Annotated in this window: 83 protein-coding genes, 1 pseudogene and 1 riboswitch (1 of these 85 running past the window's edge); of the genes and pseudogenes, 48 read left to right on the forward strand and 36 right to left on the reverse strand. The window is 75.1% G+C overall.

Going from position 1 to position 115343, the window contains the following annotated elements; all coding sequences use genetic code 11:
• Window positions 1-735: 735 nt before the first annotated feature.
• From ACIBPB_RS29585 to ACIBPB_RS29595, 3 genes are all read left to right on the forward strand, one after another.
• Window positions 736-1920 carry an NAD(P)/FAD-dependent oxidoreductase gene (locus tag ACIBPB_RS29585; protein WP_396842724.1) on the forward strand — a complete coding sequence of 395 codons (1185 nt, stop codon included), beginning with the start codon at window positions 736-738 and terminating at the stop codon, window positions 1918-1920.
• Between the two features lie 129 nt (window positions 1921-2049).
• Window positions 2050-2433 carry a DoxX family protein gene (locus ACIBPB_RS29590; protein ID WP_396842725.1) on the forward strand — a complete coding sequence of 128 codons (384 nt, stop codon included), beginning with the start codon at window positions 2050-2052 and terminating at the stop codon, window positions 2431-2433.
• Between the two features lie 268 nt (window positions 2434-2701).
• Window positions 2702-3595, forward strand: coding sequence for an RNA polymerase sigma-70 factor (locus tag ACIBPB_RS29595; RefSeq protein ID WP_396842726.1), 894 nt, complete (start codon window positions 2702-2704; stop codon window positions 3593-3595).
• Window positions 3596-3657: 62 nt separating this feature from the next.
• Here the strand turns inward: ACIBPB_RS29595 and ACIBPB_RS29600 are convergent, their stop codons facing one another.
• Window positions 3658-3969 carry a hypothetical protein gene (locus tag ACIBPB_RS29600; protein ID WP_396842727.1) on the reverse strand — a complete coding sequence of 104 codons (312 nt, stop codon included), beginning with the start codon at window positions 3967-3969 and terminating at the stop codon, window positions 3658-3660.
• Window positions 3970-4358: 389 nt separating this feature from the next.
• Here ACIBPB_RS29600 and ACIBPB_RS29605 point away from each other — a divergent pair, with 389 nt between their 5' ends.
• From ACIBPB_RS29605 to ACIBPB_RS29625, 5 genes are read left to right on the forward strand one after another with little or no spacing between them, the layout of a single operon-like run.
• Entirely contained in the window at window positions 4359-8024 is a 3666-nt protein-coding gene (locus ACIBPB_RS29605; RefSeq protein WP_396842728.1) for a nitrate reductase subunit alpha, read from the forward strand.
• Window positions 8024-9721 (forward strand): nitrate reductase subunit beta, encoded by a 1698-nt coding sequence (gene narH / locus ACIBPB_RS29610; protein ID WP_396842729.1) that lies wholly within the window; start codon window positions 8024-8026, stop codon window positions 9719-9721. The genes ACIBPB_RS29605 and narH overlap by 1 nt, the downstream gene beginning before the upstream one ends.
• Window positions 9718-10338 carry a nitrate reductase molybdenum cofactor assembly chaperone gene (gene narJ / locus ACIBPB_RS29615; protein WP_396842730.1) on the forward strand — a complete coding sequence of 207 codons (621 nt, stop codon included), beginning with the start codon at window positions 9718-9720 and terminating at the stop codon, window positions 10336-10338. The genes narH and narJ overlap by 4 nt, the downstream gene beginning before the upstream one ends.
• The gene (gene narI / locus ACIBPB_RS29620; protein ID WP_396842731.1) at window positions 10335-11096 is read left to right on the forward strand and encodes a respiratory nitrate reductase subunit gamma; all 762 of its coding nucleotides are present in this window, start codon (window positions 10335-10337) and stop codon (window positions 11094-11096) included. Before narJ ends, narI begins: the two co-directional genes overlap by 4 nt.
• Window positions 11097-11127: 31 nt before the next feature.
• On the forward strand, window positions 11128-12378 hold the full coding sequence (locus ACIBPB_RS29625; protein ID WP_396842732.1) for a nitrate/nitrite transporter: 1251 nt from the start codon (window positions 11128-11130) through the stop codon (window positions 12376-12378).
• Between the two features lie 87 nt (window positions 12379-12465).
• On the opposite strand, the gene ACIBPB_RS29630 is transcribed toward ACIBPB_RS29625, so the two are convergent.
• The 3 genes from ACIBPB_RS29630 to ACIBPB_RS29640 all read right to left on the reverse strand — a co-directional run bounded on the left by ACIBPB_RS29630 (window position 12466) and on the right by ACIBPB_RS29640 (window position 14448).
• On the reverse strand, window positions 12466-13311 hold the full coding sequence (locus ACIBPB_RS29630) for a DUF4097 family beta strand repeat-containing protein (RefSeq protein ID WP_396842733.1): 846 nt from the start codon (window positions 13309-13311) through the stop codon (window positions 12466-12468).
• Window positions 13312-13340: 29 nt separating this feature from the next.
• Window positions 13341-13874, reverse strand: coding sequence for a toxin-antitoxin system HicB family antitoxin (locus tag ACIBPB_RS29635; protein WP_396842734.1), 534 nt, complete (start codon window positions 13872-13874; stop codon window positions 13341-13343).
• A 154-nt stretch (window positions 13875-14028) separates the two neighbouring features.
• Window positions 14029-14448 (reverse strand): hypothetical protein, encoded by a 420-nt coding sequence (locus ACIBPB_RS29640; protein ID WP_396842735.1) that lies wholly within the window; start codon window positions 14446-14448, stop codon window positions 14029-14031.
• A gap of 191 nt (window positions 14449-14639) precedes the next feature.
• On the opposite strand from ACIBPB_RS29640, the gene ACIBPB_RS29645 reads away from it, so the two are divergent.
• Entirely contained in the window at window positions 14640-15017 is a 378-nt protein-coding gene (locus ACIBPB_RS29645; protein WP_396842736.1) for a VOC family protein, read from the forward strand.
• A 108-nt stretch (window positions 15018-15125) separates the two neighbouring features.
• Here ACIBPB_RS29645 and ACIBPB_RS29650 read toward each other — a convergent pair whose 3' ends face one another.
• The 3 genes from ACIBPB_RS29650 to ACIBPB_RS29660 form a co-directional block, all read right to left on the reverse strand.
• On the reverse strand, window positions 15126-15644 hold the full coding sequence (locus ACIBPB_RS29650; RefSeq protein WP_396842737.1) for a nitroreductase/quinone reductase family protein: 519 nt from the start codon (window positions 15642-15644) through the stop codon (window positions 15126-15128).
• A gap of 136 nt (window positions 15645-15780) precedes the next feature.
• Complete coding sequence (locus tag ACIBPB_RS29655) at window positions 15781-16203, reverse strand: glutaredoxin domain-containing protein (protein ID WP_396842738.1); 423 nt, start codon at window positions 16201-16203, stop codon at window positions 15781-15783.
• Window positions 16204-16228: 25 nt separating this feature from the next.
• Window positions 16229-19021: an FAD-binding and (Fe-S)-binding domain-containing protein gene (locus tag ACIBPB_RS29660; RefSeq protein ID WP_396842739.1), complete on the reverse strand. Its 2793-nt coding sequence runs from the start codon at window positions 19019-19021 to the stop codon at window positions 16229-16231.
• Window positions 19022-19209: 188 nt separating this feature from the next.
• Here ACIBPB_RS29660 and ACIBPB_RS29665 point away from each other — a divergent pair, with 188 nt between their 5' ends.
• The 6 genes from ACIBPB_RS29665 to ACIBPB_RS29690 all read left to right on the forward strand — a co-directional run bounded on the left by ACIBPB_RS29665 (window position 19210) and on the right by ACIBPB_RS29690 (window position 26867).
• A complete protein-coding gene (locus ACIBPB_RS29665; protein ID WP_396842740.1) occupies window positions 19210-20061 on the forward strand; it encodes a S1 family peptidase in 852 nt (283 codons plus the stop codon).
• 242 nt (window positions 20062-20303) lie between these two features.
• Entirely contained in the window at window positions 20304-22970 is a 2667-nt protein-coding gene (lanKC, locus tag ACIBPB_RS29670) for a class III lanthionine synthetase LanKC (protein ID WP_396842741.1), read from the forward strand.
• 72 nt (window positions 22971-23042) lie between these two features.
• The gene (locus ACIBPB_RS29675) at window positions 23043-23162 is read left to right on the forward strand and encodes a SapB/AmfS family lanthipeptide (RefSeq protein ID WP_357320521.1); all 120 of its coding nucleotides are present in this window, start codon (window positions 23043-23045) and stop codon (window positions 23160-23162) included.
• A 71-nt stretch (window positions 23163-23233) separates the two neighbouring features.
• Window positions 23234-23353 carry a SapB/AmfS family lanthipeptide gene (locus ACIBPB_RS29680; RefSeq protein ID WP_046569449.1) on the forward strand — a complete coding sequence of 40 codons (120 nt, stop codon included), beginning with the start codon at window positions 23234-23236 and terminating at the stop codon, window positions 23351-23353.
• 65 nt (window positions 23354-23418) lie between these two features.
• On the forward strand, window positions 23419-25086 hold the full coding sequence (locus ACIBPB_RS29685; RefSeq protein ID WP_396842742.1) for an ABC transporter ATP-binding protein: 1668 nt from the start codon (window positions 23419-23421) through the stop codon (window positions 25084-25086).
• Window positions 25083-26867 (forward strand): ATP-binding cassette domain-containing protein, encoded by a 1785-nt coding sequence (locus ACIBPB_RS29690; RefSeq protein WP_396842743.1) that lies wholly within the window; start codon window positions 25083-25085, stop codon window positions 26865-26867. Before ACIBPB_RS29685 ends, ACIBPB_RS29690 begins: the two co-directional genes overlap by 4 nt.
• Here ACIBPB_RS29690 and ACIBPB_RS29695 read toward each other — a convergent pair.
• From ACIBPB_RS29695 to ACIBPB_RS29715, 5 genes are all read right to left on the reverse strand, one after another.
• On the reverse strand, window positions 26797-27405 hold the full coding sequence (locus ACIBPB_RS29695; RefSeq protein WP_396842744.1) for a response regulator transcription factor: 609 nt from the start codon (window positions 27403-27405) through the stop codon (window positions 26797-26799). The genes ACIBPB_RS29690 and ACIBPB_RS29695 overlap by 71 nt on opposite strands.
• 114 nt (window positions 27406-27519) lie before the next feature.
• A complete protein-coding gene (locus tag ACIBPB_RS29700) occupies window positions 27520-28173 on the reverse strand; it encodes a LuxR C-terminal-related transcriptional regulator (RefSeq protein WP_396842745.1) in 654 nt (217 codons plus the stop codon).
• A gap of 148 nt (window positions 28174-28321) precedes the next feature.
• Window positions 28322-29428 carry a hypothetical protein gene (locus tag ACIBPB_RS29705; RefSeq protein ID WP_396842746.1) on the reverse strand — a complete coding sequence of 369 codons (1107 nt, stop codon included), beginning with the start codon at window positions 29426-29428 and terminating at the stop codon, window positions 28322-28324.
• A 54-nt stretch (window positions 29429-29482) separates the two neighbouring features.
• Complete coding sequence (locus ACIBPB_RS29710; RefSeq protein WP_396842747.1) at window positions 29483-30250, reverse strand: nucleotidyltransferase domain-containing protein; 768 nt, start codon at window positions 30248-30250, stop codon at window positions 29483-29485.
• Between the two features lie 43 nt (window positions 30251-30293).
• Window positions 30294-31229 carry a diacylglycerol/lipid kinase family protein gene (locus tag ACIBPB_RS29715; protein ID WP_396842748.1) on the reverse strand — a complete coding sequence of 312 codons (936 nt, stop codon included), beginning with the start codon at window positions 31227-31229 and terminating at the stop codon, window positions 30294-30296.
• A 146-nt stretch (window positions 31230-31375) separates the two neighbouring features.
• Here ACIBPB_RS29715 and ACIBPB_RS29720 point away from each other — a divergent pair, with 146 nt between their 5' ends.
• Together ACIBPB_RS29720 and ACIBPB_RS29725 are read left to right on the forward strand one after the other, a co-directional pair.
• On the forward strand, window positions 31376-32698 hold the full coding sequence (locus tag ACIBPB_RS29720; RefSeq protein WP_396842749.1) for a hypothetical protein: 1323 nt from the start codon (window positions 31376-31378) through the stop codon (window positions 32696-32698).
• Window positions 32699-32850: 152 nt separating this feature from the next.
• Window positions 32851-33522 (forward strand): hypothetical protein, encoded by a 672-nt coding sequence (locus tag ACIBPB_RS29725; protein WP_396842750.1) that lies wholly within the window; start codon window positions 32851-32853, stop codon window positions 33520-33522.
• Between the two features lie 51 nt (window positions 33523-33573).
• Here ACIBPB_RS29725 and ACIBPB_RS29730 read toward each other — a convergent pair whose 3' ends face one another.
• Complete coding sequence (locus ACIBPB_RS29730; RefSeq protein WP_396842751.1) at window positions 33574-34833, reverse strand: glycoside hydrolase family 6 protein; 1260 nt, start codon at window positions 34831-34833, stop codon at window positions 33574-33576.
• Window positions 34834-35106: 273 nt separating this feature from the next.
• On the opposite strand from ACIBPB_RS29730, the gene ACIBPB_RS29735 reads away from it, so the two are divergent.
• A complete protein-coding gene (locus tag ACIBPB_RS29735) occupies window positions 35107-37437 on the forward strand; it encodes a transglycosylase domain-containing protein (protein ID WP_396842752.1) in 2331 nt (776 codons plus the stop codon).
• A 73-nt stretch (window positions 37438-37510) separates the two neighbouring features.
• Window positions 37511-38923 (forward strand): CoA transferase, encoded by a 1413-nt coding sequence (locus tag ACIBPB_RS29740; protein WP_396842753.1) that lies wholly within the window; start codon window positions 37511-37513, stop codon window positions 38921-38923.
• Window positions 38924-39022: 99 nt separating this feature from the next.
• Here ACIBPB_RS29740 and ACIBPB_RS29745 read toward each other — a convergent pair whose 3' ends face one another.
• From ACIBPB_RS29745 to ACIBPB_RS29765, 5 genes are read right to left on the reverse strand one after another with little or no spacing between them, the layout of a single operon-like run.
• The gene (locus ACIBPB_RS29745) at window positions 39023-40906 is read right to left on the reverse strand and encodes a hypothetical protein (RefSeq protein WP_396842754.1); all 1884 of its coding nucleotides are present in this window, start codon (window positions 40904-40906) and stop codon (window positions 39023-39025) included.
• Window positions 40903-44373, reverse strand: a complete 3471-nt coding sequence (locus ACIBPB_RS29750) for a DUF5682 family protein (protein WP_396842755.1) — start codon at window positions 44371-44373, stop codon at window positions 40903-40905. The genes ACIBPB_RS29745 and ACIBPB_RS29750 overlap by 4 nt, the downstream gene beginning before the upstream one ends.
• The gene (locus ACIBPB_RS29755; protein WP_396842756.1) at window positions 44366-45487 is read right to left on the reverse strand and encodes an AAA family ATPase; all 1122 of its coding nucleotides are present in this window, start codon (window positions 45485-45487) and stop codon (window positions 44366-44368) included. The genes ACIBPB_RS29750 and ACIBPB_RS29755 overlap by 8 nt, the downstream gene beginning before the upstream one ends.
• Window positions 45484-50196 (reverse strand): hypothetical protein, encoded by a 4713-nt coding sequence (locus tag ACIBPB_RS29760; protein WP_396842757.1) that lies wholly within the window; start codon window positions 50194-50196, stop codon window positions 45484-45486. Before ACIBPB_RS29760 ends, ACIBPB_RS29755 begins: the two co-directional genes overlap by 4 nt.
• The gene (locus ACIBPB_RS29765; protein WP_396842758.1) at window positions 50193-51068 is read right to left on the reverse strand and encodes a DUF4132 domain-containing protein; all 876 of its coding nucleotides are present in this window, start codon (window positions 51066-51068) and stop codon (window positions 50193-50195) included. The genes ACIBPB_RS29760 and ACIBPB_RS29765 overlap by 4 nt, the downstream gene beginning before the upstream one ends.
• A gap of 539 nt (window positions 51069-51607) precedes the next feature.
• Here ACIBPB_RS29765 and ACIBPB_RS29770 point away from each other — a divergent pair.
• Window positions 51608-53659 carry a M4 family metallopeptidase gene (locus ACIBPB_RS29770; protein ID WP_396842759.1) on the forward strand — a complete coding sequence of 684 codons (2052 nt, stop codon included), beginning with the start codon at window positions 51608-51610 and terminating at the stop codon, window positions 53657-53659.
• Window positions 53660-53722: 63 nt separating this feature from the next.
• On the opposite strand, the gene ACIBPB_RS29775 is transcribed toward ACIBPB_RS29770, so the two are convergent.
• The 3 genes from ACIBPB_RS29775 to ACIBPB_RS29785 all read right to left on the reverse strand — a co-directional run bounded on the left by ACIBPB_RS29775 (window position 53723) and on the right by ACIBPB_RS29785 (window position 57266).
• A complete protein-coding gene (locus ACIBPB_RS29775) occupies window positions 53723-54184 on the reverse strand; it encodes a YbaB/EbfC family nucleoid-associated protein (RefSeq protein ID WP_396842760.1) in 462 nt (153 codons plus the stop codon).
• Between the two features lie 233 nt (window positions 54185-54417).
• The gene (locus ACIBPB_RS29780) at window positions 54418-55074 is read right to left on the reverse strand and encodes a transglycosylase family protein (protein ID WP_396842761.1); all 657 of its coding nucleotides are present in this window, start codon (window positions 55072-55074) and stop codon (window positions 54418-54420) included.
• Window positions 55071-55244: riboswitch (cyclic di-AMP (ydaO/yuaA leader) on the reverse strand. (Overlaps the previous gene by 4 nt.)
• Before the next feature lie 186 nt (window positions 55245-55430).
• Window positions 55431-57266, reverse strand: a complete 1836-nt coding sequence (locus ACIBPB_RS29785) for a glycoside hydrolase family 3 protein (RefSeq protein WP_396842762.1) — start codon at window positions 57264-57266, stop codon at window positions 55431-55433.
• A gap of 168 nt (window positions 57267-57434) precedes the next feature.
• Here ACIBPB_RS29785 and ACIBPB_RS29790 point away from each other — a divergent pair, with 168 nt between their 5' ends.
• The 3 genes from ACIBPB_RS29790 to ACIBPB_RS29800 all read left to right on the forward strand — a co-directional run bounded on the left by ACIBPB_RS29790 (window position 57435) and on the right by ACIBPB_RS29800 (window position 60484).
• Window positions 57435-59003, forward strand: a complete 1569-nt coding sequence (locus ACIBPB_RS29790; RefSeq protein WP_396842763.1) for an LLM class flavin-dependent oxidoreductase — start codon at window positions 57435-57437, stop codon at window positions 59001-59003.
• Between the two features lie 90 nt (window positions 59004-59093).
• Window positions 59094-59789: a winged helix-turn-helix transcriptional regulator gene (locus ACIBPB_RS29795; protein WP_396842764.1), complete on the forward strand. Its 696-nt coding sequence runs from the start codon at window positions 59094-59096 to the stop codon at window positions 59787-59789.
• The gene (locus ACIBPB_RS29800; protein WP_396842765.1) at window positions 59786-60484 is read left to right on the forward strand and encodes an SDR family oxidoreductase; all 699 of its coding nucleotides are present in this window, start codon (window positions 59786-59788) and stop codon (window positions 60482-60484) included. Before ACIBPB_RS29795 ends, ACIBPB_RS29800 begins: the two co-directional genes overlap by 4 nt.
• A gap of 70 nt (window positions 60485-60554) precedes the next feature.
• Here ACIBPB_RS29800 and ACIBPB_RS29805 read toward each other — a convergent pair whose 3' ends face one another.
• Entirely contained in the window at window positions 60555-63248 is a 2694-nt protein-coding gene (locus ACIBPB_RS29805; RefSeq protein WP_396842766.1) for an AAA family ATPase, read from the reverse strand.
• A gap of 110 nt (window positions 63249-63358) precedes the next feature.
• Between ACIBPB_RS29805 and ACIBPB_RS29810 the strand changes: the two genes are divergently transcribed.
• Together ACIBPB_RS29810 and ACIBPB_RS29815 are read left to right on the forward strand one after the other, a co-directional pair.
• Window positions 63359-63706 (forward strand): nuclear transport factor 2 family protein, encoded by a 348-nt coding sequence (locus ACIBPB_RS29810; RefSeq protein ID WP_357325243.1) that lies wholly within the window; start codon window positions 63359-63361, stop codon window positions 63704-63706.
• Between the two features lie 19 nt (window positions 63707-63725).
• Window positions 63726-65108, forward strand: coding sequence for an MFS transporter (locus ACIBPB_RS29815; RefSeq protein WP_396842767.1), 1383 nt, complete (start codon window positions 63726-63728; stop codon window positions 65106-65108).
• A gap of 138 nt (window positions 65109-65246) precedes the next feature.
• On the opposite strand, the gene htpG is transcribed toward ACIBPB_RS29815, so the two are convergent.
• Complete coding sequence (gene htpG, locus ACIBPB_RS29820; protein WP_396842827.1) at window positions 65247-67079, reverse strand: molecular chaperone HtpG; 1833 nt, start codon at window positions 67077-67079, stop codon at window positions 65247-65249.
• Between the two features lie 144 nt (window positions 67080-67223).
• Window positions 67224-68435, reverse strand: coding sequence for a DUF6236 family protein (locus tag ACIBPB_RS29825; protein ID WP_396842768.1), 1212 nt, complete (start codon window positions 68433-68435; stop codon window positions 67224-67226).
• Between the two features lie 91 nt (window positions 68436-68526).
• On the opposite strand from ACIBPB_RS29825, the gene ACIBPB_RS29830 reads away from it, so the two are divergent.
• The 7 genes from ACIBPB_RS29830 to ACIBPB_RS29860 all read left to right on the forward strand — a co-directional run bounded on the left by ACIBPB_RS29830 (window position 68527) and on the right by ACIBPB_RS29860 (window position 74411).
• Window positions 68527-69258 (forward strand): FadR/GntR family transcriptional regulator, encoded by a 732-nt coding sequence (locus ACIBPB_RS29830; protein WP_396842769.1) that lies wholly within the window; start codon window positions 68527-68529, stop codon window positions 69256-69258.
• On the forward strand, window positions 69255-70082 hold the full coding sequence (locus ACIBPB_RS29835) for a sterol desaturase family protein (RefSeq protein WP_396842770.1): 828 nt from the start codon (window positions 69255-69257) through the stop codon (window positions 70080-70082). The genes ACIBPB_RS29830 and ACIBPB_RS29835 overlap by 4 nt, the downstream gene beginning before the upstream one ends.
• Entirely contained in the window at window positions 70079-70753 is a 675-nt protein-coding gene (locus tag ACIBPB_RS29840; RefSeq protein ID WP_396842771.1) for a lysoplasmalogenase family protein, read from the forward strand. Before ACIBPB_RS29835 ends, ACIBPB_RS29840 begins: the two co-directional genes overlap by 4 nt.
• 169 nt (window positions 70754-70922) lie before the next feature.
• Window positions 70923-71411, forward strand: a complete 489-nt coding sequence (gene smpB, locus ACIBPB_RS29845; protein WP_357325223.1) for an SsrA-binding protein SmpB — start codon at window positions 70923-70925, stop codon at window positions 71409-71411.
• A 126-nt stretch (window positions 71412-71537) separates the two neighbouring features.
• On the forward strand, window positions 71538-72431 hold the full coding sequence (locus ACIBPB_RS29850; protein WP_396842772.1) for an SGNH/GDSL hydrolase family protein: 894 nt from the start codon (window positions 71538-71540) through the stop codon (window positions 72429-72431).
• 133 nt (window positions 72432-72564) lie between these two features.
• Complete coding sequence (locus ACIBPB_RS29855) at window positions 72565-73140, forward strand: helix-turn-helix domain-containing protein (RefSeq protein WP_396842773.1); 576 nt, start codon at window positions 72565-72567, stop codon at window positions 73138-73140.
• Complete coding sequence (locus ACIBPB_RS29860; RefSeq protein ID WP_396842774.1) at window positions 73137-74411, forward strand: MFS transporter; 1275 nt, start codon at window positions 73137-73139, stop codon at window positions 74409-74411. The genes ACIBPB_RS29855 and ACIBPB_RS29860 overlap by 4 nt, the downstream gene beginning before the upstream one ends.
• A gap of 67 nt (window positions 74412-74478) precedes the next feature.
• Here ACIBPB_RS29860 and ACIBPB_RS29865 read toward each other — a convergent pair whose 3' ends face one another.
• Window positions 74479-77127, reverse strand: a complete 2649-nt coding sequence (locus ACIBPB_RS29865) for a glycoside hydrolase family 3 protein (protein WP_396842775.1) — start codon at window positions 77125-77127, stop codon at window positions 74479-74481.
• A gap of 266 nt (window positions 77128-77393) precedes the next feature.
• Here ACIBPB_RS29865 and ACIBPB_RS29870 point away from each other — a divergent pair, with 266 nt between their 5' ends.
• Window positions 77394-78632 carry an RICIN domain-containing protein gene (locus ACIBPB_RS29870; protein WP_396842776.1) on the forward strand — a complete coding sequence of 413 codons (1239 nt, stop codon included), beginning with the start codon at window positions 77394-77396 and terminating at the stop codon, window positions 78630-78632.
• Between the two features lie 354 nt (window positions 78633-78986).
• On the opposite strand, the gene ACIBPB_RS29875 is transcribed toward ACIBPB_RS29870, so the two are convergent.
• Window positions 78987-79238, reverse strand: coding sequence for a flavin reductase (locus tag ACIBPB_RS29875; RefSeq protein ID WP_396842777.1), 252 nt, complete (start codon window positions 79236-79238; stop codon window positions 78987-78989).
• A gap of 156 nt (window positions 79239-79394) precedes the next feature.
• Here ACIBPB_RS29875 and ACIBPB_RS29880 point away from each other — a divergent pair.
• Window positions 79395-79673, forward strand: a pseudogene (locus ACIBPB_RS29880) (Scr1 family TA system antitoxin-like transcriptional regulator); the annotation flags it as partial.
• A complete protein-coding gene (locus tag ACIBPB_RS29885) occupies window positions 79664-79855 on the forward strand; it encodes a DUF397 domain-containing protein (protein ID WP_396842778.1) in 192 nt (63 codons plus the stop codon). The pseudogene ACIBPB_RS29880 and the gene ACIBPB_RS29885, both read left to right, overlap by 10 nt.
• Here ACIBPB_RS29885 and ACIBPB_RS29890 read toward each other — a convergent pair.
• Window positions 79834-80811, reverse strand: a complete 978-nt coding sequence (locus tag ACIBPB_RS29890) for a helix-turn-helix transcriptional regulator (protein ID WP_396842779.1) — start codon at window positions 80809-80811, stop codon at window positions 79834-79836. The two genes, ACIBPB_RS29885 and ACIBPB_RS29890, sit on opposite strands and share 22 nt — an antisense overlap.
• Window positions 80812-80902: 91 nt before the next feature.
• On the opposite strand from ACIBPB_RS29890, the gene ACIBPB_RS29895 reads away from it, so the two are divergent.
• A complete protein-coding gene (locus ACIBPB_RS29895) occupies window positions 80903-81892 on the forward strand; it encodes a zinc-binding dehydrogenase (RefSeq protein ID WP_396842780.1) in 990 nt (329 codons plus the stop codon).
• An 89-nt stretch (window positions 81893-81981) separates the two neighbouring features.
• On the opposite strand, the gene ACIBPB_RS29900 is transcribed toward ACIBPB_RS29895, so the two are convergent.
• Window positions 81982-82440 carry an Lrp/AsnC family transcriptional regulator gene (locus tag ACIBPB_RS29900; protein ID WP_396842781.1) on the reverse strand — a complete coding sequence of 153 codons (459 nt, stop codon included), beginning with the start codon at window positions 82438-82440 and terminating at the stop codon, window positions 81982-81984.
• A 111-nt stretch (window positions 82441-82551) separates the two neighbouring features.
• Between ACIBPB_RS29900 and ACIBPB_RS29905 the strand changes: the two genes are divergently transcribed.
• From ACIBPB_RS29905 to ACIBPB_RS29915, 3 genes are all read left to right on the forward strand, one after another.
• A complete protein-coding gene (locus ACIBPB_RS29905; protein ID WP_396842782.1) occupies window positions 82552-83610 on the forward strand; it encodes a Glu/Leu/Phe/Val dehydrogenase dimerization domain-containing protein in 1059 nt (352 codons plus the stop codon).
• A gap of 160 nt (window positions 83611-83770) precedes the next feature.
• Window positions 83771-84289 (forward strand): GNAT family N-acetyltransferase, encoded by a 519-nt coding sequence (locus tag ACIBPB_RS29910; protein WP_396842783.1) that lies wholly within the window; start codon window positions 83771-83773, stop codon window positions 84287-84289.
• 16 nt (window positions 84290-84305) lie between these two features.
• Window positions 84306-85154, forward strand: a complete 849-nt coding sequence (locus ACIBPB_RS29915; RefSeq protein WP_396842784.1) for a PhzF family phenazine biosynthesis protein — start codon at window positions 84306-84308, stop codon at window positions 85152-85154.
• 50 nt (window positions 85155-85204) lie between these two features.
• Here the strand turns inward: ACIBPB_RS29915 and ACIBPB_RS29920 are convergent, their stop codons facing one another.
• Together ACIBPB_RS29920 and ACIBPB_RS29925 are read right to left on the reverse strand one after the other, a co-directional pair.
• A complete protein-coding gene (locus ACIBPB_RS29920) occupies window positions 85205-94873 on the reverse strand; it encodes a hypothetical protein (RefSeq protein ID WP_396842785.1) in 9669 nt (3222 codons plus the stop codon).
• A gap of 331 nt (window positions 94874-95204) precedes the next feature.
• Window positions 95205-101003: a TIR domain-containing protein gene (locus tag ACIBPB_RS29925; protein WP_396842786.1), complete on the reverse strand. Its 5799-nt coding sequence runs from the start codon at window positions 101001-101003 to the stop codon at window positions 95205-95207.
• A 96-nt stretch (window positions 101004-101099) separates the two neighbouring features.
• On the opposite strand from ACIBPB_RS29925, the gene ACIBPB_RS29930 reads away from it, so the two are divergent.
• Window positions 101100-102326 (forward strand): SLC13 family permease, encoded by a 1227-nt coding sequence (locus ACIBPB_RS29930; protein WP_396842788.1) that lies wholly within the window; start codon window positions 101100-101102, stop codon window positions 102324-102326.
• Between the two features lie 136 nt (window positions 102327-102462).
• Window positions 102463-103353: a hypothetical protein gene (locus ACIBPB_RS29935; RefSeq protein WP_396842790.1), complete on the forward strand. Its 891-nt coding sequence runs from the start codon at window positions 102463-102465 to the stop codon at window positions 103351-103353.
• Window positions 103354-103386: 33 nt separating this feature from the next.
• On the opposite strand, the gene ACIBPB_RS29940 is transcribed toward ACIBPB_RS29935, so the two are convergent.
• Entirely contained in the window at window positions 103387-103836 is a 450-nt protein-coding gene (locus tag ACIBPB_RS29940) for a hypothetical protein (RefSeq protein ID WP_396842791.1), read from the reverse strand.
• Entirely contained in the window at window positions 103829-105148 is a 1320-nt protein-coding gene (locus ACIBPB_RS29945) for a molybdopterin-dependent oxidoreductase (RefSeq protein WP_396842792.1), read from the reverse strand. The genes ACIBPB_RS29940 and ACIBPB_RS29945 overlap by 8 nt, the downstream gene beginning before the upstream one ends.
• Window positions 105149-105378: 230 nt before the next feature.
• Between ACIBPB_RS29945 and ACIBPB_RS29950 the strand changes: the two genes are divergently transcribed.
• Window positions 105379-106440: an NAD-dependent epimerase/dehydratase family protein gene (locus tag ACIBPB_RS29950; protein WP_396842793.1), complete on the forward strand. Its 1062-nt coding sequence runs from the start codon at window positions 105379-105381 to the stop codon at window positions 106438-106440.
• Between the two features lie 178 nt (window positions 106441-106618).
• On the opposite strand, the gene ACIBPB_RS29955 is transcribed toward ACIBPB_RS29950, so the two are convergent.
• Window positions 106619-108001 (reverse strand): hypothetical protein, encoded by a 1383-nt coding sequence (locus ACIBPB_RS29955; protein WP_396842794.1) that lies wholly within the window; start codon window positions 107999-108001, stop codon window positions 106619-106621.
• A gap of 145 nt (window positions 108002-108146) precedes the next feature.
• Here ACIBPB_RS29955 and ACIBPB_RS29960 point away from each other — a divergent pair, with 145 nt between their 5' ends.
• Genes ACIBPB_RS29960 through ACIBPB_RS29970 form a run of 3 tightly spaced genes read left to right on the forward strand, consistent with a single transcriptional unit; the run spans window position 108147 to window position 110124 of the window.
• Complete coding sequence (locus ACIBPB_RS29960) at window positions 108147-108821, forward strand: glycosyltransferase family 2 protein (RefSeq protein WP_357329796.1); 675 nt, start codon at window positions 108147-108149, stop codon at window positions 108819-108821.
• Window positions 108818-109504, forward strand: a complete 687-nt coding sequence (locus ACIBPB_RS29965) for a DUF2064 domain-containing protein (RefSeq protein WP_396842796.1) — start codon at window positions 108818-108820, stop codon at window positions 109502-109504. The genes ACIBPB_RS29960 and ACIBPB_RS29965 overlap by 4 nt, the downstream gene beginning before the upstream one ends.
• Window positions 109501-110124 carry a class I SAM-dependent methyltransferase gene (locus ACIBPB_RS29970; RefSeq protein ID WP_357329801.1) on the forward strand — a complete coding sequence of 208 codons (624 nt, stop codon included), beginning with the start codon at window positions 109501-109503 and terminating at the stop codon, window positions 110122-110124. The genes ACIBPB_RS29965 and ACIBPB_RS29970 overlap by 4 nt, the downstream gene beginning before the upstream one ends.
• Before the next feature lie 53 nt (window positions 110125-110177).
• Here the strand turns inward: ACIBPB_RS29970 and sigJ are convergent, their stop codons facing one another.
• Window positions 110178-111062, reverse strand: a complete 885-nt coding sequence (sigJ, locus tag ACIBPB_RS29975; RefSeq protein ID WP_357329803.1) for an RNA polymerase sigma factor SigJ — start codon at window positions 111060-111062, stop codon at window positions 110178-110180.
• Between the two features lie 144 nt (window positions 111063-111206).
• Between sigJ and ACIBPB_RS29980 the strand changes: the two genes are divergently transcribed.
• Window positions 111207-111995 carry an SDR family oxidoreductase gene (locus ACIBPB_RS29980; RefSeq protein WP_396842798.1) on the forward strand — a complete coding sequence of 263 codons (789 nt, stop codon included), beginning with the start codon at window positions 111207-111209 and terminating at the stop codon, window positions 111993-111995.
• A gap of 55 nt (window positions 111996-112050) precedes the next feature.
• On the opposite strand, the gene ACIBPB_RS29985 is transcribed toward ACIBPB_RS29980, so the two are convergent.
• Window positions 112051-112770: a phosphotransferase gene (locus ACIBPB_RS29985; RefSeq protein ID WP_357329807.1), complete on the reverse strand. Its 720-nt coding sequence runs from the start codon at window positions 112768-112770 to the stop codon at window positions 112051-112053.
• A gap of 167 nt (window positions 112771-112937) precedes the next feature.
• Here ACIBPB_RS29985 and ACIBPB_RS29990 point away from each other — a divergent pair, with 167 nt between their 5' ends.
• Window positions 112938-113714: an alpha/beta fold hydrolase gene (locus tag ACIBPB_RS29990; RefSeq protein WP_396842799.1), complete on the forward strand. Its 777-nt coding sequence runs from the start codon at window positions 112938-112940 to the stop codon at window positions 113712-113714.
• Window positions 113711-115027: a cytochrome P450 gene (locus ACIBPB_RS29995; RefSeq protein WP_396842800.1), complete on the forward strand. Its 1317-nt coding sequence runs from the start codon at window positions 113711-113713 to the stop codon at window positions 115025-115027. The genes ACIBPB_RS29990 and ACIBPB_RS29995 overlap by 4 nt, the downstream gene beginning before the upstream one ends.
• Here ACIBPB_RS29995 and ACIBPB_RS30000 read toward each other — a convergent pair.
• Window positions 114996-115343 carry the 3' end of an NAD-dependent epimerase/dehydratase family protein gene (locus ACIBPB_RS30000; RefSeq protein WP_396842801.1) on the reverse strand. Its footprint extends 618 nt past the window's final position, so only the last 348 of its 966 coding nucleotides appear in the window; its start codon lies beyond the right edge, outside the window; its stop codon occupies window positions 114996-114998. The two genes, ACIBPB_RS29995 and ACIBPB_RS30000, sit on opposite strands and share 32 nt — an antisense overlap.

Below are 115343 nucleotides of genomic sequence, written 5' to 3' on the forward strand. Positions count from 1 at the left end.
GCAGTCTACGATGGACGATCACGTACTCTGACGCCTGATCCGGCATCGGCGGTCCTAGCTGCGCAAACACCGCGAACAGAAGTGCGGCTGGAGTATTAGTACTGCAACGGCAGTTATGGCGGATCGTGGCGGGGCGGTGCAGACGGCGCAGCTCTGCTCCCCGCGCACGCGGGGGTGATCCCTCCACCCGGTACGTTTTCCCGGCGGCGTGCGTCTGCTCCCCGCGCACGCGGGGGTGATCCGTCGGGCCGGGTGAACCGGGGGTCGTGGTGGACCTGCTCCCCGCGCACGCCGGGGTGATCCTGCCTCGGACTCGGCCGCCCGTCGCGCGACGTAGATCATCCCGAAGGTGACCTCGTCTCTTCCGGTAGCGGCAGCAAGCAGCATCGCCCACCCGCCGGCCAGGAGGGCGAACAGGGTGGCCCCCTGGGCCTTGGCGCCCACCCGTGCCGCTTCCTCCACCTCCGGGTCGGCGCGGGCCAGCAGTGCTCGTACGTCTGGTGTGGATCAGCCTGGGCTACACCAACCGTGGGAACAGGGCAGAAGAGTCGTGCCGCGGTGCGGGAGTGCTACACCGCCCCCCACGGTGGCCGCCGCCGAAGCCCTCGCGAAGCGTTCGCCTCGGCGGAACCCCGCCTGTTCAGCCCGGCCTGCGCAGTGGCCTCGCTCACACGATGTCAGCGCGATCGGCCACTCGGTGTCTTGAGGCCGAACCCTTGGATCGGAGGAAGCGCTATGCCTGGGAACATCGATGTGGTGGTGGTCGGCGGCGGGTACGCCGGGGTCATTTCGGCCAATCGCCTGACGCAGCGCGGCGATGTGGCTGTGACGTTGGTCAATCCGCGCCGGACGTTTGTCGAGCGGATCCGCCTGCACCAGGTGGTGGGCGGGTCCGATGACGCGGTCGTCGACTACCGAGAGGTCCTGGCCGAGGGCGTCCGGCTGGTGGTCGACACGGTGACCCGGATCGACGCGGCCGAGCGCTGCGTGACGCTGGCGGACGGCGGCACTGTCGGCTACGAATACCTGATCTACGCGGTGGGCAGCGCCAGCGCCGCTCCGGGCACGCCCGGAGCGGCCGAGTTCGCCCACCCGATTGCCAGCTTGGAGGAGGCGCAGCGGCTGCGGGTGGTCCTCGACGGTCTCCCTGGTACGGCCTCGGTGACGGTGGTGGGAGCCGGTCCGACCGGCATTGAGGCCGCCGCCGAGCTGGCAGAGGCCGGCCGCACGGTGACCCTGGTCTGCGGCGGGCCGCTCGGTCCGTACCTGCATCCTCGGGCGCGACGCTCGGTTGCCAGGCGGCTGGCCAAGCTCGGGGTGACCGTGGTGGACGGGCCCGGCACGAAGGTGACGACCGTGACTCGCGATGCCGTGCAGCTCGTGGACGGCCGCGAGTTGCCGAGCACGGTGACCGTCTGGACCGCCGGGTTCGGCGTGCCGGACCTGGCCGCGCGCAGCGGACTGCGCACCGACGCCTTGGGCCGCCTGCTCACCGATGAGACGTTGACCAGCGTCGACGACGTGCGCATCGTCGCGGCCGGGGACTCGGCGGCGCCGTCGGACCTGCCGTTCCGGATGAGCTGCCAGGCCGCGACGAGGATCGGCGCGCACGCCGCCGACACGGTGCTGGCCCGGATCAGGGGTGCGCAGCCGGTGCCCATCAACCTGGGGTTCTTCGGCCAGTGCATCAGTTTGGGGCGGCGCGCCGGAATCTTCCAGTTCGCCTCCAGGGACGACACCGCCAACGGCTTGTACATCGGCGGCGGCCCGGGCGCGAAGCTCAAGGAGTTCGTCTGCAAGCACACCGTGCAGCACCTGACGAACGAGGCACGCAAGCCCGGCTCGCTCACCTGGGTCAAGGATGACAGGCGCCAGGAGTTGCTGCGGGCCAAGCGCGACGAGGCGGCGATTCGCCGCTAACGGACGGCCTGCGCCAACCATCGATGATCCCAGCTCAAGCGGTTACCAGCTACCACGGGTGTCCCGGCGGAGCTCCGTCCGTGCCGGATGGGTTTCGAGGCACCCGAGTCAGAGACAAGGACAAACCGGATGAATCTAGCGCTGTGGATCGCTGCCGGATTGCTGGCAGCGGTCTCTCTGACCGGCGGCATCACCAAGACGCTCGTACCCAAGGAGAAACTAGCTGCGTTGAAAGGCGGGGAATGGACCGGACATGCCAGCAAGGGCTTCATCAGGACCATCGGGGTTCTCGAGCTCCTGGGCGCGGTGGGCCTGACCCTGCCCGCCGTTCTCGACATCGCGCCGTTCATGGTGCCGGTGACCGCCGTCTGCTGGGTTCTGCTCATGGTCGGCGCGACGATCATCCACGTCCGCCTGGGCCAGCCCCGGCTGGTAGTGGTGAACCTGGGCTACGTTGTGCTCGCGGCCTTCGTCGCATGGGGCCGCTTCGGCCTTGAGCCGTTCACCGGATGACGAAGATGTGCCGATGGCGAGGTAACGCCGTGTTGGCGCCGCGGCCCCGACCGGCCGGCGCCCCGGCAGCGGCTCCGGCCGGGCTGAGCCGACCGGTCGCGGCCAGCCCGTGTCCGGCAGGCCCTGGATCGGGTACGAGCGCGGCGTCGCCGGTCCTGCCAGAACCAGCACCTCGGCAGCAACACAGCCGGCAGCGCCACCGTGCGGATCGCGCAGGGCCGAAGGTCTCCGGCGACCAGGGCCGCCCGCGACAGAGAAGGGCCACGATATGAGCCGCGCCATCGACCCGGCGACGGACACCTTCGTCACCTACCGCAACCTGCTCTTCACCATCGCGTACGAGATGCTCGGATCGGCGGCCGACGCCGAAGACGTCCTCCAGGAGACCTGGCTGCGGTGGATCAAGGTGGACGCGAAGAACGTGCGCGACCAGCGCGCCTACCTGATCCGGATCACGACCCGGCAGTCGCTCAACCGGCTGCGTGCCGCGAAACGCCGCAAGGAGGCCTACGTCGGCCCTTGGCTGCCCGATCCACTGCTCACCGCGCCGGACGTGGCCGAGGACGTAGAGCTCGCCGAGAGCGTGTCCATCGGGCTCATGATCGTCCTAGAGACGTTGTCGCCGACGGAACGCGTCGTCTTCGTGCTGCGCGAGGCTTTCGATGTCAGCTACGACGAGATCGCCGTCGCCGTCGGCAAGAGCCCATCGGCCGTCCACCAGATCGCGCACCGCGCCCGCCAGCACGTCGACGCCCGCCGCCCTCGTCAGGTGGTCTCCCCGAGCGAGACCCGGGCGGCTCTGAGAGCGTTCCAGCGCGCGGTCGAGGGCCGGGACCTGCAGGGACTGCTCGACGTGCTTGCTCCTGACGTAGTCCTGGTGGGCGACGGAGGCGGCGTCAAGCAGGCCGCCCTCCGGCCGGTCATCGGCGCCGAGAAGGCGGTTCGGATGCTCTTTGGTGGTCTGGGCAAGGTCGACGGCACGCTCACCGCTGAACCGACCGTGGTCAACGGCAATCCGGCACTCCTCGTACGCCTCGACGGCGAGATTGACGGCATCATGGCGGCCCGTGTCGAGGACGCCCGCATCACCGGCCTCTACTACGTCCGCAATCCCGAGAAGCTGACCCGCGTCGAATCCGAGACCCCGCTGACCCGGCGATGAATCGAGTTGCCCGGTAGCCCGACGGCCCTCGATCGTCGGGGGTGGAGCGGCGGCTCCACTGCTCAGTCGGTCTCGATATGTCCCGTGGTCGGGTCAACGACGCCCAGGAAGCCACGGATGTTCTCCACGTGCTCGTCGAGCGACGGGTTCGGGGTCGGACTCACCCCGAATCCGTAGCCGGGGTTCGGCCCGCTGATCCACGTGTAGTCGGTGCCGCCGAACTCGTTCGGGCGGCAGGTGAACACCTCTCCGTCGACCTCGAGCGTGAGCGATGCGACGTCAGAGGCGCCTTCGAGGTCGGGACGCAGGCCGGGTACGGCCTCCGAGTCAGCCGCCCGGTCGCCGTCGCCGTTGTCTGGGTAGATCGCCTTCACCCCACCATCTTGGTCGAGTCGCCGGGCCGGCGTCCCGATCTGCCGCCGACGGTGCGTGTCGCTACCGGCCGGGCCGGGACGACGCGCAGCACGTTGTCGAACAGTCCGAGCGGCAATTGCCGGGCTCGACTTCGCGCTCCGGAACGGTGATCGGACTGCTCGACTGAACGGGCCGCCCGGGCCCCTCGTGGCGAGGGTCCGGCCACGGGCTGGACCGACGGCGCCCGCTCGGCGGTCGGCGCCGGCGGTGATCTCGGGACTTTCGGCCCGGGTCCCGGCAGGTGATCTCCGGTCAGGATCGTCGCGATGGGGCCGCTCCGGGTTGCGCTCCGGCACGCCTGCCACGAGCGTGGGGCATTACGGCAGAAGCTATCGAGGGAATGAGGCGTATGTCGCGAGCGACCGAGAGTGCGGAACGGGCGCTGCTGGCGGTGGGTGGACTGGTCCGCCGCGCGGAGGTCTCCGCCGACGGCCGGACGCTGCACCAGATCGGCGGGCGGGAGGCGGACGCCTTCTACCGCGACCGCTGGTCCTACGACAAGGTGGTGCGCTCCACGCACGGGGTCAACTGCACCGGCTCGTGCTCCTGGAAGGTGTACGTCAAGGACGGCATCATCACCTGGGAGCAGCAGCAGACCGACTACCCGAGCGTCGGGCCGGACCGGCCGGAGTACGAGCCGCGCGGCTGCCCCCGGGGCGCCGCCTTCTCCTGGTACACCTACTCCCCCACCCGGGTGCGCTACCCGTACGCCCGGGGGGTGCTGGTGGAGCTGTACCGGGAGGCGAAGCGGCGGCTCGGTGACCCGGTGGCGGCCTGGGCGGACCTCCAGGCCGACCCGGAGCGGCGCCGCCGCTACCAGAAGGCGCGCGGCAAGGGCGGCCTGGTGCGGATCAGCTGGGACGAGGCGCAGGAGATGATCGCCGCGGCCCACGTGCACACGATCGTCGAGCACGGCCCGGACCGGATCGCCGGCTTCTCCCCCATCCCGGCGATGTCGATGGTGTCGCACGCCGTCGGCGCGCGTTTCGTGTCGCTGCTCGGCGGGTCGATGCTCTCCTTCTACGACTGGTACGCCGACCTGCCGGTGGCCTCCCCGCAGGTGTTCGGCGACCAGACCGACGTGCCCGAGTCCGGCGACTGGTGGGACGCCTCGTACTTCGTCATGTGGGGCTCCAACGTCCCGGTGACCCGTACGCCGGACGCGCACTGGATGGCCGAGGCGCGCTACCGGGGTCAGAAGGTGGTGGTGGTCAGCCCCGACTTCGCCGACAACGTGAAGTTCGCCGACGAGTGGATGCCGGCCCAGCCCGGCACCGACGGCGCGCTCGCCATGGCGATGGGGCACGTCATCCTCAAGGAGTTCTTCGTCGACCGGCGCACCCCACGGTTCGTGGACTACGTGCGCCGCTTCACCGACCTGCCGTTCCTGGTCACCCTGGAGCCGGGCGCCGACGGCGCGTACCGGCCGGGGAAGTTCCTCACCGCCGCGGAGCTCGGCGAGACCGGGACGGAGGCGGCGTTCAAGACGGTGCTGTGGGACTCGGCGGCCGGCGCGCCGGCCGTGCCGCGCGGCAGCCTCGGGCACCGCTGGGGCGAGCAGCCGGGCCAGTGGAACCTCGACCTCGGTGCCCTGGAGCCGGCGCTGACCTGCCTCGGCGCCGGCGACCCGGTGGAGGTGGAGCTGCCCCGCTTCGACACCGACACCCCGCAGGTGCTGCGCCGCGGCGTGCCCACCCGGACGGTGGCCGGCCAGCTCGTGACCAGCGTGTTCGACCTGCTGCTGGCCCAGTACGGGGTGGCCCGCGACGGGCTGCCCGGGCAGTGGCCGGCCGGCTACGACGACGTCGCGGCGCCGTACACGCCGGCGTGGCAGGAGCCGATCACCGGGGTACCGGCCGCGCAGGTGGCGCGGGTGGCCCGGGAGTTCGCCGACAACGCCGAGCGCTCCGGCGGCCGGTCGATGATCCTGCTCGGCGCGGGCACCAACCACTGGTTCCACTCCGACGCGACCTACCGCGCAATCCTGGCGCTGGTCACGCTCACCGGCTGCCAGGGGGTCAACGGCGGCGGCTGGGCGCACTACGTCGGGCAGGAGAAGTGCCGGCCGGTGACCGGCTGGCAGCAGCTCGCGTTCGGGCTGGACTGGGTGCGCCCGCCCCGACAGATGATCGGCACCGCGTTCTGGTACGTGCACACCGACCAGTGGCGCTACGACACCTACTCCGCCGACGTGGTGGCCTCGCCGACCGGCACCGGCGCGTTCGCCGGCAAGCACACCATGGACCTGCTGGCCCAGTCCGCCCGGTCGGGCTGGATGCCGTCGGCGCCCACCTTCGACCGCAGCCCCCTGGACCTGGCCGACGAGGCCCTCGCGGCCCGGCCCGACGACCCGGGCGGCTGGGTCGCCGAGCAGGTCGGCGCGGGCGCGGTGCGGTTCGCCTGCACCGACCCCGACGCGCCGGAGAACTGGCCCCGGGTGCTCACCGTGTGGCGGGCCAACCTGCTCGGCTCGTCGGCCAAGGGCAACGAGTACTTCCTGCGCCACCTGCTCGGCACCGACGCCAACCTGCGCGCGACGGAGGCGCCCGCCGAGCTGCGCCCGAAGGACGTGACCTGGCGGGACGAGGCGCCCGAGGGCAAGCTGGACCTGCTGGTGTCGCTGGACTTCCGGATGACCTCCACGACCCTGTTCTCCGACATCGTGCTGCCGGCCGCCACCTGGTACGAGAAGCACGACCTGAGCAGCACCGACATGCACCCGTTCGTGCACGCGTTCACCCCGGCGATCAACCCGCCGTGGCAGACCCGGACCGACTTCCAGGCCTTCCACGGCATCGCCCAGGCGTTCTCCGCGCTGGCGGCGACCCACCTGGGCGTACGCCGGGACCTGGTCGCGGCGCCGCTGCTGCACGACACGCCGGACGCGATGGCCACCCCGTACGGCCGGGTCCACGACTGGGCAGCCGAAGGTACGGCGCCGGTGCCGGGCCGCACCATGCCGAAACTGCTGGTGGTCGAGCGCGACTACGCCGCGGTGGCCGACCAGATGGCCGCCCTCGGGCCGCTGCTGGACTCCCTCGGCACCACCGGCAAGGGCGTGTCGGTGGACGTCCGGCCGGAGGTGGACTACCTGCGGCACAAGAACGGCGCGGTGCGCGGCGGCGTGGCCGACGGGCGGCCGTCGCTCGCCACCGACGTGCACGCCTGCGAGGCGATCCTCGCGCTCTCCGGCACCACCAACGGCCGGGTGGCCACCGCCGGGTTCCACGACGTGGAGAAGCGCACCGGGGTACGCCTGGCCGACCTGGCCGCCGAGCACGAGGGCAAGCAGATCACCTTCGCCGACACCCAGTCCCGCCCGGTGCCGGTGATCACCAGTCCGGAGTGGTCGGGCAGCGAGCACGGTGGGCGGCGGTACTCGCCGTTCACCATCAACACCGAGCGGCTCAAGCCGTGGCACACGCTGACCGGCCGGCAGCACTTCTTCCTCGACCACGACTGGATGCACGAGGCCGGCGAGGCGTTGCCGATCTTCCGGCCGCCGCTGGACATGCACAAGCTCTTCGGCGAGCCGCGGTTGGGCGCCAACGGGGAGCTGGAGATCACCGTCCGGTACCTCACCCCGCACTCGAAGTGGTCCATCCACTCCGAGTACCAGGACAACCTGATCATGCTGACGCTGTCCCGGGGCGGGCCGACGATGTGGATGAGCGAGGCCGACGCCGCGAAGATCGGCGTACGGGACAACGAGTGGATCGAGGCGGTCAACCGCAACGGCGTGGTGGTCTGCCGGGCGGTGGTGACGCACAAGATGCCCGAGGGCACCGTGTACATGTACCACGCCCAGGAGCGGGTGATCGACGTGCCGAAGGCGGAGGTCAACGGCCGGCGCGGCGGCATCCACAACTCGCTGACCCGGCTGCTGGTCAAGCCCACCCACCTGATCGGCGGGTACGCCCAGCTCTCCTTCGCCTTCAACTACCTCGGTCCGACCGGCAACCAGCGCGACGAGGTCACCGTGATCCGCCGCCGCTCCCAGGAGGTGCAGTACTGATGCGGGTCATGGCGCAGATGGCGATGGTGATGAACCTCGACAAGTGCATCGGGTGCCACACCTGCTCGGTCACCTGCAAGCAGGCGTGGACGAACCGGTCCGGCGTCGAGTACGTCTGGTTCAACAACGTGGAGACCCGGCCCGGGCAGGGCTACCCGCGCACCTACGAGGACCAGCAGCGGTGGCAGGGCGGCTGGACCCGGACCCGCTCCGGCCGGCTCAAGCCGCGCGCCGGCGGCCGGGTGAAGAAGCTGTTCAGCATCTTCGCCAACCCGAAGCTGCCGTCCATGCAGGACTACTACGAGCCCTGGACCTACGACTACGAGCACCTGCTCACCGCCCCGGCCGGCGACGACACCCCGGTGGCCCGGCCGAAGTCCCTGCTCACCGGCAAGGACACGAAGATCTCCTGGAGCGCCAACTGGGACGACTCGCTGGCCGGCGGCAACGAGATCGCCGCCGGCGACCCGGTGCTGGCCAAGGTGTCCGACCAGGTGAAGCAGGAGTTCGAGAAGACGTTCATGTTCTTCCTGCCGCGCATCTGCGAGCACTGCCTCAACCCGTCCTGCGCCGCCTCCTGCCCCTCGGGCGCGATCTACAAGCGGGCCGAGGACGGCATCGTGCTGGTCGACCAGGACCGCTGCCGGGGCTGGCGGATGTGCGTGACCGGCTGCCCGTACAAGAAGGTGTACTTCAACCACCGCACCGGCAAGGCGGAGAAGTGCACCTTCTGCTTCCCGCGCATCGAGATCGGCCAGCCCACCATCTGCTCGGAGACCTGCGTCGGCCGGCTGCGCTACCTGGGGCTGATGCTCTACGACGCCGACCGGGTCGCCGAGGCCGCCGCGGTCGAGGACGAGCACGACCTCTACGACGCCCAGCGGTCGGTCTTCCTCGACCCGCACGACCCGGGGGTGGTCGCCGCCGCCCGGGAAGCCGGCATCCCCGACGACTGGATCGACGCGGCCCAGCGCTCGCCGGTCTGGGACCTGGTCATGCGGTACGAGGTGGCGCTGCCCCTGCACCCGGAGTACCGGACCATGCCGATGGTCTGGTACATCCCGCCGCTGTCGCCGGTGGCGGACGTGCTGCGGGACACCGGCCACGACGCGGAGCAGGCCGGCAACCTGTTCGGCGCCATCGACGCGCTGCGCATCCCGGTGGAGTACCTCGCCGAGCTGTTCACCGCCGGCGACCCCGAGCCGGTGCGCGCGGTGTTGAACCGGCTCGCCGCGATGCGCGCCTACCAGCGCCGGATCAACCTGGGTGAGACCCGCGACGAGTCCATCGCCGCCGCCGTCGGGATGACCGGCGCCGAGATGGACGAGATGTACCGGCTGCTCGCCATCGCCAAGTACGAGCAGCGCTACGTCATCCCCGCCGCGCACGCCGAGGACGCCCACCGGCTGGAGAAGGTCGCCACCGAGTGCAGCCTCGACTACGAGGGCGGCCCCGGCATGGGCGGCGGCGGCCCGTACGGCCAGGGACCCTTCGGGGAGTCCTCCGGCACGCCGGTGCCGGTGCAGGTGGAGACCTTCCACATGCTGCGCGACCGGCAGACCGCCGACGGCTTCACCGACCCGGGCGACGAGCCGCGCCGGGTCAACCTGCTCAACTGGGACGGCAAGGGCACCCCCCGAGGGCTCTTCCCGCCCCGCCATCCCGAGTCCGAGCCCACCGACGGAGGTGACCGGTGAGCCAGCCGACCTGGCGGCGGGTGGCCGCCCGCGCGGCGTCCCTGCTGCTGCGCTATCCCGACGACGAGGTGCTCGCCGCGCTGCCCACCGTGCGCGCCGCGCTCGACGGCGTACCGGCCCCGGTGGCCGGGCCGCTGCACGAGGTGGTCGCCCACCGGGCGGCCGGCACCGCCGGCGAGCTGCGGGCCGGGTACGTGGAGTTGTTCGACTTCCGCCGCCGCTGCTGCCTGCATCTGACCTACTACACCTGCGGCGACACCCGCCGCCGCGGCGAGGCGCTGGTCGGCTTCTCCGGCGCGTACCGGCGGGCCGGGCTGGCCGTGGTCGACGGTGAGCTGCCCGACTTCCTGCCGGCGGTGCTCGACCTGGCCGCCGCCGACGACGGCGGGTGGCGGCTGCTCCGGGACCACCGGGTCGGCCTGGACCTGCTGGTCGAGGCGCTGGGCCGGGAGCGGTCGGTCTACCGGCACGCGGTGGCCGCGGTACGCGAGATGCTGCCGCCGGCCCAGCCCGCGGACCTGGCCGCCGCGGCCCGGCTGGCCCGCACCGGACCACCGGCGGAGCAGGTCGGCGTGGAACCGTTCGGACTCGTGGACACCTCGGGAGGCCGCCGATGAACATCCTGCTCTGGGTCGTGTACCCGTACCTGGCGCTGGCCGTGCTGGTCGGCGGCCTGATCTGGCGGCACCGGTACGACAAGTTCGGCTGGACCACCCGCTCGTCGCAGCTCTACGAGAGCAACATCCTGCGCTGGGGCAGCCCGCTGTTCCACTTCGGCGTGCTGATGGTGCTGGTCGGCCACGTCGGCGGCCTGCTGGTGCCGAAGTCCTGGACCGAGGCCGTCGGCGTCACCGAGCACACGTACCACCTGATGGCCGTGTTCATCGGCACGGTGGCCGGCCTCTGCACGCTGATCGGACTGGCCATCCTGATCGTCCGCCGGCGGCTGACCGGGCCGGTCTTCGCCGCCACCACCCGCAACGACAAGGCGATGTACGTGGTGCTCGCCGGGGTGATCGTGCTGGGGCTGCTGGCCACGGTGCGGGCCAACGTGGTCGGCGACGGCTACGACTACCGGGAGACGGTGTCCCCGTGGTTCCGGTCGCTGTTCTACCTCAGCCCCGACCCGGAGGTCATGGCCGGCGTGCCGGTCGGCTTCCAGATCCACGTCGTGGCCGCCTTCGCGCTCTTCGCGTTCTGGCCGTTCACCCGGCTCGTGCACGCGTTCAGCGCCCCGGTCGGCTACGCCACCCGCCCGTACGTCGTGTACCGCAGCCGCGACGACCGGCCCGGGCTGCGGCCGGCCCGGCCCGGCTGGGAGGGCCCGCCCCGGCTGCCCGCCCCGGGCGGCGACCGCCGCCGTACCCGCCGCTGACCCGCACGACGACGCCCCCCGGAGAGCTGCGATGAGCATCGCCCGCGACAGCCCGGCGCCCGGCAGCACGCCCGCGGCCGGCAGCGCCGGCGCCGGCCCGCCCGGACCGGCCCGGTCCGGCGCCACCGTGCAGCTGGCCCTGGCGACCCTCGGGTTCCTGGTCAACTTCTGGGCGTGGGCGCTGCTGGGCCCGCTCGGCCCGGGCATCAAGGAGCGCCTCGACCTCAGCTTCGCCGCCCAGTCCCTGCTGGTGGCCGTGCCGGTGGTGGTCGGCTCGCTGGGGCGCATCCCGGTCGGCGCGCTCACCGACCGGTACGGGGCGCGCGTGGTGTTCCCGCTGGTCACGGTCGCCACCATCGGGCCGGTGCTGACCCTGAGCGTGGTCTCCAGCTACCCCGCGCTGATCATCACCGGCTTCTTCCTCGGCATCGGCGGCACCGCCTTCGCCGTCGGCGTGCCCCTGGTGTCCGGCTGGTACCCGCCGGCCCGGCAGGGCTTCGCCATCGGCGTGTTCGGCGTCGGCATGGGCGGCACCGCGATCGCCAACTTCACCACCGTCCGGCTCGCCGACGCCTACGGCCCCCGGGCGCCGTTCCTGCTCGTCGCCGCGATCCTGGCCGGTTACGCGGTGCTGTCGGTGCTGCTGCTGCGCGACGCGCCGCAGCGGGCCCGGCCGACCGGCTCGGCGTGGCGACGGCTCCGCGCGGTCGGCCGGCTGACCGTCACCTGGCAGCTCTGCTTCCTGTACGCGGTGGGCTTCGGCGGTTTCGTGGCGTTCAGCGTGTACCTGCCCGCCTACCTGCGCACCGCCTACGGCCTCGACGCCGCCGACGGCGCGTTGCGTACCGCCGGCTTCGTGGTCCTCGCGGTGGCCGCCCGGCCGCTGGGTGGCTGGCTCTCCGACCGGCTGCACCCGGTGCCGGTGCTGGTGTGGTGCTTCGGTGGGGTCGCCGCGTTCGCGGTGGTCCAGGCGTTCCAGCCCACCCTGGTGCCGGTGGCGACGGTCGCGCTGCTCGGCATGGCGGTCCTGCTCGGCGCGGCCAGCGGTGCGGTGTTCGCGCTGGTCGGCAAGGTCGCCCCGGCCGACCAGGTGGGTGCCGTCACCGGCCTGGTGGGCGCCGCCGGTGGCCTCGGCGGCTTCGTCCCGCCGCTGGTGATGGGCTGGGTCTACGGGTCGCAGGGCTCCTACGCGATCGGCCTCATGCTCCTGTCCGACGTCGCGCTGGCCGCCGCAGTCTTCACCGCGGTGCGGATGGGCCGGCTGGTGGCACGCGACACCTGACCCGGCGCGAACGCCCGGCTCCGGTACCCGACGTCGGGTACCGGAGCCGGGCCGGACGTCCCGGGACCGGTCATCCGCCGGGCAAGGTCAGGCGCGGTGGATGAGGATGTCGCCGAACGCGGTGCGGGCCCGCACCTCGGCCTTCTCGTCGCTGTCGGCGGGTCCGGCGGCGGCGTCCAGGCCGTTGCACACCTTGCCGAACTGGGTGTGCAGGTCGAGCCGGGCCGCCGTGCCGCGCCGGATGCCGATCTCGATCCGCCCCGCCGCGGTGCGCAGGCTCGCGTGGCCGCGCACCAGCTCACCGATGCGGATGCTGCCGTTGGCGGTGGTCGCCGCCACGGAGCCGGCCGCGTGCTCGGCGGAGACGTCGCCGTTCGCGGCGTTGATCCGCAGTTCGCCACGCGCGTCGCCGATCCACGTCTCGCCGTTGCCGTTCTTCAGCACGGCGTGCCCGCCGACGGTGCGGAGGCTGACCTTGCCGGAGCCGGTGGTGACGTCGGCGTTGCCGGCCACGTTCTGCGCGATGGCCGCGCCGAAGCCGGTGTGCAGGGTGAGCGTCCCGGCGTCCTCGACCTGCAGGTCCCCGGCGCCGGTCTTGAGCCGGCAGTCGGCCAGCGCGCCGGAACAGGTGACCGTGCCGGCGCCCAGCTTGCCCTCCACGCTGGAGCCGGCCGGCAGCTCGATGGTCACCTCGACCGAACCGGTCCTGCCGAATACGCCGAAGCCGGGCTGCTTGGTCCCGCGGATCACGAGGCGGCCGGCGGCGTACTCCACCCGGGTCTGCGCGGCGGCGCGCACGTCGCGCTCCTCGGCGTCATCGGCCGGGCGCACCTGGACGACGGTGTCGGTGCGCGCAGCGGCGACGATCCGTACGTCGCCGGCGACGAGTTCGACCGACGCGGTGATCGGGGTGGGGGTGTCGAAGGATGGCATGTTGCTCCCCTTTCGGGATGTCGGTGGGGCTAGCGCACCCAGCCGGTGAAGCGCTGGCCGCCGGTGGCGATGCCGGACCGGCGGGGGGCGTCGGGACGGTGCTGCTGGTTGTCGGTGTCGACGGCGGCGGCCGCGGCCCGGATCAGCCAGGTGTTGATCGAGACGCCGGCGCGGGCGGCGGCCTGCTCGACGCGCGCCTTGAGGTGCTCCGGCAGGCGCAGGCTGATCCGCACGGTTGCCTCGTCCTCGCCCTCGGCGGGCGTCGGCAGCGGGTTCGGCGGGGCCGCCGCTGCCGCCGCTTCGTCGGCGTACTGCTCGGCCGGCGGTGGTGTCACCACGAAGCTGGGCTCCCGGTCGCGCAGCCGCAGGTCGACCGAGCCGGGGGCGAGATCACGCGTGATCTCCGTGGCCGCCTCGGAGAGCGCGTCCAGCAGGGCGAGCCGGACCGCGGACTCGAGCGGCGCGGTGAGCCGCTCGGCCAGGTCCCGGGCGTCGTCGCCGCCGGCCGCGGCGGCCACGGCGAGCTGCTGGCGGATCGCGTCGACGTAGCTGCGGAGTTCCATGACGCCATCATGGCATCATCGTGATGCCATGCGCAAGGGTCAGTGATGCCACTCTGACGCACCGCGCCGGCTGACGGATCGCGAGGGGTGGGGGACAGCGCCCGGCGCAGCAGTAGCCGGGCGCGCCGTGTCTGCGGCGGAACCGGACGTTCGGTCAGCGGCCTCCACGGCGCGCCGTGAGAGGCACGAGGACGAGGACGGCAAGGCCCAGTGCGGCGGCGCCGACAGCCCACCACCAGAAGAACCGCGAAAAGACCGAGGCGACCAGGAGCCCGATGCCGAGGCCGGCCAGCAGGCCGAGGGCGAACAAGGCCCGTGGGGGCAGGGCGAGGTACGGCAGACGCCGTACCACGAGCACTTCCAGCCAGGTAGCGCCCACCGCCAGCAGCGCCGCGCCGACCCCGTCCACAGCGGACAGCCCGTGACCTTCGCTGAGGGGCACGAGTACCTTGCCCTCGGCGCCGGCGGGGACGAGGAGGATGAGCACGCCAGCGCCTATGAGCAGGGCGGTGATTGCTACCTGGCTGCGCGGCGCGCCCCCGACATCTTGCGACATCGCTACAGTCTCGGTCACCCGCCATGGTCTGCGCACGAGCCGTATCGCCGAACATCGAATGCCGGCGGTGATCGCCGCGTCTCGATCCCGCCGGGAGAGCTCGCCAGAAGGCACCTTCGAGTGCCGGTTCTGTCGACTTCGATATGGTGCTGTCCGTCATGCAATGCCGTCGGTGGGGCTACTGGCGGCCTGGACCAGAAGAGGGCAACATGTCCGACAAGATCCGGCTGAGCGCGGTCACTCTGGACAGTTCGGACGCCATCCGCCTGGCGGAGTTCTACGCCGACATCACCGGCGGGACGATGACGCAGTTCGGCGACGAGTGGGCATGCGTGCAGAGCCCGGCCGGGCGGCTGAATTTCCAGACCGTGCCCGGATACACGCCTCCTTCCTGGCCCGACCCCACCGCGTCGAGCATGATGCACCTCGACTTCATGGTCGAGGACCGAGACGCCGCCGAGGCGCGCGTGCTCGCCGCTGGCGCCACGAAATACGACTTCCAGCCCAACAGCGAACAATGCTTCGTCTACGCTGACCCGGCCGGCCATCCCTTCTGCCTGACCACCTGGGAAGCCCCGACGGTCTGACGAGAACTCTGGCGCACGGACGGTAGCCGTGGTGTTGTCGAGCTGGGGTTCTGGTCGCGGGTGGAGACCCCGTTCGGATCTGGTGGCACGCTTCTGACCGGTACCCCGTCAGGCGGCTTCCCGTCGACGGGTCGGCGCGCCGGCCCGCGGCTCGCGGACCACCCGGAAGGCCGGGTAGCGCGGCGCGATCGCGGCGAACTCGGCCAGCGACGCGTGCCGATCGACGGGCATGTGCGGTCGCGCCCCGGGCACCTTCTGCAGGTAGCGCTTCAGGATCGGGGCCCGCTCCGCGACGGGGACCTCGATCAGCCGGCAGGCCCGGGCCCGGCCGTGCCGGATGGTGGCCCGGCCCCCGGCCGCGCGGACGTTGCGGACCCAGTTGCAGTCCTCGCCCAGCATCGGGACCAGATACCACTCCCCCTGCCAGTCGGCCATGCCCAGCGGGAAGCGGGTGCGCCGCCCGGTGCGGCGGCCACGGACCTCGAGCGTCACCCAGCGCCGGGGCAGCAGCCCGGCTCCGAGCACCACCGCCCACACCCGGGCGAAGCGCCGCGCGGTGGCGTCGGCGCGCCCGCCCGCGTACATCCGGCGTAGGTCGTCGTCCGAGTACGGCCAGCTTCTTCTCATCGCGACCTCCAGCGTCCACACCGAACCCGTCGGAGTTCATCGAACCCGAGGTGCGGTCCGGGGCGGCAGAGCCCAACGTCCCGGGATCCGGCCCGGCCGGGCGGCCCATCCGGACCGGTGGCGAACGCCGGGGGTGTCAGGGAGCGAGCCGGCTCAGCACCCAGGCCGGCTCCGGATTCACCACGGCCTCGCCGCCGGCGACCACCGTCGGCACCGTCTCGTCGCCGCCCGTGACGGCCCGGACCGCCGCCGCCCCGGCCGGATCGCGCCAGATGTTCACCCAGTACGCCTGGCCGGCCCGGCGGCCGAGCCGGCGGCGCAGGCGCAGGCAGTACCGGCAGCCGGGCCGCCAGTAGACGACCGGCCGCCCGTCGCGGGCGCTGCGCTGCTGCGCCTGCGCGGCGGTCAGCGAGCGGGGGAACACCAGCGGCGACGCCAGGACCGCCAGCGCCAGGAAGACGATCAGCTCGACGAGGCCGACCCGCCGGTCGTCCTGGACCGCCGCGACGAACAGAGCGCACGCCACCAGCAGACCCGCGAACCACCAGCTACGCCACACGCCGGCGAATGCTACCCGCCGGCGGTCAGGCGGTCGCGTCGGCCAGCAGCTCCAGCAGGTGCCGGTACGGCTGCCCGGTGGCCCGGGCCAGGCCGATCTCGCAGGTGCGGTTCACCGAGGCGTACCCGTCGAAGGGGCGCCCGGCGACGGCGGCGGCCTCCGCCCGGGTGGCCGAGGCGGTCAGCTCCGGGTGCAGCAGGCCCCGGTCGCCGGCGAAGCCGCAGCACTGCCAGCCGTCCGGCACCACCACCTCCTCGGCGATCGCCCCGGCCACCGCGAGCAGCGCCTCGTCCAGCCCGAGCCGGGTGGACGAGCAGGTCGGGTGCAGGGCGAGCGAACCCAGCCGGCGCCGGACGGTGAGCCGGGGCAGCAGGTCGGTGGCGACATACCCGACGGCGTCGACCACCCGCAGGTCACCGGCGTCGGCCAGCAGCCGGGCGAACCCCTCGGTGCACGACGCGGCGTCGCTGACCAGGGGCAGCGCCCCGGCACGGCTGGCCGCCCGCAGCGCCGGCGCGACCCGGTCGTGGACCGCGCGGTAGCCGGCGGTGAGGCCCTTGGACGACCAAGGGGTGCCGCAGCAGGTGGCGGCGATGCCGTCGGGCACGAGCAGCCGCACCCCGGCCCGCTCGGCGAGGGTCAGCAGCGCGGCCGCCACCCCGGAGCCGCCCTCGGCCGGCGCGAAGAGCGTGCCCAGGCAGGACGGCACGAACACCGCGTCCGGGTCGTCGACCGGGTGCGGACGCCGGACCGCGCCGCCGGCCGGCAGGTCGCGGCGCCACTGCGGCACCCGGTCGGCGCCGAGCACCGCGCGGGCGGCCCGGGTCGCGGTCTCGGGCAGCGCGGGCGGCACCGCGCCGGCCAGGTCGAGGCCGCGGGCCAGGCCGCGGGTCGCCGCGCCCCAGCGCCGGGCCGCCCCCCGCCAGCCGGCCTGCGCCACCGGGCCGTTCTCCTCGGCACGCAGCCGCTTCACCAGGTCACCGGTGTTGATCAGCACCGGGCAGGCGGTGGCGCACATCCCGTCGACCGCGCAGGTCTGCACCGCGTCGTAGTCGTACGCCCGCTCCAGCTCGCGGGCCAGGGCCAGGTCGCCGTCGGCGCGGGCGGCGGCGATCTCCCGGCGCAGCACGATCCGCTGCCGCGGCGTGGTGGTGAGATCGCGGCTGGGGCAGACCGGCTCGCAGTAGCCGCACTCGACGCAGCGGTCCACCTCCTCCTCCACGGTCGGCACGGTCTTCAGGTGCCGCATGTGGATCTCCGGGTCGTCGCTGAGCAGCACGCCCGGGTTGAGCACGCCGGCCGGGTCGCAGAGCGTCTTGAGCTCGCGCATCACCTCGTACAGCTCGTCGCCGAACTGGCGGCGCACGTACGGGGCCATCACCCGGCCGGTGCCGTGCTCGGCCTTGAGCGTGCCGCCGTGGCCGAGCACCAGGTCGACCATCTCCTCGGTGAAGTCGGCGTACCGGGCCGGCGCCGCGCCGTGGGAGAACCGCTCGTTGAGCATGAAGTGCAGGTTGCCGTCCTTGGCGTGGCCGAAGATGACGCTCTGCTCGTACCGGTGCCGGGCGAACAGGTCGGCGAGCGCCGCGCAGGTGTCGGCGAGCGCGCCCACCGGGACGGCGATGTCCTCCAGCAGCGCGGTGGTGCCGGACGGCCGGGCGCCGGCCACGGCGGCGTACAAACCCTTGCGGATGTGCCACAGCGCGGCCCGCGCGGCCGGCTCCCCGCTGAGCCGGGCCGGCGCGGTCAGCGGCAGGTCGGCGAGCACCGGCCGGGCCGCCGCGACCCGCGCGGCGAGCGCCTCCGGGTCGGACTCCTGCCACTCGACCAGCAGCGCGGCGTGCTCGCGCACCGCGAGGCCGCGCAGCGCGGCGTCCGCCTTCGGGTCGGTCTGGGCCACCCGCAGGGCGGCGGCGTCGAGCAGTTCGACCGCCGCCGGCCCGGCGGCCACCAGGGCCGGCATGGCGGCCATCGCCGCGCCCAGGGTGTCGAAGACCATCAGGCCGGTCGCGGCGTGCCGGTGCACCGGCACGGTACGGAAGGTCGCGGCCGCCACGAAGGCGAGGGTGCCCTCGCTGCCCACCACGAGGCGGGTGAGCAGGTCGGCGGGCGTGTCGTGGTCGAGGAAGGCGTTCACCCCGTACCCCATGGTGTTCTTCATGGCGTACTGGGCGCGGATCCGGCGCACCGAGTCCGGGTTGTCGCGGACCCGGTCGCGCAGCCGCAGCAGCCCGGCGTGCAGCTCCGGCTCGGCCGCCCGCAACCGGTCGTCGGCGTCCGGGGCGCCGGTGTCCAGCACGGTGCCGCCGGGCAGCACCAGCAGCACCGACTCCAGGGTGCGGTAGGTGTTGAACTCGGTGCCGCAGGTCATCCCGCTGGAGTTGTTGGCCACCACGCCGCCGATCGTGCAGGCGGACTCGCTGGCCGGGTCCGGGCCGAGCTTGCGGCCGTACCGGGCGAGCCGGGCGTTGACCTGCCGCAGCACGACTCCCGGCTGCACCCGCACGCGCCGGCCCTCGTCGAGCACCTCGAGGTCGCGGAAGTGCCGGCGGGTGTCGACCAGGAGGTGGTCGGTGACCGCCTGCCCGCTGAGGCTGGTGCCGCCGGAGCGGAAGGTCAGCGGGGTGCCGGTGCGGTGGCTGTGCCGCAGCAGCGCGGCGACCTGCCCGGCGTCGGCGGGGGTGACCACCGCGCTCGGGTGCAGCAGGTAGTGCGAGGCGTCGTGGGCCAGCCGCAGCCGGTCCGCGGCCCGGGTCGCCACCCCGCCCGGCACCGCCGCCTCCAGTCCGGCCCGGGCCGGTCCGCTCAGCTCCGCCATGTCGCCACCTCCCGCGCTGCCACCCTAGTCAGCTCCCGGTCGACACGCCGCTCACCCCTTGTCCCGACATCGACCCAGGTGGATACTCGCGGCTACAGCGTTCGCCGAGGTCACACCCCGAACGGATCCCGGCGACACGGCATGGACGCCGACGCAACCGGCGGCCTTCACCGTCCGAGGAGAAGACCGTGAGAATCCGCCGCAGTCGACTGACTCCCCTGCTCGCCGCGACCGTCGGCCTGGTGGCCGCCGGCGCGTTCACCGGGCCGGCCTCGGCCGCTCCGAGCTACACCGCCGGCCAGCTCGCCCAGGTCGACGCCGCCGTCACGGCCTCCGGTGTCGACGGCATCGCCTGGCGGGTGGACACCGCCACCAACCGGGTGGTGGTGACCGCCGACGAGAGCGTCTCCGCCGCCGAGCTGGCCACGCTCAAGAAGAGCGCCGGCGCCACGGCCGGTGCGATCCGGGTGGACCGGGCCAAGGGCGTCTTCCGGCCGCTGCTCTCCGCCGGTGACGCCATCTACGGCGGCGGCTACCGCTGCTCGCTCGGGTTCAACGTGGTCAAGGGTGGGGCGTACTACTTCCTCACCGCCGGGCACTGCGGCGACGTCGCCAACACCTGGTACACCAACTCCAGCCAGTCCACGCTGATCGGCCCGACGGTCGGGTCCAGCTTCCCGGGCAACGACTACGCCCTGGTCCGCTACGACAACGCCGGGCTGAGCCACCCCGGCGGCTACACCGCCGCCAACGCGTTCGTGGGTGAGGCGGTCAAGCGGACCGGCTCCACCACGGGCACCCACAGCGGCACCGTGACCGCGCTCAACGTGACCGTCCGCTACCAGGGCAGCGGCACCGTCAAGGGCATGATCCAGACCACCGTCTGCGCCGAGCCCGGCGACTCCGGCGGCCCGCTCTACGACGGCACCAAGGCGCTCGGCATCACCTCTGGCGGCAGCGGTGACTGCAAGCGCGGCGGCACCACGTTCTTCCAGCCGGTCACCGAGGCGGCCAGCGCGTACGGCGTGACCGTCTACTGAGTCCACCGCCGGCGATCGGCCGGCTCGCGAGACCCGCACCAGCCCCCGTGCCGGTGCGGGTCTTCGCGTGTTCAGGAGGGACCCGGCGCACCGCTGATGCGGCATTCGCGATTTTAAACTCCGCCATTGTCACGAATTCGGGGTGCGAACATCACACACCGGTCATGACCGATCACACTTTGCTCCGTCCTCCTCCGTCCGCAGGATTGACCTCACCCGATCAGCCGGTGGAGGCAGACGACATGGACGAACGGTACGACTCGTACTGCGCGGTCGACCCGCTGTTCTACGACTCGCTCGCCAGCTCCGCCGCCGAGGCCCCCGGCTACCTGACGGACCGCCAGTCGGCGCCCGGTTGGGAGCACGAGATCAAGGATGACTGGCTGATCCACGCGCCGGTCGACGGCTCCCTCCCGCCCCAGGGGTGGAAGATCCACGTGTCGGCCCGGTTGGACAACGCGGAGCGGGTGCTGGCCCGGGTGATGGACTACTGCCGGCCCCGCGGCATCCCGTTCAAGCACCTGCGCGGCCCGCGGATGCTGCTCATGCGCAACAGCAAGTATGCCCGCCGGGCGGCCAGCGGCAAGTTCATCACCGTCTACCCCCGCGACGACGCGGAACTGGAGCTGACCGCCAAGGAGCTCGCCGCGCTGCTCGACGGGGAGACCGGACCGTACATCCTGAGCGACCTCCGCTACGGCGACGGCCCGGTCTACCTGCGCTACGGCGGTTTCGCCGCCCGGTACTGCCTCTCCCCCGAGGGCCAGGTCGTGCCGGCGATCGAGGACGCCAACGGCACCCTGGTGCCCGACCGACGCGACCCGGTCTTCCACCTGCCCGACTGGGTCACCCTCCCGGACTTCCTCGCCCCGCACCTGGCCGCCCGGAACGCCGCCACCACCACCGACCTGCCCTACCGGATCGACAAGGTCATCCACTTCTCCAACGGCGGCGGTCTCTACGAGGCCCGGGACACCCGCACCGGGGACCGGGTGGTGCTGAAGGAGGCCCGCCCGCACGCCGGGCTGGACGCCACCGGCGCGGACGCGGTCACCCGCCTGCGCCGGGAGGCCGAGACGCTGCGCCGGCTCGCCGACGTGCCGCACCTGGTGCGGGTGCACGACGAGTTCAGCTTCGGCGGCCACGAGTTCCTGGCGCTGACCTTCGTCGCGGGCCGCCCGCTGAACCAACTCGTGGTGGAGCGCTACCCGCTGGTCCACCTCGACGCCGACCCGGCCGCGTACACCCGGTGGGCCCTCGAGGTGCACCGGCAGGTCGCCGAGGCGGTGCAGGCCATCCATGCCCACGGCGTGGTCTACGGCGACCTGCACATGTTCAACATCATGGTCGGCGACGACGGGGACGTCACGCTGATCGACTTCGAGGTGGCCACCCCCGCCGCGGCGGCCACCCGGCCGGCGCTGCGCAACCAGGCATTCGCCGCGCCCCGCGACCGGACCGGCGTCGAGGTGGACCGGTACGCCCTGGCGTGCCTGCGGCTGGCCCTGTTCCTGCCGCTGACCGCGATGCTGCGGCTGGCGCCGGAGAAGGCGGCCCACCTGGCCGAGGTGGTGGCGGAACACTTCCCGGTCCCCCGGGACCTGCTCGACGAGGCGGTCGCCGTGATCCTCGGCCGGACCGCGCCCGAGGTCGGTCAGTTCCCGGCCCGCCTTGCGGGCGACGAACCGGCCCGGGTCGGGACCCGGGCCGAGACCGAAACCCGGGCCGGAACGGAGGCCGGGGCCGTCGACCGCTACCCGGACCGGCCGCGGATCGACCCGGACGACTGGCCGGCGCTGCGCGACCGGCTGGCCACCGCGATCACCGCGAGCGCCACCCCGCACCGCGACGACCGCCTCTTCCCCGGCGACATCCGGCAGTTCGCCGGAGCCGACGGCGGGCTCAACCTGGCTCACGGCGCGGCCGGGGTGCTCTGGGCGCTGCACGCCGGCGGCGCCGGCACCGACCCCCGGCACGAGCAATGGGTGCTCGACCGGGTACGGGAACCGGCGTCCGGCAGCCGGCTCGGCTTCTACGACGGGCTGCACGGCGTCGCGTACGTGCTGGACCTGCTCGGGCACCGCACCGAGGCGGTACGGCTGCTGGACCGCTGCCTCGACGAGCCGTGGACCGAACTCGGCGACGACCTGACGAGCGGCCTGTCCGGGGTCGCGCTCAACCTGGCCCACTTCGCCGGCCGCACCGGCGACGGGCGGTACGCCGACGCGGCACGCCGGGCGGTCGACCTGGTCGTCGGCCGGCTCGGCGACGTCGAGTCGGTGGCCGAGGTCAGCGGCGGTCGGCACCCGTACGCGGGGCTGCTCCGGGGCGGGGCGGGCGTGGCGCTGATGCTGCTGCGGATGTACGAGCTGGACCAGGACCCGAGCCTGCTCGAGCACGCGGCGACCGCGCTGCGGCAGGACCTGCGCCGGTGCGTCCGGCGCGACGCCGGCCACCTGGAGGTCAACGAGGGCTGGCGGACCATGCCCTACCTCGGCGAGGGCAGCGTCGGCATCGGCCTGGTGCTCGACCAGTACCTGCGCCACCGCGACGACGAGGGCCTGCGCACCGCGGCCGAGGCGATCCGCCGCTGCGCCGACTTCCCGTTCTACGCCCAGTCCGGACTCTTCGCCGGCCGCGCCGGCATGGTGACCTACCTGGCGGCACGCGGTGAGGTCGAGGCGGCGCGCCGGCAGGCTCGGCTGCTGAGCTGGCACGCGCTGCCGTTCCGGGGGGCGACCGCCTTCCCCGGCGACCAGTTGCTGCGGCTCTCCATGGACCTGGCCACCGGCACCGCCGGCGTGCTGCACGCCCTCGCGGCCACCCAGCCGGCGGGCACCGGCCTGCCGTTCCTGTCGCCCCTGCCCGGCGTCACGCCGGCCGGGCCCACCCCACCGGCCGGCGGCTGACCGGCCCACCCAGCTCCCCGGGGGTCACTCCGGGGCAATCCGACCCGACCCGTACGGAAGGAGGTGAACGACATGGCCCTGCTCGACCTCCAGGGGATGGAGCTGCCGGCCGCCGAGCGCCACGGCGGGGGCAGCCAGGCGAGCCTGCTGCTCTGCGGCGACAGCTCGCTGAGCATCACCACCTGCAACTGACCCGGTGGCCACCGTGATGGCCACGCCACCAGATCCGACCAGCAGTCGACACGAGAGAAAAGGGGAACATCATGGCACTGCTCGACCTCCAGGGCATGGAACTGCCGGCCATCGAGCGCAACGGCGGGGGCAGCCAGGCCAGCCTGCTGCTCTGCGGCGACAGCTCGCTGAGCATCACCACCTGCAACTGACCTCGGTTCGCCTGGCCCCGGGCCGGCTCACGCCGGTCCGGGGCCGCGCCCTGCGTGGAGGTGCGATGACCCCGGCCGACCGGCTCCTCTGGCGGGCCGTCGGGTCCGCCGGCTGGTGGACCCCGGTGCTGGCGCTGGCCACCGTGACCGTGGCGGCGGCCGAACTGGCGCTGCCCGCGGCGCTGGGCCGGGCGGTCGATGCCGCCGTCGGCGCCACCGCCGGGGAGTCCGCCACCCGCTGGCTGGCCGCCGTGGGTGGACTGGTCGTCCTGCTGGTCTGCGCCGGTGCGGTGCGGGACTACGGCACCGGCGCGGCGAGCGCCCGGTCCGTCGCCGACCTACGCCACACGCTGACCCGCCACATCCTCGCCCTCGATCCCCGGGCCGCGGTCCGCCACCCGGTGGGCGACCTGGTCGGTCGACTGGTCGGCCAGGTGGCCGACGCCGGGCAGGCGGCCCCGACCATCGTGCTGGCGGGCACCGTGCTGCTGCCCCCGGTGGGCAGCCTGGTGGCCCTCACCATGATCGATCCCTGGCTCGGCGCGACCTTCGTGGTCGGGTTGGTGCTGCTCGGCGTGCTGCTGCGCGGGTTCGTCGCCGACGCGTCCGCGGCGGTCGCCGGCTACCAGCGGGCCCAGGGGCACCTTGCCGGGCTGCTGGTCGAGGCGCTCGCCGGTGCCCGGACCATCGCCGCGGCCGGCACCACCGGGCGGGAGGTCGACCGGGTCCTGACCCCGGTCGCCGAGCTGCGGCGCCACGGCACCCGCACGTGGACCGTGTTGGCCGGGGCGGCGACCCGGGGCGCGGTGCTCAGCCCGATGCTGCAACTGGCGGTCGCCGCGGTCGGCGGCCTCTCCCTGGCCGCCGGGCGGCTGACGCCGGGAGACCTGCTGGCCGCGCTCCAGTACGCCGCGCTCGGCGCGGGCCTGGGCACCGTGGTGAGCGCCCTCAACAAGGCCGTCCGGGTGCGCGCCGGCTGCCGCCGCGCCGCCGAGGTGCTCACCGAACCGGCCCGCCGCTACGGCGAGCGCACCCTGCCGCCCGGTCCCGGCTGCCTGGAGCTGCGCGGGGTGAGCGTGCTGGCCGACGACGGCCGGACGCTGCTCGACGGGGTGGACCTGCGGGTGCCCGGCGGCGCCCTGCTCGCCGTGGTCGGCCCGTCCGGTGCCGGCAAGTCGCTGCTCGCCGCCGTTGCCGGCCGGCTGCGTGACCCGGACGCCGGGCAGGTGCTCCTGGACGGCGTCCCGCTGCCCGAGCTGTCCGCGGCAGCGCTGCACGCGGCGGTCGGCTACGGGTTCGAACGGCCGGTGCTGGTCGGCGAGACGGTGGGGGCGGCGGTGGGCGGCGGGGCCGACCCGGTGCCGCTGGCCCGGGCCGCGGCCATCGACGACTTCGTCGAGCGGCTGCCCGACCGGTACGGCACGCCGTTGGCCGAGGTCGCCATGTCGGGCGGGGAGCGCCAGCGACTCGGCCTGGCCCGTGCGCTGCGGGCCGAGCGGCTGCTCGTCCTCGACGACGCGACGTCCAGCCTGGACACCGTGACCGAGTACCGGGTGAGCCGGGCGCTGACCGACCGGTCGGACGGGCGTACCCGGGTGGTGGTGAGCCACCGGATCGGCACGGCGGCCCGGGCCGACGTGGTGGCCTGGGTGGCCGGTGGGCGGATCCGCGCGGTCGGACCGCACGCCGTGCTCTGGGACGACCCCGGCTACCGGGCGGTGTTCCGGTCGTGACCACGGTCGGTGCGCTGCTGCGGGCCACGCTGTGGGAGCGGCGGGCGGGGCTGGCGCGGCTGGCGGCCTGGTCCGCGGCCGAGGCGCTGCCGGCGGCGTTGACCGGACTGCTGACCGCGCGGGCCGTGGACGCCGGCTTCCTGGCCGGCCGCCCCGCGGTCGGGCTGCTGTGGCTGGGCCTGCTCGGGGCCGCCGTGCTCGTCGGCGCGGTCGGCACCAACCGGGCGTACGCCTGCCTCGGCGACGTGGTCGAGCCGTTCCGCGACGACCTGCTGCGCCGGGTGGTGGCCGGCGCGCTGGCCGGCGCGGCCGACGGCCGGGTCGACGACGCCGCGGTGGGCCGCCTGACCCACCAGGTGGAGATCGTCCGGGACACCTGGGCCGGGCTGCTCACGGTGGTCCGCGGCTTCCTCTTCGCCGCCTGCGCCGCGATCATCGGGCTGTGCTCCCTCGCCGCCCCGGTCGCCCTGCTCGTCGCCGTGCCGGTCCTGGCCGGTCTCGGCCTGTTCGCGCTGGCCGTGCCGGCGATGATCGCCCGCCAGCGGGAGTACGTGCACACCGACGAACGCCTCACCCGGGCCGCGGTCACCGCGATCACCGGCCACCGCGACGTCGCGGCCGGCGGCACCGGCGACCAGGTGACCCGATGGCTGGGCCGACAGGTCGACGCCCAGGCCCGGGTGGAGCGGCGACTGGCCACGATGGCCGTCACCCGTGGGTTGAGCCTGGCCGTCGGCGGCTGGCTGCCGGTGCCGGTGGTGCTGCTGGCGACGCCGTGGCTGGTCCGGCAGGGCCTCGGGCCGGGCGCCGTGCTGGGCGCCCTGGTCTACGTCGTCCGCGGCGTGCAGCCGGCCCTGCACACCCTCGTCCAGGGGGTGGCCGCCGGCGGGCTGCGGTTCACCGTCACGCTGGACCGGCTGCTGAGCAGCTGCGTACCGACGTCCGAGCCGACCGGCCCGGCCCGGGCGAGGCGCGCCGGGCGACCGGACCCGCCCGCGCTGTGCCTGCGGGGTGTGACGTTCCGGTACGGGCCGCACGCCGACCCGGTGCTCGACGGCTTCGACCTCGACGTGCCCGACGGCGACCACCTGGTGGTGGTGGGCGCCAGCGGGATCGGCAAATCGACCCTGGCCGCGTTGATCGCCGGGGTGCTGCGCCCGCAGTCCGGCACGGTCGAGGTGGCCGGACTGCCGGTGGCCGGCGCGGCGGCCGCCGAGCTGGCCCGGCACCGGGTGCTGATCCCGCAGGAGGCCTACGTCTTCACCGGCAGCCTCCGGGACAACCTGCGCTACCTGCGGCCCGACCTGGCGGACCCGGAGATCGTCCGGGCGGCGGCCCGGCTGGGTCTGTCCGACCTGGTGGACCGGCTCGGCGGGCTGGCCGCGACGCTGCGCCCGGCCGGTCTGTCCGCCGGGGAGCGTCAGCAGTTGGCCCTGCTGCGCGCCTGGCTCTCGCCGGCCGCCCTGGTGATCCTCGACGAGGCCACCTGTCACCTCGACCCGGCCACCGAGGCGCGGCTGGAGACCGCGTTCGCCGAGCGTGCCGGCACGCTCGTGGTGATCGCGCACCGGGTCAGCTCCGCGCTGCGCGCCCGCCGGGTGCTGCTGCTCGACGGCCACCGCGCGCTGCTCGACAGCCACCCGGGGCTGCTGGCTCGTTCGGCGGCGTACCGCGAGCTCGTGGGCTACTGGGAGGGCGGGACGGAGCCGGTCAGATCCAGCCCGACTCGCGGGCGATCCGCACCGCTTCCAACCGGGTCCGCGCGCCGCACTTCGCCATGATCCGGGACAGGTGGTTGCGCACCGTGCCCGGCGAGACCGCCAGCTTCTCGGCGATCTCGCGCACGGGATGCCCCTCGGCCGCCACGTCGAGCACGTCCCGCTCGCGATGGGTCAGCGGGCTGTCGGCGACCTCCAGCGCCGCGACCACCAGCTCCGGGTCGAGCACCATCTGCCCGTCGGCGAGCAGCCGTACCCCCTCGGCGATCCGCTGTGGCGGCACGTCGCGGCTGAGGAAGCCGACCCGGCGTCCGTGCTCGGCGAGGACCGGGCGGACCCGGGCGGCGCGGCACTGTTCGACCAGGATCAGCAGCCGGCCGCCGCCGGCGGGTCGGGCGGCGGTGATCCGGGCGAGCTGGTGCAGGGGCACCAGGTCGGTGTCGACGACCGCGACGTCCGGGCGGTCGTCCCGCAGCGCGTCACGCAACGCGTGAACGGTGGCCGCCTCACCGATGATGTCGATGTCGCCCTCGGCGGCCAGCAGCTGGGCGAGGGCTCCCCGGACGAGTCGACCCTTGAGCGCGAGCAGCGTTCGTATCATGGCGACTCCCGGACACGACCCCCCCGATTCTGACCAGACGTCGGCGTCTGATGACGGACCGTCACGAACCTAATCGAAGATGACCGCTGCGCGACACCCCTGTCCCGCGTGTCGTCAGATCCAGCACGCCTCCCGGGCCCGCTCGACGGCCTCCCAGCGGTTCCGCGCGCCGGTCTTGCGCAACAGGCTGGACACGTGGTTGCGCACGGTTCCCGGCGCGAGGTGGAGCAACTTGGCGATCTCCCCGGTCGGCAGCCCCTTCGCCGCCGCCGCGGCCACCTCACGCTCCCGTTCGCTCAGCGGGTTCACCGCCGCGTCGAGGGCGGCCAGTGCCGTCAGCGGATCGATCATCCGCTGCCCGCCGGCGATCGTCCGCAACAGCTCGACCAGCTCCTCCGGGGGCACGTCCGTGGCGAGCACCCCGCGCACCCGCGCGCCGAGAGCCCGACGCAGCGCTCGGGCGGTCCGGCGGGCGGTCAGCACGACGACGGCGCAGCCCTCAACATCCGGTCCGCTGACCACGGCCGGGTCGTCCACCGCGTCGAGGTCCACCAGCAGCAGCGTCGGACGGCAGGCGGCCAGCAGCTCCGGCACGTTTCCACCCGGCTCGGTCTGGCCGACCACCTCGAAGTCCGCCGTGGCGGCCAGCACCGCCACCACGGCGGTGCGCAGCAGGCCCGGTTCCGCGACCACCGCGACGCGCACCGCCGCCGGCTGCGCGCGGCCCGGCCCGGGCACGGATCCCATCTGATCGCGTACCTCTTCCACGCCCACACCTTGCCCCGCGGCGCGAGCCGCCAGTCGACCTGCGCGGGAATCTCCCGCAGTGCGGACACCAGCGCGGCGGGACCGCCATGGACAGGCACCCCACCCGCTCCCTCGGAGCCCGCCGCCCCGGGCCGGCGACGGTGGCCGGTCAGTTCTGGCGCAGCGCCGGCATCGGCACCGGGACGGCCAGGGCGGTCGCTCCGGCGCCCGCGCCCTTCTCGCAGGTGTTCGGCGGCACCGTGCCGATGCCCCGGGTGGCGGGGCGTTCGGCGGCCCAGAACATGAAGCCGAGCAGGCCGGCACTGGTGCCCGCGCCGTTCGGCGCGACGCTCTGCACGTACGGGGCGGCGGCCTTCTGCACCGAGGTGGCGTAGTCGACGCACTCCGGCAGCGGCTTGCCACCGTAGGCGAGATAGATGCCGCCGGTGAACTTGGCCGGCGCCAGCGGCGGCACCGGCGGGCTGTACTGCGCCTTGCCGTCGATGTGCTCCTGCCAGTTCGCCTGGGCCGTGCTGGCCGAGGCGGGCCGGGCCGACACCATGGCGTTGGCGTAGTCCAGGACCGGGCTGTCGGTGCGCAACCAGTCGGCGGTGGCCTTGCGGTTGAGGGCGATCAGCCAGCGGTCGCCGGCGGCCACGTCGATGGTGAGCCGGGCCTGCGGTCGGGCGCCGGTGGCGTCGTACGGATGGACCGCCCGGTAGGCGTCGATGAAGGCCTGCAGGCCGGCCAGGTCCGGGTCGGTGTTCTGCTCGTAGTCGATCTCGATGCCGACGCCGAGCCGGGTGGCCGCGGCGGCGGCGCGCTGGCCGAGCAGGGTGGGGTTCTCGGCGAGGGCGGCGTCCCAGTCGTCGGTGTAGGTGATGCCGCCGATGGAGAGCATCACCCGCACGCCGCGCGCGGTGAAGTACTGCACGATCTCGGGGGTCATCCCGCGCGGCACGCCGTCGAGGGTGGCCGCGTCGGTGGTCTGGCGCAGCAGGTCGAGCGGGTTGACGAAGCTCAGCACCACCAGGTTGACCGAGGGCCGGCCGTCGCCCCGGTCGACGAGCCAGTGGTTCTGGCTGTCGAACTCCGCGACCGTGCGCGGGGTGCTCCAGGTGCAGAAGTCGTTGCCGCAGTGCCAGGCGCCGTAGACCTGGATCGGGGTGGCGGCCAGCGGGGTCGGGACCGGACCGGGCGGTGGCGCGGCGGCGGCCGGGGCGGTGGTGGCGAGGGTGAGCAGGAGTGCGGCGGCCAAGGGTAGGGAGCGACGCATGATGACCTCCCGATCAATCAGTACGCCTTGTTTACAGTCTGATGCCGATCGGCGTCAATGCATCGCGGCGACCTCGGCGCGGACCCAGCGCTGGAAGGCGCGGGCCTCCCGGCCGGTCGGCGGCGGGCCGCCGTGCCGGGCCGCGATGGCCCGCCCCACCAGGTCGGCGTGCCAGCCCTGCCCGAGCACCCAGCGGCCGGCGTCCACCTTCGACAGCCAGGTCCCGGACCGGACCCGGGCCAGCGACCGGCAGGCGCCCAGCACCGCGTCCTCGCTGCCCGGGGCCGGCCCGTCCGGGGCGGGCAGGGTCAGCCACCAGTCCAGCGCGGTGCGGATCAGCCGGCGCAGCGCGGCCGGCTCGGGATCGGCGAACACCTCCGCGGCCGGCGGGCCGAGCAGGGCCAGGCCGGACTGGCGCAGGATGCTGCGGTCGAGGGCGTACCAGAACCGCCCGTCGGCCACCGGCCGGTCGGCCGGGTCGTAGGTGGCCCGGAACGGCATGGTGGCGCCGGTGTTCAGCTCGACCTCGAAGCCGGGCTCGGCGGTGCCGCTGGCCGCCACGTCCCGCCGGTAGCCGACCAGCTCCAGGCCGCGTGCCGGGCAGGGCAGCGCCTCGTGCCGCAACCGGTCGACCAGGGCACGCTTCGCCGCCGGGTCCACCGGGCCGGCGACCACCAGCGCCACGTCCACGTCGCTGCGCCCCGGCTGGTACGCGCCGAGCCCCACCGAGCCGGCCGCGTACGCCCCGACCAGGTTGTCGCCGAGCACCGCCCGGGCCCGGTCGACCAACTCGGTCAGGTAGTCGCGCAGCGGCTCGTCCATGCCGGCCATCCTGCCGTCCGGCCGCCGGGCACACCGCCGCGGGTCAGCCGGCCGGTTCGGGGCAGCAGACGGTGAGCGCCGCCGGCACCGCCTTCACCTTGAGCCGCCGGGCCGTCGTGCGCGCCCCGCCGTCTAGCTCGTACGTCTTGGGTTCGGCGAACCGGACGGTCACCTTGCGGCCCCGGGTGATCCGGACGAACGGCGACTCGTCGGACCGGCCGGCGGCCATCCGGCTCAGCGTGCGGGCCCAGTCGACGGCGCCGCTGGCGGTGGAGACCCCGATCTCGAGAGCCCCGTCGTCGGGGCGCGCGTCGTCGAACGCCGGGATGCCGCCGGTGATCGTGCCGACGTTGCCGAAGAGCACGCAGCTCGCGTCACCGTCGAACCAGTCAGCGCCGTCGACCCGGATCCGGGTCCGGACGCACTCGCCCCGGACGTGGCGCAGCCCGGTCCAGACGTACGCGACCCGGCCGAGCCGGCCCTTGAGCTTGCGGTCGGCCTCGCGGATCAGGTCCCCGTCGAAGCCGGCGCCGGCCATCACCGCGAAGTGCTCCCCGTTGAGCCGGCCCAGGTCCAGCCGGCGCCGCCGCCCGTGCAACGCGATCCGGACCGCCTCGGGCAGGTCGGCCGGGATGCCGAGGTTGGTGGCGAAGAGGTTGGCGGTGCCGGCGGGCAGGATGCCCATCGGCACGTCCGATCCGGCCAGCGTGTCGGCGCAGCGCTGCACCATCCCGTCGCCGCCCCAGACCAGGATCAGCTCGGCGCCCTTGTCGAGGGCTTTGCGCACCTTCTTCGGTGCCTTGCGGCTCTTCGGCACCTCGTACCACAGCAGCGTGCCGACCCCCGCGGCGACCAGGGTGGACCGCAGCTCGTCGAGGCCGCCGCCGAACGTCTTCTTCCGGTGCGCGACGACCGCGACGACGCCGGCCGGGCGGGCGGGGGTGGCGCCGGCCGGCCGGGCGACGGTGGGTGTGCTCATGCTCCGGCTGGTACCCCGTCGCCGGATCGGCCACGCCTGCCCGTCGGCGACACGGACGAATCGGATCAGCGCCGCTCTGTGATCGGAGCGCTGCTTTCGGTAGAGTACGGGCGCCGGCGCTGGCCGGCTGCCGGAGGGGTGCCGGGATGACTCGACGGGGCAGGGCGCTGACGCGGTGCACGCTGCGCCTGGGGCTCCTGCTCGGCGGTGTCGTCGCCGCCTGGGCCGGTCACGAGATCGCCACCTCGACGCCCGCGCACGCCGCCGACCGGCCGCCTCCGAGCCCGGTCGTGGCGACCGTCCACCTGGTCCGGAGCGTGCTCGGCCCGGTCCTGGGCGGGGCGCCCGACAGCGGCGCGACCCGGCCCGACACCGGCGCCGCGACGCCGCAGGACCGCTCCGCGCCGCCCCCCGCCGGGCCGGCCAGTGGCGGAGCACCGCCGGCGGCGACCGACCCGGCCAGCCGTTCCGGCACGGCACCATCGGCGACCTCGCCCCGCCAGGACGCCACCGGACCGGATGCCAGGACCGCGCCGGACGGTGGCCGGACGGCCACCACGCTCCCCCGCCCGGCACGGCCCGGCTCCACCCCCGCCCGGGCCGGGACGCCGCCCGGCGAGCCCACCGACCGGGCCACGGCACCAGCCGGCAAGCCCACCGACCGGGCCGGGACGCCGCCCGGCAGAGCCGCCAGCCGGACCGCAACACCGCCCGGCGAGGCCACGGGCCAGGCCGGGGCGGCCAGTGGCCGGCGGACGGCGGGCACGGGCCAGGCCGGGGCGGCCGATGGCCGGCGGGCGGCGGGCACACCGCCTGGCGGGCTGCTGGCGCCGGTGGCCCGCCTGCTGGAGCCCGTGCTCGGGCCGGTCCACGGCCACCTGCTCACGCCGGTCGCCGGTGTGCTGGCCCCGGTGACCCGGGCGCTCGCCCCGGTGCTGGCCCCGGTCGGCCGGGTGCTGGCCCCGATCACGCAGGGGCTGGGCGAGGTGCTCACGCCGGCCCCGGCCGACCCTGCCCCGGCCGACCCTGCCCCGGCCGATCCCGCCGCCCCCGACCCGGGCACCGACCCACCGCCCGCCGCGCCGCCCGTGGCCGCGCCGGCCGACGCACCGGCCGCTCCGAGCCCGGAAGGTCGGCCCGACCCCACCCTCCACGCCGGCGACCACGCCCCGGGTGGCCCGCTCGCCGACGCCCAGCCGGCCGGCACGCCGACCCGGGCAAAGCCGGCCGCGGCGCGGGCGTCGGCCCCGCCGCACCCGCACCGACCGATGCCGACCGGGCACGCCCCGGCCGGCGCCGCCACGACCGGCCCCGGCGGCACCGGTTCCGCCGGCCCGGCCCACGGCGATCCGGCCGACGCCGCCGGCACCGGCTGGGCGCCGTCCGCCTCGGACGTCCGTCGTCACCTGCCGGCCGCCGGCGCGGCCCTCTCCTCCCGCTCGCCCCGACCGGGCACCCGTCCCGCCTGACCGGCACGCCGGGCCGTCCGCGCCGCGCGGACCGCACCGGCCGCTGCGCGTACCCGTCAGCCTGCCGGCCCCTGGTGGCCCGCCGGCCCGGACGCCTCCCGTCCCGCCGGCACCCGCGACGTACCCGATCACCGAGTGACCAGGAGTCACCCATGAACGTCAACCTGCCCGTGGTCCGGGCCCGGTGGTGCGACACCGGCCGGATCGTCGACCTCGTCACCGAGACCCTCGCACCCACCGCTCTCGGCGCCTGGCTGGTCCCCGACGAGCCACACCGGCCGCAGGTGCTCGCCGCCGTGACCCGGATCTGGGTGGAGCACGCGCTGCTCTTCGGCGACGTGTTCCTGCTCCAGGACGGCTCGGCGGCGACCGTGTGGTTCCACCGCTACCGACCGTTGCCACCACCGCACCGGTACGCCGCCCGGCTCGCCGAGGCGTGCGGCGCGCAGCACGACCGGTTCCGCCGCCTGGACCGGTCGCTGGCCCACCGGCGGCCGGCCGAGGCGCACAACCACCTGGCGCTGCTGGCCGTGCCCGGGCCGGACGCCGGCCATCGCGCGCTCGCCCTGGTCACCGGCGCGCAGCGGTGGATGGACACGCTGAACCTGCCGAGCTACGCCGAGGCGCTCACAGAAGCCGACCGGGACCTGTACCGGCGGCTCGGTTACACCGACCGGGACGCGTTCCCGGTGCCCGGGGACACCACCCTGCACGGCATGTGGCGGCCGGCCCCGGTGTCGGCCGGCGGGAACGCCCGCTTGCCGGCGCGGCGACGTACCGCCCGGACCCGCAACGGCCGGGCCACCGGGTGGGCGCTGCGCTGAGCGATGCCCGGCGCCGGGCCGGCCGCACCCGCGGCCGGCCCGGCGTACCGGTCACCGCAGCGGCGGGTTCGCGTACGTCACCAGCTCCAGCGCCTGCTCGGGGAACCAGGCCCCGGCGGCCGGGTCGGCGATGCCGCCGCGCGCCGGGTCGTGCCCGGTGCCGGTGCCCCGGTCGCACTGCCCGTCGGACTGGCCGGGGGTCTTCACCCAGAGGAACGCGTCGGCCAGCGGCTCGCCGGTCGCGGTGGTCGGGCGCAGGCCCAGCCCCCGGTCCGGCGGGTTGCACCAGGTCTGCGGGTCCGGCCAGGTTACACCGGCCGGGGCCGTCCAGGGCCCCTGCCCGTTGCGGCTGGTGTCGACCACGAAGTGGGCGAGCCGGTCGGCCGGGACGTCGCCCACGTTCTCCGCGTACCAGGCGTCGGTGCGGACCCAGGTGCTGAAGTCGGCCGGGTCGGCCGGGTAGTACTGGCTGGCGCACCAGTCGAAGTGTCCGCGCGCCCACTCCGGGCCGGCGGTGCCGTAGTACACGCACTTGGCGATCCAGCTGCCGAACTTCAGCTGCCGCTCGGTGGTCTCGTAGTTGGAGACGTTGAGGAAGAAGCCGTCAGCCCGGTCGACGCCGGCCTTGACCAGCCGGTCGGCGATGTCGCCGACGCCCAGCCAGGCGCTGTGCGTGCCGTCGAGGTAGACGCTGGTGCGGGGCAGCGCCGCCAGGGCGTCCACCGCGTAGTTGAGCATGGCGAACCGGTCGGCGGCGGCGGTGGCCGGGTCGGCCTCGGCCGGTTGGCACCACTCCTGGCTGCCGTTGATGGTGGTGTACCACGGGATGATGCCGAGCCCGTCGGGCTCCAGCAGGACGGCCGCCTCGCGGTTGCCGATGCCGGCGGCGAAGGCGTCGATCCACGCCTGGTAGTCGGCCACCGAGGCGGCGCCCCCGGCCGAGTACTGGGAGCAGTCGCGGAACGGGATGTTGTAGGCGACCAGGACCGGCAGCGTCTTCTTGCCGGCGGCCCGGGACACCTCGGCCTTGACGGACTGGGTCAGCGCGTGGCCGGAGCCGCCGGTCACCCAGACCGCCTGGGGCGTCCGGACCATCTCGGTCAGCTGGGCCGCCTGCCGGAAGTGGCCGGTGGCGGTCAGCCGGGCGATCTGCGTGACCGCCCCGTGGTCGGGGCGCGGGGTGTAGAAGGTGGCGCCGTCGCGGATGGCCGCGGTGGCGGGCGCGGCCGGCAGGGGCACGGCCGCGGCGAGGGTCGCGGCGACGGCGGCGAGGCCGGTCACGGCCCGCCGGCGCCGAGGTGTCAGGGCCATCATCGCTCCTGGTCGGACGGGGGAACGGCAACGTGGGAGCGTTCCCGAAGCTCGTCCGAGGGTGCCCCGTCCACCCGTGGGTGTCAATGTTTCCCCGGTGTTTCGCCGTCGGCGCACCTGTGCCCGGCCCGGGGCCCACGATGGCGGGAGCCGCGCCCGACGGCCCGCCGGACGGCACCGCCGGCGACCGTGGGCGGCCACGGCGTCCGGGCTGCTCCGCTAGCCTGGCGCCGAGCAAGGGCACGATTCGGCCGAGTAGTCGGAGGGTATCGGGTGCGGGTGCAGCCAACCGGTGACAACGACAACGCCAACGGCGCCGCCGCCCGGACCCCGGGGCGGCCGCGGCGCCGCCGCCGGCTGCTGGTCGTGCTGGCCGTGGTCGCCCTGCTGGCCGGCTCCGGTCTGTTGGCCGGCGGCTACTACTTCGACAGCGTGCCCACCCCCACCGACCTGAAACTGCCGGAGTCGACCACCGTCTACTACGCGGACGGGAAGACGCCGATGGCCAAGCTCGGCGCGGAGAACCGCACCATCGTCCCGTACGGGCAGATGAACGACTCGGCGAAGCAGGCCATCGTGGCCGCCGAGGACCGCAGCTTCTGGACCAACAAGGGCGTCGACTTCAGCGGCGTGCTCCGGGCCGCCTGGTCGAACCTCACCGGCGGCCAACGCCAGGGCGCCTCCACCATCACCCAGCAGTACGCCCGGGTCGCCGCCGACCTGCGGGGGGTCACCTACTCCCGGAAGCTGCGCGAGGCGGTGATCGCGTGGAAGCTCGACGACAAGTACAGCAAGCAGGACATCCTCGGCTTCTACCTGAACACCGTCCCGTTCGGCCGGGGCGCGTACGGCATCGAGGCGGCCGCGCAGACCTACTTCGGCAAGACGGTACGCCGGGACGCCCCACCGCAGCAGCAGCTCACCCAGGCCGAGGCGATGGTGCTCTGCGCCATGGTGAAGCAGCCCGAGGCGGACCCGAACGACCCGGAGGGCTCGCCCGGTTACGACCCGGCGCGCAACGCCCTGGCCAAGCAGAACTCGATCGACCGGTGGAACTACATCCGCGACGGCATGGTGAAGCTGGGTTACCTGACGCCCGAGCAGGCGGCGAACCTGGCGTACCCGGACTCGGTGAAGCCGATCGACAAGAACGCCGGCCAGTCCGGGCTGGACCGGCCCACCGGCCTGGTGGTCAACCACGTGCTCGCCGAACTGCGCAGCACCGAGCCGTTCGAGGGCAAGACCGACGAGGTCATCCGGGACGGCGGTTACCGGATCGTCACCACCATCGACAAGCGGGTCCAGGACGCCGCCGAGGCGGCCGCCGACATCCGCCGCGACACCGCTCCCGAGGCGGTCCGCGGCCAGCCGAAGAACTGGCAGGCGGCGCTGGTGGCGGTGGAGCCCGGTACCGGCCGGGTGCTCGGCTACTACGGCGGCAACAGCGGCTCCGGCGCCGACTACGCCGGCTGGTACTACGACGAGAAGGGCCAGGCCCGCGGCTTCGGCCAGCACCCGCCGGGGTCGTCGTTCAAGGTGTACGACCTGGCCGCCGCCGTGGAGAACGGCATCTCGGTCAAGCATCGGTTCGACTCGCCGGACACCAAGGAGTTCCCCGAGTCGGGGCGGACCAAGGGCAGCGCCGCCGGGCCGATCCGCAACGCCGAGCACGCCGCGTGCCAGCCGAACTGCGCCCTCTGGGAGGCGACCGTCGCCTCGCTGAACGTCACCTACTTCGAGCTGACCGAGAAGCTGGGCGTACCCAAGGTCATCGACATGGCGAAGCGGGCCGGGGTCAACTCGATGTGGGAGACGGTGAAGGGCAACCCGCGGCCGCAGCGGGTGGACCTGCACGAGCAGTCGGCCGAGGAGGCGGCGAAGCACTTCTCCACCGAGGTGGGCATCGGCCAGTACGGCATCAGCGTGCAGGACCACGCCAACGGGATGGCCACCTTCGCCGCCGGCGGCAAGCGGGCCGAGGCACACTTCGTCCGCTCGGTGACCAAGGGTGACGAGAAGGTCTGGGGTGAGCAGCTGAAGACCACCGACCTGGAGCTCGACCAGGAGGCGATCAACCAGCTCGACTGGACGCTGCGCCGGGTCCGGGCGGCCAAGCTCGACAACGGCTGGGACACCGCCGGCAAGACCGGCACCTGGCAGGCCGGGCAGAGCACCACCCAGAACGTGCACACCTGGATGGTGGGCTGGACCGGCGCGCTGGCCGCCGCGGTCTGGCTCGGCACCACCGACGGCAAGCCGCTGAAGACCAGCGACGGCAGCTACGAGGTGTACGGGTCCACCGGTCCCGGACCGATCTGGCGGCAGTTCATGGAGCGCGCCACCGCCGCCATGAAGCTCGACCCGGACAAGTACCGGTTCGCGGACCCGGCCTTCCCCGGCGACGCGGCGACGGAGTCCGCCCCGCCGCCGTCGGCCCCGGCCACCTCCTCGCCGACGCCGAGTGCCCGGCCGACACCCAGCGCCGAGCCGTCCAGTCCGAGCCCCAGCCCCACCGACCGGCCGACCCCGCCGCCGGCCACTCTCTCCCCGCCGGCCACGCCGGCGCCGACGCCCACCCCGACCCGGACCCGCAAGCCGGGCTGACCCGGCGGGCGGCGATCCGCCGGCGGGTCGGGTCCCGGCCCCGGGCGGCCGCCGCCGGTGCGACGATCTGCTGATGGAGCAGTCGACGACCGACGCGGTCGGCGCGGCGTGGCGGGCGCTGGGCGGGGACCCGGCCGACGCCGCACAGCTGGACCTGCGCGGCCCGGCGGGGGTGCTGCCGTCCCGGCTGCCCGTCACCGACCTGGCGGTGGCCTGCGTGACGGCCGCCGGGCTCGCCGGCCTCGAGCTGGCCCGAGCCCGGGGTGCGCCCCCGTCCGGCCCGCTCACCGTGGACAGCCGGGCCGTGGCGGTGGCCTTCACCAGCGAGCATCACCTGCGGCTGGACGGGCGGGCGTTCACCGGGTTCGCCCCGCTGTCCCGGTTCTGGCCGGCCGCCGACGGCTGGGTCCGTACCCACGCCAACTACCCGCACCACCGGAAGCGCCTGCTGACCGCCCTCGGCCTGGACCCCACCGCCGCTGACGACGACGCCCTGGCCGCCGCCGTGGCGGACCGGATCCGCGCCCAACCGGCGGCCGAGGTCGAGGAGCGGGTGTACGCCGCGGGCGGCCTCGCCGTGGCGGCCCGTACGCCCCGGCAGTGGGACGAGCACCCGCAGGCGGCGGCGGTCGCGGCCGAGCCGCTGGTACGGCTGGCCCGCGACGCCGCGACTGCGCCCCGCCCGGGGCCGCCTCCCCCGCCGGGCCGGCCGGCGACCGGCATCCGGGTGCTGGACCTGACCCGGGTGATCGCCGGTCCGGTGGCCACCCGGTTCCTGGCGCTACTCGGCGCGGACGTGCTCCGGGTCGACCCGCCCGGCCTGCCGGAGATCGACGGGCAGCACCTGGACACCGGCGCCGGCAAGCGTTCCACCCTGCTGGACCTGTCCCGGCCCGCCGACCGGGACCGGTTCGACGCGCTGCTCGCCGAGGCCGATGTGGTGGTCGCCGGCTACCGGCCGGGGGCGCTGGACCGCTGGGGGCTCGCCCCGCAGGCGCTGCGCCGCCACCGGCCCGACCTGGTGCTGGCGTACCTGTCGGCGTGGGGTCGGGCCGGGCCGTGGGCGGACCGGCGCGGCTTCGACAGCCTGGTCCAGGCGGCCACCGGGATCGCCGAGGTCGAGCGGCGGCCGGACGGCAGCCCGGGGACGCTGCCCGCCCAGGCCCTCGACCACGGCGCCGGTTACCTGCTGGCGGCGGCCGTGCTGCGCGCGCTGGCCGCGCGGGCCCGTACGGGTGGCGCGTGGACCGTCGAACTGTCGCTGGCCCGTATCGCCCGCTGGCTGCGCCGCGAGCTGCCGGCCGGCCCGGCGACCGCCGGCACCGCACCCGAACCGGACGCCTGGTGCGCCGAGCGGGACGCGCCGGCCGGCCACCTCCGGTACGCGCTGCCGCCGGTGTCGCTGCCGGGCGGGCCGCGGACCTGGGCGACCCCGCCGACCCGCTGGGGCAGCGACCCGCCCCGCTGGCGGGCGGAACCGGCCTGACCACACCGGCAGCCGCCCTGCCCGGCCGCGCGTCACGGTGGCCCCACCGGTCCGCGCCCGGGCAGTGCCGAAACGACCGCCGCCCGGTCGGCGGGACGGTCAGCGCCAGGCCGCCGTGGTGGCCGCCGCCGAGGCGGAGGCCGCGTAGCAGGCGGCGGTCAGCCAGGCGGTGGCGAGGGCCGCCGGGTCGGCCCCGACCAGCCGGCCGAACACGTCCCGCTCGCGGCCCTGTCCGGCCCGGCGCAGCGCGGCGAGCGCCGCGGCGGCCGTGGGCAGTTGGGCGTCGCGCAGCGCCCGCAGGTCCCGGTCCTGGTCCGGGAGCAGGGCGACCCGGCCGGCCGCGACGACCCGGCGCAGCTGGTGGGTGAGCAGGTGCAGCGGCGGTCGGGCCGGCTCCGGCGGCGCCGGGGCAACCGGTCCGGCGCCGGGCAGGTCGGCCCGTTGCAGCCGGTCCACCCCGAGGTCGACGTGCCCGCCGTACCGCTGCGGCAACCAGTCGGCGGCCAGGGCCAGGCCGTGCACCCGCCGAGGGCCGGCGAAGCGGCCGATCAGGCGCACCGGGTGGCCGGCGGCGTGCGCCGCCAGGGCGCGGGCGTTCGCCACGTACGGCAGCATCGGATCGTCCTGCGGGGCGAGGACCAGCACCGGGCCGGAGCCGGACGGGCCGTGCAGCAGCAGCCCGCGCTGGTCCGCGCCCAGCACCCCGTCCAGGAACGCCAGGTCGTGTCCGGCCGGCCGCTCGTGGACCGGTGCCCCGCCGGCGGCGAGCCATCGGGCGGCCTGCTCGGCGGGCGGCTCCCGCCACAGCCCGGCCGCCGGCTCCGCCCACCAGCCCCGCCCTTCGGCCCGCACCGCGCGCACCGCCCGCCCGTGGCCGAGCCGCCGGTCGGCGGAGGCGTACGCCTCGGCGGCGAGGATGCCGGAGCGGCTCAGCTCCCGCAGGCTCAGCCGCGCCTCACCGAGGTCGACGGGGGCGTTGGCGGGGTGGCCGGCCCCGTCCCGGTCGCCGGGGCGGGCCTGCGCCACGCTCCACACCGTGCCGTGCGCGTCGACCAGGTAGGTCACCGCGCCGACGTGCCCGGTGCGGGTGCTCAACGGCTCCACGCAGAGTCCGTACAGGCGCAGCTCGCCGACCGGCTGGTAGCCGCGGCGGGCGACCCCGCGCGCGGCGGCCGGATCGGTCGGTCCGGCGCGCAGCAGGTGGCAGACGAGCAGCGCCTCCCGCACGTCGTCGGCGAGTTCGGCGAGGCGGAAGTCCGGCGCGGACCGGCGGGCCGCGCGCGCCTGCGCCACGATCCGCGTCCCGGCCGCCGCCAGCCGGGGCAGCCCGGCGGCGCGGGCCTGGTGCACGGCGCGCAGCAGATCCGCCTGGAGGACCGCGCCAGCGCCGGGCAGGCCGTGCGCCAGCAACCCGGCGACGGCGTCGGCCATCAGCTCCACCGCCGCCAACTCCGCCGCGCCGACCGGCCGCTCGGCCGGCGCGGGGTCCGGTCCGTCGGCGTCCCGCTCGGCCGGCGTCGCGACGGCGGCCGGCCCGGCGGCGCCAGCGGACGGCGGGTCGACGGCGCCAGCGGACGGCGGCACGGGGGCGCCAGCGCACGGCGGCACGGCGGCGGGAGCCGACGGCGGGCCGGCGGCGAGAGCGGACGGCGGCACGGAGGCGACGGTCGCTGGCGGCACAGGGTCGACGGCCGACGGCGGGACGGACGGGTCGAGCACCGGGGCGGCGGCCAGCACGGCGGTCCGGTGCAGGCAGCGCGGCGCCAGCAGGCAGCTGCAGACCGCCCGGCCGGCCGCGTCGACCGGCACGGTCAGGGTGACGCTCACCTGCTCGTCCACGGTGACCACCGCGCCGTCCGGGGTGGCGGTGACCGTCCAGCCCGGCACCTTCTCGATGGCCTGGTCCAGTTTGGCGCGCAGCCGGGCGGGCAGGGCGGCGACCGCGTCGGCGACGACGTCGGGCGCGACGGCGGGCAGGCTCATCGGACCTGGTCCCCGATCCAGCGGGCCAGGTCGGTGGGGCTGAGCGCGGCGATCGGCATCCCGGCCGACACCAGTTGCCCGGCGACGGCGGTGCTGTAGCGGGGCCGGCCGGTGTCGTCGAGGCTGGCGCAGCCGAGCAGGGTCACCCCGTCGTCGGCGAGGGCGCGGACGGCGGCCAGCAGCCCGGCCACGCTGTGCCCCTCCTCGAAGTCGCTGACCAGCACCACCATGGTCCGGGCGGGGACCGTGACGAGCTGGCGGGCGTAGCGCAGCGCGCCCGCGATGTGGGTGCCGCCGCCGACGCGTACCTCCAGCAGCAGGCCCAGCGGGTCGGTCACCCGGTCGGTGAGGTCCACCACCTCGGTGGAGAAGGTGACGAAGTGGGTACGCAGGCTGGTCACCCCGGCGAGCACGGAGGCGGTCAGCGCGGCCCAGATGGTCGACGGCTCCATCGAGCCGGAGACGTCGACGAGCAGGACGATCCGCCAGTCGACGCTGCGCCGGCCGCGGCTGCGGAACACGATCCGCTCGGGGGTGAGGCGCAGCACGCCGTCGGGGTCACGGTGCGCGGTGGGCAGGTTGGCCCGTACCGTGCCGCCCAGGTCGAGCCGGCCGGCGGGGCGGCGGGTCCGCCGCGGCGTGCCGATGCCGGTCAGCGCCGGCCGGATCCGCCGGGCCAGCTCGGCGGTCAGCTCGGTCACCAGGCGTCCGACGAGAGGACGCAGCCGGTGCAGGCGCGCCTCGGGCAGCCCGCCGGCCAGGGCCAGGACGGTGTGCAGCAGCTCGACCGACGGACGCACCTGCTCCGGCGGCACGGTGAGCAGCGCGTCGGGGCGGCCGGCCTCGGCGGCCCGGGCCAGCACCTCGTCGCGTACCGCCGGGCCGAAGAGCGCGGTCAGTTCCTTGGCCCAGTCGCGTACCTGCGGATAGGCCCGCGCCCGCCCGCCGCCGGAGCCGGCGCTGTGCGCCCCCTCGCCACGCCCGGCGCCGTACAGCTCGTCGAGCGCCGTGGCCAGCCGGCGGGCGTGCGGCGGAAGGTCCTCGGCGCGGCGACCGAGCAGCAGCCGCCAGCGCTGCGACGCGGGGATCCGCGACGCGTCCCGCGGGACGCGGGTGTCGCCGCCGGTTTCCGGACGGTCGACGGACGGAGCCGGCCGAGCCGCCCCGGCCGACGCGGGCGAAGCGGGCGAGGCCAGGCCGAGCGCGGTCAGCGCGTCCCGGCCGGCCTGGTCGACGGCGAGCCAGCCGGCGAGGGTGGCCCCGTCGACCGCGAGGGTGGGGTCGACGTCGCCGATGCGCTGCCGCACGGTGTCCAGCAGCCGGTCCCGGTCGGCGGGGCTGAGCACGTCGAAGCCGCCGCGCAGCGCGGGCAGCCGCCGGGTGAACCGCTCGTCGTCCCAGCCGTCCACCGTGTCCAGCAGCGGCGTGAGCGGGTCGCCACCGGCGGCGAGCAGCGCGCCGGCGAGGCTGAGGGCGCCGCGCAGGCGGCCGGTGCACTCGGCGTCGGGCAGCTCGGCCCAGGAGGCCAGCGCCGTGCCGAAGGCGGCCGGCTCGGCCACGCCGAGCACCACCCGGACGGCGTGCGCGGCACCCCGCATCAGCGGGGAGCCGTCCCGGGTGAGCGCGGTCAGGGCGTGGTCCAGCCGCAGCGGGTGGCCGGCCTCGTCGGCGTGCCGGGCCAGCGCCAGCAGCGCCCGGGCGTCGCCGGGATCGGTGGAGCCGGCCAGCCCGGCCACCGCGGCGACGGCGGCGGTGTGCAACGTGGACAGCAGCTCGTCGAGGCCGGGCGGCGGGTCGGGCAGGGCCGGTACGTGGCCGCGACGCAGCCGGCCGACCAGCGCGACGGCGGTGCTCAGCTCGGCGAGGGTGGCGGTGGCGGTGACGGTCGTCCGCAGGTCGTCGAGGCGGGCCTCGACCAGTTCGGGCAGGCCGCACTCGGCGGCCCGGGTCAGCCCGTCGAGGGTCTCGGCGGCGGTGGGCCCGCCGGCGCGCGTCTCCCGTCCGCGCGTGCGGGCCAGCAGCCCCGCCGCCGCCTGGGCGAGGGTCACCCCGTGCGGGGTGGCGGCGGCCAGCGCCGCCTCGGTGCCGGGGGTCCAGTGCGCGCGCCACCGGGTGGTGAGCGGGTCCGGGCCGGGCGCGTCGGTCACCACCGGCTCGGCGTACGGGACGCCGCAGGCGACCAGCCGGCGCAGGGTCGTCTCGCGGCGGCGGTCCAGCGCGGAGCGCAGCGGGTCGAGGCGCACCTGCCGGGGCGGGTCGTCCGGGCCGGGCAGGCGCAGCTCGCGGAGCAGGTCGCGCACGGCGGGGCGCAGCCCGCACACCGGAGTCTGCGGGCACGGCCGGCCGCGCCGGTCGCCGACGAGGACGTGGTGCATCGCCTCGGCGACGGCCCGGCCCCGGCCGACCGGCTCGCCCTGGGCCAGCACGGTCTGCGCCGCCTCGACCAGTTCGCCACGGCCGGGGGCGGGCAGGCCGCGCAGCCGGGCCAGGTCGGCGGCGAGCCGGGTGATCTCGGCGGCCTCCACGGGCCCGGTGGGGTGCCCCTGCGCGCGCAGCCGCCGGGTGATCTCCACGGCCGCCCCGCGCAACCGCCCCACCAGGGCCGCCGGGTCGCCGCCGGTGTCGTACACCGCCTGCTGCCAGCGCGGGTCCCGGATGCCGGCCGGGTAGCCGGACCGGGCGTCGAGCAGCTCAAAGGCGTACGGCACCAGCGACACCACCGGGGCCGGGCCGGGCGGGTCGGCCGGTTCGACGCCCGGTCCGGCGGGCCCGTTCCGGTCGCCGGCCAGCGCCGGGGCGTGGAAGGCGCCGACCACGACGGCGAGTCGGCCGGGCGTGCCGGCCAGCCGCCGCCGCATCCACGCCTCGCGGCGCAGGTCCAGGGCCGAAATCGCGCCGCCGGCCGCGGCATCGTCGCGCAGCGCCCAGCCGACCGCGAGCGCGGCCCGGCGTACCGCCTCCGGCGGGGAGCCCGGGGCGGCGGCCTCCACCCAGCGGTCCCACAGGTCGTCCCCGTCGCGGCCGGTGAGCCGGGCGCGGACCGCGTCGCCGTAGCCGGCCGGGCCGGCGGCTCCCGGGTCGTCCGCCCGGTCCCGCCAGGCCGGGTCGGCCAGCGGCAGGTCACAGCAGTACGCCGGGACGCCCCGCCGCCGGGCCCAGCGCACCGCGGCCAGCTCCGGCGAGAAGTCGGCGAACGGCCAGAAGGCGGGCGGCCCGTCGCCGGTCGCGGCGGCCAGCGCCACCGGGGCGGTGGTCTCCGGATGGGCGAGCCAGTCCAGCCAGGGCTGCGTCTCCTCGGGTAGCTCCACCAGCACCGCGTCCGGGGCGGCCGCGTCCAGCAGGGCGGGGACGGCGGCGGCCAGGGCCGGCGAGTGGTGGCGTACGCCGATGAGCAGCGCCCGGCCGGCATCGGCGACCCGCCCGACGGCCACCCGGGGGTCCTCCCGGGCGGGCGCCCGCTCAGTCACGCAGCACGTCCCGGTGCTCCCAGAGCTGGCGCCACATCCGGCCGCCGGCCTCGGCGCGGCGGCGCAGCGCCCCGTCCCAGTACGCCAGCAGGCGGGCCTGGTCGGCCGGGTCGTCCTTGCGGACCACCCCGACCAGGTGGCCCGGCAGCAGCGACAGCGGGTCGGGCCCGGGCAGGTACGCCGCGGACAGCCCGATCGAGGCGGCGACGGCGACCGCCTCGGCGGTGCTCAGCACCGACGACGGCCGTTCCACCTCCCAGCCCTCGACGGTGTGGCCGGTACGCAGGTCGCGGAACGCGGTCACCAGCGTCTCCAGCACCGCCTCGTCCACCGCGTACGGCGCGCCGACCCGCTCGACGGCGGCCCGGGCCTGCCGGGACACCAGGGCCACCTCGGCGTCGAGGTCGGCGATCGGCGGCACCACCTCGAAGTTGAACCGCCGCTTGAGGGCGGCCGACATCTCCGAGACGCCCCGGTCGCGCAGGTTCGCGGTGGCGATGAGCGCGAAGCCCGGCGCGGCGTACGCGACCGCATCCTCCCCGCCGCCCAGCTCGGGCAGGACCAGCCGGCGGTCGGAGAGGATCGAGACCAGCGCGTCCTGCACCTCCGGCAGGCAGCGGGTGATCTCCTCGACCCGGGCGATCGCCCCGGTGGTCATCGCGGTGAGCACCGGGGAGGGCACCAGCGACTCCCGGGACGGGCCCTTGGCCAACAGCAGGGCGTAGTTCCAGCCGTAGCGCAGCTGTTCCTCGGTGGTGCCGGCGGTGCCCTGCACGGCGAGACCGCTGGTGCCGCAGACGGCGGCGGCGAGCAGCTCGGAGAGCATCGACTTGGCGGTGCCCGGCTCGCCCACCAGCAGCAGGCCCCGCTCCCCCGCCAGGGTCACCACGCACCGTTCGACCAGGGCGCGCTCGCCGACGAACTTGGCCTCAACGGTGCGGCTGCGACCGTCCGGGGCGGTCACCGGCCGGCCGGCGGAGCCGGCCACGAAGGTGACCACCGCGCGCGGGGTGAGCCGCCAGCCGGCCGGCCGGGGACCCGGGTCGGCGGCGGCGAGGAACTCCAGCTCGTCGGCGTACCGGTGCTCCGGTGGGTCGATCTGACGGGCGGTCACGGCTGCTCCCGGAGGTCGAGGTAGCGGGGCGGGTCACCGGCGGTGACCCGCTGCCAGGCGTGGCGGAACAGGTCGGACAGCGGCCGGTCGACGACCGGCCGGACGTCCCCGGCCGGGTAGAGCGGGCGCTTCCAGGTCTCCAGCGGCACGCTCGGGTGCCGGGCCGGGTGCCAGCCGCCGGGAAGGAACACGCCCCGGCCGGCCCGTTCCCGCTTGGCCGCCACCACCAGCCCGGCGTCGACCAGGGCGGCCTGGGCCTGTTTCAGCGCGGCCGGCCGCCAGCCGTTCCACCCGCGGACGTTGACGTCGGTCGGGTCGGGCAGGGCGAGCAGTTGCAGGTAGTAGGCGGCGTGGTCGCGGCCCAGTCCGGTGTGTCCGGCGACCGCGTCCACCAGGTCGGGCACGGACACCCGGGGGTCCCGGGCGTCGCCGGTCACCCCGTCCGGGGTGGCCACCACCGCGTCGAGCCGGGGCGAGAGCACCAGCCGCAGCGCGTCGGCCGTACCGGCGTCGAGGAAACCGAGCGCCGGGTCGTCCGCGCCGGTCAACCGGGCCGGGGCGACGTGGTGCAGCACGTGGTCGCCGGTGGCGTGGCCGGCCACCAGCGCGGAGCCGTCGACCGGCGGCCGGTCCGCCCGGAACCAGGCGGCGCCGACCAGCAGCTTCGGGTTGCGCAGCCGGTCGCGCAGCAGCGCCACCGCGCGGGGCAGGGCGGCCCGCAGCGGGTCACCCCAGGGCAGCCGGTACGCCAGCCAGAGCAGCGCGGTGGTCCCGGCAGCCAGCCATTCCCCGGAGAACGCGGTGCCCTCCGTCGCCCCCATGCGGACGCCGCCCCAGTCCAGCGCCTCGCTCACCCCGTCGGTGGTCAGCCAGCTGCCGGCCCGCGGCTCGGCGATGGCCTGGAGCAGTTCGGCCACCTGCCGGGCGGGCAGGATCCGGGCGGCCTCGGTGAGCAGCTGCTCCGGCACGCCGACCCGGGCGCCGCGCAGGGCCAGCCACCGCTCGGCGAGGGCGTCCACGTCCGGCCCGGTGCGCCACAGGGCCGCCGGGTCGGCGGGCAGCGCGGCGTCGAGCAGGGCGAGCCGGTCCGCCGGGGTCAGCGACCGCAGCGCGGCCCGGCCCACCTTCGCCTGGGCCATGGTCACGCCGAGCACCCCGCGCTGTGCGGGGCTGAGGAAGTTGGCCTGCCAGGCGGCGAACCCGGGCAGGCCGGCCAGGAGCAGGACCGCCTCGGGCCGGCTCATCCCGGTCCGCGCCACCAGCCGGTCGGCCTGCTCGGGGCGCCAGGGAGCGGGGCCGTGTTCGGCGAGGAGGCGGCAGAACTCCCGGAGCTGTCCGGCGTCCCGCCGGCCGGCCGCGACGGCCTCCGCCTCCACCGTGACGCCGGGCGGCGGTGTGAAGCGCCCGTCGGGTCGCAGCTGCACGGCCCGCCGCCGGTAGCCGCCGGATCCGCCCACGTTCCAGATCCGGTCGTGCTCGGCGAAGAGCACGGTGACCTGGTCGCCGTCGCGGTGCACCTCGACCCGGTCGCGGGGCGGCCCGTCGGTCTGGCGGACGAGCAGGGTGCGGACGGTGCCCTCGGCGAGGATCGGGTCGGCGAGCGCGGCCAGCAGGGCGCTCAGGGCGTTCCGCTCGGCGGCCCCGGTGACCGGGGAGGCGGCCCGCAGCGCCAGCGCGCCGAGGCCACCGAGCGCGTCGAGCCAGTCCGGCGAGCTGGCGGGCACCCCGTCGGCCGGCCCGCCGCGCAGCAGTTCGGCGACCCCCCGGATCTGCGGCAGGATCTCGGTCCGGCGGCCGACCGAGCCGTAGTGGTAGCGGTAGACCTCGCGGTCGAGCAGCCCCGCCCAGGACTCGCGCAGCTCGTCGTCGGCGATGCCGTCCGCCGCGGCGGGTGCCGCGGCGGGACCGGTGGCCAGCAGCGCGGCCAGCTCACCGAGCCGCCGCCGCAGCCGCACGGCCCGGGCCACCAGGTCGGCCAGCGCCGAGCGCAGCGCCGGGGCGGTGACCTCGGGCAGCACCTCGGCGACCCGGGCGGCGGCGGCCTCGGTGAGCGCGGTGCTGCCGGTGACGGTGTCCTCGATCGCCAGCATCCGCTCGGCGTCGGCCGGGGTGAGCCGGCGCAACCGGGCGGAGCCGGGCGCGTCGCGGGGCCGTAGCGCGTGCCACCAGCCCAGGGGCGGCAGGTACCGGGAGGGGCCACCGCGCTCCAGCGGCTGCCGGCCGTCGGCGGTCCACACCGTCCACCGGGGTTCGTGGTGGCCGCGCGGCTGCGCGGTGACCGGCAGCAGGTCGCCGCCGGGCATCCGGAGGGCGCCGACCAGTCGCTCGGCGTGGTGGGTCCGGGCCGCGACGTCCTCGGGTCGCCAGGTGACCGTCCGGCCGTCGACGCCCTCGCCCAGCTGGGTGCCGTCGGGCAGGGTGGCCAGCCGCCAGCCGACCAGGCCGTCCCGGAAGCCCAGCGGCGAGTCGGCGTACCCGGCCGGCGCGGGACGCAGCTCGCCGCCGTCCGGGACCAGGGTCGCCCCGTCGGGCAGCGGCGCGGCGAAGAAGGCGGGCAGGCTGTGCCGCCCGGCCGCGCCGGTCGCCGGGTCGTACTCCCGCCAGCGCCATTCGCCGGCGGCGCCGGGCGGCTCGCACCGCCAGTACGTCCGGCCGTCGGTGGCCACCGGGTAGGACCCGGCCGGGCCGCGGGTGTCGCCGGCGTGCCAGGGGCGGGAGCCGGTGGTGACCGCGCCGCCGGGCAGCGGCAGCGGGATGCGCCGGCGGCCGAGGAACGCCTGCTCGTTGGGCTGGCCCAATTCGAAGACGGTGTCCGGGTCCGCCGACCAGTACCCGGCCCGGGCCCGGCCGCCGTGCCAGTGCACCAGCAGCTGGTCACCGACGAGCTGGCAGCCGGTCTGGGCGTACGAGCTGCGGGCGTGCGGGCTGTCGGCGGGCGGGTAGCGGAACAGGTGTTCGGTGGTCGACCCGTCCGGCTCGATGACGTGCGCGACCTGGTTGTCGTGCACCACGAGCTGCGGCCAGGCGTCGCCGAAGCGGGCCGGCAGCATCCCCGCCTCGGCCGCCTCGTAGGCGGGCCAGCCGAACTCGACCAGCAGACCGGCGCGCAGCGTACGGGCCAGCACGGCGGGCACGTCCACCCGGGCGAACCCGGCCAGCGCCGCCGGCGCGAGCGCCACCCCGGCCGGCGAGGCCAGCCCGGCCAGCTCGTCCCGCAGGTCGGCCAGCACCGGCACGGTGCCGGCCGCGGCGACCCGGGCGACCCGCTCGGCCAGCGCTTCGGCGAGCACGTCGCGCAGCCCCGGGACGCCGAGCACGCCGGTGACCACGTCGGTGGGGAGCGGCCCGGTGCCGCCGTGGCGCCGGTGCAGATCGGTGAGCGCTTGGACGGCGGCCGCAGCGAGCAGCGGCCGCAGGGCCGCATCGGCGGCGACCGCGGCAAGGTCCCGCCGGTCCGGGTTGTCGTCGTGCGCCCACCGCGTGACGTTGAGCTGCTGCGGCTCGACAGTCACCGGCACACCGCCGGCCCGGCACGCGTCGAGCACGTCGAGGTCGCCGCTGTGGGAGCCGGTAGGGCTGAGCTGCACCGGCTGCCCCTCGGCGCGCAGCCGCGGCGCGAGTCGCTCGACCGCCGCGATCAGCGGGGCGCAGCGCCACTGGTGCCGCCGTTCGCGCAGCAGCAGCAGCCGGGTCAGCCAGCGGTGTGCCGGCGGCGCGCCGGGCGCGCCGGCCAGCAGGTCGGCCAGGGCGCCGGTGCTGTCCAGCAGGTCCAGCCAGAGCGCGGTGAGGTCGGTCGACCAGCCGGGCGGTTCCGGCAGCAGGTCCAGCAGCCGGGCCCGCACGGCGGCGTCGGCTCGTGCGGCCCGCTCCAGCGGCTTCCGGTAGGCCTTCCAGAAGCCCTCCTGGGCGCGGACCACCGCGGGCAGCGCCAGCAGCTGGGTGATCACCTCCGCGGCCTGCCGCTCCGGGTCCAGGCCGGCGGCCCGGGCCAGCCGCCGCAGGTCGTCGGCCATGCTGGCGTACGGCGGCAGGCCACCGGCGACCCGCCGCACGGCGAGGGTCCGGACCAGGTCGTACGCCTCGGCGGCGGGGCGGCGGGTGGACACGCCGCGGGCGTACTCGGTGAGCATCCTGGCGGTCAGCGCGCCGGCGAAGGCGAACTCGAGGTGCACCTCGCGCAGCCGTTCCTCGTCGACGGGCAGGCCGTGCACCTGCTCTGCCCGCCGGGCGTCGGTGAAGCAACTGCCGGCCATCCGGGTGTTGTCGGCGGCGAGGAAGGCGCGGCCCGCCTGCTCCCAGAAGGTGGGCAGGAAGTGCGGCGCGGCGGCGCCGAGCCGCTCGGCGAGCTGCTGGTAGCCGTCGCGGGCGTTGCCGGGCTTGGCCAGCGCCGTGCGGGCGAGCCGGCTCATCTCCTTGACCAGGGCCAGCGCGTGCCGGCCGTTGGCCGGGTCGTTGACCAGCGCCCAGGCGGGGAAGCCGACGGCCCGGCGCAGCGCGACGCCGACCGGGGCCGGTGCGCCGGCCCGGGTGAAGCCGAGGAACTCCAGCGACAGGTCCTCGGCCTCGCCGAGCGCGGCCCCGGTGAGCCGGACCACCGTGCGGCCGCTGAGCGCGGGGTGGGCGTACCGACGGGCGGTGACCACGTCGCTGCCCGCGTCGGCGGGTGCGCCGGGCAGGATCGCGCCCGCCTCCAGCAGTGCCTGGGTCACGCCGACTCCTCGTCCTCGGCGATGACCCGACCGGCGTGCAGCGCCGCGGCCATCCGCATCCCTTCCGACCAGGCGACCGGTCCGACATCGTCGGGTCGCACCGGCCCGCCGGCCGGGTCGGTGAAGCCGAGCGGCCCGGTCTCGGTCTCCCACGCCGGGTCGCCCTCGCCGATCCACACCGAGGCGACCACCGGTACGCCGTCCTCCCAGATCTTGACCGTGGCGGTGCCGCCCTGGACCCGGTAGCCGGCGGCGGTGGCCCGGGCCTGCAGGTGCCGCAGCTCCCGGTAGTGGGCGGCGGCGTACCGGGTCAGCTCCCGGCGGCGGGCGTCGGCGTCGTCGGGGCGGGTCCACACCTCGCGGAAGAGTTGCCGGGTGCCCTGCTTCACGCCGAGGTCGGTGGCGAACTCGCGCAGGTCGGTCAGGTCGGGCAGGCGGACCGGGTGGGGCAGCACGATCTGGGTGCTGGTGAGCCGTCCGGTCTCGCCGTCGAGGTCGACGACGCCCAGTCCCTTGTCGACGTCGGCGTCGCGCAGCAGGCCGGCCCGGTCGGTGTCCCACCGCCCGGCGTCGTCGACGGGCATCACGACGAGGTCGCGCAGCGGGGCGCGCCAGGCCTCGTCGGCCCACACCTCGACGATCAGCGCGGTGGGCACCGGCAGCGAGCGGACCAGCCACTGCTCGACCTGCTCCCGGCAGGCGGTCTCGTGGCGGACCAGCCACTCGTGCAGCTGCCGCAGCTCGAGGTACGCCTCGGTCTCCCGGACAGCCTTGGGCACGCTGCGCAGCACCCTGCCCTGGCGGTTGCGGGCGACGACGCGTCCCGCGTCGAGGCGCACCTCGTGGTCGGCACCGGCGGCCAGCCAGCCCATGTTGATCTCCTCCCCGCCGTTGCGGTGAGCGGGATTGTGCCATCGGGCACCGACACGCCGGCCCCGGCGGGCCTGCCCCGTGCCGGCCCGGCTTCCGGGTGGCCGGATCGCGGTGGCGGCACCGCCGCCGGGGGCGGGCCGGGCACGATTCGCGACCAGACGTCGGTCGATGCGCGCGGCCCGGGGAAATCTTCGCCATCCGCCGACACCGGCAATAACCGCGAATCCTTCATGTTTCCGGAAGATGTCACGGACATCCGCCCTGGCCAGGGGCTATTGAAGATCATGGCTTCCTCGATCGGCGGTATCGGCGCGGCCACGCGGCGGAGTCGGTTGCCCGGGTCACCCATTGATCCGGGCCCGGGGGCGTGTGATTGTGCACCCAACGAGCCGCCGACCACGGCGGCCCGGACGGTCGGTCTGTCGAACCGGACCCCACGCCGGCAGGCCCGGAGACCGACCGCCACCCGCCTCGCAGCACGCGCCGCACGCCCCTACCGGGCTCCGTTCGGCGCGCCTAGGAACAGGAGCACACCCCCTTGAAGCTCTCACCTCGCCTCGTCGCGCTCTCCGGCGCGGCCGCGGCCGGTCTGGTTGCCGCTGGCACCGCCGTCGCCGTGCAGGCCGCCCCGCCGAGTCCCGCCCCCGACGCCGCCCAGGCCCGCGCGACCGCCGCCCGGTCGGCCAGCGCCCTGGTCGCCAACCGCCCCGCCTACCTGCACGCCAGCGCCGACGAGGCCTTCGTGCAGCGCCCGGTCATCACCTCCGCGGGCACCCAGTACGTCCCCTACGAGCGCACCTACAAGGGACTCCCGGTCACCGGCGGCGACTTCGTGCTGGCCACCGACGCGGCCGGCAACCTCAAGTACGCCTCGGTGGCCCAGCAGCAGGCCATCGGCGACCTCGCCACCACGCCGAAGCTGACCGCCGCCGCCGCCGAGAAGACCGCCCGCGCCCAGCTCAAGACGGTCAGCTCCGTCGAGGGCAGCACGCTGGTCGTCTACACCCTCGGCGCGCAGCCGGCGCTGGCCTGGGAGACCACCGTGCGCGGCACCAGCGCGGACGGGCCGAGCCGGCTCACCGTGGACGTCGACGCCCGTACCGGCAAGGTGCTGCGGACCCAGGAACACGTCATGGCGGGCAGCGGCACCGGCGCGTGGAACGGGCCGGTCACCCTGACCACCACCCTGTCCGGCAGCACCTACTCGCTGAAGGACCCGAGCCACACCAGCCTGGTCTGCCAGGACGCCGCCAACAACACCACGTTCAGCGGCTCGGACGACGTGTGGGGCAACGGCACCGCGTCCAACAAGGAGACCGGCTGCGTCGACGCGTTCTTCGGCGCGCAGACCGAGGGCAAGATGCTCTCCGCGTGGCTCGGCCGCAACGGCGCCGACGGCAACGGCGGCTACTGGCCGATCCGGGTCGGCCTGAACGACCAGAACGCCTACTACGACGGCACCCAGGTCCAGATCGGCAAGAACACCGCCGGCGGCTGGATCGGCTCGCTGGACGTGGTCGCGCACGAGATCGGCCACGGCATCGACGACCACACCCCGGGCGGCATCTCCGGCGGCGGCACCCAGGAGTTCGTCGCCGACACGTTCGGCGCGGCCACCGAGTGGTACGCCAACGAGCCGGCCAGCTACGACGCGCCGGACTTCCTGGTCGGCGAGAAGGTCAACCTGGTGGGCAGCGGCCCGATCCGCAACATGTACAACCCGTCGGCGCTCGGCGACCCGAACTGCTACTCCAGCAGCATCCCGAGCACCGAGGTGCACGCCGCGGCCGGCCCGGGCAACCACTGGTTCTACCTGCTCGCCAACGGCAGCAACCCGACCAACGGCCAGCCGACCAGCTCCACCTGCAACGGCAGCACGGTCACCGGCCTCGGGATCCAGACCGCCATCAAGATCATGTACAACGCGATGCTGCTGAAGACCTCGTCGTCGTCGTACCTGAAGTACCGGGTCTGGACGCTGCAGGCGGCGAAGAACCTCTACCCGAGCAGCTGCACCCAGTTCAACGCCGTGAAGGCGGCCTGGACCGCGGTCAGCGTGCCGGCGCAGTCCGGTGAGCCGACCTGCTCCAGCGGCACCCCCACGCCGACGCCGAGCACCACCACCCCGGCGCCGGGCGGCTGCTCCGGCCAGAAGCTGGTCAACCCCGGCTTCGAGTCCGGCAACGTGAACTGGTCGGCGAGCTCCGGGGTCATCACCACCGACTCCGGGCAGGCCGCGCACAGCGGCTCGTACAAGGCCTGGCTGGACGGCTACGGCTCGTCGCACACCGACACGCTGTCGCAGTCGGTGACGATCCCGGCGGGTTGCCGGGCGACGCTGACCTTCTGGCTGCACATCGACAGCGCGGAGTCCACCACGAGCACCGCGTACGACAAGCTGACCGTGAAGGCCGGTAGCACCACCCTGGCCACCTACTCCAACCTCAACAAGGCGACCGGTTACGTCCAGCGCTCCTTCGACGTCTCGTCGCTGGCCGGCACCACCGCCACCATCTCGTTCACCGGCGTGGAGGACAGCTCCCTGCAGACCTCCTTCGTCGTGGACGACACGGCGCTCAACCTGAGCTGACCGACACCTGTCAGCGGCCGGTCGTCGTCCTCCCGACGGCCGGCCGCTGCGTCACGTCGGGGATCAGGCCGGGCGGCGGGTGCGCGTCTGCCGACCCGGGTCGCGGTTGAGCCGGGCCGCCGCGCCCTCCATCGCCCGGCCGAACAGCTCCATCCGCCGCGCCGAGCGCTCGGGCGGGTCGCCGAGCCGCGCGGCGAGGGCGTCCACGTCGGCCTGGGCGGAGGCGGCGACCCGGGCGTCGAGCCCGGCGAGCGCGGCGTTGACCGCGGCCACGACGTGCCGGCAGACGGTCTCCCACCCCTCGTCGGCCAGCGCCGGATCGACCGTCACCGACTCCAACCGGCCACCCTGGACGGCCACCGCCCGGACCCGGCCGCCGGCCGCGGCGCCCTCCGCGCGCAGCAGTTCCGCCGGGTCGCCGTCGGCGTGCTCGACGGCCCGCGAGCGCATCGCGGACAGCGTCTGCTGGGTCCGGGTGAGCAACTCGTCCAGGCTCGCGGCCGCGGAGAACGGGTCGTTGGTCATAACCGCGCTTTCTTCACGTCTTTCCGGAGCACCGTGACGATAGCAACCAGCACCGACACCACGGCGGCACGCACCGCCGCGAGCCGTACGCCGGCACCCGATCAGCCCGGACCCGGCCGGCACCGGCGTGTCGCGCCGGCCGCCGGGGAGCCGAACGCCCGGCCGGAGACCCGGCCGGGCGTTCGTGGGGGGAGCGGTGGGCCGATCCGGTGGCCCGGCGGCCGCCGGCCGGGTCAGCGCAGGCGCAGCCGCTGGCCCGGGAAGATCAGGCCGGGGTCGGTGCCGACCACGTCCCGGTTGCGGGCGTAGAGGGCGTGCCACCCGCCGGCGACGTCCTTCGCCTCGGCGATCTCGGAGAGGGTGTCGCCGGGGCGCACCAGGTAGCCGCCGGTGGCGCCGGTGCTCGGCGCGGTGCGCCGGTGGCTGCGGGTGGCCGGCTGGTCCCCACGCGCGGACTTCTTGCCGGTGGCCTTCTTCGGCGACCGGGTCGAGCCCGAGTCCTTGGCGGCGTAGTGCTTCGTCGAGCCGCCCTTCTTGCCGCAGACCGGCCAGGCGCCGATGCCCTGCCCGCGGAGCACCTTCTCGGCGACGGCGATCTGCTCGCCGCGGCTGGCCAGGTCGGCGCGACTGGCGTACTTCTGCCCGCCGTAGCCGTTCCAGGTGCCCCGGGAGAACTGGAGCCCGCCGTAGTAGCCGTTGCCGGTGTTGATGTGCCAGTTGCCGCCGGACTCGCACTGTGCGATGGCGTCCCAGTTCACGCTGGACGCGCTGGCCGGCGCGGCGGGCCCGAGCAGGGCCGCGGCGCCGGTGGCCGCGCCGGCGACGAGCGCGCCGACGGCGATCCGGCGGGCGCCGGCGCGACGATGACGGGCGAGATGTTCAGTTGCCATGGTTTCCTCCACGCCGACGAGGTGAGCTGTCGGGTTCGGGCCGAGGAGCCCGGCCGCCGGTGGGCGGCTTCACCCCGAGGTGTCGAGCACCGAGGAACGTGTGGGTCCCCCGCTCCCGCCTGAGGTCCAGGTACCACCGGGCCGGCGGCGGGATTAGGCGTTGCCGGCCCGTGGTGTCCGCGATCGCGAACGGATACGACGTTAGGAATGGTTTCGGACGATCGCCCACTTCTTGTGAAGTTCTTCACCCGGCCGAGCGACGGGCGGACGCCCCGGGTTGCGGGCGGGGCCGACGTGCCCTACAACGCGACGCCATCACCCACAGTGACCGTCCACGTCGGCCCGCGCGCGTCCCGTCAGTACGTCAGGCCGAATCCCTGCGGGAAGAGCGGGACCTGCCCGTCGCCGGCGTTGATCGGCTGCTGGCTGACCGAGTTCATCCAGGTCATCGGCAGTTTCCCGGTCGGTGCGTACCCGCCGAAGAGGACATCGGCAACGCCGGCGCCCTCGGTGCCGGGCAGCCACGCGGCCAGCAGCGTGTCCCACCTGGGCAGTTCGGCGGCGATGTCCAGCGGCCGGCCGGAGACCAGCACCACGATCACCGGCACGCCGGCGTTGCGCAGCGTGGCGATGGTGCGCAGGTCGTCGCGGTCCAGGCTCATGCCGCTGGTCCGGTCGCCCTGCCCCTCGGCGTACGGCGTCTCCCCGACCACCGCGATCGCGGCCCGGTAGGTGCGGTCGATGCCGGTGCCCCGCTGGTTGTAGGTGACCGTCGTGGTCGGACCCACGGCGGAGCGGATGCCCTGCAGGATGCTGGTGCCGGGGGTGACCGGGCCCGACGAGCCCTGCCAGGAGATGGTCCAGCCACCGCTGGCGTTGCCGATGTTGTCGGCGCTCTTGCCGGCCACGAAGATCTTGTTGTTGTCCCGGGCCAGCGGCAGCACGCCACCGGCGTTCTTCAGCAGCACCTGGGACTGGCGTACCGCCTGCCGGGCCAGTGCCCGGTGCGTCGCGCTGCCCACGGTCGGGGTCCAGCTCCGGTCGGTGTACGGCCGCTCGAAGAGCCCCAGCTCGAACTTCTTGGTGAGGATGCGCCGGTTGGCGTCGTCGATCCGGCTCATCGGCACGTGCCCGTTCTGCACCTCGGCGCGCAGCGTGCTCAGGAACGTCTTCCAGGCCGTGGGCACCATCACCATGTCGATGCCCGCGTTGATCGCGGCGCTGACCTCGGCCGCGGTGAATCCGGCGGCGCCGTCGATCTGGTCGATGCCGTTCCAGTCCGAGACGACGAAGCCGGAGAAGCCGAGCTCTCCCTTGAGGACGGTGCTGATCAGGTACTGGTTGCCGTGCAGCTTCACCCCGTTCCAGCTGCTGTAGGAGATCATCACCGAGCCCACGCCGCGCTGCACGGCGGCCTGGAACGGCGGCAGGTGGATGGCCCGCAGGTCGGCCTCGCTGAGCACGGTGTCACCCTGGTCGTCGCCGCCGGTGGTGCCGCCGTCGCCGACGTAGTGCTTGGCGGTGGCGAGCACCGAGGTCGGCCCGCCGAGGTTGACGCCCTGCAGGCCGGTGACCAGTGTGGACAGGCTCGACGGCAGGTCCGGGGTCTCGCCGAACGACTCGTACGTGCGGCCCCACCGATCGTTGCGGGCGACGCAGAGGCAGGGGGCGAAGTCCCAGTCCACCCCGGTGCCGGCGATCTCCTCGGCGACGGCCTGGCCGATCTGCTGCACCAGGGCGGGGTCGCGGGTGGCCCCGAGCCCGATGTTGTGCGGGAAGATGGTCGCGCCGTACACGTTGTTGTGGCCGTGCACGGCGTCCACCCCGTAGATCATCGGGATGCCCAGCGGCGTGGCGAGCGCGCCCCGCTGGAAGCCGTCGTACATGTCGGCCCACGCCGTGGCGGTGTTCGGGGTGGGCGCCGAGCCGCCGCCGGAGAGGATCGAGCCGAGTCGGTAGGTGGTGAGGTCGGCGGCGGTGACCGAGCCGCGTTCGGCCTGGGTCATCTGGCCGATCTTCTCGTCGAGCGTCATCCGGGACAGCAGGTCGGCGACGCGGGTGGCGACGGGCAGCGACGGGTCCTGGTACGGCAGGGCGGCGGCGCCGGCCGGCACCGGCCCGGCCAACGCGGTGACCGCGCACAGGAACAGGGCGAGGGCGAGCGGGCGGGCGCGGTGGCGGTGACGGATCACGGGTCGCTCCTTCCGGAGGAACACTGGGCCGTTCACCGGCAGCCTATGCCGGCAGCCATTCACTGTGAACGATCCGTTTGGGTTCCGGAACCGGCGGACGGACCGGCGCCCCGGCGGACTACCGTGAGCGGGGTTGGCACAAGATCGGCACGAGGCGGCGGGACGGACATGACCGACCACGGACACGAACTGCACTTCGGCGGCTTCCTCACCCCCGGGGCCGGGCGGCCGGAGCAGGTGGTGGCGCTGGCCAAGCTCTGCGAGCAGAGCGGGCTGGACCTGGTCACCTTCCAGGACCACCCCTACCAGCCGGGCTTCCTGGACACCTGGACGCTGATCTCGTTCGTGGCCGCCGCGACCAGCCGGGTCCGGCTGGCCGGCAACGTGCTGAACCTGCCGCTGCGCCAGCCGGTGGTGCTGGCCCGCAGCGTGGCCAGCCTGGATCTGCTCACCGACGGCCGGATCGAGCTGGGGCTGGGCGCCGGGGCGTTCTGGGAGGCGATCGAGGCAGCCGGCGGCCGGCGGCTCAGCCCGGGGCAGGCGGTGGCCGCCCTGGACGAGGCGATCCGGGTGATCCGCGAGGTGTGGGACACCGAGCGGCGCGGCATGGTCCGGGTCGAGGGTGAGCACTACCGGGTGGTCGGCGCGAAGCGCGGCCCCGCCCCGGCGCACCCGGTGCAGATCTGGGTCGGCGCGTACAAGCCCCGGATGCTGCGGCTGGTCGGGCGGGCCGCGGACGGCTGGTTGCCGTCGCTGTCGTACCTGCCGAAGGGGCCGGCGGAGTTGCCGGGCCTCAACGCGCTCATCGACGAGGGCGCCGAGGCCGCCGGGCGGGAGCCGGCGGCGGTACGCCGGCTGCTCAACGTCAACGGCAGCTTCGCCCGCTCGTCGACGGGTTTTCTGGCCGGACCGCCCGAGCAGTGGGTCGACGAGCTGGCCGGGCTCGCGCTGGAGCACGGCATCGCCACGTTCATCCTCGGCAGCGACGACCCCCGTGCGATCCAGCTGTTCGGCCAGGAGGTGGCGCCCGCCGTGCGCGAGCTGGTCGGTGCCGAGCGGGCCGCGCCGGGCGACCGCGCCGAGGCGGTGACCCAGGAGCGGGCGGCCGTCGCGGCCGGGGAGACGACCGCGCTGGCGGTCACCCCCACCCCCGATCCGGGGGTACGGCTGAGCGCGCGGCGGCTCTGGGACGAGAGCGCCCGCCCGGCGGCCCCGCCGGCGCCGGCCGGCCAGCGCTACACGGTGCGCGGGCAGGCGGCCGGCCAGCATCTGGTGGACGTGCACGACCACCTGCGGCAGGAGCTGGGTCAGGTGCGTGACCTGCTGGAACAGGTGCGGCGCGGGGCGGTCTCGGCGGGTGCGGCCCGGGCCGCGCTGAACGAGATGACCATGCGACAGAACAACTGGACGCTCGGGGCGTACTGCGCCGCGTACTGCACGGTGGTGACCCAGCACCACGGCCTCGAGGACAACTCGATCTTCCCGCACCTGCGCCGCGCGGACGCCGGGCTGGGCCCGGTGCTGGACCGGCTGACCGAGGAGCACGTGGTGATCCACGAGGTGGTGGAGGGGGTGGACCGGGCCCTGGTGGAGTTGATCCACCACCCGGGTGACTTCACCGCGCTGCAGGAGGCGGTGGACCTGCTCACCGACACCCTGCTGTCGCACCTGTCGTACGAGGAACGGGAGATCGTCGAGCCGCTCGCCCGGTACGGCTTCTTCGCGGGCCAGCTCTGAGCCGCGGGTCTCCCCCGCCGCTATTCCCCTCTCCCGGTGTGAGGTAGCTGGCTTTGGTTTTCCTAAGTCAGCTCGGGTAGCGTCGCCGGCATGACGGACCTGCTCGCCCGGCGTGACACCTGGACCACCGCCAACTGCTCGATCGCGGCGGCGCTGGACGTGGTCGGCAACCGGACCACGCTGCTGCTGCTGCGGGAGGCGTCGCTGGGCACCCGGCGCTTCGACGACTTCGCCCACCGGGCCGGGGTCAGCGAGCCGGTGGCCGCCGCCCGGCTCAAGCAGCTCGTCGCCGACGGGCTGCTCGAACGGCGGCCCTACCGCCAGCCGGGCCAGCGCACCCGCGACGAGTACCTGCTCACCCCGAAGGGCCGGGACCTGCTTCCGGTGCTCGCCGCGCTGCGGCAGTGGGGCGACACGTACGCCGTCGACGAGCCGTCGATCCGGATCGCCCACCGCGACTGCGGCGCTCCCGTGCAGGTGCGGTTGCGCTGCGACGCCGGACACGACGTACCGGCCGACGAGGTGGCCGTGCTGCCCGGACCCGGCCTGCTGCCGGCCACCCCGCCGGCCCGGCCCGCGAGCCCGGACCGGCCCGCGAGCCCGGACCGGCCGGGGAGTCCTGACCGGCCGGCGAGCCCCTCACCGGCCGGCGAGCCCGGACCGGCCCCCGGCGGCGCTGAGCGGCGCTCCGGACACCGAATGAAGGCCAGGCCCGCCCGCGCACCGGGCCCGGCCGCCGTCGACCTGCCCCACCCATCCCTGCCACACCCTCAGGAGCAGACATGAAGATCGCAGGACGCACCGCCCTGGTCACCGGGGCCAACCGGGGCTTCGGCCGGCACCTGGCCGCCGAACTGCTGGCCCGCGGCGCCACCGTCTACGCCGGCGCCCGCAACCCCGACACCGTGGACCTGCCCGGGGTCACCCCGGTCCGGCTGGACATCACCGACCCCGCGTCGGTGGCGGCCGCCGCCGAGCTGGCCGGCGACGTCACCCTGCTGGTGAACAACGCCGGCTCGGGCACCGGCGCGGACCTGCTCGACGCCGACCCGGCCAAGGTCCGCCTGGAGATGGAGACCCACTACTTCGGCACCCTGGAGATGGTCCGGGCGTTCGCCCCGCGGATCGCGGCCAACGGCGGCGGCACCGTGCTGAACGTGCTCTCCGCGCTGTCCTGGTTCGCCCTGCCCGACGTCGGGGCGTACAGCGCCGCGAAGTCGGCCGAGTGGGCGCTGACCAACGCGCTGCGCGCGCAGCTCGCCGGGCGCGGGGTGCGGGTCGCCGGCCTGCACGTCGGCTACATGGACACCGACATGACGGCCGGGCTCGACGTGCCGAAGTCCGACCCGGCGGAGATCGCCCGGATCGCGGTCGACGGCATCGAGTCCGACCGGTACGAGATCGTCGCCGACGACACCGCCCGCCGGGTCCTCGCCGGCCTCTCCGGCGGCGTCGCCGCCCTCTACCCCGACCTGCCCTGACCGACGCGAGGAAGGGGCCCTTCGCCACGCCCGGCGTGGCGGACGGGCCCCTTCGTCCCGCACCGCCCGGTCAGGGGGCGTTCAGGTCCAGCTCGGCCAGTTCGGCGCGGGACACCACGCCGAGCTTCGGGTACGCCTTGTACAGGTGGTAGCCGACCGTCCGGGCGGACAGGAACAGCCGCGTCGCGATGTCCTTGTTGGACAGCCCGGCGGCCGCGAGTGAGACGATCCGCAGCTCCTGCGGGGTGAGCCGGGCGGCCGGGCCACCCGCGGGCCGGGGCGCCGGGGTGCCGGCGGCGCCCAGCTCGGTGCGGGCCCGCGCCGCCCACGGCGCCGCGCCCAGCTTGTCGAAGGTGTCCCGCGCGGCGGCCAGGTACGGGCGGGCCTCCGAACGGCGGCGGCCGCGGCGCAGCCACTCGCCGTACAACAGCGCGGTGCGGGCCTCGTCGAACGGCCGGTTCAGCCGGCGGTACGCGGCCAGCGCCGCCGCGTACGACTCCCCCGCCGTCTCGTCCGGGTCGAGCAGCGCCTGGCAGCGCAGCACCACCGCGTCGATCCACGGCTGCCGGGCGTGCGCGGCCCAGCGCCGGTACTGCGCGAACGCCTCGGCCGCCGCGTCCGGCCGGCCGGCCCGCACCGCGGCCTCGACCAGGTCCGGGGTGCTGCGGGTGGCCGAGACGTGGAACCGGGACCGCCCTTCCGCCAGCGGCGCCAGCCAGGTCAGCGCCGACTCGGCGCGGCCGTGTCCGAGGTCCAGCAGGCCGAGCGCGGCGTACACCCAGGGCACCTGCCAGGCCGGGTCGCCGCCCGCGACGCCGGCTAGCGCCTCGTCGGTGATCCGCCGGCACCCGTCCTCGTCCCCGGCGATCGCGGCCAGGTACGCCAGCGGCTCGCCGAGCCGGTCGATCCACTGCCGCTGGTCGGTGTCGCGGGCGATCGCCAGGGCCTCCTCCGCCGCGGCGGCCGCCTCGGCCTGCCGGCCCGCGAACTGCCAGCCGCACGCCAGGTAGAACAGCGCCTGCGGGAGCCAGCCCACGCGGCCCTGCCGGCGCGCCAGCTCCACCTGTTCCTCGGCCAGCTCGACGGTGACCGCCTCCTGGCCGAGGATCAGCCCGAGCCCGGCCACCAGGATCGCGGCGCCCGGCTCGCTCTCGGCGGCCCGGGCCGCCCCGATCATCGCACCGGGCGCCGCCCAGTCGACAGCGTCGTCGCCGTCCACCCCGCCGACGACCGGGGTCACCGCGTGGATGAGGAGCCGGGCCAGCGGGGTCAGCGGGTCGTCGGGGAGCAGCACGGAGCGCAACCGCGCCACCGACTCCGACAGCTCCCGCTCCCCCGCGTACCAGCCGACGTGCAGCGCCTCCACCAGCAGACTCAGCGCCAGGTGCCGGTCGGCGGCGGCGACCTGGGCGGCACCGCGCAGCAGCCGGGCGTGCGCCGACGGCAGCGCGCCGCGCCAGAAGTCCGCCGCGGCGCGCACCGCGGTCAGCCGGGCCGCCAGCACCGGATCGGCGGTGCCGGGACGCTCGGCCCGGGCGGCGAGCGCGTCGGAGCGGTCCAGGTCGCCCGCCTCGGCCGCCGCCTCGGCGGCGAGCGTGAGCCGGCGCAGCTGGGCGCCGGGCTCGGCGGAGAGCTGGGCGGCCCGCTCGTACGCGGCGGCCGCGGCGGCGTGCCCGCTGCGCTCACCGGCCCACGCCGCGGTGCGTTCCAGCTCGGCGGCGACCCCCTCGTCGGCCCCGGTGGTCGCCGACGCCAGGTGCCAGGCGCGCCGGTCGGCGTCACCCGGCCGGTCCAGGGCGGCGGCCAGCGCGTCGTGTACGGCGAGGCGCCGGCCGGGCGGCGTGCCGTGCCACACGGCGGCCCGGACCAGGGGGTGCCGGAACGACACGGTGTCATGCGCGGTCACCAGCCCGGCCCGGACCGCGGCGTCCAGCTCGGCGCTGCCGGCGCCCAGCTTGCCGGCGGCGGGCAGCAGCACCCCGAGGTCGCCGGTGTCGTCGGCGGCGAGCACCTCCAGCACGGTGCGGACGGCATCCGGCAGCGTCCGCACCCGGGTGTGGAACGCCTCGCGCAACCGGTCGGGCAGCGCACCACCGGCCGGTCCGGCCGTCGCCGGCAACTCGATCAGCGCCAGCGGGTTGCCGACCGCCTCGGCCAGCACCCGGAACCGCGCGCCGGCGTCCAGGTCGGCCGCGCGCTCGGCGAGCAGCGCCGCCGCGGCGGACGGGTCCAGCCCGCGCAGCGGAAGCTCCGGCACGCCGGGCGCCGGAAAGCCGTCCGGGCGGGCGGCGAAGAGCACGCCGACCGGCTCGGCGCCGAGCCGCCGCGCCGCGAACAGCAGGGCGTCGGCGGAGGCCCGGTCCAGCCACTGGGCGTCGTCCACGACGGCCAGCACCGGGCCGGTGTCGGCCAGCTCGGAGAGGAGCGACAGCACCGCGAGGCCGACCAGGAACCGGTCCGCCCCGCCGGCCACGGCCAGCCCCAACGCGCCGCGCAACGCCTCGGCCTGCACCGCCGGTACGGCGTCGAGCCGGTCGAGCACCGGATGCAGCAGCAGGTGCAGGCCGGCGAAGGGCAGCTCGGCCTCCGACTCCACGCCGGCGCCGCGCAGCACGCGCAGGCCGGCGGTGTCGGCGTGCTCGAGCAGCGCGGTCTTGCCGATGCCCGGCTCGCCGCGCAGCACCAGGGCGCCGCTGCCGCCGGAGCGCACGGTGTCCAGCAGCGCGCCCACCGCCGCCAGCTCGGCGTCCCGCCCGTACAGCATGGCCGAGACGTTACCGACCTCCACCGACGGAAGTACTGATGCGTGACGGATTCCGCGCCCGCCCCCGCTGCATAGCGTTTCCCGCATCGGCAACGAGATGGAGGAACGCCATGAAGGTCATTCACCGGTACCTGGAGTGCTGGAACGAGACGGACCCGGCCGCGCGGCGGGCGCTGATCGACGAGGTCTGGGCCGAGCAGGGCCGGTACACCGACCCGCTGGCGGTCGCCGAGGGCCGCGACGCGATCGACGCGACCATCGCCGCCGTCCAGGGGCAGTTCCCCGGGCTGCGGTTCGATCTCGGCCCGGTGGACGCGCACCACGACATCGCCCGCTTCACCTGGACCCTCGGCGCGCCCGGTGCCGAGCCGCTGGTCGTCGGCTTCGACGTCGCGGTGCTCACCGGGGACGGCCGGATCGCCGCGGTGCACGGCTTCCTCGACAAGATCCCCGCCTGAGCACCTGGAGGCACGAGCCATGAGCACCGTCACCGCGCCGGCGGTCACGCCGCCGCGGGCCGAGACCGGCTGGGGCGCCCTGCTGGTCCTGCTGACCGGCACGTTCGTCACGCTGCTGGACTTCTTCATCGTCAACGTGGCGATCCCGTCCATCCAGGTGGACCTGCGGGCCGGGCCGTCGGCCGTGCAGTGGGTGGTCGCCGGTTTCGGGCTGGCGCTGGCCGCGGGCCTGATCACCGGTGGCCGGCTGGGTGACCTGTACGGCCGGCGCCGGCTGTACGCGTCGGGCCTCGGCCTGTTCACGCTCGCCTCGGCGGCGTGCGGGCTGGCGCCCAGCGCGGCGGTGCTGGTCGGCGGCCGGGTCCTGCAGGGTGCCGCCGCGGCGCTGCTGATGCCGCAGGTGCTGGCCATCATCAACACCGTCTACACCGGCGCCCGGCGGGTCCGCGCGTTCAGCGCCTACGGGGTGGCGGTCGGGCTGGGCGCGGTGTTCGGGCAGCTCGTCGGCGGGCTGCTGATCCGCGCGGACCTCGCCGGCCTGGGCTGGCGCAGCATCTTCCTGATCAACGTGCCGGTCGGCCTGGCGGCGATGGCGGCCAGCCGGCGCCTGGTGCCCGAGTCACGGTCGGCGACCGGCGCCGGCCTGGATCTGGTCGGCACGGTCCTGGTCACGGTCGGCCTGGTCGCCATCGTGTACCCGCTGGTGGCCGCCGCGCCGGCCGGCTGGTGCCTGGCGGCGCTGCCGCCGCTCGCCGCGTTCGCCTGGCACCAGCGCCGGCTGGCGGCGCGGGGCGGCGCGCCGCTGGTGCACCCGCACCTGTTCGCCGCCCGCTCGTACACGGTGGGGGTGCTGGTCAGCCTCGCCTTCCAGCTCACCATGGCGTCGTTCTTCCTGGTGCTGGCGGTGTACCTGCAGGACGGGCGCGGCCTGTCGGCGCTCGCGTCCGGGCTGCTCTTCGCGCCGCTCGGCCTCGGGTACCTGGTCACGTCGGTGCTGTCCGGGCGGATCGCCGCCCGGCTGGGCCGCCAGACACTCACCGTCGGCACGCTGGTGGTCGCCGCCGGGTACGGCCTGCTGGCGCTCGCCGCGCAGGAGCCGACCGGCTGGCTGGTGCCGGGGCTGACGGTGGCCGGTGCGGGGATGGGCTTCGTGGTGGCGCCGCTGCCGTCGATCGTGCTGGCCGGCGTGGCGGCCCGGCACGCGGCGGCCGCCTCCGGGGTGCTGTCCACGGCGCAGCAGGCCGGCAACGCGGTGGGCGTGGCCCTGATCGGCAGCGTGTTCTATCACGCGCTCCGGACCGGCCCCTTCCCGCACGCGTTCGCGCTGAGCCTCGGGGTCCTGGTGGCGCTGAGCGTCGCGGTGGCGGTCCTCGTCCAGTGGCTGCCCCGGCGCGGCGCCTGACCCGCGACGGACCCGACCCGACGGCCGAGCCGACCCGGCGCCTGACCCGACGGCCGGGCCGACCCGGCGCCTGACCCGACGGCCGAGCCGGCCCGGCGAGACGCCGGGCCGGCTCCGAGTCGCCGCGAGCCGGCGGAGCTACAGGCTGCGGGCGAGCCGGTCGGCGAGGATCCGGGTGAACCGGGCCGGATCGGCCAGCTCCCCGCCCTCGGCGAGCAGCGCCATGCCGTACAGCAGCTCGGCGGTCTCGGTCAGCGCGGTGCTGTCGGCGCCCTGCTCGTGGGCCTTGCGCAGCCCGGTGACCAGCGGGTGGGTCGGGTTGAGCTCCAGGATCCGCTTGACCCGGGGCACCTCCTGCCCCATCGCCCGGTACATCTTCTCCAGCGTCGGGGTCATGTCGTGCGCGTCGCCGACCACGCAGGCCGGCGAGGTGGTGAGCCGGGTGGAGAGCCGGACCTCCTTGACGCTGTCGGCCAGCGCGCCGCTCATCCAGCCGAGCAGGTCGGCGTACTCCTGCCGCTCGGCCTCGGCCTTCTCCTTCTCCTCCTCGGTCTCCAGGTCGACCTGGCCCTTGGCGACCGAACGCAGGGTCTTCCCGTCGTACGCGCCGACCCGCTCGACCCAGACCTCGTCGACCGGGTCGGTGAGGATCAGCACCTCGTAGCCCTTGGCGCGGAACGCCTCCAGGTGCGGGGAGTTCTCGATGGTGGCCCGGTTCTCCCCGGTGGCGTAGTAGATCTCGGTCTGGCCGTCCTTCATCCGCCCGACGTAGTCGCGCAGCGTGGTCAGCTCGGCCGGATCGTGGGTGGACGCCGCCCGGACCAGGTCGAGCAGCGCCTCGGTGTTGTCCGGGTCCTCCAGCAGACCCTCCTTCACCGCCGCGCCGAACTCGGTCCAGAAGGTGCGGTACGACTCGGCGGGGAGGTCCTTGAGGGTGGCGAGCACCTTCTTGACCAGCCGGCGGCGCACCGCGCGGATCTGCCGGTCCTGCTGGAGGATCTCCCGGGAGATGTTCAGCGACAGGTCGTGCGCGTCCACCACGCCCTTGACGAAGCGCAGGTAGTTGGGCATCAGCGCGTCGCAGTCGTCCATGATGAACACGCGCTTGACGTAGAGCTGCACGCCGCGGCGGCCCTGCGGGGCGAACAGGTCGAGCGGGGCGTGCGAGGGCAGGAAGAGCAACGCCTCGTACTCGAAGGTGCCCTCGCCGCGCATGTGGATGGTCTCGAGCGGGTCGGCCCAGTCGTGTGCGACGTGCCGGTAGAACTCCTTGTACTCGGCCTCGTCGACCTCGTCCCGGGAGCGGGCCCAGAGCGCCTTCATCGAGTTGAGCGTCTGCTCCTCGCGGGTGGTCGCGCCGTCCTCGCCCGGCTTGTCGACGGTCATCCGGATCGGCCAGGCGATGAAGTCCGAGTAGCGCTTGACGATCTCCCGGATGGTCCACTCGGCGGTGTAGTCGTGCAGGTTGTCCTCGGTGTCGACGGGCTTGAGGTGCAGGGTGACCGAGGTGCCCTGCGGCGCGTCGTCGACGGCCTCGACCGAGTAGGTCCCCTCGCCGGCGGACTCCCACCGGGTGCCACCGGCCTGCCCGGCCCGCCGGGTGAGCAGGGTGACCCGGTCGGCCACCATGAACGTCGCGTAGAAGCCGACGCCGAACTGGCCGATCAGCTCCTGGGAGGCCGCCGCGTCCTTGGCCTCGCGCAGCCTGGCCAGCAGCTCCGCGGTGCCGGACTTGGCGATCGTGCCGATCAGGCCGACCACCTCGTCGCGGGACATGCCGATGCCGTTGTCCCGCACGGTGAGCGTGCGGGCCTCCTTGTCGACCTCGATCTCGATGTGCAGGTCGGCGGTGTCGACCTGGAGGTCCTTGTCCACCAGCGACTCCAGGCGCAGCTTGTCCAGCGCGTCGGAGGCGTTCGAGATCAGTTCGCGCAGGAAGACGTCCTTGTTCGAGTAGATCGAGTGCACCATCAGCTGGAGCAGCTGACGGGCCTCGGCCTGAAACTCCAACGTCTCGACGCGGTCGCTCACACCGGCTCCTTCCACTTCGCGGGCTTCCGGCATGAAGGATACGAGGCGTGACCGTGGCGGCACCGACCGCCCGGTCCCGATCGCCTACCGCTGTCCGGTCGCCCGACGGTAGGCCGCCCGGACGGCCGCGACGGCGTCGCCCGCCCCGAGTTCCCGGCGCAGCCCCAGCAGATAGCCGGTCGGGTGGTTCCGGCGGACCTGGTCACGGCCGCCCAGCATGCCCGCGGTGGCGCCGAGGACCCCGACCGCCACCGCCCCCGAGCCGGTCATCACCGGCGGCAGCTCCAGCGCGCCGCCGAGCAGGGCGAGCGCCGCGGGCGGGACCAGCGTCTGGGTGGTGAGCAGCGCCCGGGCCGGCTCGAAGCCGAGCTTGGTCAGCTGCCTGCGGGTGGCGTCGAGCCGGTCGCCGATCTCGCGTTCGACCATCGTCTCGAGGTGGGCGGCCCGGACCGCCGGATCCGGCACCGTGGCCAGGTCGGCCAGGACGGGCGCCAGCGAGTCCAGGTAGGCACGGTAGGCGAGCAGCTCCGGGTGCAGGTGCCGCCGGGCCTCGACGATCCGTCGGACCGGGACGTCGGCCAGCCCGCCGGGCACCGCGACGGAGAGCGCCAGGACCGCGAACGCCTGGGCCGGTTCGGGGTGGGCCGGCGAGGCCGGCACGGCGTCCGCCAGCAGGGCGGCGGCCATCGACTCGATGGTCCAGCCGCCGCTGGTCGCCAGGGTCACCGGCCGGTCGGTGACGGTCGCCATCCGGTTGGCCCGGGCCACCGTGTCGGCGAGCACCGCGAGGTAGAGGGTGCCGAGGTCGCGGTGCAGCGCCAGATCGCCGGTGCGCACCCGGCGGCCGTCGGGGAGCAGCCGATCGAGCCGGCACAGCAGGCCCTCGTCGGCGAGCCGGTCCGCCAGCCGCCAGGACATCTTGTCCGGGTGCACCGCGGTGAGGCGGGGATCGCGTGGCACCTGTCCGCCCCGGCCGGGCCGGTTGTCGAGCATCGGGTCGATGCCGAGCCGCTGGACGCCGTACCGGGGACGCAGCTCGGCCAGGTGCCGGTCGAGGAAGCCGTAGAACAGCTCGTCGACCGGCGCCAGCGAGCCGTGCCGGTCCCCCGGCCAGATCGGCACGTCCACGATGCAGTCGAGCGCCGCCCGCAGTTCGAGGACGGTGGCGGAGTCCGGCGGCGCCGGCAGGCTGTACGGCAGCAGCCGGGCGATCTTCGGCCAGTAGAGGACGGCGCCCTTGAGCCACGCCTCGTCCTGGAACCGCACGTACGGGTGGTAGAGGGCGATGTCGCTCACCGGGTCATTCTCCGACGTCGCTGCCCCCCGCGGAAATCCGACTGGTCCAACCAGTTGACGGGTTGATGTGTTCGGCACCACACTGCTGGCCATGGCCTTCGCCCCCGCGCCCCGCGCCTCGGTCTCCGACCACGTCTTCGGCCAGCTCCGCGACGCCATCGTCAGCGGCCGCTACCGGCCGGCGGAGACGCTGCCCGGCGAGCGCGAGCTGGCCGCCGCGTTCGAGGTCAACCGGCACGCCGTCCGGGAGGCGCTGCGCCGGTTGCAGCAGCTCGGCCTGGTGCGGGTCAGCCAGGGCGGGGCGACCCGGGTGCTGGACTGGCGGATCCACGCCGGGTTGGACCTGGCCCTGTCGCTGGCCCGCTCCGGCGACGTACTCCCGGTGGAGACGCTGCTGCGCGACATGCTGGAGATGCGGGCCTGCGTCGGGATCGACGCGGCCCGGCTCTGCGCGGAGCGCGGCGACCGGGCCGTCACCGCCGCGCTGGTCACCGCCGCCGAGGAGTACGGCGCCCTCGCCCCCGACCTCGACCGGATGCACGAGGCCAACATCGACATCTGGCGGCTGGTGGTGCGCGGCAGCGGCAACACCGCCTACCTGCTGGCGTTCAACAGCCTGATCGCCGGCACCCTCGCCGTCGGCGACGTCCCGCCGGACGCGCGCGCCGCCGAACTGCTCGACGTCGCCGGCCACCGCCGGCTCGCCGCCGCAATCGCGGCCGGCCAGGGCACGGCCGCCGCCCGGCACGCCCGGGCGCTGCTGACCGCCCCGGTCACCACCCCCACCCCCACCCCCGCTCCCCAGGAGGAGGCCCGAGCATGATCCCCGCCGTGCTCTACGCCATCCCGGCGTTCCTGCTGTTCATCGTCCTCGAGGCGGTGTCCTACCGGTTCCTGCCCGACGACGAGGAACGCGGCTACGAGGTACGCGACACCGCCACCAGCCTCTCCATGGGACTGGGCAGCCAGCTCATCGGCTTCCCCTGGAAGCTGGCCACCGTCGGGCTGTACGCGGCGCTCTGGACGATCGCCCCGGTGCGGCTCTCCCCCGGTGACTGGTGGGTCTGGGTGCTGCTCTTCTTCGCCGACGACCTGGCCTACTACTGGTTCCACCGGCTGCACCACGAGGTGCGGGTGCTCTGGGCCAGCCACGTGGTGCACCACTCCAGCGTCTACTACAACTTCTCCACGGCGCTGCGGCAGAGCTGGACGCCGATGACCTCGCTGCCGTTCTGGCTGCCCCTGGCCCTGCTCGGCATTCCACCGTGGATGATCTTCCTGCAGCAGTCGATCAGCCTGCTCTACCAGTTCTTCCTGCACACCGAGCGGGTCACCGTGCTGCCCCGGCCGATCGAGCTGATCTTCAACACCCCGTCGCACCACCGGGTGCACCACGCCTCGAACACCGAATACCTGGACCGCAACTACGGCGGCATCCTCATCGTCTGGGACCGGCTCTTCGGCAGCTTCGCCCCCGAGCGGGCGCCCGTCCGGTACGGCCTGACCAAGAACATCGCCACCTACAACCCGCTGCGGGTGGCCACCCACGAGTTCGCCGCGGTCTGGGCCGACGCCCGGTCCGCCCGGTCCTGGCGGGAGCGGGTCGGCTACGTGTTCGGCCGGCCCGGCTGGCAGCCCTCCCGGTGAGCCGCCACGGGCTCCGCCTGTTCGGGGTCGTCGCCGTGGTCGAGCTGATCGGCGTCGCCACCGACTCCACGCTGACCCAGTGGCTGGCCAAGCCGCTGCTGGCGCCGCTGCTGCTGGCCTACCTCTGGTCGGTCCGGCGGCGGTTCGACGGGGTCGCGGTCGGCCTGGTCGCGGCCACCGCCGGGGACGTCGCGCTGCTGCTGCCGGGCCGGACCGCGTTCCTGGCCGGCATGGGCTGCTTCCTGCTCACCCAGCTCGGCTTCCTCACCGCGTTCCTACGCCACCGCCGCCCGCCGGTGGCCGCGGTGCTCGGCTACCTGCTCGCCTGGGCGGCGGCGAACGCGCTGCTCTGGGGCGCGCTCGGGCCGTTGCGGCTGCCGGTGCTCGGCTACAGCCTGGCGCTGTCGGCGATGGCCGCGGCCGCGACCGGGGTGTCCCGGCGGACCGGGCTGGGCGGCGCGCTCTTCCTCGGCTCCGACCTGCTCATCGGGCTCGGCGCGGCCGGGGTCGACTTCGCGGGCCGTGGCCTGCTGGTGATGGCCAGCTACGCGGCCGCCCTTCTGCTGATCACCACCGGGTGGGCCGGGCAGCGGCCGCCGGGTGGGGCCGGCCGGCCGCGGCCGGCCGATCCACCGGACGGGCGGGTGCCGGACCGGATGGCGGCCCGCTGAGCCGCCGCCCCGCCGGCCTGCTGAGCCGCCGCCCCGCCGGCCTGCTGAGCCGCCGCCCCGCCGCCCCGGGCAGACCCGCCGGCCCGGCCCGGGGCGGCGGCGACCGCGGGACGGCCGGGGCCGGCGCCCGGATATCCTGCCCTCGGCGCGGCGGACGAGGAGGCAGGGCGTGGCCAGGGAGAACGGGCGCAAGGTCATCGCCAGCAACAAGAAGGCGCGGCACGACTACACGATCCTCAAGACCTACGAGGCGGGGATCGTGCTGGCCGGCACCGAGGTGAAGTCGCTGCGCGAGGGACGGGTGTCGCTGGTCGACGCGTTCGCCCAGGAGCGCGACGGCGAGATCATGCTGTACGGCCTGCACATCGCCGAGTACGGCTACGGCACCTGGACCAACCACGCGCCCCGGCGGACCCGCAAGCTGCTGCTGAACCGGGTGGAGATCGCCCGGATCCTGGAGAAGCTGCGCGACGGCGGGATCACCCTGGTGCCGCTGTCGATGTACTTCGCCAACGGCTGGGCCAAGGTCGAGCTGGGCCTGGCGAAGGGCAAGAAGTCGTACGACAAGCGGCAGGCGCTCGCCGAGCGGGACGCCAACCGGGAGATCGCCCGGGAGCTGGGCCGCCGCCTCAAGGGCCGGGCCGGCACCGGCCGCTGACCGGCCGGGCGCCGATCGAAACGCAGGTTCTTGCCGCCCGAGACAAAGACGAAGGTAAATATTGACGGACGGCGTCAACACGGACAGAATCGGCGCACCCATGATCCACCACCCTGGGAGCCCACCATGATCCGTCCTCGCCTGCCGTTCCCCCGGGCGGCCAGCCGGCTGGGCGCGCTCGCCGCCGTCGTCGCCGGCGTGCTGCTCGCCTCCGTCACCCCCGCCAACGCCGCCGTGCCCGCCGGGCGCTACGTCGCGCTGGGCGACTCGTACACCGCCGGCCCGCTCGTCCCCACCCAGGTCGACCTCAACTGCCTCCGGTCCAACCGCAACTACCCGTCCCTGGTCGCCGCGTCGGCCGGCTCGGCGTCCTTCGCCGACGTCAGCTGCTCCGGGGCCACCACCAACGACATCCTCAACGGCGGCAGCGGTCAGCTGGGCATCTCGGTGCCGCCCCAGCTGAACGCGGTGACCTCGAGCACCGCGCTGGTGACCGTGCAGATCGGCGGCAACGACATCGGCTTCTCCAGCATCATCAGCGACTGCGCGCAGGCCAGCCTGGACAGCCCGTTCGGCTCGCCGTGCAAGAACACGTACACCGCCGGCGGCACCGACCAGCTGCGGGCCAGGATCAACGCGGCCGCACCGAAGGTGACCACCGTGCTGCGGGCGGTCCGGGCGGCCGCTCCCGGCGCGCGGATCGTCGTGATCGGGTACCCGGCGATCGTGCCGGACAGCGGTTACGGCTGCTGGCCGCTGGTCCCGATCGCCTACCAGGACGTGCCCTACCTGCGCGGCGTCGAGAAGGCGCTGAACACCATGCTGGCCAGCACCGCCGCCGCGAACAACGCCAGCTACGCCGACGTCTACACCCCGTCGATCGGCCACGACGCCTGCAAGAGCAGCGGCACCCGCTGGGTGGAGGGCCTGATCCCGGAGAACTCGGCCGCCCCGTTCCACCCGAACGCCCGGGGCGAGCAGGGGATGGCCACCGCCGTGCTGGCCCACCTCAACAGCTGACCGCCCTCCCCCACCGGCAGGCCCCGTCGCACTCGCGGCGGGGCCTGCCGCCTTTCCGGGACCGGCCGGGCGGGCCGTCATTCGTTCCACAAGACTTCTTGTACATGCTTTCTTGTTCTTCTAGGCTGAGGCAGTGACCGAAGAAGAGCCCATCCTGCGGCTGAGCGACCCCCGCGCCATGCGGGCCCTCGCCCACCCCACCCGCCTGCGCCTGCTCGGCGAGCTGCGGCTGCGCGGCCCGCAGACGGTCGGGACGCTCAGCGAGATCGTCGACGAGGCGGTCGGCTCGGTGAGCTACCACCTGGGCAAACTGGCCGAGCACGGGTTCGTGCGGGAGGCGCCCGAGCTGGCCCGCAACCGCCGGGAACGCTGGTGGCGGGCGGCGCACGCCCGCACCAACCTGGAACTGGTCGAGATGCTCGCCGACCCGGAGCGCAAGGCCGCCTCCGACCTGCTGCGCCGCGCCGTCCTGGACCGGTACGTCGAGCGGCTGCGCAGCTACCTCGACGCCGAGGCCACGCTCGACCCGGCGTGGGTACGCGGCACGGCCAACAGCGATTCCTGGCTGCACCTGACCAGCAAGGAACTGGTCGAGCTGCGGGCGGATCTGGAGGCGCTGGCCGCGCGCTGGCACGCCCGCAGCGACGCCGACCGGCCCGACGCCCGCACCGTCACCCTGATCTACCACGCCTTCCGGGACCCGCGATGACGGCGGCCGCACCGCGCCGCGCCCCCCTGGCCGGGCTGCTCGGCGCGCACGTGGTCTCGCTGACCGGCAACATGCTGACCCTGATCGCGCTGCCGCTCTACGTGCTGGCCGAGACGGGGTCCGCCGCGGCAACCGGGCTCACCGGCGCCTTCGCCACCGCCCCGGTCGTGCTCGGCGGCGCGTTCGGCGGCGTGCTCGTCGACCGGATCGGCTACCGCCGGGCCAGCGTGCTGGCCGATCTGGTCTCCGGCGTCACGGTCGCCGCCGTACCGCTGCTGCACGCCACGGTCGGCCTGCCGTTCCCCGCCCTGCTCGGCCTGGTCTTCGTCAGCGGCCTGCTCGACACCCCGGGCCAGACGGCCCGAAACGCGCTGCTGCCCGAGGCGGCGACCGCGGCCGGGGTGCCGATCGAGCGGGCGGTCGGCTGGTTCGAGGCCACCGAACGCGGCGCCCGGCTGATCGGCGCGCCGGTGGCCGGCCTGCTGGTCAGCCTGCTGGGCGCGCTGCCGGTGCTGGCCGTGGACGCGGCGACCTTCGCGGTGTCCGCGCTGATGGTGGCGATCCTGGTGCCGCGGAGCCTGCAAGCCGACGCCGCAGCGGAGGCCGGATCGGGCGGCTACTGGCGGGACTTCGCCACCGGGCTGCGCTTCCTGCTCCGCGAGCCGCTGGTGCGCGCCGTGGTGCTGCTGATCCTGGTCACCAACCTCTTCGACGCGGCCAAGAGCAACGTGCTGCTGCCGGTGGTGGCCACCCGGGAGCTGGGCGGGGCGAGCGCGTTCGGCCTGCTGGTCGGCGCGATGGGCGGCGGCGCCCTGGTCGGCTCGCTGCTGTTCAGCGCGGTGGGGCACCGGCTGCCCCGGCGGGCCACCTTCGTCACCGCGTTCGCGGTGGCCGGCGCGCCGCCGTTCTGGGCGCTGGCCGCGGCCCCGCCGCTGCCGGTGGTGATGGCCGTCTTCGCGCTGGCCGGCCTCGCCGCCGGCGCGATCAACCCGCTGATCGGCGCGGTGAAACTCGAACGGATCCCCGCGCACATGCGGGCCCGGGTCTTCGGGGTGGTCGGCGCGGGCGCCTGGGCGGCCATGCCGCTGGGCGCGCTCGGGGCCGGCGTGGCCGCCGAACGGTTCGGCACCACCGGGCCGCTGCTCGCCATCGGCGCCGGCTACCTGCTGGTGGTGCTCACCCCGCTGCTCGGCGGGCCGTGGCGGGACATGCGCCGGCCCGCGCCCGAGGGCCAACGCCCCGAGCGGACACCGGCGCCCGCCGCGCAGTGACGCTCGACCGGGCCGCCGGTCGGTCTCCCCGATCAGGGTGGGAACCGGGGAGACCGACCGGCGGGGGTCAGCGCGCGACGCGGACGAGCAGGGTGAACGCCCGGACCGGGTCGCCGCTGAGCTGGGCGTGCTCGGCGTCGGCGAGCAGGGCGGCCCAGTTCTCCGGCGCGTCGCCCCGGACCACCGCGTCCTGGGCGGCATCGCGGGCCACCGCGAGGACCGCGTCGACCAGTGCGGCGTTCCCGCGGTCGGCGCGCAGCTGCCCGCCCAGGCGGTCCAGGATCCGCGGCGCGTCGCGCAGCGAGCCGTCGGCGTGCCAGGCGGCCGGCGCGAGGGCCGCGCCCAGCTGGGGCCGGTCGGCGGCGAGCGCCGCGAGCCGGTCCCGGCCCCGGTCGGTACGCAAGCCCCAGCCGAACGGGTACAGCGGCCGGTAGTCGGCGTCACCGACGTTGATCGGCACCTGCTCCTCGGCGCGCGGCCAGCTCACCGGCAGCCGGCCGGTGAACGGGCGGCGGCCGAAGAGCACGTCGGCCACGCCCGCGCCCTCGCTGCCCGGCAGCCAGGAGGCGACCAGCGCGTCGATCTCGGCGAGCTGGTCGGTGAGCACCTGCGGCCGGCCGGAGACGACCAGCACCACACAGGTGGGCAGCGCCGCGCAGACCTTGTCGACGACCGCCCGGTCGGCCGGTTGCAGCCGCAGTGACTTCTCCTCCTGCTGCGGCACGCTGCACCAGCCGCACTCCGGGCCCCCGACGTCGCCGTAGCCCTCCGCGTACGGGGTCTCGCCGACCACCACCACGCCCACCTGGGCGTCGCCGGTCGGGGCGGAGGCGTCCGCGCTGTAGGTGACCCGGGCGCCCGGTGCGACCTGGCGGATGCCGTCCAGGATCGAGGTGCCGGGGATCGCGTCCGGGCCGGAGACGCCCTGCCAGGTGATCGTCCAGCCGCCGGCCTGGTTGCCCAGGTCGTCGGCGTTACGGCCGGCCAGGTAGATCGACGCGTCGGGGCGCAGCGGCAGGGCCCGCCCGCTGTTCTTCAGCAGCACCTGCGACTTGGCCACGGCCTCCCGGCCGAGCGCCCGGTGCGCCGCGCTGCCCACCTGGTCGACGTTGGCCGCCGAGGCGTACGGATTCTCGAAGAGGCCCAGCTCGAACTTCTTGGTGAGGATCCGGCGCACCGCGTCGTCGATCCGCGCCATGCCGACCCGGCCGGCGCCGACCTCGGCCAGCAGCAGCTGCTCGAACTGCTCGGCGGTGTTGGGCTCCATGAACATGTCGCTGCCGGCGTTCACCCCGACCCGTACCTTGTAGGCGGTCAGCCCGCTGTTGGTCGGCTCGGCCGGGTCGGGGATCTGGTGGATGCCCTCCCAGTCGGTGATGACGAAGCCGTCGAAGCCCAGCCGGCCCTTGAGTTCGCCGGTGATCAGGTCCGGGTTGGCGTGCATCTTGATCGGGTTGCCGAGCCCGTCGGAGGTCCAGTCCACGCTGGAGAAGGAGGGCATCGCGCTGCCCACGTCGTGGCGGCGCACCGCCGGCCCGTACGGCGCCAGGTCGATCCGGGCGAAGCGGGCCCGGTCGGTGACGGTGACGCCCTGGTCGATCGGGTACTTCTGCTCCCACCACGGCTTGCCCTCGTTGGCGGCGGCGGTGGCCTCGTCGTAGTCGGTGTCGCCGTCACCGGCGAAGTGCTTGGCGGTGGCGAGCACCCGGTCGGCGTCGTCGAGCTGCCCGGACCGGCGGCCCTGCAGGCCGTCGATGACGCTCTCCATCGACACCACCAGGGCCGGGTCCTCGCCGAAGCTCTCGTAGCTGCGGCCCCACCGCTCGTCGCGGGACACGCAGAGGCAGGGCGCGAAGTTCCACGGGATGCCGGTGGCGCGCACCTCGGCGGCGGTGGCGTGCCCGATCCGCTCGACCAGCGCCGGGTCGCGGGTGGCGCCGAGGCCGACGTTGTGCGGGAAGATCGTCGCGCCGTAGACGTTGCCGTGGCCGTGCACGGCGTCGATGCCGTAGATCAACGGGATCTGCAGCCGGGTGCTCAGCGCCTGGGCCTGGAGCCCGTTGACCATCTCGACCCAGGCGGCCGGGGTGTTGGTGGCCGGGGTCGAACCGCCGCCGGAGAGGACGGAGCCGAGCTGCCAGCGCGCGACCGCGGTGGGGTCGTCGGCGACGGCGGCCCGCTCGGCCTGGGTCATCTGGCCGACCTTCTCGGCCAGCGTCATCCGGCCGAGCAGGTCGGCGACCCGCCGCGACACCGGCAGCCGGCGGTCCAGGTACGGCAGGCCGTGCGCGTCGACCACCACGGTGGGCCGGGCCGCGACGGTGGCCCCGGCGGCGGTGAGGGTGACCGGCACGGTCTCGGCGGTTTCCGGGATGCCGTCGGCGCGCACGGTGACGGCGAGCGAGCGGGTGGCCCCGGAGGGGCTGCCGGCGGGGAAGGTGACCGCGCCGGAGTCGGCGGTGAAGTCGGCGCCGGCGGTGGCGGTGCCGCCCCCGGCGGTCCAGCGCACGGTGACGGCCGCGCCGAGGGGCCGTCCGTCGGAGGTGGACACCGCCAGGTCCACCGGTGCCCGGCTGCCCTCGGCCGCCAAGTACACCGACCGGCCGGTGCTGACGGTGACGGTCTGGGCGTCGGCCGCGGCCGCGGGTGGGGCCGGGAGCAGGGCCAACGCCAGCACGCCGACCCCGGCGAGCGTGGCGTACCTGGGCAGTCTCATCTGGTGCCTCCCCACGGGACCGGTCGCCCGGTACCCCGTCGGTCCGGTGCCGCCCCTCGTCCCGCTACCGGATCCTTCCGAACGGCATCGCGTGACGTCAATATTACCGGCGGGTTCCGGAGTCGTTCCCGCCGCCGAGGAAGCGCTCTCTTGACAGCCGTCGACTTCGTTCATAGCTTCATCGAAGTCTATCTTTATGGTTTGTTTACCGTTCGGGCGGCCGTCCCGCGGCCGGACGGGAACGCCACAACCGCAGGGAGGCATCCGTGCGCAGCATCCGCACCATCGCCGCCGTGGCCCTGGCGAGCGTGGGCCTGACGGTCGCGCTCACCGCCACCACCGGCAGTCCGGCCCTCGCCGGACCCGGGGCCGTGACCTGGTCCGACGACTTCAACGGCGCCGCCGGCGCCGCACCCGACGCGAGCAAGTGGCGCTATGACATCGGCGGCGGCGGTTGGGGCAACAACGAGCTGGAGTACTACACCAACAGCACCCGCAACGCCGCGCTCGACGGCAACGGCAACCTGGTGATCACCGCCCGCAAGGAGAATCCGAACGGCTACAACTGCTGGTACGGCAGCTGCCAGTACACCTCGGCCCGGCTGCTCACCAACGGCACCTTCGCCCAGGCGTACGGCCGGTTCGAGGCGCGCATCAAGATCCCGCGCGGGCAGGGGCTCTGGCCGGCGTTCTGGATGCTCGGCAGCGACATCGCCACCAACCCGTGGCCCAACAGCGGTGAGATCGACATCATGGAGAACGTCGGCAACCAGCCGTCCACCGTGTACGGCACGCTGCACGGCCCCGGCTACTCCGGCGGCAACGGCCTCGGCGGTTCCACCTCGCTGCCGAACGGCCAGGCCCTCGCCGACGCCTTCCACACCTACACCGTCGACTGGGCGCCCGACTCCATCACCTGGTATCTCGACGGGGTGGCGTACTCCCGCAAGACCCCGGCCGACGCGGGCAGCAACCGGTGGGTCTTCGACCACCCGTTCTTCATGATCATGAACGTCGCGGTCGGTGGCAACTGGCCCGGCTCGCCCGACGGCAGCACCACGTTCCCGCAGACCATGACGATCGACTACGTCCGGGTCCAGGCCTGGGACAGCGGCAGCGGCGGGGGCACCGGCGGCCCGATCACCGGGTACGGCAACAAGTGCGTCGACGTCGCCTCCGCGAGCACCGCCAACGGCACCGCCGTGCAGCTCTGGACCTGCAACGGCACCGCCGCCCAGCGGTGGACGTGGAACTCCGACGGCTCGGTGCGGGCGCTCGGCAAGTGCATGGACGTGGCCGGCGGATCGACCGCCAACGGCGCGAAGGTGCAGCTCTACGACTGCAACGGCACCGGCGCCCAGCGGTGGACCTTCACGTCCGCCGGCGACATCGTGAACCCGCAGTCCAACAAGTGCCTGGATGCCACCGGGGTCAGCTCCGCCGACGGCACCCGGCTGCAGATCTGGGACTGCACCGGCGGCGCGAACCAGAAGTGGCGTCGCTGAACCACCTGCGCGGCGGGGGCCGGCGCTCCATCGAGCGATCCGCCGGCCCCCGGCCCCCGATCCCCTGCCCTCGCCCCCGGCCCGAGGCCCCCGGCCCCGGGCCCCGGAGCGAGACCGCCAGCTTGCCGCTGGCCTTGCTGACCGATGTCTGTCGTTGCGCCGGCCCTCCAGCCGACGGATCAGGTTGGAGGTTACTCACGAGCGATATGCCGCTGAGGCATATTCATGCCACAGAGGCATACCGCTTGAAGGCATGCGGGCCTCCTGGTTTGCGGACAGCCAGGCCGGACGGGTGCCCGGCGGGGCGGACGGGGGACCCGTCCGCCCCGCCTCCGCGCAGGCCACGCCGATTGGTCAACCGCGCGAACGCGCCCAGCCGATGAAGCGGTCGTACAGGCCGGCCGGCGCAACGCCGTCGTCCGCGCCGGGGAGCTGCTCGGCCGCCTCGGCGGCAAGGGTCGCCAGGTAGATCAGTAGACCCGGGCGGGCATCGCGGTACTCGGTGAGGAGCCGCAGCTTCGCCGGGGAGCAGGGCCAGGCGATTCCGCACGCCCGGCAGCGCCAGGTCGGACGCGAGGGGATGTGCGCCATCCGGGCGCGGTTCATCGCAGCCTCAGGGCGACGGCGCGCGCCTCCTCATCGGTGAGCGGGAAGAACCACAGGAACCGCCGCACGATCTCGAGCGGCTGCGGACCGCCCGAACGACCGCGCAGATCCCGGATCGCCCGACGAGCCAGCCGGACAAACTCCGGCAGCAGCTCGGCCCGCCGGGCGGCATCGGTCGGCGGATCCGTCCACGCCGAGCAGGGCCAGTCCTCGCCGCAGTCGTCGCAGGTCCAGCCCGGCGGCGCGGTCGTGTGCGCGGCCCTGCCTGACGGCGGTCGGGTGGCACACGTCGACAGCCAGGCGCAAGCGCAGATCATCGAACAGACCGAGGACATTGCTACCCTGGACAGGCGGTGGGAGCGGGTTCGTGGAGAGGCCCTGTCCCGAGCCCAATCCCTCGACCTGATAAGGGAAGCAGCACGATCATGGAACTGATCGGCGCGCGGTGGCGCAAGAGCACGAAGAGCGGCAACAACGGTGGCGACTGCGTCGAGGTCGCCGACAACCTGCCGGGCGTGGTCGGCGTACGCGACTCGAAGGACCCGACGGGCCCGGTGCTCACCTTCGCCGCGCCGGCCTGGCGGGCCTTCGTGGCTCAGCTCGGCTCGCGGTCCTGACCGCCGGCCGCCCGGGTGGCGCGGAGGAATCGGCTGCCCCACTCCTGGACGTGCGCGACGAACTCCGGCGGCCCCAGCACCTCGAAGTCGGCGCCCACGTTGCCCAGCGCCTGGGTCGGCCAGTCGAGCGAGGTCGAGGTCATGGTGAGCCGGCAGCGGTCCTGATCGACCGGTTCGACCGTGCCCCAACTGCCCACCGCCTGCCGCACCCGGGCGGCGGGCGCGTGCACCAGCGCGGTCACCGTGTACGGCGCCGGGGCCCCGCTCGCGGCCTGGACGAAGGTCACCGCGTCCTCGGCGGGCAGCGGGCGGGGCCGGAAGCGGGCACCGGTGGCCGCCGGCCCGCTCAGCCGGTCGAGCCGGAAGCTACGCCAGTCGTGCCGGCCCAGGTCGTAGGCGACCAGGTACCAACGGCCGCCGAGGGCGACCACGCGGTACGGCTCGACCTCGCGCTCGGTGGGTGCGGAGCCCCGGGCCGTGTAGCCGAACCGCAGGCGCTCCTCGTCCCGGCAGGCCTGGGCGACCGCGGTGAGCACGTCTGCCGCGACGACCGGCCCGGCGGTGACGGCGGACAGGGTCATCGCCCGCAGGGTGTCCACCCTGGCCCGTAGTCGGGGCGGCAGGACCCGCACCACCTTGGTGAGCGCGCGCAGGGACGCCTCCTGCATTCCCGCGATCCCGCTCTGCGCCGCGTCGCCGACGCCCACGGCGAGGGCCACCGCCTCCTCGTCGTCGAGCAGCAGCGGCGGCAGGACCGCGCCGGGCGCCAGCTGATAGCCGCCGTCGGTGCCCCGGGCGGCGCCGACCGGGTAGCCGAGCTGGCGCAGCCGCTCGACGTCGCGGCGCAGCGTCCGCTCGGACACCCCGAGCCGACCGGCCAGTTCCGGGCCGGACCAGTGTCGGTGGGTCTGCAGCAGCGAGAGCAGCCTGAGGGTCCGCGAGCTGGTGTTCGCCATACCGACATCCTGCCTCGACTTGCGGTCAGGAACTGACCGCAAGCCTCTCTAGTGTCGATCACGACAGCCACACCCGAGGCAAGGACAAAAGATGATCACCCGTGAGATTCAGCTGACCGCCCAGGTCACCGGTAGCCCCACCCTCGACCACTTCACCGTCGCCAAGACCGAGGTGGACGGCGAGGTCCTGGTACGCACCGAGCAGATCGGCCTCGCCGCGACGTACCTGGAGTTGATGCGGGCCGACTGCGCCATCCCGGTGCCGGCCTGGCAGCCGGGCCAGCGGGTCGGGGTGGCCACGATCGGCACCGTCGTGCGCTCGGACAGCCCCGACCTCGAGGTCGGCGACCTGGTCCAGTCGATGACCGGCTGGAGCGAGTACTCGGCCGGTCCGGCCGGCTCGTACGTCAAGCTCGACCGCGCGCTGTTCGCCGACCCCGGCTACCACCTCGGCCAGGGACCGACCGCCTACCACGGGATGGCCGAGGTGGCGGCGGTCGGCGCGGGCGACGTCGTATTCGTCTCCGGCGCGGCGGGCGGCGTCGGCTCACTGGCCGGACAGATCGCCCGGTGCCTGGGCGCCACCCGGGTGATCGGCAGCGCCGGCAGCCCGGCCAAGGTCGACTACCTGGTGCGCGAACTCGGCTACGACGCCGCCTTCGACTACCACGACGGCGCCACGGCCGACCGGCTGCGGGAACTCGCCCCCGAGGGCATCTCGGTCTTCTTCGACGTGGTGGGCGGTGAGCAGTACCAGGGGGCGTTGCAGGCGGCCCGGCCCGGCGCGCGCTTCGCGCTCTGCGGCTCGCTGTCCAGTCAGCTCGGCGGCGCGGCGCAGCGCTTTCCGCAGCCCGACCCCGCGGCGGCCGAGGCCCGCGGCGTCACGTTGCTGCCCTTCTCCTGCCACCACACGCCCGCGCAGATCGCGGCCTGGCGGGAGCACCTCAGCACCTGGCTGGGCGAGGGCCGCTTCGTGTATCCGCAGACGGTGGTCGAGGGCGGGATCGAGGACGTGCCGCAGACGTTCCTCGCCCTGCTGCGCGGTTCCTACCGGGGCAACGTCTCGGTGCGGCTGGCGTGACCACCCTCTCGCTCCAGGCCCTGAACCGGGCGCTGCTGGACCGCCAGTTCCTGCTGCTGCACTTCGTGGCCTGAGCCGCGCGCCGCCGCCTACCGGTCGAGTGGCTCGATCACCTGCTTGCGGGCGTGCTGGTAGATGACCGAGCTGCGGAACCCGACGATCTCGCGGCGCCCGCTGAACTTGTCCATGAGGAAGGCGTGCAGGCTGTCCACGCTGGGCACGGCCACCTGGACGAGGAAATCGTCGCCGCCGGCCACCACGAACACCGACACGACCTCGGGCAGGCTCATCGCGTACGTCTTGAAGCCCTCGATGACGGTGCGGCTCAGCGGGCGGACCTGCACATGCAACAGGGCCTGCACCCCGCGGTTGAGCGCGGCGAGACTGATCTCGGCGTGGTAGCCGGTGATCACGCCGCGATCCCGGAGCGCGCGCACCCGCTCGAGGCAGGTCGACGGCGCGATGCCCACGGCGCGGGCCAGCTCGCGGTTGGTCTGCCGCGCATCTGTCTGGAGGTGCCGGATTATCGCCGAATCAAGTTCGTCCACGATCGAGATCGTCGCACCGTTTCCGAATGACGTTCGGTAAGAGCCGGTAGCGCCCGTCCAACTGCCTACTGTCGACCCCGTTCGGGCAGGCGGATGACGGGAGGAATCATCATGGTCACGGCGGCGGTCGACAGCGGGTCCATGCACGAACACGTCGTTGTCCGGCGGGGCGGCCGGTCCGGCCTGCCGATCATCGTCGCGGTGCACTCCACCGCGCTCGGGCAGGCCATCGGCGGCTGCCGGTTGGCGCACTACCCGCACTGGCGGGACGGGCTCACCGACGCGCTGCGCCTGTCCGCCGCGATGTCGGACAAGTGCGCGCTGGCCGGGCTGCCCAACGGTGGCGGCAAGACGGTCGTCGCCCTCCCGCCCGGCCGGACGCCGGACGGGTCCACCCGCCGGGCCATCCTGCACGACGTGGGCGACGTCATCGCCGGTCTGGCCGGCGCCTACGCCACCGGCCCGGACGTGGGAACCGGACCGGACGACATGCTGACCATCGCCGACCGGACCCCGTACGCGTTCTGCCGACCGGTCGACGCCGGCGGAAGCGGCGACTCCTCCGCGCACACCGCCGCCGGGGTGCTGGCCGCGCTGCGCGCGTTGTGCGCCGAGCGGTTCGGCTCGGCCGACCTGTCCGCGCGCAGCTTCGCGGTGCTCGGCCTCGGCCGGGTCGGCGGCCACGTGCTGCGAATGCTCGCCGGCGCCGGCGCGACGCTGGTCGCCGGCGACGTCGACGACACCCGCCGCCCGCTCGCCGACGCGGCCGGCGCCACCTGGGTCAGCCCGCCGGACTGCCTGACCGCCGAGGTGGACGTCCTCGTCCCCGCCGCGCTCGGCGGGCTGCTCACCGCGGAGTCGGTACCGACGCTGCGCTGCACCGCGATCGCCGGACCGGCCAACAACCAGCTCGACGCCCTGGCCACCGCCGATCTGCTGCACCAGCGGGGCATCCTCTGGGCGCCGGACATCGTCGTCAGCGCGGGCGGCATCATCCATGCCACCGCCGTCGAACTGCACGGCGAGACCTCCGAGCAGGCCGCCGTCCGGGTCCGCGGCATCGCCGACACCCTCACCGACGTCCTGCGTACCGCCCGGGCCACCGGCTCGACCCCGGCCACCGCCGCCCGGCTCCGGGCCCGCCAGCGCATCCGGAACGGCCACCGGTGAGCGGTAGCCGCCGTCGCCCACGCACCCACGCCCGCACCCGCCGACCGGCCTGGAGCGTCCCGGCATGACCTTGAGCACCCCCGCCACAACGGGCACGCCGACCTGCTCCGCGACCGGATCGACGGGACGGTCGGCAGGTAGCCCTGCCATGATCAGAAGCATGACGCCCCGCACCCCGGAGACCATCCGCACCGAGCGGCTGCTCCTCCTGCCGCTGCTCGTGGCGCACGCCGAGGAGATGGCCGCCGTGCTGGCCGACCCACGGTTGCACACCTTCATCGGTGGCTCCCCCGCCGACCCGGCGGCCCTGCGCGCCCGCTACGAACGGCTCGTCGCCGGCTCCCCCGACCCGGCCGTCTCCTGGTGCAACTGGGTGATCCGGCTCGCCGACGAGGAATGCCTGGTGGGCACGGTCCAGGCGACCGTCACCGGCCCGGCCGACGAACGCACCGCCGAGATCGCCTGGGTGGTGGGGACCCCCTGGCAGGGGCGGGGCATCGCCACCGAGGCGACCCGCGCGCTGATCGCCTGGCTCGGGCGGCACGGGGTAGGCACCGTGATCGCCCACATCCACCCCGACCACCGGGCGTCCGCCGCCGTCGCCACCGCCGCCGGCCTCACCCCCACCGACGTCCGGCACGAGGGCGAGATCCGCTGGGTACGGGCCGCCGGCGGCTGACCCGTAACCTGGCGCCATGACGGAAGTCCTGCGGTACGCCGCCTTCACCACCGACCCGGCAGCGGGCAACCCGGCCGGGGTCGTCCTCGACGCCGGCGCCCTCACCGAGCCGGATATGCAGGCCATCGCGGCCGACATCGGCTACTCCGAGACGGCGTTCCTCACCGCCACCGGCCCCGGCGAGTACGACGTCCGCTACTTCAGCCCGCAGGCCGAGGTGCCGTTCTGCGGCCACGCGACCATCGCGTCGGCCGTCGCGGTCGCGGAGCGGGGCGGGACCGGCGAGCTGACCTTCCGGACCCGCGCCGGCACGGTCCCGGTGGCGACCGCCCGAGACGCCGACGGGCGGCCGACCGCCACGTTGACCAGCGTCGCGCCCGCCGACGCGCCGGTGCCGCCGGACGACCTCGCCGAGGCGCTCGCCGCGCTGGGCTGGGCCGCCGGCGATCTCGACCCGGCGCTGCCGCCCGCCGTCGCGTACGCGGGCGCCCACCACCTGATCATCGGCGCGGGCACCCGGCAGCGGCTGGCCGCGCTGGACTACGACTTCGACCGGTTGCGCGAGCTGATGCTGCGCCGGGACTGGACCACGGTGGCGCTGGTCTGGCGCGCCGCCGGCACCGAGTTCCACGTCCGCAACCCGTTCCCGGTCGGCGGCGTCGTCGAGGACCCGGCGACCGGGGCGGCCGCCGCCGCCTTCGGCGGCTACCTGCGTACCCGGGGGCTGGTCGAACCGCCGGTGACCCTGCGCCTGCACCAGGGCGCCGACCTGGGCCGGCCCGGGCTGCTGGTGGTCGACGTGCCGGTCACCGGCGGCATCCGGGTGACCGGGACGGCCGTGGTCATGCCGCCGGTCGAGGGCTGAACGCGCCGGGGCCCGGCTCCCACGGGAGAGCCGGGCCCCGGACGCCTCACTCAGTCGGTGCAGGACGGGGTGTCGAAGTGCCCCGGGGTGGACGGGAACGCCGCCCCGGCACCCTGATCCTTGTTGTCGCGCGGATACACGTAGGACAGCTCCAGGAACGCGGAGGTGCCCGCCGTGGTCACGTCGTCGGCGCTGCGTCCGGCGCCGGTGGTCCAGGCCAGCCGGGTCAGGAAGTCCTGCATCGCCGGGCTGTGCTGGCGGATGTCGTTGAACCCGCCGTACGCCGAGTTGCAGTGCGTGAACAGGTTGTACGCGCCGTTCCAGTCGAAGAGCCGGTCACCGTTGTTCGGCCCGTTCTGGGTCACGTCGCCCTGGAGCACGTCCCGGTCCCAGCCGCCGTAGATCCAGTCCGTGCCGTGGTGGTGCTGGTTGTCGGCGAGGACGTCGTTGTCCAGGTTCGTCGCCTCGAACCAGCGGCACGGGTCGACCGTCCCGGTGGACAGGTCCACCGGCCAGGCCCCCGCCGCGCAGTTGTCCGGGTAGGAGCCGCGCGGCCGGAAGTCCAGCAGGTCCGAGCCGAGCACCGCGGTGACGGCCGGGCCGCTGGTCGCCCCGGCGCCACCGAAGATGTGGTCGACGTACTGGTCCTGGTCGCCCCGGGCGGCGGCGCTGAACACCCCGTTCACCAGGCACTGCGGGTTGGTCGCGTCGAGCACCGGGTCGCAGCCCTTGCCGCCCCAGAGCACGTCCGAGCCCTCGCCGCCGAACACCTCGTCGCCGCCGCTGTCACCGTTGGCCACGTCGTCACCGAAGCCGCCGTGGATGTTGTCCGCGCCGGCCCCACCCCGGATGTAGTCGGCCGCGCCGGCCGTGAGGCCCGCGTGCGGCATGGCCGCCGAGGTGGCGCTGCCGATCCAGGCGTCCCCGTCGGTGTCGTGCAGCAGGTCCACCCGGCGGTCGTACCCGCCGGCCCGGAACCCGGTGTACGACTCCTGCGGCACCGACGACAGCGTCGCCGTGAAGCCGAGCGCCGCCACGTCGTCGGCGTTCAGGTACTGGTTCACCACGCCACCCCGGTCACCGAGGATGGCGTCCCGGCCGTCCTCGCCGTACAGGGTGTCGGCGCCCAGCTCACCGAAGAGGTCGTCGTCGCCGGCGCCACCCCGGATCAGGTCGTCGCCGTCCTGGCCCCACGCCCCGTCGTTGCCGGCGTCGCCGAAGAGCTGGTCGTCGCCGTAGGCGCCGGCCGGTTCGCAGGTGGCCTGCCCGGTGGTGCAGAACCGGGTGGACGGGCCGGGCAGCGCCGGGTCGTGGGTGCGGGCCGCGGTCGCGTCGGCCGGCACCGCGCCGGTCGGGTACCGCTCGGTGTAGACCCGCTCGGCCGGACTGCCGTTCACCGTGGTCACGGTCCGCAGCAGCGAACCGTTGTCGCCGAGGAGCACGTCGTCGCCGGCGTTGCCCTCCAGGACGTCTCCGGTGTCCCGGAACCCGGCGGCCGCGCTGCCGCCGATCAGGTCGTCCTGCCCGGCCGGCGCGCCCGCGCCGACCAGCTCGGCCGCCGGCGACGGGTCGCCCGGCCAGCCCGGGTCGGGCAGCGGGGTGACCGTGGCGTGCCCGGCCGCCCCGAGGGCGCCGTCGCCGCGCAGGCTGTCCGCGCCGCCGTTGCCCTCCAGGTAGTCGCCGTCGCCGTCACCGGTCAACGCGTCGTCGCCGTCCTGGCCCCAGAGGGTGTCCACGCCGTCGCCGCCGCTGATCCGGTCCGCGCCGAACCGGCTGGGGCTGAGCGCCGCCCGGTCCAGCAGCACCACGATCCGCGGGCCGAACGGGGCGCCGTCCGCGCCGAGCCGGACCGTCACGGCCGTGGGCTGCTCGCCGGGGAGCGGGCGCAGCACCGCGCCGTTGTCCCCGATGACCGCGTCGGAGCCGGGCCCGCCGAACACGGCGTCCGCGGTGTCCGGCTGGCCCGTCGTGCTCGGCCCGGTCCCGTCGTACGCGGTGCTGGACCCGCCGACCAGGTCGTCGTCGCCGGCGTCGCCCTCGACCCAGTCGGTGCCGGAACCGCCCTCGGCGAAGTCCGCGCCCGCGCCCGCGTGCACCCGGTCCGGACCGCCCTGACCGAAGATCACGTCGTCGCCGTCACCGCCGGAGATCAGGTCCCCGCCGCTGGTGCCGGCGGCCGGGCTGAACCCGAGGTCGAGCAGGGTGACCTTGCGCTGCGGGCCGGTCCGGCCCTGGGTGACCCGGGTCGCGTCCGTGGTGGCCGGCGTGAACCGGCCGTTGTCCCCGGCGATCAGGTCCGCGTCGCCGTCGCCGAAGAGCCGGTCGCCGGTGTCCGGGCGGCCCGTGCCGGTGGCCGGCTCCTGCCCGGAGCCGCCGACGATCTCGTCCCGGCCCGTGCCGCCGTGCACCAGGTCGGCGCCGTTGTTCCCCTCAAGCTGGTCGTCGCCGCCGTCACCGTCGACCCGGTCGTCGCCGAGGCCGCCGTACGCGACGTCGTTCTCCGGGCCGCCGGAGATGACGTCCCCGCCGCCCGCGGCCGGCACGTCCCCGGCCAGGTCCAGCGGGTACGGCCCGACGTCGCCGATGCGCGGGGTGCCGTTGTCGCCGACGATCCGGTCCACGCCCCCCTCGCCGTAGACGAAGTCCCGGCCGTCGGCCACGCCGGCGGTGCGCCCGCCGCCGTAGAGCACGTCGCCGTCATCGCCGCCGAGCACCTGGTCGGCGCCCTGGTTGCCCTCCTCGGTGTCGACGCCGGTGCCGCCGTACAGGCCGTCGTCGCCGGTGTTGCCGAAGAGCAGGTCGTCGCCGTCGTCGCCGTGCAACTGGTCCACGCCCGGACCGCCCCACGCCCGGTCGGCGCCGCCGCCCAGGTGCAGGGTGTCGTCGCCGAGCTGACCGCAGGCCCGGTCGTCGCCGCCGCCGAGGTCCGCCCGGTCGTCGCCGCTGCCGGCGGTGACCACCTCGACCCCGGCGCCGCCGAGGATCAGGTCGGCCGCGCCCTGGTCGGTCGGGTCGGGCTGGGCGTCGGCGAGCGCGGCGTCGGCACAGGTCTCGGCGGTCAGCCGCCGGTCGCCGAAGACCGTCGCCCCGCCGTCGCCGCCGATCAGGTGGTCGCTGCCCAGGCCGCCGACCAGCAGCTTGGTCTGCGACTGGGTGCCGGCCGGCAGCGGCTGGTGGCTGACCGGCCGGGCCGGGCCGTACCCGTCGGTGCCGTCCGGCTCGCCCACCGTGGCCGGCTCGGCGATCACGTAGTCCTCGTCGGGGCCGCCGAACAGCTCGTCGGTGCCGTAGCCGCCGACCAGCACGTCGTCGCCGCCGTAGCCGTAGAGGTGCCCGGTCTGCCCGTTCGCGGAGTGCGAAACGACCAGGTCGCTGCCGGCGCTGCCGTGCACGGTGTCCTGCCCGGAGCCGGTGTCGACCTTGTTGACCAGCCCGGCGTCGCCGCTGCCCGGCGCGTCCGGGTCGGCCGGGGCGGTGCTGCCGGCGGTGTGGATGGTGTCGTCGCCGGTGCCGCCGTTGAGGATGTCCGAACCCGGCCCGCCGATCAGGGTGTTCTTCCCGTTCGGCCGGTCGTCGACGACCACGCCGAGCACGTCGTCGCCGCCGTTGCCGTAGACCGTGCTGGCGCCGTGCCCGACGGTGACGTGGTCGTCCTCGCCGCCGGCCGCCTCGCTGGGCGCGGTGAGCTTCGTCCAGTCGACCAGGCCGTCGAGGGTCTTGTCCCCCACCGAGGTGTGCACGGTGGTGCCGCCGGAACGGTCCACCGGGCCGAGACCGCTGTCGCCGGCCACCACGTTGTCGCCGTCGCCGGTGGTCACGGTGTCCTTGCCGGCGCCGCCGGCCACTCGGCTCACCTGGCCGGCCGCCTCGGCCGTGACGATCACGTCGTCCCCGCCGCGACCGTCCACCCAGGCCGGCCCGCTGCCGGTGCGGATCTGGTCCCGGCCGTCCGAGCCGATGACCACCGCGGCCCGGTCGAACACCGAGGTCTTCGTGCCGTCGCCGCCGGTGTCGCCGTCGCCGAGCAGCAGGATCGACAGCGAGGTCTTGTCGGCGTCGGCGACCTGGTAGCCGCGGCCGTCGACGACCACCCGGGTCAGGTTCGGGTCGAGGAACTCCTGCTTGCGGCCGAGCGCCTCGACCGCGAACCCGTCGAAGTCCGGATCCGGGTCGGCGAAGTGCACGGCGTACACCTTCACCACGTCACCGGCGTACGTGCCGGCGCCGTTGTCCCACGCCTTGTCCCCGCGCTGGTCCTTGGTGCCGAACTTGCCGGCGAAGACGACCAGGGTGTCGCCGACCGTGCCGCCGAGTTCCGGTGGTTTCGGTTTGCAGTCCGGTTGCGCCCGGAAGTCCAGCAGCGTGGCGTCGACCAGGGTGAAGTCGAAGGTCTTGCTGAACAGGAAGAGGTCGATGGTGATGTAGACCTTGAGGAAGACCGACAGCGCGCCGCTGGTGGTGAAGAGGCAGACCGGGTTGACCAGGAGCGCCTGGAGGAACTCGCTGGTGCGGAACTTGCCGTCGTTGTTCGGGTCGTTCCAGCTGAACCCGACGGTGAGCCGGATGCCGCCCTCGATGCCCGCCTTGACGATCAGGACGCTCACCTGCGCCCCGGCCGCGATCTCGCCGCGCAGGGTGACCACCGGGACGGCCGTGCCGGTGCTGTCGGCGGTCTTGAAGTAGAGGCCGTCCAGCAGGCTGACCGCGTCCAGCGCGGTGCCGTCCGTGGCGGCCTCCACCGCGTGCCGGATGCCGGCGGTGTCCAGGCCGGCGATGAACCGGGCGGTCACCGAGGCGCTGCCGGCGAGGGTGACCAGCACCGGCGGCGGGGCGTAGACCGGGCCGAAGGACTGCCGCCAGCTGAACCCGAGCGACAGCGGCCCGGAGTCGAAGCTGACCAGTTCCACGTCCTGCCCCATGAGCAGGCCGAACAGCGAACCCGGGTTGTCGAACACCGGGAAGCTGAAGCCGGTCTTCTGGGCGTTGGTCCGGCCCTGCCCGTCGGGCGTGAACAGCTTCCCGGCGTCGCCGCCGGCCGCGCCGTCCACCGCGGACTTGACGTCCGACGTCTTCGCCGGCGCGTACCCGTGGTCCTTGTCGATCAGGCTCTCCGCCGCGGCGGGCGAGACCGCCGTGGTCAGCGCCCGGCCCGGGTCCACCTGGAACGCGCCCAGCGGGATGGCGCAGTTGGTGGCGCAACTGGTGGGGATCGAGTTGACGAAGCTGATCACCGAACGGACGGTGTCCACGAAGTCCAGCTTCGGCCCGCCGGCCAGGGTGCTGAACGTCTTGGCCAGCCAGACCAGGGTGATGTCCGGGCCACCGGTGGCCTTGGACAGGTCGGACAGCACCGGGATCGGCGCGTACAGGGTGTCGATGACCGGCTGGAGCGGGCCGGTGACCGCCTTGATCTTCTCCACCACCGGCTTGAGGATCTTGGTGAAGAAGGCGCCGGCGTCCAGCGCGATGTCGGTGAAGGCGACCTGGAGTGGGGTGCTGACGTTGTCGCCGGTCGGGGTGAGCCCGCCCTGCTGGTGCGTCAGCCCCCACTTCAGGGTGAAGTGGGCGCTGACGCCGGGCAGCGCGGAGACGTCGCCGCCGGTGTCCACCGCCGCGGCCAGCCGCCAGTCGATGTTGACCGCGGCGGTCAGGTCGGTGGCGAGCAGCGAGCCCAGGTCACCGAACTCGGCGAGGGTGAGCTTGTCGTCCGGCTTGGCGGTGCAGTCGGCGGTGACCGTCGGGTCGAAGCAGCTCTTCTCCCCCGCCGAGCCCTTCAGGTCGATCCCGAAGTACGCCCGCACCAGCGGCGCGGTGCCCTGCTTGGTCGCCTTCACCTGGATGAAGGCGAGCTGGGCGGCCAGGTCGCCGGTCATGTCGAAGCTCGCGCCGATCTGCACCTCGGGCGAGGTGTCCCCGTCATGGGTGGGGACGTAGAAGCCCTCGTCCCGGTCGAGGACCAGATCCAGGTGCAGCTTCCAGCCGAGCTTGGCCTGGATGCCGTCGGTGGCGCCCTTCTTCGCCTTCAGCGACAGGCCCGGGATGCCCAGGTCGAGCGGGACGTTGGCGGTGAGGCACCGGTCGGCGTCGCCGGCGTCCGTGCAGCCGGCCGCGGCCGACGGGGTGCCGCGGGAGGTGGTGAGCGTGATCCGGATGGACTGGAAGTCCTCCGGCTGGCAGGGCGCGGTGACCCCGCTGCGGCAGCCGACCACGGCGCTCACGCCCGGGTCCAGGTCGTGCAGGGCGGTGTTGAGGGCGGCCTGCATGCCGGCGCTGTCCAGGGTGGCGTCGGCCAGCGCCGGACCGATCGCGGCCTTGACGTCCGCGCGCAACTGGGCGATGAACTTCTGGCCCTGCTGGAGGTCGTCGCCGACCAGGGGCAGCTTGCCGTCGAAGCTGGCCAGCCGCAGCGCCTCCTCCACCTTGGCCAGGTAGCCGTCGATGCCGACGTTGAAGTCGGTCAGCTTCAACGACAGGTTGGCGAAGCAGGAGGTGAGGTCCGGGGTCTGCGCGTGCGGCGCCAGGTCCAGCCCCATGGTGAAGGTGAGCAGGTTGGTGGCGTCGTCCGGCTCGCAGTTGTTGACGAACAACGGCGCGCGGGCGCAGATCGGGGTGCTCGTGCCGCCGACCCCGTCGCCGCAGTCGACGCCGGCCGTGGTGAAGCTCGGGGTGACGCCGAACAGCCCGCTGACCGGGCCGTCCGCGGCGAGCCCGCCGAGGCCGACGCTGAGGTTGGCCTTGACGGTGGCGAAGTCCGGATCCTTGCCGAGGTCCAGGGCGAGCGGGCCGACCCGGGCGGCCAGCGCCGCGTCGGTCACCCCGCCGCTGACCGTCACCTTCGCCGAGGAGTTCTTGTCCAGCAGCGGCGCCGCGTTCAGCTTCAGCGGCAGCAGCAGGCCGAGCTGAGCGCGGGCGTCGACGTCGAGCGCGAAGGTGCCGGAGCTGTCCAGGCTGATCAGCTCGCGGGCGCCGTCCCAGGCGAAGGCGAGCGGCCCGGCGGTACGCACGTTGCGCTTCCAGTCCAGCCCGATCCGCAGGTACGGGCCGCCGGCCCGCTCGTCGAGGGTGAACTGGATGCCGCTGTCCGCGCCGATGGCGCCGTTGAGCAGGTCGAGGGCGTCCTGGAGGTTGTCCGGCGGTGCGGCGAGCAGCTTGTCCAGCGCGTCGGCCAGCTCGGGCCGCAGCGCGTACGCGGACCCGTCGCCGGGCTTCGGCGAGCCGGCCGCCTCGACCCGCAGGGTCTGGCCGTCCACCCGGGCCAGCACCCGGTAGGCCTTGCTGCCGATCACCACGGTGCGCCCGGCCAGCCGCGGGTCGAACGCCGCGTCGCCGCTGCGGCCGGCGTCCTTGAGCAGGAAGTTCGCGCCGTCGGCGGTGAACGTGACGCCCTTGCCCACGCCGCTCTCGTCGGCGCCCAGCAGTTCCCGGGCGGAGCGGCCGAGCAGCGGGATCTCGGTGTTCAGCGGGCCGCTGCCGCCACCGGGCGCGGAGAGCGCGGTGTTGACCAGCCGCAGCGCCTCCACCACCACGGCGAAGAGCGCCTTCGGGTCGTCGGGGTTGAAGTCGACGGCGAGGATGTCGGCCAGGCCGGCGGTGTCCACCACCGGCTGCCCGCCGGCCTGCCAGCTGACGTCGACGCCGACGCCCTCGCCGAGCGCACCGGTGGCGCCCGGGACGCTGACCGTGACCCGGCCGGTGGTCTTCACCGAGGAGGAGACGGCCAGCAGGTTGCCCGGCTCCGACTGCAGCCGGCGGAACAGCTCGCCGAGGCTGACGTCCTGGGCCTGCTTGAAGCCGACCCGCAGCATCCGCTGACCGGTGGCGGCGGGCCCCACGGAGAGGTTGCCACCGAGCTTGACCTTGAGGAAGCCGGCCGTGGCGAAGAAGTCGACCCCGGTGGTGATCGGGAAGTCGGCGGCGAACAGCGGCGTCGCCGGGTCGGTGCGCAGCAGCACCCGGTCGGCGTTGGCGGCCGCGCTGCCGAGGTCGTCGCGCAGGTCGAGCACGAGGGTGACGGCGGCGCTGTAGCTCGGCTTCACGGTGGCGAAGCTGGCCTGGGCGTTGGCCGTCCGCAGGCCGACCTTCTTGTCGCCGCCGGCCGGTTTGGTGAGCGTGCCGGCCAGTTCGACGGCGCCGATGTTGGGGCTGGATCCGCTGATCACCCAGACGCTGTCGGCGGCCGGCCGGCCACCGATCCAGTCCCCGGACAGGGTGATCGAGGTGGCGGTGTTGGCGGCGATGGTGCCGGCCGAGGTGCCGGCGACGACCCGCTGGCCGACCAGCTCACCCGCGGTGAACCGGCGGTCGTCGTCGGCGAGGCTGAGGCCGTTGGCGGTGAAGGTGGCGCCGCGGCCGGAGATCGAGGCGGCGCCCGGGTCCAGCGGCACCGCCACGGTCGAGTTGCGTTCCAGCTTCACCCGGAAGACCAGCTTCTCGTCGGCGAAGGAGAGGTTGTCCACCGGCAGTCCCTCGGCGGCGAGCAGCTTGACCAGTTCCTGGATCGAGCTGAACGTCGGCTGGCCGGCCTTGGCCGGGTCGTCGGTGGCCGGGTCGAAGTCGGGGTCGTCCGGTTTCGGGTGGACGTACTTCTTGAGGAAGCCGGTGAGTTTCTCGTTGACCTTCACGGCGTCGGCGAAGGTGCCACGCAGGAACGGCAGGTTGAGGTTGCCCGCCGGCCCGCTCTGCTGCACCCCGCCGAGCAGGGTGGCGAGCTGGGCGAGCCCGGCGGCGAGGTCCAGCGGGCTCATGTTGCGGAACCTGGCGATCGTCTCGTCCAGGCCGGTGGTGGTGACCGTGGGCGCGCCGACGGCGATGTCGTTCCAGTCCACCTTGACGGCCGCCGCGACGGCGGGCAGGGCGAAGGGTGCACCGGCGGTGGCCGCACCGAGGTTGACCACGGCGTGCACGGAGCCGGGCCCCGGCTCGGTCTCGGTGTCGGAGATCTTCCCGCCCCCGGCGCCGTCGAGGGCGACCTGGACCAGCCCGGCGAGCGAGCCGGCGGCGCCCAGCTCACCGGTCCCGGCGCCGGCGGCCGTGTCGAACGCGAGCCGGCCGTCCCCGTTGGGGTCGGTGAGGGTCACCTTCACGTGGGTACGCGCGGTCAGCGTGCTGCCGGCGGTGAGCGTCACGCCCAGGATGCCGACGGAGGCGGTGGCCTGGTCCAGGTCGGCGCGCAGCTTCGCGGCGGCGTCGATGTCGAGCCGCGGGGTGTCGCCGTCGCGGACCAGGTACGTCTCCCCGGCGGCGGTGTGCCGGGCGCGCAGGTGCAGGGTCGCCCAGCCGGTCACCTCGACCGCCTTGGCCACGGTGACCCCGCCGACCGTCAGGTCCTTGTCGCTGACCTGCCGCTTGGTGGTGAGCAGCACGTCCAGCAGGTGGTCGCCGCCGTCGGCGGTGACCGAGCTGGTCAGCCGGGTGCCGCCGCCGAGGTCGACGTCGTCCTTGGTCAGCCCGGAGGCCAGCGCGTCGGCGGCCTTGCGGGTGAGCTTGTCGGTCTCGACCAGGGCGCCGGGGCTGACCCCGAGCAGGGGCAGCGGCTGGCCGAGCTGGCCGATCCGGGACAGCCCGCCCTCCGTCCAGGTGGCGGTCCGGGTCATCAGGTTCTTGAGCGCGGACTCCCACGCCTCGTCGGCCTGGGCGGGCGCCGCGGTCCACACCAGAGCGAGCGCGGCGGTCACCACCGTCGCGGTCAGTGCGGCCAGCAGCCGCCGTAGTGCCACCATGAGCCACCTCTTCCTGGATGGTCCGTCACCGACGGCGCTGGTCCCGCGACAGCACATCGATCAAAGAGGTGACCCACAACTTCTGTGTCGAGATCGTGACAGCCTGTCAGGCTGATCGGTCGACGTGATTGCGCCGGCCGTCGTGATCGGACTGAGCAATCAGCCAGAGCGATCCGCCGCCACGGATCGAACCGGCCGGCGCGCGTAACGAAACTGCCGTCGGTGGCGCTATTACCTAGCGCTCCGACGCCCCAGGATCCCGGTGGCCGGCGCGGGGCGGGCAGCCGCCGGCCCCCGGACAGCGACGGCCGCCGGGCGGATGACGCGCGGGTCAGAACGGGGCGTCGACGGCGAGCCGGCGCACCTGGGTCAGGTAGGGGTCCAGCTCCCCCACCTCGAACCGGCAGGTGCCGATCACGTGCCAGAACTGGCCGCCCGGATCACCGTCCAGCTTGTACCGGCCGTCCGGGCTGACCGCGGCCCAGCCCTCGGGCAGGCCGATCAGGGTGGCCCGCAGCTGCGCCTGCTCCGGGTCGGCGACGTCCCAGAGCCGGACGGTGCCGTCGTCGCCGGCGCTGGCCAGCAGGCTGCCGTCCGGGCTGAACGCCACCGACCAGACCCGCCGGGTGTGCGCGGACAGGGTGCCGTGCAGCCGGCCGGTGCCCGGATCCCAGAGCCGGATGACCAGGTCGTCGCCGGCGGTGGCGAGCAGCGCCCCGTTTCCGCTGAACGCGCAGGACCAGAGCCGGCCGGCGTGCTCGGTGAGCACCGTACGCGGCTCGCCGGTGTGCGCGTCCCAGATCACCGCGGTGCCGTCGTTGCTGGCGCTGGCGAGCAGCGACCCATCGGCATTGAAGCTGACCGCGTACACCCGGTCGGTGTGCCGGGGCAGGGTGAGCCGGCAGGAGGCGGTCGCCGCGTCCCAGAGCCGGACCAGCCGGTCGTCGCAGCCGGTGGCGATGGTTTCGCCGTCCGGGCTGAAGGCCACCGCCCGCACCCGACCCTCGTGCGGGGCGAGGGTGGCGAAGTGCCGGCCGGTGCGCCGGTACCAGAGTTGGACGGTGTCGTCGTCGTTGGCGGTCGCCAGCGCGTCCCCGTCCGGACTGAACGCGGCCGCCCAGACGTGGTCGGTGTCCACGTTGAGCTCGCGTTCGTCGGTGCCGGTGTCGGTGTTCCACAGGTGCACCCCGCCGTCGCCGCTGGGCGCGGCGACCAGCGCCTCACCCGGGCAGAAGACCGCCGAGAGCAGCCGGTCGGCCGGGCTCGCGAGCTGGCGGACCAGCCGGCCGGTGCGCGGCTCCCAGAGCCGCACCACGCCGTCGTTGCCGCACGCGGCGAGGACCTCCCCGTCGTCGCGGAAGGAGAGCGCGGTGATCCGCCGCCCGTGCCCGCGCAGGGTGTGCTGGAGCTGACCGGTCCGTACGTCCCACAACCGGGTGGTGCCGTCGTTGCTGCTGGTGGCCACCTGGGCCTGGTCGGGCCGCCAGACCACCGGCCAGACCGAGCCGCGATGCCGGGTCAGCTCGTGCCGGAGCTGACCGTCGGCGGTGTCCCAGAGCTGGATGGCGCCGTCACTGGCCGCGCTGGCGAGCAGGCTGCCGGCGGCGTTGAACCGGACACTGTAGATCGCCCCGCGCTGCCGCCCCAGCACCCGCAGCGGCCGGCCCGTCTCCACCTCCCAGAGCCGCAGGGCGCCGTGGGTGTCGCCGGTGGCCAGCATCGTCCCGTCCGGGTGCACGTCGAGGGCGTACACGTCGGCCTCGTGGCCGCGCGCCTGGCGCAGCAGCGCCCCGTCGGCGGCCCGGCGGATCCAGACCCGGCCGTGCTGGCCCACCGCGACGAAGTGCCGGCCGTCCGGGGTGTGCACCACCCGGTAGACCACCTCCGGCTCGCGTACCTCGAAGACCGGCCGGCCCGTGGCGACGTCCCAGCCGCGGACCACGCCGGCGCTGTCCACCACCACCAGCCGGCGGCCGTCGGGGCTGAACGACGTGCCCCAGATCGGCGCGGCGTGGCCGGGCCACTCGTGGCGCAGCCGCGCCGTGCGGGTGTCGTAGAGCCGGACCACACCGGCCGCGTCGCCGACCACCAGCCGGCCCCGCGCGCCGTCGGTGAGCAGCGGCCACACCCAGCCGGCGAAGACGTCCTCGATGACGTGCCGCACGTCGCCGTGGTCGGCGTCCCAGAGCCGGACGGTGAGATCCGCCGCGCCGGTGACCAGCTGGTGCGAGGCGGCGTCGAAACGCACCGCGTAGACCCGGCCGCGGTGCCCCTGGAGGGTACGCACCGGCAGGCCGGTCGCGGTGTCGCAGATCAGCACGCCACCGTCGTCGCTGCCCACGGCGAGCACCGACCCGTCCGGGCTGTACGCCGCGGGCACCGGCAGCCGGCCCACCTCGAAGCCGTACGAGACGCCCACCGCGGGCGGGGCGAGGCCGGGCGCCACCGGGCGGCCCGGGGCGACCACCGCGCCGCGCAGTTCCGGCGCGCGCAGCAGCGCCGGATCGGCGCTCACGTCGATCAGGGCGCTCCGGTGCCAACTGCTGCCGGAGAGCTGGACGCCGCGCAGGTCGACCCGGAACAGCCGGGCCCCGCCCAGCTCGGCGCCGCGCAGATCCGCCCCGGCCAGGCGGGCCTGGTCCAGGCGGGCGCCGCGCAGCCGGGCGTGCGCCAACCGGGCGTCGGCCAGGTTGGTGGCGATCAGCCGGGTGTCGGTGAGGTCGGCGCCGGTCAGGTCGGCGCCGGCCAGCTCCCGGTGCGACAGATCCTCGCCACGCAGCACCGCGCCGCGCAGGTCGGCCCGGTCGGGCAGCCGCAGCCGGGCGCTGAGCCGCAACGCGTTGGCCCGTACCGTCTCCCCGGCGCTCTCGTCGCCGAGCACCCGGGCGGTCCACGCCGTGCAGCGGGCCGGGTCGGCGAGGTCGCCGAGGAACTCCACGGTCAGCGCCGACAGCGGCCGCACGGCCAGCGCCGCCGGCTCCTCGCCGCGGTTGAGCTGGGCGGCGATGCCCTCGGCGACCAGCCACTCCATCACCGAGGTGTGGATGAACCCGAACAGGCCGTCGTCGGTGCGTACCAGCAGGCTGCCGGCGCCCACGGCGTGCGCCGCCTGCGGGCCGGACAGCCGGGAGTCGGCCAGCCCGGCGAGCTGGCCGGTGGTCTCGGCCAGCTCGGCCAGGCGCAGGTACGACTCGCCGGTCTCCCAGAGCTGGAAGGCCAGCCGGCCGACCGCGTGCCACAGCTCGGGGCGGCGCAGGCTCACCGGCGCGCCCGGGATCCCCTGGGTACGCCGCTCCTCGAAGTCCAGCCAGGACTCCAGGATCTCCCGGTACAGCGCGGCGGCGCTGAACGTGCCGCCGGCGCCCGCCACGGCGGCCAGCCGCCCCTCGTCGAGGTTGGCGATGAAGCCGAGCATCCGCGGGTTGCGGGAGAGCCCGAGCAGGTCCTTCACGCCGGCCAGCAGGTCCATCCGGTCCCGGGCGGCCCGCTCGTCACCGCCGTACCGGTTGCGCAGGAAGGACTCGATCTGGCCGGGGGTGAAGTCCTCGATGGCCAGCACCCGGCGATGCGGCAGCAGCCCGACCCGCTCGCCGAGCGCGGTGAGCACCTGCGAGTTGGTCTTGAAGTGCTGGGTCCGGCTGCTCACCACGATCTTGGCGTTCCCCTCGGCCGCCTGCAGCAGCGTCTCCAGGTGGTCGGCCGCCCGGTCGTAGGTGACCCGGGCCACCAGCTCGTCGAAGCCGTCGAAGAGCAGCACGATGCGCCCCTGCCGCAGCATGTAGCGGAACGCCTTGAGGTCGATCACCTGCTCGCCGTGGTTGGCCAGGTGCGCGGCCACCAGCCCGTCGACCGAGTGCGCCTTGTCCAGGGCGCGCAGCTCCACCAGGATCGGGATCAGGTCCGGGGCGGCGGTGGGCAGCCGGCGGGCCACCTCCCGCAACGCGAACGTCTTGCCCCGGCCGAAGTCGCCGAGCACCAGCACGAACCGGCCGTCCGGCGCGGAGATGGTCTCCAGCAGCTCGTCCACCACGTCCTCGCGGACCCGCTGGTCGGCGCCGACCAGGTGCCGGTAGCGCTGCGGCACGTACTGGCCGGGCGGGTAGAGGCGGTCGGCCTGCAGTCGGGCGGTCTGTGCGGCCACGTAGTCGCGCAGGTCCAGCAGGCCCTGGAACTCGGTCAGGTGCAGCACCCGGATGCCGCGCCGCTGCGCCTCCTCGGCCAGCCCGCGCGGCACCCGGTCGCCGTCGTAGACCAGCTCGGAGGGGATGTCCGGGTCGGTGGCGTGCACCCGCCGGGCGAAGTGGTCGACGTCGGCGGCGGTCGGGGTGCCCACGTGCCCGCCGACCCGCTGCTGGCGGACCACCCCGTCGGCCCGGTACGTGACGAACAGGTGCGGCGGCTCGGCCGGCACCCGGCGCACCAGCACCCGGTCGTGGCGGGCCTCGCACACCTCGGCGAGCCGGTCGAGCAGGCGGTCCAGCGGCGCCGGTGGCGCGCCGGCCGGGACGGCCGCCGGCGGATCGGCCGCCGCGCCCTGGGTCGGCCCCTCCTCGACGGTGGGCAGCCGTGGATCGGGCACCTGGGCCGGGCCGGCCGCCCCGAAGGTCGCCTCCGTCCCGGGCCAGCGCAGCGCCGCCGGCTCACCGACGTCGTGCCGGTCGTCGCGGCCGAGCACCCAGCGGGTCATCCCGTCGGCGGCCAGCCGGAGCAGCTGGGCACGGCCGTCGCGGGAGGTGGTGGCCAGCGGCACCGCCGAGTCGACCCGGGCGCCGGGCGCGGCGTCGCAGAGCAGCAGGTTGAGCATCGGCCCGACCAGGCGGTGGAACCCGCTGCGGTCGCGCAGGGTCGCCCCGTCGGGGATGGCCACCTCGTCGGCGTACGGGGTGCGCGGGCCGGGCGCGTGCGCCATGGCGCCCAGCCGCAGCCAGCCGGACTGCTGGTAGTGACGCAGCCGCTGGGCGAACCAGGTGGACTGGGCCTCGCCGAGGAAGCCGTACCGGTCCTCCTCGCGGTGGGTGAGCGCGATGGTGGAGTTCAGCCCGGCCACCACCACCCGCAGGTCCGGCACGGGGAACAGCGTCCACGGCTGCTCGCTGTCGAAGATCCGGTCCTCCAGGCCCTGGTACAGCTCGTCGAAGAGCCGGGCGTAGTGCCGCCACTTCGGCCAGTACGGCGGCTGCGGGTCGACGTCGTCGGCCTCGCAGGTGGCGAAGTACGCCCGGCTGGCGGCCATCGTGACGTCGCGTGGACCCGGCACCACGACCAGCCGGTGCGGTTCCAGCCCGAGCAGCACCCGCAGGCCGGTGAGGAAGGTCAGCGCGTCAGAGAACTCCCGCGGGCTGCCCGACTCGGTCAGGTTGCCGGACACCACGAGCAGGTCCGGGCGGGGCACCCCGTCGTTCATCAGCAGGGTGAGGTCGCCCATCAGGTGTTCCTGGAGCTCGCCGGGAGTGACCGGGGCGCCGGGGGCGATCATGCCGCGGCCGAAGCGCGGCCCGGCCACCTGGAGCACGGTCAGCGTGCCGCGGGACACCGGCGCGGTGGTCGCGGCGGGCGGGAACGGCGGCGGGTTGATCGGCGTACGCCGGGCACGCCGGGGCGCCGGCGGGCCGGCGGCCGGTGCCGCGAGCACCCCGGCCGGGTCGGCGGGGTGGTGCGGGAACGCCGGCTGCCGCATCGGCTTGGCCCGGCCGTCGAGGGCCTCCCGGATCCGGTCGAGCACCCGGCCCCGGGCCTGCGTCGGGTCGGTGACGCCGACCAGGTCGACGTAGGTGATGGTGGCCAGCAGCCCGTCGATCGGGCAGTCCTCCACCCGGACGGTGACCAGCTTGTTGCCGGTGCCGTCCGGGTCGGCGCGCAGCGCGGCCTGCCACTCCAGCTTGCCGTAGGTGGAGTGCAGGTAGCGTTCGGAGAGCACCGCCACCACCACCTCGGCCTCGCGGACCCCGCGGTCCATGAAGTCGATGAAGTTGGTGCCGGCCACGAAGTCCCACGCCTGCAACAGGGTGCGGTACCCGGCGGCCTCGAACTCCCAGGCGAGCCAGGTGGCCCAGCGTTCGTCGGCCGGCGAGTAGCTGATGAAGAAGTCGATGGGGCGGTCGGACCGGGTGGGGTGTGCGCCTACAGCCACGTGGTCATTATCACCACCGACGGTCAATCGGTGGCCACCCTCGGCAGCCGCGTCGGGCGCGTCCGGCCGCGCGGTGGTGTGCGAGGATCATGCGTCGTGAAGACCGTCGGCGAGCCGCCGTCCGCCGTACCGGACCGATCGCGTTGGGGCCGGCTGCACGTGCTGGACTGGATCGCGATCGGGCTCGCGGTGGTCGGCGTGGCCTGTGTCCTCACCGGCCTGCTCCCCCGGGCCGACGCCGAGGCCACCCTCCGCCGGATCGGGCCCATCCTGGTCTTCCTCGGCACGGTCGTGGTGCTGGCCGAACTGACCGCGGTGGCCGGGGTCTTCGACGCCCTCGCCGCGCGGGTGGCGATCACCGCGCGGGGCAGTTACCGGGCGCTGTTCTGGCTCTGCGTCGGGTTCGCCTCGGTGACCACCATCGCGCTCAACCTGGACACCACCGCCGTGCTGCTCACCCCGGTGATGATCGCCCTGGCCCGCAAGCTCGGCGTGCCACCGACGCCGCTGGCGATGACCACGGTCTGGCTGGCGAACACGGCGAGCCTGCTGCTGCCGGTGTCCAACCTGACCAACATCCTGGCCAGCGACCGGATCGCGTTGGAGCCGGTGCCGTGGGCGGCCCGGATGTGGGCGCCGCAACTGGTGGCCATCGTGATCACCATGGTGCTGCTGTGGTGGTGGTACTGGCGGCCGGCCCGGGCCGGTGCCGACCCCTTTGTGCCCCCGCCGCCGCACGTGCCGCCCGACCGGGTCCTGTACCGCACCGCGATCCTGGCCTGTCTGCTCTTCGTGGCCGGGATCCTGGTCGGGGTCGAGATCGGCGTCGCCTCCGGGGTGGCCGCCGCGATCCTGGTCGCCGGGTTCGCGGTGCGCGCCCGGGGCAGCCTGCGGTTCGCGCTGGTGCCGTGGCGGCTGCTGGTCTTCGTGACCGGGCTCTTCCTGGTGGTGCAGACCATCGGCCGGTTCGGGCTGGACACGGTGATGGGCACGCTGATCGGTGGGGACCCGGGCGCCGAGGGCGCGCTGCGCGCGGGCGCCGTCGGCGCGCTCTCCGCCAACGTGGTCAACAACCTGCCCGCGTACCTGGCCGGGGAGGCGGTGATCGCCGTCGACCACCACACCCAACTGCTGGCCCTGCTGGTCGGCACCAACGTCGGCCCGCTGGCCACCCCGTGGGCGTCGCTGGCCACCCTGATCTGGTACGAGCGCTGCCGGGCCGCCGGGGTGGCGGTGCCGCTGGGCCGGTTCGTCGCCACCAGCGCCGCGCTCGCCGCCCTGGCCACCGCGGCCACGGTCGCCGCCCTGCTGGTGGTTTCCTGACCGTCCTGGTTGGCGCACGGGCGGTCCGGGTCACGACGACCGGGCCCGGATTCCGGCGCCCGCACCGGCTCTTGCACTGTCGCCGAGGGTCGTGTGCACTGACACGGTCGGTAGCCGGTGAAGGGGAGGTGGCCCGGTGCCGGAGACGCGCGACCCCTCCGCCGGTGCGGCCGAGCCTGCCGAGCCCGCCGCGCCCGGCGACCCGTCCGGGCCGGCGCCGGACCCGGGGCACGGGCTTGGGCCGCGCCTGCCGGGCCGGTTGAGGGCGCTGCTGCGCCGCCTGGCACCGGCCGGCCCGCCCGCCGGCCGCTGGTTCGCCGGCGTCGCCGCAGCCGTCGTGACGGCGGTCCTGACCGCGTGGCTCCTCGCCTGGGGCCTCGCGCCGCAGCCGCCGGAGTCGCACGGGCTGCCGTTCACCGTCGCCGTCCGCACCAGCCACGACTCGAACCTCGGCTGGGTGGTCGACGCGCCGTTGGCGACCGTCCCGGCCCGGCCGAGTTGGGCGGAGGACTGGTCGTCCTGGGCCCGGAAGGCGGCCGGCGTGCCGGCCTCCGGAGCAGCGGTCTACTTCACCGTCCAGGGGACCAGCGAGGCGCAGGTGACCCTCACCGACCTGCGGGTGCGCGTGCTCGCGCGACGCCCGCCGGTGCGGGGGGTGTTCTTCGCCCCGGGTGGCGGTGGCCCCAGCGCCTACCGATGGGTCAACGCGGACCTGGACGAGGAGCCGCCGGTGCTCACGGCCGGCATGTTCGAGGACGGCGAGGGTGGCGTCCCCGAACACGAACGGAAAGAGATCCGCTTCCCCTACCGGGTCTCGGTGTCCGATGCCGAGACGTTCCTCGTCATCGGCTACACCGTCCACTGCGACTGCTACTGGAAGGTCGAGGTGGACTGGGCGTCGCAGGGCCGCCTCGGCACCGTCACGATCGACGACGCGGGCCGCCCCTTCCGGGTCACCGGCACGGCCGGCGCACACACCGAATGCTGGATGGGGCCCGAGGACACCGAGGACTGCCGGCAGCCCTGACGGGTCCGGCCCGGCTCAGCGCGACCACCCGGCTCAGCGCGGCCGCCCGGCCAGCCGGCGGACCGCATACAGCAGCGCGCTGGCGGCGAAGAGCACCCCGCTGACCGCCAGCCACCGGCCGAGCATCACCCGGGGCGCCAGGCCGGTCGCCGCCCGGTAGGTGCCGTCGCCGAGCCCGAGGATCCCGGGCAGGTAGACCAGGAACAGCAGGCCGGCGCCGAGCGCCGGGACCCGGACGTGGTTCAACAACGACGGCGTCCCCCGTCGGCCCAGGGTGGCCCGCAGCACCCGGTCGACCGAGGCGTACGCCGGGAAGAGGACCAGGTCGTGCGCGACGGCCGCGCCGACGAACCAGAGCAGCATCCGGCCGGCCGACGCCTCACCGGCCAGCCGCAGCGCGATCCAGCCGGTGACCGCGAAGCAGCCGGCCAGCAGCGCCAGGTGCCAGGGCGCGGCGCCGTACGCCCGCCGGAACTCAGCCATCGAAGACGATCTCCTCTACCCACTTGGTGCAGTGCACCCCGGGCAGTGCGGGCACGATGATCCGGGCCGGGTAGCCGTGGTCCGGGCTGAGGTCGACGCCGTTGACCCGCAGGGCGAGCAGCGCGTCGGGATCGGTGACCTGGTTGCCCTGCAGCCTCGCCTGGCGGAACTGGCCGGTCCGCTCCAGCGAGCGCACCCGCGCCGAGCCCGGGTCGGTCGCGCCGACCAGGGCGGCGAGGTCCCGCAACCGGACCCCGCTCCAGGTCTGCGACGTGGACCACCCCTCCACGCAGGCGATCGGCAGGGTGGCGGTGTGCTGCGCCAGGGCGAGCAGCCGGGCCCGGTCCAGGATGGCGGTGCGGTCCCCGGCGCGCAGGGTGAGCCGCCAGGCCGGCCCGGTCTGCTCCGGCGTGACGCCGGCCGCGGCGACGCTGCGGTTGACCGGGAAGCCGGTGGGGCCGGCGCCGGCCGGCCGGCCGCGGGGCAGCAGCAGCGCGGTGCGGCGCAGCGCGTCGACGCTCTGCCCGACGGTCAGCGCGGCGAGCAGCAGCGAGCCGCCGCCGACCAGGGCCAGCACCCCGCGCCGGCTCATCGTGGCCGGGCCGGGCCGCCGGGCCACCAGACCGTCCGGGTCCGCCGGCTCCGGCCCGGTGCGGTCCAGCGGGGTACGCCCGAGGTTCGGCCCGCGCAGCGCGGTGAGCATCCGGGGCAGTTTGATCGCCACGTGCGTCACCAGGGCGGCCGTGAAGATCCAGGCGCCGTACCAGTGCGCGGTGTAGAAGTCGAAGCCGAACAGGTACGCGTACTGGATGTTGAGCAGGCCGGTGGCCGTCTGGAAGAGGATGCCGCCGACCAGCAGCAGCAGCGACAGCCGCTCCAGCAGTTGCGCGGCCGAGCGGGCGGGCGGCCAGTCGAAGAGCTTCGGCACCACCGACCAGAGCTTGCCCAGCACCACCGGCACCAGCACGATGCCGAGCGTCACGTGCAGGCCCTGGGTGACCCGGAACAGCCAGGCGGGCCGGGTGGGCCAGGCGAAGACCGGCGGGTGCAGCCAGCCCACGTTCCCGGGGAAGGCCTGGTCGAACCGGGGCGCGTAGGCGATCCAGTCGAGCAGGCCGGTGACGATCACCAGCGGCAGGGTGGCCAGCAGCACGGCGCCGAGCACGGAGGTCAGCCAGGGCCCGCGCACCGGGCTGCGCCAGGCGCGGTCGAGGGTGTCGACCACCGGCGGCCGGTGCCGGGCCAGCCGGCGCCACAGCGCCGCCGGGGCGGCGGCCGGTGCGTCGTCCGGCGGCGGTGGGCTGGCGGGCACGTCTCCTCCTGCGGGCGCGGTCCGGGTTCCGAGCCAGACGCTAGACGGCGGACCCGCCGGTCGGTCCGGTTTGCCGCATTACCGAACGCTTACCGCTCGGCGGGCGCCCGCCCGGCCCGCCCGCCGGGGCACCCGGCTGGCGGCGGCGGTGCCGCCGGACTCTTACCGACCGCTGACGTCCACCGCGACCCGGCCGGCCCGGGCCGCCCGGGTGCCCTAGCGTGGGTCGCATGCGGGTACTGGTCACCGGCGCGGCCGGCTTCATCGGATCGCAGATCGCCGACCTGCTGGTCGCCGAGGGGCACCAGCCGGTGTGCCTGGACGCCCTGCTGCCCCAGGCGCACGGCGGCACCCTGCCGGAGTGGTCCCGGCGGCACGACCCGGTGATCGGCGACGTGCGCGACGCCGGGCTGCTGGACCGGCTGCTGTCCGGGGTGGACGCGGTCTGCCACCAGGCGGCGATGGTGGGGCACGGGCTGGACCCGTCGGACGCCCCGGACTACGCCGGCCACAACGACCACGGCACCGCGGTGCTGCTCGCCGCGATGCACCGGGCCGGGGTGTCCCGGCTGGTGCTGGCCAGCTCGATGGTGGTCTACGGCGAGGGGCGCTACACCTGCCGGCGGCACGGGGTGGTCCGGCCCGCGCCGCGCCGCCCCGCCGATCTGGCCGCCGGCCGGTACGACCCGACCTGCCCGGCGTGCGGCGGCACCCTCGCCCCGGCCCTGGTTCCCGAGGACGCCCCGCTCGAGCCGCGCAGCACGTACGCGGCCAGCAAGCTCGCCCAGGAGCACTACGCCGCCGCCTGGGCCCGGCAGACCGGGGGCGGGGTGTGGGCGCTGCGCTACCACAACGTCTACGGGCCGCGGATGCCGCGCGACACCCCGTACGCCGGGGTGGCCTCGCTGTTCCGCTCGGCGCTGGCCGGCGGGCGGGCGCCGCTGGTCTACGAGGACGGCCGGCAGCGCCGCGACTTCGTGCACGTCACCGACGTGGCCCGGGCCAACCTGCGGGCGCTCACCGCGCCCACGCCGGACGGCCTGGTGGCGGTGAACGTCTGCTCCGGCGAGCCGCACACGGTCGGCGACCTGGCGGTGGCGCTGGCCCGGGCCATGGGCGGCCCCGAGCCGGAGGTGGTCGGCGGCGCGCGGGCGGCCGACGTGCGGCACGTGGTGGCCGACCCGCGCCGGGCCCGGGAGCTGCTCGGCTTCACCGCCGAGGTGGGCTTCGTGGACGGGGTGACCGCCTTCGCCACCGACCCGCTGCGCGAGCCCGCGGCCCTCCCCGCCTAGCCCCTCCCCCGCGTCCTCCCTCGATCGCGACGCCGGGCCGCGCAACCCGACGCGGCCGGCATCGCGGGGACGGTCCGGAACCGGCCGCGCGACCCGACGCGGCCGGCATCGCGGAGGCGGCCCGGGGCCGGCCGCGCGGCCCGATGCTGCCGGCGTCGCGGAGACGTGTCCGGGGCGGTCAGGAGACGGTGAGCAGAAGGTGGTTGACGGCGAGGGCGGTGAGCGCCTGGCCGGCGAGCCACCAGCGACGGGCGGGGGCCGGCAGGTGGGCGGTGGCGACCAGCAGCCACACCACGAAGGGCAGCCAGATCCGTTCCACCTCGGCCTTGCTCATCCCGGACAGGTCGGCCGCGAGCACGGCCAGCGCCGCGCCGGCCGGCAGCAGCACCGTCGGTCCCACCGCCCGCAGCCGCCACGTCCCCGCCCGGCCCGCCCGCCACCGCGCGCGGGCCGCCAACGCCGTGCGGCGCAGCGCGGGGCCGAGCACCGGACCGGCGGAGAGCAGCAGCGCGGCCAGGTTCGCCCAGACCCAGTACCCGTAGGGACGCTCGGCCGCCCAGCCCTGGTAGTAGCGCTCGACGACCCGGTCGTACCCCTCCCACCAGCGGAAGCCGGCCAGGACGAACGCGGCGGTCACGGCGGCGACCCCGGCCGCGGCGGCCAGCAGCGCGGCCGGCCGGCGGTCCCGGCGCAGCGCGAGCACGACCGCCGCCAGCGCGCCGACCAGCACGAAGCCGTACGACAGGTACAGCGCGAAGCCGAGCAGCAGTCCGCCGGCCAGCGCGGCGACCGGGCCCCGGACCGCCAGCAGGGCGAGCCCGGCGGCGACCACGCCGGTGAAGACGGCGTCGCCGGAGGCGCCGAGCCAGACCGCGCCCGGCAGCAGCACCAGGAAGGGCAGCACCGCCCGGGCCGCGTCGGCGGCGCCCAGCGCCCGCAGGGTGACCGGGACCGAGACCACGGCGGTCGCCCCGACCAGCACGCAGCACAGCGCCGCCGCGGTGCCGCCGCCCAGGCCGACCCGGTCCAGCCAGACGAAGACCAGCAGCGCGCCCGGCGGGTGGCCGGCGGTGTGCGTCGACCAGGAGTCGGGCTGGAAGTCGAGGATCCGGTCGGTGAAGCCGGCCAGCATCCGGGGGATGTCCGCCACGCCGGGCACCTCGTGCAGGTACTCGGCCTGCGGGGTGAGCCGCCGGGTCAGCCCCACCGACCAGCCGTCCACCAGGGCCAGGGCGAGCGTCCAGGCGACCGCCGCGAGCCAGCCGGCGGCCAGCAGCGGCCCCCACCGGGCGGTCCGGGCCCAGCGCAGGCCCGGCCCGAGCACGACCCCGGCGACCAGCAGCGCGAGCGGCGTGCCCCAGCCGACGTGCGGGTGCCAGGTGGCGTACAGCGGGGCCGCGTCCGCGTGCAGCCCCACGCCGCGCCGGTTGAGCACCAGGCCGGCCAGCACCGCGGCGGCGAGCAGCGCCGCCTCGACGGCGAGCACGAGCAGGTCGGCCGGGCGCCGCCGCGGGGTGCGGTCCACGGCCGGCCGGCCGGCCAGGGTCGGTGCGGGTCTCATGACGACCGGACGGTACGGCGGATCCGGTCGTCCCGTCCGCCGAACGGCCGGCCCGTCACCGGACGGTAAGAATCGCCCGTCCGGTAAGGGTTCGGTAAGGACGATCGCGGCGTACGGGGCCGCCCGGCGGCCTAGCGTCGGCGGCATGCCGACTGAGATCGACGTGGTGCTGCCGTGCCTGGACGAGGCCGCCGCCCTGCCGGGCGTGCTGACGGCGCTGCCGCCCGGCTACCGGGCGATCGTGGTGGACAACGGTTCGCGGGACGGCTCGCCGGAGGTGGCGGCCCGGCACGGCGCCCGGGTGGTCCGCGAGCCCCGGCGCGGCTACGGCGCGGCGGTGCACACCGGACTGGAACACGCCGAGACCGAGCTGGTCTGCGTCCTCGACGCCGACGGCTCGTTCGACCCCGCCGAGCTGCCCGCCCTGGTCGCCCCGGTGGCGGCCGGCACGGCGGACCTGGCGGTGGGGCGGCGGCGCCCGGTCCGGGCCGGGGTGTGGCCGTGGCACGCCCGGGCCGGCACCGCGCTGGTCGCCGCGCTGCTGCGCCAGCGCGGGGTGCCGCTGCGCGACCTCAGCCCGATCCGGGTGGCCCGGCGGGAGGCGCTGCTCGGGCTCGGGGTCACCGACCGGGCCTTCGGCTACCCGCTGGAGCTGATGATCCGCGCCGCGGCGGCCGGCTGGCGGATCCACGAGCGTGACGTCGCCTACGCCCCGCGGGCGGCCGGCACCCGGTCCAAGGTCTCCGGCTCGGTACGCGGCACGCTCCGCGCCACCCGGGACTTCGTCACCGTGCTGCGCACCGTGGACGGCCGGCGGTGACGATCCTGCTGGTGGTGGCGAAGGCCCCGGTGGCCGGGGCGGTCAAGACCCGGCTCTGCCCGCCGGCCACCCCCGCCCGGGCGGCCCGGATCGCGGCGGCGGCCCTGCGCGACACCGTCGACGCGGTGGCCGCCACCCCGGGGGTCACGCCGGTGCTCGCGCTGGCCGGCCGGCTCGCCGAGGCGGCGGACGGCGAACAGTTGGCCGCCGCGGTCGCCGGCTGGCCGGTCCTGCCGCAGCGGGGCCCGGACCTCGCCACCCGGCTGGCGCACGCGCACGCCGACGTGGCGGCGGCGTATCCGGGCCGGCCGGTGCTCCAGATCGGCATGGACACTCCCCAGGTGACCCCGTCGGACCTGGCCGAGGCGGTCCGCCGGCTGGCCGTCGCGGGGACCGACGCGGTGCTGGGCGGTGCCGCGGACGGCGGCTGGTGGGCGCTGGGCCTGCGCGACCCGCGGCACGCGGCGGCGCTGCGCGGCGTGCCGATGTCCACTGCCGGCACCGGGCGACTCACCGGGGCGGCGCTGGCCGGGCGGGGCCTGCGGGTGGCGCCGCTGCCGGTGCTGCGGGACGTCGACGGCTGGGCCGACGCGCTGGCCGTGGCCGGCCTGGTGCCCGGCGGCCGGTTCGCCGGGGAGGTCGCCGCGCTGCACCGCGCCCTGGCGCTCGGGGACTCCCGGTGACCGGGGACGGCTTCGCCACCGCGCTGCGCCCGCGGGGCACGCACTGGCTGGTGCACGCGGACGGGACGCGCAGCCGGCTGCCGGTGGAGCGGTGGCACGGTGCGGCCGAGGCGGCGATCCTCGCCGTGGTCGCCCGCTGCGCCGGCCCCACCCTCGACCTGGGCTGCGGTCCGGGCCGGCTCGCCCAGGCGCTCACCCGGGCCGGGGTGACCACGGTCGGGGTGGACGTGTCGGCGCGGGCGGTCGCGCTGACCCGGGCGCGCGGCGCGGTCGCCGTCCAGGCCGACCTGTTCGACCCGCTGCCGGCGGAGGGCCGGTGGCGGCACGCGGTGCTGCTCGACGGCAACATCGGCATCGGCGGTGATCCGGCGGCGCTGCTGCGCCGGTGCCGGGCGCTGCTGCGGCCCGGCGGCAGCGTCCTGGTCGAGCTGGACCCGCCGGGCAGCGGCGCCTGGCGGGGGCAGGCGCGGGTGGTGTCCGGCCGGCGCCGTGGGCCGAGCTTCCACTGGGCCCGGCTGGACACCCGGGCGGTGCCCGAGGTGGCCGCGACGGCCGGGCTGACGGTCCGCGAGGTCTATCCGGCCGGTCGCCGCTGGTTCGCCGAGCTGGCGGCCGGCTGATCCACCGGGCACCGGGAGCGCCTGCCCCGGTCCGGTGGCCCCGGCGCGGTCGGTCAGTCGCCGAGGTTGGCGAGGTCCAGCCGGCCCAGCCGCTCGGGGTCGGCGATCACGTCGATGGTGGCGATCAGTCCGCCGGTGACGGTGAAGGCCAGCACCGAGAGCGGCCGGCCGGCCACCGCGACCAGGACGCCGGCCGCGCCGTTGACCAGCACCGGCCGCGCGAACGGGGAGAACCGTCCGAACGTCGGGGCCTGCGCGGCCACGGTCCGGGCGCCGGTGAGCACGGTGGTGTGCCGGGCGCGGGTGGTCCCGCCGTCGGCGCGCAGCACCACGTCGGGGTGGAGCACGGCGAGCAGCCCGTCGAAGTCGCCGTCGCGGGCGGCGGCCAGGAACGCGCCGACCACCGCACGCTGGCGGCTCAGGTCCGGGTCTGGCGCGGGCGCGCGCCCCTGCACCCGGCGACGCGCCCGGCTGGCCAGCTGCCGGGCGGCCGCCGGCGAGCGCTCGATCAGCGCGCCGATCTCGTCGAACGGCACGCCGAACATGTCGTGCAGCACGAACGCGAGCCGCTCGGTCGGGGTGAGCGTGTCCAGCACCACCAGCATCGCCAGCCCGACCGAGTCGGCCAGCACCGCCGCGTACGCCGGGTCGTCGGTCTCCGCGGCCCGGACGACCGGGTCGGGCATCCGGACCTCGAGCGGTTCCTCGCGGCGGGACCGGCGGGCGCGCAGGGTGTTGAGGCAGATCCGGGCGACCACCGTGGTCAGCCAGGCGCCGAGGTTCTCCACGTCGGCGGCGTCGGTGCGGGCCAGCCGCAGCCAGGCCTCCTGCACCGCGTCGTCGGCCTCGGCGTGCGAGCCCAGCATCCGGTACGCCACCGTGCGCAGCCGCGGCCGTTCCCGCTCGAACCGCTCGGCCAGCCAGCCCTGCTCGTCCATCCGCCGTTCCTTCCCCCTCGGGTCCTACCGGCCCGACCCCGGCCGGGCCGGCGACGTGACGGCCGGTGACCCGCATCACTCCGGTCACACGCTCCGCTCCTGGCGGGTCGAGGAGGTGACGGCACGAACCCTACGGAGGACGACATGAGCGCACCCATCCTGGTCACCGGCGGCACCGGCACCCTCGGCCGCCTGGTCATCCCCCTGCTGTGCGACGCCGGGCACCGGGTGCGGGTGCTCAGCCGCCACGGCGGTCGCCCGGCCGACGGCGTCGCGCACGTCACCGCGGACCTGCTGACCGGGGCGGGCGTGCTGCCCGCGGTGCAGGGCGTGCGTACCGTGCTGCACCTGGCCGGCGGCCCCAAGGGCGACGACGTGGCGGCCCGCACCCTGGTTGACGCCGCGCGGCGGGCCGGCGTCCGGCACCTCGTCCACATCTCGGTCGTCGGGGCCGACCGGGTGCCGCTGGCCTGGCTGCGCTCCAAGCTCGACGCCGAGCGGGCGATCGCCGACTCCGGCGTGCCGTGGACGGTGCTGCGCGCCGCGCAGTTCCACGACCTCACCCTCACCATGTTGGCGAAGCTGGCGGCGCTGCCGGTCGTGCCGGTGCCCCGCGGGCTCCGGCTCGAGCCCGTCGACGCCGCCGAGGTGGCGGCCCGGCTGGTGGAGCTGACCCTGGGCGAGCCGGCCGGCCTGGTGCCCGACCTGGTCGGGCCAGCCCGGTACGGGGTGGACGAGCTGATGCGCGACTACCTGCGGGCGGTCGGCAAGCGGCGGTTGTTCCTGCCGGTCCCGCTCCCGGGGCGGGCCGGGCGGGCGTACCGGGACGGGGACAACCTCGCCCGCGACGGCGCCGTGACCGGCGGACGGAGCTGGGCCGAGTTCCTGGCCGAGCGCCTGGGGCAGCGCGACGTGGCCGCCGCCGGTCGGTGACCGGGCCGCCCGCCGGACCGGCCCGCGCCGAGCCGGTCGGGGCGGGCCCGGCCGGTCACCGGCCGTCGCGCGCCCGGACGGTGGCCTCGACCAGAGCGGCCGCCTCCGGCAGCCGGGCGGCGTCGGGCGGCCCCAGCCCGGCCCGCCGCCGCGCCGCCGCCGGCACCGACCCCAGCGGGCCCGCGTCGGCCACGTACGCCGACAGCAGCTCACCGGCCACCCCGCACAGCGGCTGCGACCGGTCCACCGCGACCTCGGCCAGGATCAGCGCGGTCATCGCCCGGTCCAGCGCGGGCGGGCCCTCGGTCGCGTTCGTCCAGTCGATGACGACCGGCCCGGCCGGCGTGACGAGCACGTTCAGCGGATGCAGGTCGAGGTGGAGCAGCCGGACCGCCGGATCGGCCGAGCGCGGCGCGGGCAACGCGTGCAGCCGCGCGTGCAGGTCCACCAGCAGGCGCGCCACCGACCGGAGCGGCACGTCACCCGCGACGAACGCCTCGACCAAGGTGGGGCCGGCCACCCGGTCGAGCACCAGGTCCGCACCGTCGGCGTGGTGCACCCGGGGCACCGGGTAGCCGGCGGCGTGCAGGTGGCGCATCACCGCAGCCTCGGCGCGCACGTCGCCACCGGACCGGTACCGGCGCAGCACCCGGTCACCGTCCAGGGCGTACACGTCGGCGGTCCGGCCGGACGCCAGCGGCGGACCCGTCAGCGCGGGAACCGCGCCGCTGCCGTCGGCCGGCGGGACAGTGCGCTGGACCGGGTCGATCGCCATCGGGTCTCCCTCCACCGAGGGGGCCGGCGGCCCAACCCCGCCTCACCGTAGGGCCGATCGACAACGACCCGTACGCCGACTACGGTCGCTGGCACACCGCCCGCTCGCCTCGCCGGCCGGTCCGACCCGCCGGTCGCCGCGCCGCGCCACCGGAAGGGGTCGCCGTCATGACGGTCAGCAGCACCAACACCGCCACGGGTCCGGTCCGCGTCGGTCACGGCCCGCACAAGGTGCTCGCGCTGCACGGCTGGTTCGGCTCGGCACGCGGCTGGGGCTTCCTGCCGGACCTGATCGACCCGGAGCGCTTCAGCTGGGCGTTCCTCGACTACCGGGGGTACGGCGCGCGCCGGGACGTCGCGGGCGACCACACCCTCGCCGAGATCTCCCACGACGCGCTGGAGCTGGCCGACTCCCTCGGCTGGGACACCTTCTCGGTGGTCGGGCACTCGATGGGCGGCAGCGCGGCCCAACGGGTCCTCGCCGACGCGCCCGACCGGGTGGACCGCCTCGCCGGGATCAGCCCGGTCCCGGCCGGCGGGGTCCCGTTCGACCTGCAGGCCTGGGCACTGTTCGACGGCGCGGCGGCCAACCCGGCCAACCGGCGCGCGATCATCGACCTGACCACCGGCAACCGGCTCTCCGGCCGGTGGCTGGAGGAGATGGTCCGGTTCTCCCTCGACCACTCCACGCCGGAGGCGTTCGGGGCGTACCTCACCGCGTGGGCGCGCACCGACTTCACCGACGAGGTGAAGGGCAACGAGGTCCCCGCGCTCGCCGTCGTCGGCGAGCACGACCCGGCGCTGGGCGCCGACACGATGCGCGGGACCTGGCTGCGCCACTACCCGAACGCCCGGCTCGAGGTGCTCGCCAACGCCGGGCACTACGCGATGTACGAAACCCCGGTCCGGCTGGTCACCGTCCTCGAGGACTTCCTCGGCGCGTGAGCCTCGACCCGACACCCCTGGTCGACCCCCGCACCTTCGTCGACGGCGTCCCGTACGACCTGCTCGCCCGGCTGCGCGCGGCCGGGCCGGTGGTGTGGGTCGAGGAGCCGCCGCTGCTCGGGCTGCCCGGCGGTCCCGGGTTCTGGCTGGTGCTGCGGCACGCCGACGTGACGGCCACGCTCCGGCAGCCGCGGCTCTTCTCCTCCTGGCTCGGCGCCACCCAGATCCGGGACCCGGCCAGCGACGCGGATCTCGGGTACGTGCGGCGGATGATGCTCAACATGGACCCGCCGGAACACGGGCGGCTGCGCCGGCCGGTCGCCCGCGCGTTCACCCCGCGCGCGGTGGCCGCGCTGGAGGCGTCGATCCGGGCGAACGCGGCCGCGCTCGTCGCGCGGGCGCTGGGCGACGCGGACGAGGGGACCTGCGACTTCGTCGGTGATCTCGCCGCGGACCTGCCGCTGCTCACCCTCGCGGACGTGCTCGGCGTGCCCGAGCCGGACCGCTGGCTGCTCTACGACTGGTCGAACCGGGTGATCGGCTTCCAGGACCCGGACTACGCCGGGTCGGCCGCGTTCGACCCGGGGGGTGGTACCGCGATGGCCCGCGCGGCGCTGCGCCACCGGCCCGCGCCCGGCCCGGACGGCCGGCTGCCGGACCCGCGCACCCGGGCCGGGATGGCCGACCTCTACGCGTACGCGCACCTGCTGGCGCAGGAGCGGCGCCGCCGGCCCGGGCGGGACGTCATGTCCGTCCTGTTCGCCGAGCGGGGCGAGGACCGGCTCTCGGTGGACGAGTTCGAGAACATGTTCTGGCTGTTCGCGGTGGCCGGCAACGAGACGATCCGCAACGGTCTGCCGGGCGCGATGATCGCCCTGCTGGAACACCCGGCGGAGCTGGACCGGCTGCGCCGGGACCCGTCGCTGTTCGACACCGCCGTCGACGAGTTGGTGCGCTGGTGGACACCGGTGATGGTGTTCCGCCGCACGGCCACGGCCGACACCGCGGTGGCCGGCGTGCCGGTCCGGGCCGGGCAGAAGGTGGTGGTCTCGTTCGCCTCGGCCAACCGCGACGAGCGGGTCTTCGCCGACCCGGACCGGCTCGACCTCGCCCGCCACCCCAACCCGCACCTGGTCTTCGGGCACGGACCGCACTTCTGCCTCGGCGCGCACCTGGCCCGCTGCCAGCTCCGCGCGCTGGTCGGGGCGCTGCTCGCGGGCACCGCCAGCATCAGCTACGCGGGCCCGCCGGTCTTCCTCCGCTCGACCTTCCAGCGCGGCGTCAAGCGCCTGCCGATCCACTGGCGCCGCTGACCGGGTCGGCGCCGGGCGTCCGCCCGCGGCCCGCCGGGTCGACGTGGTCGCGCCAGGAGTGCCGCGGCTGGTAGCCCAGCAGCCGGCGGGCCTTGTCGATGCTGAGCAGCGTCTCGTGCTCGCCGAGTTCCCGACGGACCTCGACGCCGGGGTAGACCTCGGCCATCAGGCTGGCGCTGGACCGGCTCATCACGGTGTCGGCGTTGGCGATGATGAACACCTCGGCGCCGGGGCGGTCGTAGCGCAGGGCCCGCTCGACCGCCTGGGCGCCGTCGCGGGCGTCGATGTAGCCCCACAGGTTCCACCGGCGCAGCCG

Origin of the sequence: Micromonospora sp. NPDC049836, assembly GCF_044465125.1 — a bacterium.
Lineage (GTDB): Bacteria > Actinomycetota > Actinomycetes > Mycobacteriales > Micromonosporaceae > Micromonospora.

Excerpts from the sequence above, each read along its gene's own strand:
- ACIBPB_RS29980 (WP_396842798.1), top strand. The coding sequence starts at position 111,207 with ATGAGCGCACCCATCCTGGTCACCGGCGGCACCGGCACCCTCGGCCGC.
- sigJ (WP_357329803.1), bottom strand. The coding sequence starts at position 111,062 with ATGGACGAGCAGGGCTGGCTGGCCGAGCGGTTCGAGCGGGAACGGCCG.
- ACIBPB_RS29830 (WP_396842769.1), top strand. The coding sequence starts at position 68,527 with ATGGCCTTCGCCCCCGCGCCCCGCGCCTCGGTCTCCGACCACGTCTTC.
- ACIBPB_RS29800 (WP_396842765.1), top strand. The coding sequence starts at position 59,786 with ATGAAGATCGCAGGACGCACCGCCCTGGTCACCGGGGCCAACCGGGGC.
- ACIBPB_RS29730 (WP_396842751.1), bottom strand. The coding sequence starts at position 34,833 with ATGGCCCTGACACCTCGGCGCCGGCGGGCCGTGACCGGCCTCGCCGCC.
- lanKC (WP_396842741.1), top strand. The coding sequence starts at position 20,304 with ATGGACGAACGGTACGACTCGTACTGCGCGGTCGACCCGCTGTTCTAC.
- ACIBPB_RS29890 (WP_396842779.1), bottom strand. The coding sequence starts at position 80,811 with ATGGCGAACACCAGCTCGCGGACCCTCAGGCTGCTCTCGCTGCTGCAG.
- ACIBPB_RS29915 (WP_396842784.1), top strand. The coding sequence starts at position 84,306 with ATGACGGAAGTCCTGCGGTACGCCGCCTTCACCACCGACCCGGCAGCG.
- ACIBPB_RS29695 (WP_396842744.1), bottom strand. The coding sequence starts at position 27,405 with ATGATACGAACGCTGCTCGCGCTCAAGGGTCGACTCGTCCGGGGAGCC.
- ACIBPB_RS29685 (WP_396842742.1), top strand. The coding sequence starts at position 23,419 with ATGACCCCGGCCGACCGGCTCCTCTGGCGGGCCGTCGGGTCCGCCGGC.
- ACIBPB_RS29985 (WP_357329807.1), bottom strand. The coding sequence starts at position 112,770 with ATGGCGATCGACCCGGTCCAGCGCACTGTCCCGCCGGCCGACGGCAGC.
- ACIBPB_RS29815 (WP_396842767.1), top strand. The coding sequence starts at position 63,726 with ATGAGCACCGTCACCGCGCCGGCGGTCACGCCGCCGCGGGCCGAGACC.
- ACIBPB_RS29875 (WP_396842777.1), bottom strand. The coding sequence starts at position 79,238 with ATGAACCGCGCCCGGATGGCGCACATCCCCTCGCGTCCGACCTGGCGC.
- ACIBPB_RS29710 (WP_396842747.1), bottom strand. The coding sequence starts at position 30,250 with ATGGACGAGCCGCTGCGCGACTACCTGACCGAGTTGGTCGACCGGGCC.
- ACIBPB_RS29745 (WP_396842754.1), bottom strand. The coding sequence starts at position 40,906 with ATGAGCCTGCCCGCCGTCGCGCCCGACGTCGTCGCCGACGCGGTCGCC.
- ACIBPB_RS29605 (WP_396842728.1), top strand. The coding sequence starts at position 4,359 with ATGTCGCGAGCGACCGAGAGTGCGGAACGGGCGCTGCTGGCGGTGGGT.
- ACIBPB_RS29650 (WP_396842737.1), bottom strand. The coding sequence starts at position 15,644 with ATGAGAAGAAGCTGGCCGTACTCGGACGACGACCTACGCCGGATGTAC.
- narH (WP_396842729.1), top strand. The coding sequence starts at position 8,024 with ATGCGGGTCATGGCGCAGATGGCGATGGTGATGAACCTCGACAAGTGC.
- ACIBPB_RS29860 (WP_396842774.1), top strand. The coding sequence starts at position 73,137 with ATGACGGCGGCCGCACCGCGCCGCGCCCCCCTGGCCGGGCTGCTCGGC.
- htpG (WP_396842827.1), bottom strand. The coding sequence starts at position 67,079 with ATGGTGCACTCGATCTACTCGAACAAGGACGTCTTCCTGCGCGAACTG.
- ACIBPB_RS29775 (WP_396842760.1), bottom strand. The coding sequence starts at position 54,184 with ATGACCAACGACCCGTTCTCCGCGGCCGCGAGCCTGGACGAGTTGCTC.
- ACIBPB_RS29765 (WP_396842758.1), bottom strand. The coding sequence starts at position 51,068 with ATGGGCTGGCTGGCCGCCGGTGCCGACCACGAGGTGCGCCTCGACGCG.
- ACIBPB_RS29705 (WP_396842746.1), bottom strand. The coding sequence starts at position 29,428 with ATGCGTCGCTCCCTACCCTTGGCCGCCGCACTCCTGCTCACCCTCGCC.
- ACIBPB_RS29595 (WP_396842726.1), top strand. The coding sequence starts at position 2,702 with ATGAGCCGCGCCATCGACCCGGCGACGGACACCTTCGTCACCTACCGC.
- ACIBPB_RS29885 (WP_396842778.1), top strand. The coding sequence starts at position 79,664 with ATGGAACTGATCGGCGCGCGGTGGCGCAAGAGCACGAAGAGCGGCAAC.
- ACIBPB_RS29675 (WP_357320521.1), top strand. The coding sequence starts at position 23,043 with ATGGCCCTGCTCGACCTCCAGGGGATGGAGCTGCCGGCCGCCGAGCGC.
- ACIBPB_RS29795 (WP_396842764.1), top strand. The coding sequence starts at position 59,094 with ATGACGGACCTGCTCGCCCGGCGTGACACCTGGACCACCGCCAACTGC.
- ACIBPB_RS29905 (WP_396842782.1), top strand. The coding sequence starts at position 82,552 with ATGGTCACGGCGGCGGTCGACAGCGGGTCCATGCACGAACACGTCGTT.
- ACIBPB_RS29920 (WP_396842785.1), bottom strand. The coding sequence starts at position 94,873 with ATGGTGGCACTACGGCGGCTGCTGGCCGCACTGACCGCGACGGTGGTG.
- ACIBPB_RS29850 (WP_396842772.1), top strand. The coding sequence starts at position 71,538 with ATGATCCGTCCTCGCCTGCCGTTCCCCCGGGCGGCCAGCCGGCTGGGC.
- ACIBPB_RS29680 (WP_046569449.1), top strand. The coding sequence starts at position 23,234 with ATGGCACTGCTCGACCTCCAGGGCATGGAACTGCCGGCCATCGAGCGC.
- ACIBPB_RS29740 (WP_396842753.1), top strand. The coding sequence starts at position 37,511 with ATGGAGCAGTCGACGACCGACGCGGTCGGCGCGGCGTGGCGGGCGCTG.
- ACIBPB_RS29660 (WP_396842739.1), bottom strand. The coding sequence starts at position 19,021 with ATGGCGGAGCTGAGCGGACCGGCCCGGGCCGGACTGGAGGCGGCGGTG.
- ACIBPB_RS29645 (WP_396842736.1), top strand. The coding sequence starts at position 14,640 with ATGTCCGACAAGATCCGGCTGAGCGCGGTCACTCTGGACAGTTCGGAC.
- ACIBPB_RS29910 (WP_396842783.1), top strand. The coding sequence starts at position 83,771 with ATGACGCCCCGCACCCCGGAGACCATCCGCACCGAGCGGCTGCTCCTC.
- ACIBPB_RS29720 (WP_396842749.1), top strand. The coding sequence starts at position 31,376 with ATGACTCGACGGGGCAGGGCGCTGACGCGGTGCACGCTGCGCCTGGGG.
- ACIBPB_RS29790 (WP_396842763.1), top strand. The coding sequence starts at position 57,435 with ATGACCGACCACGGACACGAACTGCACTTCGGCGGCTTCCTCACCCCC.
- ACIBPB_RS29865 (WP_396842775.1), bottom strand. The coding sequence starts at position 77,127 with ATGAGACTGCCCAGGTACGCCACGCTCGCCGGGGTCGGCGTGCTGGCG.
- ACIBPB_RS29990 (WP_396842799.1), top strand. The coding sequence starts at position 112,938 with ATGACGGTCAGCAGCACCAACACCGCCACGGGTCCGGTCCGCGTCGGT.
- ACIBPB_RS29725 (WP_396842750.1), top strand. The coding sequence starts at position 32,851 with ATGAACGTCAACCTGCCCGTGGTCCGGGCCCGGTGGTGCGACACCGGC.
- ACIBPB_RS29955 (WP_396842794.1), bottom strand. The coding sequence starts at position 108,001 with ATGAGACCCGCACCGACCCTGGCCGGCCGGCCGGCCGTGGACCGCACC.
- ACIBPB_RS29630 (WP_396842733.1), bottom strand. The coding sequence starts at position 13,311 with ATGCCATCCTTCGACACCCCCACCCCGATCACCGCGTCGGTCGAACTC.
- ACIBPB_RS29960 (WP_357329796.1), top strand. The coding sequence starts at position 108,147 with ATGCCGACTGAGATCGACGTGGTGCTGCCGTGCCTGGACGAGGCCGCC.
- ACIBPB_RS29895 (WP_396842780.1), top strand. The coding sequence starts at position 80,903 with ATGATCACCCGTGAGATTCAGCTGACCGCCCAGGTCACCGGTAGCCCC.
- ACIBPB_RS29625 (WP_396842732.1), top strand. The coding sequence starts at position 11,128 with ATGAGCATCGCCCGCGACAGCCCGGCGCCCGGCAGCACGCCCGCGGCC.
- ACIBPB_RS29590 (WP_396842725.1), top strand. The coding sequence starts at position 2,050 with ATGAATCTAGCGCTGTGGATCGCTGCCGGATTGCTGGCAGCGGTCTCT.
- ACIBPB_RS29940 (WP_396842791.1), bottom strand. The coding sequence starts at position 103,836 with ATGGCTGAGTTCCGGCGGGCGTACGGCGCCGCGCCCTGGCACCTGGCG.
- ACIBPB_RS29810 (WP_357325243.1), top strand. The coding sequence starts at position 63,359 with ATGAAGGTCATTCACCGGTACCTGGAGTGCTGGAACGAGACGGACCCG.
- ACIBPB_RS29585 (WP_396842724.1), top strand. The coding sequence starts at position 736 with ATGCCTGGGAACATCGATGTGGTGGTGGTCGGCGGCGGGTACGCCGGG.
- narI (WP_396842731.1), top strand. The coding sequence starts at position 10,335 with ATGAACATCCTGCTCTGGGTCGTGTACCCGTACCTGGCGCTGGCCGTG.
- ACIBPB_RS29715 (WP_396842748.1), bottom strand. The coding sequence starts at position 31,229 with ATGAGCACACCCACCGTCGCCCGGCCGGCCGGCGCCACCCCCGCCCGC.
- ACIBPB_RS29635 (WP_396842734.1), bottom strand. The coding sequence starts at position 13,874 with ATGGAACTCCGCAGCTACGTCGACGCGATCCGCCAGCAGCTCGCCGTG.
- ACIBPB_RS29805 (WP_396842766.1), bottom strand. The coding sequence starts at position 63,248 with ATGCTGTACGGGCGGGACGCCGAGCTGGCGGCGGTGGGCGCGCTGCTG.
- ACIBPB_RS29950 (WP_396842793.1), top strand. The coding sequence starts at position 105,379 with ATGCGGGTACTGGTCACCGGCGCGGCCGGCTTCATCGGATCGCAGATC.
- ACIBPB_RS29780 (WP_396842761.1), bottom strand. The coding sequence starts at position 55,074 with ATGGCAACTGAACATCTCGCCCGTCATCGTCGCGCCGGCGCCCGCCGG.
- ACIBPB_RS29835 (WP_396842770.1), top strand. The coding sequence starts at position 69,255 with ATGATCCCCGCCGTGCTCTACGCCATCCCGGCGTTCCTGCTGTTCATC.